Genomic DNA, 82,852 nt, shown 5'->3' on the forward strand with positions numbered 1-82,852 from the left:
CACCCACCAATCCGACATCGCACCGGGCGGCCGCACCTGCGATGGCGCGGAAACGCCGCGCTAGTTGCACTGTCACGGCAAGGTCGGCGCATCGGGAACGGTGGGCAGTGGACGTCGCGCAATCCGCTCGGCCTCTACACGTGTGAGACCGAACGCCTGCAACACAATGGCGGCGGTTCGCTGGGCAAACTTCTCCTCCTTCGAGCGAAGCACCTTTCGCGCACGAACGGTCCGCTTCGATGAGATGGCCAGTTGCAGTTCGGCGGCAATTCCCGCGAGCACCGTGCCAATCACGGTGATAACGGACATGAACCGGTCCGCGATCACAAAGCGCCTTTCTGAAATGCCCTTCTCGCTATCGCGCAGCAGGCGCAGGCCGAGACCCCTGCTGAGCAGGCGCGGCGACAAACCTTCGCGAATGAGAAGTTGCCCCCAAACTGGCTCGCGGTAGGCCCGCAGGAGCGTGTGACGGACTGAGACGGCGATCACTTCCGCTGGATCGGACAACCCCGCGGCGAGGCGATCGAGCGTATCCGCAAATTCCTCGAACAGCCATTCGATGAGCGCCGTGAAGATGCCTTCCTTGGATTCGAAGTGGTTATAGAAGGAGCCGAACCCGACGTCGGCTGCCTCGGTGATTTCGTTAATCGTGACGGAGCTCAAACCCTTGGCCGCCACCAGTTTCAGCGCAGCGTCGAGCAGGCGCGCGCGCGTCTCGCGTTTGCGACGGGCACCGCGCGGATAGCTTCGATTGATCGCGTCGCGGGACGCACTTGGCGCCTTGAGAGAGCGTCCGCGGCTCGCGCGCGGATTGGGGGCTTGTGGCATGTCGGCTCCGTAGTCGTGGTTATTCGATGTCTGGATTCTAGATTTTTATGTCATAGTTGACAATATGCTCAGTATTGGGTCTAATCTCATCCGAGCCGCCGACAACCGGACGTACGAAGGACCCAACGATGCCGACGGAGCGAAAAAATTCCGTTAGCGGTCGATCTCAAGTCCTCGGCCGGAACTGACAGACCCGCAGATCACCGGGCGGTAGGCATGAACGGGCGCTGCCCCACGTACTGGTTGCGTGGAGGCACATCGAGATGGCAAGTGCCGACATGCACGTCGATAAGTAGGACTAACGTATCAACGAAGCTTGTTTTATGCGTCCGCGCTGATAGCGAACCGTGCTTGCTGGCACTCGGGTTTGCACGGCATCGGGAAACTTTCTTACCAGGGTTATCACCCGTCTTGTGAACATCGTGAAACATTCCGGCCCTATCGCGCAGGCGCCTGCGCGTCGCTTCTTACCTTCCCTCGTCCAATCTCCGCAGTGCGCACGCATGGTGCTTGCGGCTTGCTGCGCGGTCATGCTCGCGGCATGCCACCAGCGCGAAGCCGCCGCTCCAGAGCCGAAGCCCGTGGTCGCCCTGGCCGTCCACGCTGACGGGCGCACGGCAAGTGCGTCGCTGCCGGCTCAGGTGCAGGCGCGCTACTCCACGGCGCTTTCGTTCAGAGTGGGCGGCAAGATCATCGAACGGCGCGCTCGCCTCGGCGACGCCGTCAAGGCGGGACAGGTTGTTGCGCTGCTCGACCCGACCGATCTGCGCAGTAACCTGGCCAACGCGCGAGCGCAGCTCGATGCCGCCGAACACCGGTTCGTCTACGCGAAGCAGCAGCTCGATCGCGATCAGGCGCAGGCGCAGGCAAACCTGATTGCACCGGCGCAGCTCGAACAGACGCAGGACGCATACGCATCCGCTGTTGCGCAGCGCGACTCGGCACGCGCCCAGATGGCGCTCGCCTCGGACAATCTGCGCTATGCGACGCTGACAGCGGACCACGACGGCGTGATTACCTCGGAGGACGCCGACACGGGCCAGAACGTTCAGGCAACCCAATCCATCTATCACCTCGACTGGACGGGCGACGTAGACATCGTCTGCGACGCGCCCGAGCGCACGCTGAGCTCGCTGACAGTCGGCAGCATGGCGCGCGTAACGCTGCCGGCGCTACCCGGCAAGACCTTCGAGGCCCGCGTGCGCGAGGTGTCGCCTAGCGCTGATCCGCAAAGCCGCACCTGGCGCGTCAAGCTCACCCTGAACGCGCCCAGCCCTGCAGTGCGCCTCGGCATGACGGCCACCGTTGCGTTCGATGCCGTCGGTGACGCGTCGGGCGCACAGCCGTTCACTGTGCCGGTGACGGCGCTCTTTCATCAGGGCGAGAACCCTGCTGTCTGGGTGGTGCGTACCGGCACCGACACACTCGAGCTGCGTCCTGTGACGGTGCAGCGATACGACGAGCGCACGGTCTCCATCGCATCGGGCCTCCGCGACGGCGACCGCGTCGTGGTGCAGGGCGTACACGCCGTTAGCACGGGCCAGCACGTGCAGGTGGTGGCGCCCCTGCATCGGGAGGATTTCCCGTCATGAACTCCCGTGACCAAGAACCCGTGCGCGAGAGCGCGCCTGTCCCGTCTTCCGGGGCAGACAAATCTGGCGAAGGCGGCTTCAATCTTTCCTCCTGGGCGCTGCGTCATCAGCAGCTCGTGATCTTTCTGATCGGGCTCGTCACGCTTTTCGGCGTGATCGGTTATACGAAACTCGCTCAGTCGGAGGACCCGCCGTTCACCTTCCGCACGATGGTGATCAAGACCTATTGGCCCGGTGCGAGTGCGCGCGAGGTGCAGGAACAGATCACGGACCGGATCGGCCGCCAGCTACAGGCCGCGCCGAACATCGACAACATCAAGAGCTACTCGCGGCCTGGCGAGTCGATGATCTTCTTCGCCATGAAGGACTCCGCGCCCGTCAAGGAAGTGCCGGAAACCTGGTATCAGGTGCGCAAGAAGGTCGGCGACATTGCCGCGACGCTGCCGAAGGGAACCGTCGGTCCGTTTTTCAACGACGAATTCGGTGACGTCTACACCAACATCTATGCGCTTGAAGGCGACGGCTTTTCGCCGGCGCAACTGCACGACTACGCTGACAAGCTGCGCACAGTCCTGCTGCGCATACCCGGTGTGGCGAAGGTCGACTATTTTGGCGACCCCGATCAGCACATCTTCGTCGAGATATCGAATGCGCAGCTCACGCGGCTTTCGATCACGCCGCAACAGCTCGCGCAGGCGATCGACGCACAGAATGCCGTGGCGCCCGTCGGCACCATCACGACCGCGGACGACCGCGTGTTCGTGCGGCCGAGCGGCGCGCTCAAGGATGTGCAGGCGCTCTCCGACATGCTGATCACCATCAACAAGCGCACGTTCCGGCTGGGCGACATCGCGAAGGTCACGCGCGGTTATGACGACCCGCCGGCGACCCAGATGCGCGTCGGCGGCCAGGCGGTGCTCGGCATCGGCGTGACGATGCAAAAGGGCGGCGACGTGATCGACCTCGGCAAGGCGCTCGACGCAAAAGCCGCCGAACTGCAGGCCACGCTGCCGGCGGGTCTGAAACTCGCGGCGGTTTCGAGCATGCCGCACGCGGTCAAGCACTCGGTGGACGAGTTCGTGAAATCGGTGGGCGAAGCGGTGGCGATCGTGCTGGTCGTGAGCCTCGTCTCGCTCGGCCTGCGCACGGGAATGGTCGTAGTGATCACGATTCCGATCGTGCTGGCGGTGACGGCGCTTTGCATGCACATGTTCAATATCGGGTTGGACAAGGTTTCGCTCGGTACGCTCGTGCTCGCGCTAGGCCTGCTCGTCGACGACGCGATCATCGCCGTCGAAATGATGGCGGTGAAGCTGGAACAGGGCTGGAGCCGGGCGCGCTCGGCAGCGTTCGCGTATACCAGCACGGCATTTCCGATGCTCACAGGCACGCTCGTCACCGTATGCGGCTTCCTGCCGATTGCGCTCGCCAAATCGAGCACGGGCGAATACACGCGTTCGATCTTCGAAGTGTCGGCCATCGCGCTGATCGTTTCGTGGTTCGCGGCAGTCGTGCTGGTGCCGTTGCTGGGTTATCACCTGCTGCCGGAACGCAAACCTCAACCCGGCGGTGCACACCATGATCCGCATGAAATCGGCAACACCGGCTTCTACCGGCACCTGTCGGGATGGGTTGGGTGGTGCGTCGAGCGTCGATGGGTCGTGCTCGGCGTCACCGTCGTGCTTTTCGCGATTTCCATGCTGGCCTTCACGCGCGTGCCGCAGCAGTTCTTCCCGAACTCGGAACGGCCGGAACTGCTGGTCGATCTGCGATTGCCGGAAGGCGCCTCGTTCGAAGCGACGCTGCGTGAAGCGAAGCGCCTGGAAAAGGTGCTCGACGGCAAAGCCGAGATCGACCACTTCGTCGACTTCGTCGGCACCGGCGCGCCGCGTTTTTACCTGACGCTCGACCAGCAGCTTCAACAGCCGAATTTCGCGCAGTTCGTGATTACCGCAAAAAGCGTGGAAAACCGCGAGGAACTGATGCGTTGGCTCGACGGCAAACTCGAGAAGGATTTCTCCGGCGTGCGAGCGCGCGTCTCCCGGCTCGAGAATGGTCCGCCGGTCGGCTTCCCGATCAAATTCCGCGTGAGCGGCGACGATATCGCGACCGTCCGATCGATTGCGCAGACGGTATCGGACAAGGTCCGCGCCGATCCCCGCACGCGCAACGTCCAGTTCGACTGGGACGAGCCGGCGGAGCGCTCGATCTCGTTCGAGATCGATCAGAACCGCGCGCGCCAGCTTGGCGTCACGTCGGAAGACGTGTCGAACTTCCTCGCGATGACGCTATCGGGCTACACGGTGACGCAGTACCGCGAGCGCGACAAGCTGATCAACGTCGATCTGCGTGCGCCCAAGAGCGAACGTGTCAATCCGGCGCAGCTGACCAGTCTCGCGATTCCGACGCCCCACGGCCCGGTGCCGCTCGGTTCGCTCGGACACGTGCGCAATACGCTCGAGTACGGCGTCATCTGGCAACGCGACCGTCAGCCGACCATCACGGTGCAGGCGGACGTGCGCGGCGACGCGCAGGGCATCGACGTGACCCACGACATCGAACGTGCGCTCGCGGCGGAAACCGCCAGGCTGCCGGTCGGCTATCGCATTCAGGTGGGCGGCGCGGTCGAAGAAAGCGTGAAGGGCCAGACGTCGATCAATGCCGAAATGCCGTTGATGATCATCGCCGTGCTGCTGTTGCTGATGATCCAGCTCAAGAACTTCGCGCGGACCTTCATCGTCGTGCTGACGGCGCCGCTCGGTCTGATTGGCGTCGTGGCCGCGCTGCTGCTGTTCGGCAAGCCCTTCGGCTTCGTCGCGCTGCTGGGCGTGATTGCCATGTTCGGCATCATCATGCGCAACTCCGTGATTCTGGTCGACCAGATCGATCAGGATATCGCGGCAGGGCAGCCGCGCTTCGACGCGATTATCGGCGCAACGATAAGGCGTTTCAGGCCGATCATGCTGACTGCCGCCGCCGCCGTCCTCGCGCTGATTCCGCTGCTGCGCTCGGGCTTCTTCGGTCCGATGGCGACCGCACTGATGGGCGGTATCACGATTGCGACGGTACTGACCGTGTTCTTCCTGCCCGCGCTGTACGCGGCGTGCTTCAGGGTCCGGCACGACGAGCGCGGAACGCAACCGGTCGTCGCCGAGCAGATGGAGGTTTGATGATGAGCTTCGCCTACAAGACATCCGTGATGGCCGTGGCTGTGGCCATCGCACTGACGGCCTGCACGTTCGGCCCGAACGGCGCACCCCCGGCGATGCCTTCGCCTGCGCACTACGGTGCCGAGGCACAGCCGGCGAAGACCGTCGCAGCGGGCGGCGTGGCGCAGCAGTTCGATATCGGCGCAGTGGGCGTTCCGCAATGGTGGCAGCTTTACCGGTCGGACGCGCTGAGTGCACTGGTCGAGGAAGGCTTGCGCAACAGCCCCACGCTCGGGGCTGCGCAGCGGACGCTCGCAGCCGCGCAGCATGAGTTGCGCGCCCAGGTCGGCGCATCGACGCTGCCTTCAATCGATGGTGCCGCACAAGTCGATCGCGGGCGTTCACCGCTTGTGCCCGGCATTGGTCCCAGCGAGGTGCGATATAACTTTTTTGCCGGACAGGTTCTCGCGTCCTACACCTTTGACCTGTTCGGTGCGACGCGTTCGGCGAATGCGGCCAGCGCCGCTCGCGTAGACGTGCAGGCGTATCAACTGGAGGCGGCGCGGCGCGCGCTGGCGGCAAACATCGTCGGTACGACGATCAGCGTGGCGGCACTCGATCGCCAGATCGCGCTCACCGAACGGCTCGTTGCCGTGGCCAGGACGGCCGCGGACGAGGACCAGCACCGCTACGCGCTCGGCTCGGTCTCGCGTGCGCAGGCGCTTGCGTCGACGCAGGATGCGGCTTCGGCTGCGGCGAGTCTTCCTGCGTTACGCCAGCAGCGCGCCACAGCCATCCATGCGCTCGCGGTGCTGATGGGGCGCACGCCGGACAACGCCCCGGCCGTTCCCGATCTCGACAGCCTGACGTTGCCCGAACACGTGCCCGTCGTGGTGCCGTCGGACCTGCTGCGTTCGCGTCCCGACGTACAGGCAGCCGACGCCGCCGTGAAGGCCGCTGCCGCCGATGTCGGCGCTGCGACCGCGCAGCTCTTTCCGAGCCTGTCGCTGACGGCCTCGATGGGCCGCGGCGGCTTTAGCTGGCCCGCGGTGCTCTCGGGAGCGGGCGGACTCTGGGCCATTGGTGCGAGCCTGTCGCAACCGATCTTCCATGGCGGCGCGCTGTTCGCGCACCGCAAGGCGTCGATCGATGCTTACGATGCGGCGGTGCTGAACTACAAGTCCACCGTTCTGTCGGCGTTCCAGAATGTCGCGGATTCGCTTGCCGCGCTGGATAACGACGCACAGACACTCGCGTCGACTGAAGCAGCGGCACAGGCAGCGCAGGCGGGATTCGACGATACCGCGTCGCGCCGCCGCATGGGTTCGCTGCCGTCAACGGCACAGTATGCCAGCGAGCAGCGCTTTCTCAACGCACAGATCGGCGCCGTGCGCGCGGCAAGCCAGCGCATGAACGATACCGTCGCACTGTTCCAGGCGATGGGCGAACTGCCGCCGGGCCAGCCGCAAACAGCGTCGTCGCAATGATCGCGTGTCGATGAAGACGGGAAGAGCGACCTGCCGATCAGGCCGCTCTTCCCCGACTGTACCGGCGGGTATCGGAGCAGTCGTTTCCTATCCGAAATAAGAATGCGCCCACGCACGGGAAGGTCAAGCCGGACTTCACGTGCATCGAACGCGCCAGAACTTCAGGTTGTCCAGTTCCCTGTATGGAATATAAGAAACTGATCGCCTGTCATGAGTGCGATCTGCTGTTTCGCAAGCCGCTGCTGCGGGGCGGGCAGACTGCGAGCTGCTCGCGCTGCCGTGCGGGCCTGGAAGGAACGCAGGGAGCGGGCGTGCCGCTCGACCGGATTGGTGCGCTCACCGTTGCAGCTTTGATCACATTCTGTATTGCGCAGGCTTTCCCGGTTATACAACTGCAGACCAACGGTATGACGTCGGAGGCGACGCTATTCGGCGCGGTGCGCTCGTTGTGGACGGGCCACATGCGCATCGTCGCAACGATGGTCTTCTGCTCGGCGATCCTGTTTCCGCTGATCGAACTCCTCGCCCTTCTCTATGTCCTCGTTCCGCTGCGCCTTGGCAAGGTAGTACGTCATTTCAATCGAATGCTTCGCGTCGTGCAACTCATCCGTCCATGGGGCATGATCGAAGTGTTCATGCTCGGCGTGGTCATCACGATCGTGAAAATGGTCAGCATGGCGCAGGTGATCCCTGGGCCAGGACTGTTTGCATTCGGTGCACTCACGTTGATGTTGGCGTTTCTCGCCACTTTCGATCCGCGCGTGCTCTGGTCGACGCGGGACGAAATAAAGTTTCGACAACCCGCTGAGATCCGCTGGACCAGAGTGAAGCGCAGGTGCGCCCCGCGTGCCGCGACGTTCTTCGGCCTGAAGCCCGCGCCGGCGGCGCATATGACGGCGCGCAGCGCCGGGCTCATAGCCTGTCATACCTGTGGACTGGTGCAGAAGCACATCGCGGCGTCGTCAGAGCAGCGCTGCTCGCGGTGCGAATCGGTGCTGCACACGCGCCATCCCGATAGCGTGACGCGCACGTCGAGTCTGGTTCTTGCCGCCGCGCTCGCCTACATACCCGCGAATCTGTTGCCGATCATGCACGCGTCATCCCTCGGGCACTCGGAGGACGACACGATCCTCGGCGGCGTGGCGTACTTCTGGACTTCAGGCGACTGGCCACTCGCCGTCGTCGTGTTCGTAGCCAGCGTCGTGGTGCCGATGCTCAAACTCGCCATTCTCACGCTGCAGATCGTAGCGGCCCGTCGCAGTCCGGACTGGCAGCCGCTCGAACGCGCGAGGCTGCATCGGCTCGTCGAGTGCGTGGGCCGGTGGTCGATGCTCGATATCTTCGTTGTCGCCCTGACGGTCGCGCTGGTGCATTTCGGTTCGTTTGCGGTTGTCACTGCCGGTCCGGGCGCGCTGGCTTTCGGCGCGGTGGTGATTCTCACCATGCTCGCGTCGCATCAATTCGATCCGCGGCTGATCTGGGACGACGTCCGCTGCGGGCCAGCGCGTGGTTCACGGCGATGAACGAATACCGTTCTAGCGGCGTCCGCACTCCTAAATAACCTCATATTTGCGTACTACTCTCCGAGCGATGCATCTTCCCACGCCACCCAGACCTGACATCAAGCCGCGAAAACGCTGGATTCCCTCCCTCATCTGGTTAGTGCCGCTCATCTGTGCGCTGATCGGTGTGGCGCTGGTAGTCAAATCCGTCACCGACAAGGGACCGACAGTGACGGTCACGTTCAGCAACGCTGAGGGCATGGAGGCGGGCAAAACGAAGGTCAAATACAAGGACGTGGAGATCGGTTCGGTACAGGCGGTCGCGCTGTCAAAGGACCTGCAGCACGTCATCGTCACGATCGAGCTGACCAAACAGGCAGAAAAATTCGCAAGCCGCGGCACGCGCTTCTGGGTGGTTCGCCCGCGCGTGGGCGCTAACGGCATCTCGGGCCTCGGTACGCTGCTCTCCGGCGCGTATATCGGTGTCGACGTCGGGCAGTCTTCGGAAAGGCAAACCGCATTTGTCGGCCTCGAAAGTCCGCCGATCGTCACGTCCGGGCAGCCGGGACATCAATACACGCTAAGAGGCGACTCATTGGGGTCCGTCGATATCGGCGCGCCGATCTTCTACCATCGCGTCCGGGTAGGCCAGGTGGTCGGCTTCTCGCTGGATCCGAATGGCACCGGCGTCATCGTCAATGTTTTCGTCAATGCGCCGTTTGACCAGTATGTCGGCACCAATACACGGTGGTGGCACGCAAGCGGTGTCGACCTCCGTCTGGATTCGAACGGATTGAAGCTCAATACACAATCTCTGGCCACGGTGGTCGTCGGAGGCCTCGCGTTCCAGTCGCCGCCGGGTCAGGACGCCGGACAACCGGCCGCTGAGAAGGCCGTGTTCCGACTCGCATCGGACGAGTCGGACGCGATGCGCGAGCCCGATGGCGCGCCGCTCAATGTCGTGATGCGGTTCAACCAGTCGCTGCGCGGCCTGTCTGTCGGCGCTCCCGTCGACCTTCGAGGCATCGCGCTGGGGCAGGTGACGGACATCGGTATCGAATATAACGAAAAGGAGAAGAGTTTCAGCATGAAGGTATCGATGGCGCTGTATCCCGACCGGCTCAGCCGGCGCTCCAACGAAGCGCTACCGGCTCCGAACTCGCAGGGTGGTCATGAGTTGCTGGAAAACCTCGTCATGGAGGGAATGCGCGGTCAGTTGCGAACCGGCAACCTGCTGACAGGCCAGCTATTCGTGGCGCTCGACATGTTTCCGAAAGCGCCTCGGGCGAGCGTCGATGTTCATCGCAATCCTATTGAACTGCCGACTGTGCCTAACACCCTTGACGAACTTCAGGTGCAGATTGCCGATATTGCGAGGAAGCTGAATCAGGTGCCGTTCGACAAGATCGGAGCCAATCTTAACGGCGCACTTGAAAACGCCAACAAGCTGTTCGGGCACATGGACACAGAGGTCGTTCCGCAAGCCCGCGACACGCTGGCGGCCGCGCAGAAAACCTTCAGTACCGCCGAAACGACGCTCCGGCAGACCGCGCCCCTGCAGTCGGACATCCAGGATGCGATGCAGGAAATGACACGCACCCTGCAATCCCTCAATGCGCTCGCCGATTATCTGGAACGTCATCCCCAGGCGCTCCTGTTCGGCAAGAAAGGAGACCAACGGTGAAACTGATCCAATCCCGCGCGCGGCGCGCGATCGCCCGTATTGCGACCGTCATGGGTCTGGCCGCGCTGAGCGCCTGTGCTTCCCCGCCGGCCCGCTTCTACACACTCGGCACTGACAGCGAACCGACGCGTGCAAACGTTACGGTCAGTCCGGCCTTCCGGATCGACATGCGCACAGTGAAGGTGCCGGTTTCAGTCGCAAGGAGCCAGCTCGTCGTACAGGTCGATGCGGCGCGCGTCAGGATTCTGGAAAACGAGCGCTGGGCATCGCCGCTTGCAGACGAGATCCGCAATGCGCTGCTCGCGGCCGCGACTCGACAGGCGGGCGGCCCCGACACGTACCAGCCTGGTCACGCCGAGGACGCTCGCACGTATCAGGTCTCCGTCGACGTGCAGCGTTTTGAATCGTGGCCGGGCTCACACGCGCTGCTTGACGTCACCTGGAGTGTACGCAAGTCGAACGACTCACGAACATTGACCTGCCGCAGCATAGTCAGCCAGCCCGTATCGGCCGGCTACGATGCACTCGTCAACGGCCATCGAGTCGCAGTGAGAAGGATAGGCACTCAAATTGGCGAAGTCGTCCGGGAATTTTCGGCGGCGCCGTTCGTGTCCGCCGTTGCACCGGCGCGCATGCCTGCGAGTACGAGAAGTTCGGCGTTGTCATGCCCGACTCTAGCAGGCTGAACCGATACAGGAATTGGTGCGTCACGCCGACAAGGAGCGCGAGCTGATTGCTAGCGTCGAGGCTTTAGCAGGTGATTGAGTTTAATCGCTAGCGGCCCGACCGGGCTTCTCCGCCGGGCCGCACCCGGCTGACTTCAGGCCGATCAGACCGATGGCGCCGGACCTCTTGATTCAATTGGCGTCGACAGTCTCCTCCACGACCGGCAGCGGACGCGCTGCAATCTTCTCCGCCTCCGCGCGCTTGAGTCCGAGTGTCTGCAGCAGCATTGCTGCAGTACGCTCAGGGAAGTGCTCCCCGCTAAAGCCAAGCTCCTTGAGTACGCTTGCCGCGGGCGCGCCCGGTGCGACGAAGTTCAGCTCGGCGGCGATTGCACAGAGGACCGTACCGGCTACCGCAAGAAATCCGATGAACGGGTCGGCGACCACAAAGCGCTTCGCGGCAATGCCATTCACAATGTCGCGAAGCAGCCGCTGGCCCAGTCCGCGGCTCATCGCATGCGTCGGAATAAACCCTTCACGTACCAGGAAACGTCCCCACACGGGGTCTTGCTGCGCACGCAGGACCGTATGACGCACGGCGACAGCGATCACCTCGGCCGGGTCGGAAAGGCCAGCGGCGAGGCGATCCATCATGTTAGCGAAATCCTCGAACACCTCGTCGACAAGCGTCGCGTAAATCGCCTCCTTCGATTCAAAGTGGTTGTAGAACGAGCCAAAGCCGACATCAGCGGCTTCGGTGATTTCATTGATCGCTACGCCCTCCATGCCTTTTTCGGCCATCAGCCTGAGGGCGGCGTCGAGCAGACGGGCACGCGTCTCGCGCTTGCGACGCGCACCGCGCGGCTCGCGTTGTTCGGGAACGGCAACCGGGGCGACTGGCGCCGCGCGGGTAGGACGCTTTGTAGTGTTCGGCATGATGGATCCAAGCTTGGTTATGCCTAAGTATAGATCGTAATGTCTAGGTTGACAAAACGCTCAGGAATGACTTTAATGTCATTAAAGGCGACCCGAAGGCCGGCCTTACATACAAGTACAACAGACAACATCTGGAGTGACTGTGGAGACAGCAGCAAAGGACGGCGCCGCGCCGTGGAGCCGGAATGAACAGGTTCGTCCGCCGATTGGCGCATTACCGTCGGTGGTTGACGTCTTACTGGTGGGTTGCGGACCTGTCAGTGCAACGATTGCCAATCTACTGGCGCGCTACGGCGTGCATGTATTGATTGTCGACAAGTCAACCGAGGTTTCCATCGCGCGCCAGGCAATCGAGCTGGATAACGACGCGCTGCGCATCCTTCAGCTTGCGGGCATTGGGGAGCACGATTTCGAGACCAGCACCATTCCATATGTGCGGATGAGAACGCCCATGCTGGGGCAGGTCGGCCAAATCAGTTCGGCGAGCCGCCTGGCTGGCTATCCGAAGCCCGTCACGTTGTACCAGCACGAACTCGAGCGGTGCCTGCGGGCCCGGCTCGAGAAATACGACTGTGTGCATATCGCGCCAGGTGTCGAACTGGGCAGCTTCACGGAAGAAGGCGACCATGTGCTCGCGTCGCTGGAGCTTGATCACGGCCGCCCTCACATCGTCCGGGCGCGCTACGTGGTCGGTGCAGACGGGGCGTATTCACTGGTTCGGCAGACTATCGGGCCGCACTTCTGGGGTAAGACATTTGCCGAGAAATGGCTCGTTGCCGCTGCGCGGCATCTTTCGCGCCCAGCCGATGATATCGAGTTCATCTCCGATCACCGTCGGCCAAACCGGTGCATGGTCGGGCTCAGCGGGCGCGAGCGCTGGAAGTTCATGCTGCGGCCGGACGAGCGCCACGAGAACATGAAAGCCGAGGTCCGCATACGCGAGACGGTCGCTCCATCGGGCAACCCGAACGACACGATGATCGAGCGCAAGGCGGTGTATCGCTGCCGAACGCGAACCCTTAGTGCATTCAGCCGGGGGCGTGTCTTCTTCGCGGGCGACGCCGCGCACATTAGGCCTCCATCCGTCGGCCGAGGGTTGGCCGCGGGACTGCGAGATGCCGCCAACCTGTGCTGGAAGCTTGCATGGGTGGTGCAGGGGCGAGCGGATTCACGCATTCTCGACACTTACGACGAGGAGAGGCGGCCCCACGAGAAGGCGATAACAAAGCTCGCAAGGTTCATGAGAAAGCTCGTCACGCCGCGCAATGGCGGCATTGCCTTGTGGCCTCATGGGCTAATGCAATTCTCGCCGCCGGTGCTCCCGCTGCGTGCGCAGCCCGAGGAATCGCAGATCCAGCCGAAAAAAACAACTAGAAGAGGTGTGTTTGTCAAAGGCCGCTCGCCGACGAAGCTTGTGCGCGGCGCAGTCATTGGGCAGGGGCGGGTACGTGGTTCGGATGGCAAGGCGCGTCCGAGCGACGAGGTGTTCGGGCAGGGCCTGGTGCTGATTGGATTTGGCACAGATGCCCGAGCCTCGCTTGATTCTTCTGAGGCAGCAGCCTTCGCGCGTGCCGGCGGAAGCACTGTGCAGATCGCACACCGTGGAGAGCGGCCGCATCTCGCCCGGCATGACAGCTGGGAGGACCTCGACGGTGTGTTCCTTCCGCGTCTCGTACCGGTTGGTTGGGCCGCCGTGGTGCGGCCCGACAAGACCGTCGTTCACGATGGCCCGGCGACCGATGCGTCGCGGCTCGTGCGCGAGAGTCTTTCCTTGCTAGGTCAGCACTGCTGGGTCATGCAGTGATCGCGAAGCCGCATGCCGTCTCGAAACCCCATTCACACCGTGTGATCTCTTATCGCCATGAACCTGACCACTGTACAACCAGCCCGTCACCCCGATCCTACGACGAAAGCGTCGGCATTGGCCTATCTGATATTCGACCGGCCAGATCTCGAGAAAGCCGAGCAATTTCTCAGTGACTTCGGGCTCCGAACGGTATCGCGCGATGAATCGCTCCTGCTGCTGCGGGGAACGGGTGCTTCACACTTCTGCTATGTCGTCCGGAAGGCCTCGAAATCCCGGTTCGTTGGTTTTGGGCTACAGGTCGACAACAGGGCCGAGCTTGATGCACTTGCAAAACTGCCGGGCGCCTCGGACGTCGAACGCTCGCCCCTGCCCGGCGGCGGCTATACGGTACGGCTGACCGATCCTTCAGGCTTTCGCGTCGACGCGATATGGGGCCAGCAGCCAGCTTCGACGTTGTTTCATCGGCCACCCTTGCCGTTCAACTCCGTGGATGCGACGGTCCGGATCAACGGCACGCAGCGACCGCCCGAAGGCGCACCGGAAATTATCCGGCTCGGACACGTCGTGCTCGAACTCGTTGACTATCAGGAAACCTGCGCGTGGTATACGCGGCATTTCGGCTTCATCCCCAGCGATGTGCAGGTGCTTCCCGATGGTTCGCCCGCCGTCGCGTTCATGCGGCTCGATCTCGGCGACAAGCCAGCCGATCACCATACGCTCGCGCTTGCACAAGGCTTCGTGCCCACCTACAGCCATAGCGCGTACGAAGTCGTTGACGCCGACGCGATTGGCATGGGCCAACGCATTCTGCGCGACGAAGGTTGGACGCACGCGTGGGGGATCGGTCGGCATAAGCTGGGCAGCCAGATCTTCGATTACTGGCAAGACCCATGGGGCGACAAGCACGAGCACTATTGCGACGGCGACCTCTTTACGGCGGACGCGCCGACGGGTGTCCATGCGGTGAGCCGCGAGGCGATGGCCCAATGGGGACCGACGATGCCACGCAGCTTCACGAAGCCCAGGTTCACACCCGCGAGCGTCGTGGGACTTTTCAGAAACCTGCGCCGCAGCCCCGACCTGACGTTGAGCAAGCTGCGCACGTTGGCGAAGCTTTTCGCCTGAACCACCCCACTTTCATAGAATCCGGAGATCGATAAATGGCACTTCACGTTCTGCATTACCTTCATGATGGCCGCGCCCAGTGGGGCGTAGTCGCTAATGGCGCCATCACGCCGATTCATGGCGAATTCAAGTCGACCGCCGAGTTTATCGAAGCCAACCCCGTCGAACGGCTGGCGGTACTGGACGGTTCTCCGATTCCCGAATCGGATGTGCAATGGCTGTCGCCCGTGACGGCCAACCAGCAGTTCATCTGCCAGGGCGCGAATTATCGCCAGCATATGATCGACTCGGGCGTGGACCCGGACGTGAAGAAATTCAACATGATCTTCACGAAGGCGACGAGCTGCATCGTTCCTGCCGACTCGCCCCTCGTGAAGCCCAGGGAGGTGCAGTTCCTCGACTACGAGATCGAACTCGGTCTTGTGCTCAAACGCGACGTCACCTCCCGCGAAACGGTCACCGACGAGAACCTGCATGACTACATTGCTGGTGCCGTGATCGTCAACGACTACTCCGCGCGCGATATCCAGATTCCGCAGATGCAGTTCTACAAGGGCAAGAGCTACCGCACGTTTGGCCCTGTCGGCCCTTACCTTTGCCTCCTTGAGAAACATGATATTCCGAAGTTGAAGGAGCTCGTGCTGACACTGACGGTCAATGGAACCGTCCGCCAGAATGACACGACTGCGGGTCTCGTCCATGGACCGGCAGAGACCTTGACGGAGCTTTCCGGCGTGCATGATCTGCGCATCGGTGACCTGCTCGCGACGGGCACGCCATCTGGCTGTGCGCTGAGCATTCCATCGCCCGAAAAGCAACGCGCCGCGGCGCAGCTGCCTGAAGCGGAAAAATGGCGTCTTTTCCTGAAGATGCAGGCGGACAGGCCGCAGTACCTGAAGGTGGGGGACGTCGTGGAGGCGCATATCGTCAGCCACGATCGCTCGATCGATCTGGGCGTGCAGCATAACGTCGTTGTGGAAGAGGCAGCATGAACGGCATCGCAAACGTAGACGAAGTCCTTGCCATCGAAACGCAAGGGCTGCCGGCGGATCTCCCGTCGAGCACCTACGAGATGATCTGCCGGGGCGCGGCGATTAATCCATCGGCACCGGCACTTTCGTTCTTTGCAACGGCCGACGACTATCGGAACGCCGAGTGCTGGACGTATAGCGAACTCGTCCGAGATATCACGCGCACCGCGAACATGTTTTCGCGCCTCGGAGTACAACGCGACTCAGTCGTCGCATATGTTCTGCCCAACCTCCCTGAAACGCACTTCGTGATCTGGGGTGGGGAGGCCGCCGGAATTGTCTGCGCGATCAATCCATTGCTCGAGCAGGAAGCCATCGGCCAACTCCTCAACGCTGCAGGCGCCAGCGTGCTGGTAACGCTGGCGCCGTTTCCCGGAACTGATCTTTGGCAAAAGGTACAAGCGGTGCTGCACAAGGTTTCTTCGCTGAAGAATCTGGTGCTCGTGAATCTGGCCGAACGTGTGACGGGTTCAAAACAGTCCGCGACGCGGATGCTGCAGCGTAACGAGTGTTCAAGGCTGCACGGCGAGGGCGGCGTGCGGGGCGCGGTTCCTGCGCATATCGAGATCCACGACTTCGGCGTTGCCATCGCGCAGGAGTCGGGAACGATACTTCAAGGCGCGCGGCACTTTGGCGCCGACGACGTGTCGTCGTACTTCTGTACGGGCGGGACGACCGGCCTGCCGAAAATTGCGATGCGCCGCCACGGCAATGAGGTGGCTAATGCCTGGAGCACGGGTCAATTCTTCGGCGACAGCGTCGGGCCAGGCAAGACGCTTTTCTGCGGACTGCCGCTCTTCCACGTGAATGCGGTCATGGCAACGGGTCTCCTGCCTTTTTCCAAAGGCGCCCAGGTCGTGCTCGGCACGCCACAAGGCTATCGCGGAGATGGCGTTGTCAAACGTTTCTGGGAAATCGTCGAGCATCACCGCATCAATTTCTTCAGCGGTGTCCCGACGCTTTATGCGGCGTTACTCGATATTCCTGTCGGCGAGTACGATGTGAGTTCGCTGGAGTACGGACTGTGCGGTGCGGCTCCCATGCCGGTCGAAGTTCTCCGGACCTTTCAGGAAAGGACGCGCATCCGGATTCTCGAGGGCTATGGCCTGACCGAGGGGACCTGCGTGAGCAGCGCCAACCCGCCGCTGGGGGAGCGCAGGCTGGGCTCAATCGGGCTCCGCATTCCGGGCCAGGCGATGAAAGCCGTCATCGTCGACGCTGACGGGCGATATGTACGGGACTGCGAGATCGATGAGGTCGGCCTGCTGACTATTTCCGGCCCGAACATTTTCCTCGGGTATATCGTGCCCGAGCAGAACAAGGGGCTCTGGCTGGACCTCGGCGATGGCAGGTGCTGGCTCAATACCGGCGACCTCGGTCGATGCGATGTCGATGGTTATTTCTGGCTTACTGGTCGCAAAAAGGAAGTGATCATTCGTGGCGGTCACAACATCGATCCGGCAGCGATCGAGGAACCGCTCTATCGCCATCCCGCCGTCAACATCGCGGCGGCGGTCGGTCGTCCCGATGCACACGCCGGGGAGTTGCCGATTGCCTATGTCCAGCTCAAACCGGGTGCAACCGCGACTGAGGACGAACTCGCCGAGTTCGTGCGACTCGAGATAGGCGAGCGCGCGGCACTGCCTAAACGGATCAGAATCCTGGATGCGATGCCGTTGACAGGCGTGGGCAAGATTTTCAAGCCGGCGCTGAAACAGCGCGAAACGGTAGACGCGTTACAGTCGGCACTCGTGGAGGCTGGCGTCGAGGGAGCAACCGTTAGGATCATTGAAGATACCTCGCGCGGGCTTTCGCTTCACGTCGAACTTCCCGACCCCGCGCTCGAAGAATTGGCGACTTCCGCGCTCGGGCGCTTTCCGTTCGCATTTTCGCTTTCGGTTGCCGCGAGGCCATCACGGAAAGAGCAATGTTGATGTACCAGCGGTGATAGAGACGCACAGCAGGCCAAGGTGATAGGAGCCTGACATCAGCGGGGGCGTTCAGTCACGCGCACGCGGCTCGATGCGGCGTTTCAAACGCCAGTGTCATGAGTTAAACGCTCGCGTCGGTTTAGAGGAAAGAGGATGAATACTGCTTCAGAAAGTTCCTTGCGTTCGCTTGTTGAAAAATGGCTCGGGCCAATATCGGCGAGTGCGGTTCGGATTACCCGGTTGGATTATTTTTCTACCGGCACCGCGACGGTGCGTGGTGCGTATTCCCGCCCGAGACTGAACGTTTGGCGATGCGCGCTTACTAGCGTGCAGGGCGATGGAGGCATGCTGTATCAGCAATTATTCCAAAGGCAGAGAACGAATAATTGGACGGATTAAATTATCGACACCAGGAGGTACGAAGAATAGAAAGGATGGTAAGGATTACGCGAAAGCGTATTTCCACATAACGTGTACGAGGCAGTAGCGGTGTTCTAAACACTCGTGCCTGTTTCATGTCATTTAGTCAAACTACCTAATCAGACATAACCGGCGGACCTGATAAGCGGTCGAAGCCTATGAGGAACGACGCAACGACCCCAGACGGAGCGCCGCATCGGTTCCACAGGAAGCACCACGGGTTCACAAAAATGCCCGGGCAACGAGACAGGAGAAGACACGTGAGGAATTACCGACGAATGATCAGCTCTGCCGGTATGGCGGCTTGCCTTTGCTCGGCTGCGCTTACCGACAATGCAAACGCCCAGTCGGCGGGAAGCATTACGCTGTCCACAGGATGGCTTCACATCGCGCCACAGGGCGACGCAACGCCACTCACCGTGGAGAGTATTGGCGGCGAAACGGTGAATCGCCAGCTAGCCGGTAGCGGGGCGCATGCGACGTCAACGGATACGGTGGGAATTACCACCGAGTACTACGTCACGGACAACATTGGCGTCGCTATGCTTCTGGGACTGCCATTGACAGTAAATCTGATTGGCGATGGGACGCTGGAGAAGTATGGCAACCTCGGCTCGACGAGGCCTATGCCGCCCGCCATCGAACTTCGATACCACCTGTTTTCAGCCGGCTCGAAATTGCGTCCATTCATCGGTTTGGGTGTGAACTATACGTGGTTCACCCAGGTTCGGACAACCAATAGCCAGTTTGTCACTGATAGCGTTGGTCCAGGCGGTTCGGCACACGCAACACTCAGTTCATCGTGGAATCCGGTATTCGAGATCGGGGCAAGTTACGCCATTACAAAACACTGGTCTGTCGGAACCTCTGTGAACTATATGCCGGTGAAGACCAACCTTACGTTAGACGGACACACCGCGACCGGAACTCAGATCGTTTCCAAATCGACGCTCCGGCTCGATCCCCTGAGCGTCTTCCTGAACGTCGCCTACACGTTCTAGCGCGTACCACTCGTTAATGCACCGATCGAGAGATTTGAATGCCCATCGAAGACATCGACTACGTTATTTTTCGCGCCCCGGGCCTGGCTGCGGTCCGCGACGTCATGCCACCGCTAGCGCACCCCGCTTCCCTTTGGATCGAATAATGAAACGACAGGTCCTCAAGACTATTCTTTTTGCTTTGCCCAAGGTTCTTGACCTGACGGCACGCCGCTTTCCCGCTTATCGTGATCGCCTGAAGGAGCGCGATCTCGTCGCCTGGATCGGACTTGCGGATCAAAGCATCGGTCGCGTCATCAGGTTAAAGAACGGACGTGTTCGGTCCAGCGCCGGCAGGCAACCGCGGCCCGACGTGAGCATGGTCTTCAAGGATGTCGCCACCGCCCTGAAGTTCTTTTCTCCCAATCCGGACCAAGGCGAAATCATCCACGCTGCCAAGAACTTCAAGGTGGTCACCGAGGGCGAGGACGAACTGTTGGTTTGGCTAATGCAGACCCTGAGCATGATGCGGACCGTCGGCCTGCCGATGGGCACGCCTTTGCGCGACGGCACCCGCCGCTACACCACCTGCACCAACGGCGGGCCTCTGTTCGTCTACGTCAAGGATGGCCGCGTCGTTCGGGTGACGCCCATCGAGCTGGACAGCACGGATGCGCCAAGTTATGTGATCGAGGCGCGCGGCCGCCGTTTCAGCCCGCCACGGCGTGGCCTGGTCGCGCCCCACGCGTTGACGCTCAAGTCGCTGGTCTATTCCGACAAACGCATCCTTCACCCGATGAAGCGGGTCGACTTCGACCCTGACGGCGAACGCAATCCCCAGAACCGGGGCAAATCCGCCTATGTGCGTATCAGTTGGGACGAGGCCCTGGACATTGTCGCCAGGGAAATCAACCGGCAGAAGCGCGTTCACGGTCCCGGTTCCATCACCTTCCCGATGTCGTCCCATCACCAGTGGGGCAACGTGGGTTACTACCTCAGCGCGCTGACGCGCTTTGCCAACCTGATCGGCTTTACCCGGGTCGCGGCCAATCCGGATAGCTGGGAAGGCTGGTACTGGGGTGCCATGCATCATTTCGGCAACTCGATGCGCGTCGGCGTGCCATCCGGCTATGGTGGCGTCGAGGATTGCCTGAAGGAAGCCGACATGATCGTGTTCTGGTCCTGCGACCCCGAAAGTACCAACGGGGCCTATGCGGGATTCGAGGGGACTCCGCGGCGCCTGTGGGCCAAGGAACTCGGCATTGAGTTCGTTCATATCGACCCACACTGCAACCCCACCGCGCAGTTGCTGGGCGGGCGCTGGATTCCGGTCCGACCGCAAACCGATGCTGCTCTCGCCACCGCCATCATGTACGTATGGGCCATGGAGGGCTTATACGACGAGGATTACATCGCCACCCGCACGACCGGTTTCGACGAGTGGAGGGCCTATCTTCTGGGCGAATCCGACGGCGTTCCCAAGACGCCCGAGTGGCAGGAGGGCGAAACCGGCGTGCCCGCGAAGGATGTCCGTGCGCTTGCGCGCCGATGGGGGAACAGGAAGGTCCATCTCGCGGTCGGGATGACCGGCGCGGGATTCGGCGGCGCGGGCCGCGGTGCGACCGGAGCGCAATGGGCGCGCTGCATGATCATGATGATGGCGATGCAGGGCTGGGGTAAGCCGGGGGTCAATTTCGGCTGCCTTGAGGCCGGCGTGCCCCACGACCTCCATTTCTATTTCCCCGGCTACGCCGACGGCGGCATATCCGGCGACCTGGCGTGGACCGCCAATGCGGTGAACAATTACCAGCGCATGCCGCACATTCTGTCCATGAATCCGGTCAAGCAAATGGTCCCGCGGCAGCAATTGCCCGACGCCATCATCAACGGCCATGCGACGGGCTACCTCTGGGACGGCATGTCCCAGGAAGCCCAGTTCGCGCCGTTCAGCTATCCCATGCCCGGATATTCGCCGATCCACATGATCTACCGCTACGGCGGGTCCGCCTTCAGCACGGTGACGAATTCCGGACGCTGGGCTGAAGCCTACCGGCACCCGAGCATCGAGTTCGTGGTCAACCAGTCGATCTGGATGGAGGGCGAGGCCCAGTTCGCCGACATCATCCTGCCTGCGTGCACCGCGCTGGAGCGCTGGGACATCGGCGAATGGGCGAATTCAGGCGGCTACGCCCACCATGGGTTTAGCACGGTCAATCATCGCGTGATGACGCTGCAGCACAAGTGCATCGAGCCTTTGGGCGAGTCCCGTTCCGACTACGACATCTTCACTGCCATCCTGACCCGGCTGGGCCTTGGCGGGGTGTTCACCGAGGGATGCAGCGAACTGGACTGGGTCAGGCGGGTCTTCGACTCGTCGGATCTGCCCGATCGCATTTCGTGGCGCGAGTTCTGCCGCAAGGGCTATTTCGTCGTGCCGCCCGAGAAGCCCGAATTGCGCCATCCGGTGGACATGCGCTGGTTCGCGGAGGGACGGCGCAAGGACCTGCAGGAACCCCATCCGCTGCCGTCGCAGTTCGCCGAAAAATTCGGCATGGGCCTGCAGACGCCGAGCGGCAAGCTGGAGTTCGTGCCCGAGTTGCTGAAGCGGCACACTGCGGACAATCCCGAGCGACCACCGCTCAACCGATACATCCCGTCCTGGGAGGGGCTGCGCTCGGACCTGGCTCAGCGTTATCCGCTGCAGTTGATCGCCACTCACAGCCGTTACAGCTTCCATACCCATTGTGATGGCAAGAACTCCTCGGTCAACAGCATCGATGACCATCGCGCGCTGATTGGTGGCCATCGCTTCTGGCTGCTGAGGCTAGGTCCGGCCGACGCGGCCATTCGAGGCATTGCCCATCGCGACCTCGTCAAGGTGTACAACGACCGCGGCGCAGTGATTTGCGCAGCCGACGTCTCGCCGCTGGTTAGCGCGGGAGTGGTCAAGTCGTATGAGGCGAGCGCCGAATTTCAGCTGGTCGAAATAGACGGCGAGTGCGTCGAGATTGGCGGTTGCATGAACATGCTCACCCCTGACCGGCCTCAAACCGCCGGCACGAGCAGCATGAGCCCAAATTCCTGCCTGGTGCAGGTCGAGAAGTGGCTAGGCACCGAAGCATTCATGCTCGGTCGCGCCGCGTGAGGAATTTCGAATGAGCAAGTGGAACCTGATTATCAAAGTGGGGCGTTGCGAGAACTGCCAGAACTGCGTGATCGCCGCGCGGGACGAGCACGTCGGCAATGACTTCCCCGGTTATGCCGCGCCCGCCGCCGCCAACGCCGACAGCCCCATCCGGATCCTGCGCCGCGTCCAGGGCGACTCGCATATGGTCGAGACCACGTATCTGCCGGTCTTGTGCAACCACTGCGACGAAGCGCCTTGCATGCGGGTGGGCGGCGACGCCATTCGCAAGCGCGCCGACGGCGTCGTCATCATCGATCCGGACAAGGCTCGGGGCCGGAAGGACATCGTGAAGTCCTGCCCGTACAAGGCGATCGTCTGGAACGATGAGCTGCAACTGCCGCAGACCTGGATTTTCGATGCCCATCTACTCGACCAGGGCTGGCCGCAGCCGCGTTGCCAGCAGTCGTGCCCCACCGACGTCTTCGAGACGGTCAAGCTCGATGACGCGGCGATGGCCGAGAAGGCCCAGCGCGAGGGGCTCAAGGTCTTGCGGCCTAACCTGGGCACGAAACCGCGCGTGTGGTACAGCGACCTCGAGCGCTGGGAAACCTGCTTCATCGGCGGAAGCGTCAGCGCGCGGATGGGAGATGTCGTCGAGTGCGTCACGGATGCGGTCGTAGCCCTTTACCTCGGCAATCAGAAGGTGGCGGAGACTGTCTCTGACGGCTTCGGCGATTTCCGCTTCGGTGGTCTCACCAAGGGAAGCGGTCTTTACAGGGTCGAAATACGTCATGCCCTCGGCAGCGCCTGGCGCAAATGCGAATTGGGCGAAAGCGTTTACCTTGGGGAGCTCAGCCTCGCACAGTCGACAAACGGTATGGAAGTCGCGTGATCATGGGCACCGCAACGAAGCTGCTTGGCATGAGACGGGCGGACCGCTCACGCTTCAGGATGGGCGACGTATGCAGTCGCCGGCCGACTCAAGGCCGCACGCTATCGCCCGAAGATCTTCCAACCGGACGAAGGAAGCTCACGACGTCCTCGCGAAGCGCGCCTCTGCGCTTTTCCGAAGGGCGTCTGGATGCCTTGGTCCGGAATACCAGTGCGCGGTATGACGGTTCCGATTTCCTCTCACGTGTGCCAGATTTCGTTGACTTTATTGACAACAAAATCAGATATGAGTCTAATGTCACTTAAACAACGAGGCGGCCTGATCGGGCGTCGACGGATCATTGCGAAACCCGTCATCTGACAGGCATGCCGATCTGGCGGCACCGCAGATGTCGGCCTGACCGGTACTTTATGCCATGAAGCGGGAACGCCTGACACGGGCACAGCGCAGAGAGCAGACGCGCGAATGCCTGCTTGAGGCTGCGCGGAAGATGTTCGTTAAAAAGGGATTCGCCGCGACAAGCGTGGAGGACATCGCTGAGGCGGCTGGCTATACGCGCGGCGCGTTCTACTCAAACTTCGGCGGCAAGCCGGATCTGCTGATCAGCTTGTTGCGCCGCGACGACGATAGGGCGCGGACGAATCTCCTGGCGATGATGGAGAAGGGCGGCACGCCCGATGAAATGAAGGACCGCGCCATCGCGTACTACAGCCAATCTTTTGTTGAACACGATTGCTTTCCACTTTGGGTCGAGGCCCAGTTGCTCGCGTGCCGGGACACCCCGTTTCGGGAGCGCATTAACGCCTTCCGGCAGGAGAAGCTGGAACAGATCAGCGCGCACATCTTCATGCTTTCGGAGCGCAACGGCAGGCCGTTGCCCCTGCAGGCCGAGGCTCTCGCGGTTGGCCTGGTGAGCCTGTGCGAGGGCGTGCAGTTCTTCAGGATGTGCAGTCCGCAAACGGTGAGCGACAAGGTGCTTCAGACAGTGCTTGCCGGATTTTTTTCGTGCGTGTTGTCGCGACAGCCGGAAGAAACAGTCTACGACAATCATCGCCCGGACGTACCCATGGGCGCACCATAGCGACTCATATGACTGAATGGACTGGCACAGCCCAATTCCCGCGGCAGCCCCTTCCGAGTGAACGCGGCATGGCGGCGCGGAGCTGTCGCCAAGGCGACGCAACCGCTCGATAAGTTACCGCGGGCATCAGTCGGAGGCATCGACAGGTGCCACTCCACCCCCGCTCGCCACAACAGCACATTGGCCGCACCCCAAGCGCCTTCGGCTGTTGATCGAGACGACCCGAAAGGCACGGCGTCAAGCCTTGCTGTAGCCGGCTAGACGTACCGCTACCTCCATTTTCAGGCAGCGCGCAGCATTTCAATTCCCGACGTGCAAGAAAGAACCAGATGAGTTCGGGGCCAACCCGCCGTTCGCGCTTTTTGCATCTGTCACCCATATCTGACATGCAAACCATTTCTGATTATATTGTCAGTAGTGACGAGAAGGCGTACAATTCACGCGTCGATGAAACGTGCGATCGGAAAGTCGTTATGACCGACGGCGCGCGGGCCGTCAACGCTACTCGTGATGGGCGCGGAGGTCTCGATACGTGGGGGAATCAGTGAAGGATATAGTCTCCGGACAGGCGCTCGGGTTGCGCCAGATGTTCGCCAAAAGTGCTGCGCGTGTAGTCGCTGTCACAGGCGGCTCGAAAGGAGTCGGCCGTACGGCTGCCGTTGTCAACCTCGCGATGGCGCTGACCAGACAGGGTATGGACGTGCTGGTGGTGGACGAATGTCCTGGCGCGCGGTCGGCGAGCACAATGCTTCAAGACATTCACGCCGCAGGCGTGTTCGCTCCCGCGATACATCGCAACTTGCCGCGCGTGCTGGCCGTTGACCGTGGTCGACGTCAGTTCCACTCGACTGGCACCGGCCATACGGATCACGAAAACTTCGCTGGCCTGCAGTACGACGCGGTGCTCACGAGCCCGCCGAACATCGTGCTGATCGATGCCGAGCTTGCCGGCAACGGCGCGTTTTCACCACTTGCGTTGCAAGCCCACCACGTCATCGTCGTCATGCACCTGTCGGCCGCTGCAGTAGCAGACACTTACGTTTGCATGAAGCGCCTGCGTCTCGCACAGGGCATCGAGGAATTCCGCATCATTGTGAATCTGTTCGAGGGTGAAGCGGACACTCACGCGCTGCTGGAAAGTCTCGGAGCCATCGCCCGCGATTATCTGGCTGTCTCGGTTCTCAAGGCAGGCTGCATCTCAATCGATCCGTGTATCGCGCAAGCGGCAGAGCTTTCGCGCTGTGTCGTCGATGCATTTCCTGGGTCCCCGGCGGCGAGCGATTTTGCACGCGTTGCTGCCGATATGCAGTCCTGGTCGAGGCGGCCCGCAGCGTCCTGGCTGCCACCTGCGACAACGCACATGGCGGCACGGGGGCAGCGCACGCATAGGACTTTGGGCCCGGCAGCAGCATACCGGTAAAGCCTCGAAGAACGATCTCCCCGACCCAGGGGACTTGCCGGGGCCACGGTGTTTTTCGGGTAGGCGCCGTTCATGAAAGCGTGACTATGTTCGCAGGGGCAAAGACATCAAAAAGGTCTTTGCCGACGCAATCGGACCGGTAATTATCGACGGAAGGGAGCAGCTATGGTGGGCAGCGCTCACGCGAAGCGCAAGCGTTCGAGCTTGCACGGAGGGAGCCGGGTTATGAATCGCGCTGTTGATCCGTGGAGTATGACCGTCACAAGGCTTGGCGATTGGAGACTTAACGAACGAGCCACTGCGCACGGATCTGCCTTGAACGGTTCCTCGGTTCGACAGTCGATCGCTTCGACCGGTAAGCCAATCATACGGGTACTCGACCAACCGACCGCGCAAACACTGATCGTTTCATGGTGCGATGCGCGCTCCGGGCACTATGGATACCAGACATGGTGCGAAGTCGTCGCGCGGGTGCCAGGCATCTGTGCGCTGACCGGTCGGCTAATCGAAGTCGGAGATGCCATCTACAGGCCGCGCCTCACTGGGCCCACACCGGCTAATGCTCACGCAATGATCTGTGCGAGAAGCGTTAGCCTGATAGAACAGCCGATCTGATGTGATTCGGTTCTCTGGTGTCTCTACGGCAGAATGCTCAGCGCTTTCACGTGCGGCGGTGAACCAGGCGCATCCACGCGCGCGAGGCGTGACCGGACAGTACCCCTGGTCGCGGTTGCACGGCATTGGACTATGTTCCACAGCGTGCGGCGCGGTACAGGTCCACGAACAGGACTGATATCCAAAGGATATCTACACAAGTCGTCAGATAGCAGATGGGACGTGAACCATGGAATACATTGAAAGCTTGCGCCTGTTCCGGACTATCGTCGAAGTCAAACACTTCAGACGTGCCGGGGAAATGATGGATCTCTCGCCATCGGTCGTTTCGCGGGCGATCGCATCGCTGGAAGAGCGCCTGGGCGCGCGACTTTTCCATCGCTCGACCCGACAGTTTTCGCTGACGGAAGCCGCGGAGCGCTTTTACGATGGATGTTGTCGCATCCTGGATGACCTCGATTGCCTGGAAGCCAGTGCGGCGGGCCACGGTCGACTGCCGGCGGGCATGCTGCGACTGGTCGCACATACGACCACCGCATTGACGTGGCTCGCACCGCTGATTGCGTCCTTTAAACGCAAGCATCCGAACGTCACCCTGGATATCACATTGACCGAGCGGCCCGTGGACCTGACGGCCGACGGTTACGATCTGGGTATCGTCCTGCCTTTCATGCTGGCGACGGATCTGGCTGTGACGCGGCTGCTCCAGCGGTTGCCGCTGGTGATTGTCACAACGGAAGCTTATCTGGGCAGGCGTCCTCGGCCCCGGCATCCGGCTGACCTGGCCGACCATGTGTTCGTCACGGTCCCTCCTTCGATGCACAAACCATGCGTCACCTTTCGAATGGATCAGGAAAACATCGCGGTCCCGATCAGCTACGAAATTGCGTCGAACAATCCCATATTCAATCGCGACATCGTACTCGAAGGATCCGGTATTGGTCTGCTTCCAATCGCCCTTGTTGAGCAGGACATAAAGGCCGGACGGCTCGTTCGTCTGCTGGAAGACTTCGAGATCGCCGATACGTTGGCCGAGGTCCGCCTGGCATACATCGGACGCGCACTGTTGCCCGCGAAAGTCAGGGCGTTTATCGACCATACCGCGGAGTTCTTCGAACGGGGCATGGGACCTTCCACTGCTGGTTAGGTGGCGCCGCATTGCTGCCGCATGTGGTCGAAGCATGAAAGAACGCCTGCGTGCGACGTGTGCTGCGATAGGGGGCGTTTGACGAAAGGGGCGACAAAGTACGTTAAGGCAGTTATGCCAGGTTAAGTTGCTTCGCTTAAGGAGATTCATGAGATGGACCAGGTTTCACAGCTGACACGCAATCACGAGATCGCATTGAAAATCCTGCGCCTGTTGCACAATCGCCTGGAAGAGGCCCGGCAACGGTTCGGGCAGAGGACGAGCGACGCAATCAAGGGGGGCGACGGCACGTCCGCGCTCACCATTCCCAACCTGGCGCAGTTCACACCATGGGGTGCCTGGCACTATACGGCCGATTTCGCGCAGCGCTCCGTCCTGTTCTGGGACGCCTTGCGTCAACGCGGCAACGAGTTCATCGAGCGCAACAAGGCCGGGATCAAGCCGGCGTTGCATTTCGACTATGACACAGTGCTCGACGCGAGGCACTTTGAGCGGCCCGTCAACTACGCCCTGCTGTCGATACGGCCGCCGGAGGGTGTCGTGGTCGACGTGAAGAAGCGCCCGTATCTGATCATCGATCCGCGCGCCGGGCACGGTCCCGGCATCGGGGGCTTCAAGGACGATTCGCAGGTCGGCGTTGCCCTGCGCGCCGGTCATCCCGTCTATTTCGTCGTGTTCTTCCAGGAGCCAGAGCCCGGCCAGACCCTGCTCGACGTGTGCGCGGCCGAGCAGCAGTTCGTACGGAAGGTGCGCGAACTGCATTCAGACAGCCCAAAGCCCGCGATCGTCGGAAATTGCCAGGGCGGCTGGGCCGCGATGATGCTTGCCAGTTCGTCGCCGGAAGACACCGGTCCCATCCTGGTCAACGGCGCGCCCATGTCTTACTGGAGCGGGGCGTGGAGCGAGAGCGAGGCGCCCAATCCAATGCGTTATGCCGGAGGCATTCTGGGCGGCACGTGGCTCTCGTCCCTGGCGGCCGATCTTGGCAACGGCAAGTTCGACGGCGCACATCTCGTGAACAACTTCGAGTATTTGAACCCCGCCAACACGTTCTGGGACAAGTACTACAACGTGTTCGCCAACATCGATACGGAACCGGCGCGCTTTATCGAGTTCGAGCGGTGGTGGGGCAGCTACTACCTGATGAACCGGGAAGAGATCGAGTGGATCACCCGTAACCTCTTCATCGGCAACAAGCTGTGGTCCGGCGAAGTGTCCGGCCCGTCGGGCAAATCCTTCGATCTGCGTGCCATCCGCTCGCCCATCATCCTTTTCGCATCGATGGGCGACAACATCACGCCGCCGCAACAGGCGTTCAACTGGGTCGCTGACATATACAGCAGCACCGAGGAGATCAAGGCGCGCGGCCAGGTCATCGTCGCCCTGATGCACGAGGACGTCGGCCATCTCGGCATCTTTGTTTCCGGCAAGGTGGCGAAGAAGGAATACACGCAAATCTTCAACGTGCTGGAGACAATCGAGACGCTCGCGCCGGGCCTCTATGGCATGTCGATCAAGGAGGGAAAGGGCGCAGACGGCAAAACGGAATACGAGGTCTCGCTCACCGAACACCGGCTGGAAGAAGCCGTCGAGCATTTCAACGAGTTGCGGCGCGAGGACGAAAAGCCGTTCAAGGCCGTGGCGGTGGTGTCGGAGTTCAACCAGCGAGCCTACGAGCTGTTCGTTCAACCCTTTGTGCAGCATGCGTCGAACGAGATGACCGCGCGGTTGCTGCGCGATTTTCATCCGTTGCGTCTCCAGCGCTGGGCATTCTCGGACCTGAATCCGTGGGTGGCCGCGCTGCGTCCGATGGCCGATGCTGTCAGAGCCAGCCGGCAGCCCTCGAGCGACCTCGAACCGTGGCGCAAGGTGGAGCAGCGCGGCTCTGAATTGATCAGCGCCTCGCTCGATCAGTTCCGGGCGGTAAGAGACGCCAGCATCGAAGCACTGTTCTTCTCCATCTACGCGAATCTTTTCGCAATGTACGACCCGGACCGCCTCGCCGAGCATGGGGCCGGCACCTCCGCCACCGCCGATCCTCGCAGCCTGCCGTTCGTCCAGGCGGCGCTCGCCTCGCTGAGGCAGGGCGGCTACAACGAGGCGGTCGCGCGCACCGCGTTCCTGCTCGCGCCAAAGGGCGAGCCGCTGCCGCTATCGCGCATCGAGACAGTCAAGCAACTGGTCGATGAATATGCCGACGACCTGCCGCATTTGCCTCCTGCCGACTGGCGGCGCATTCGCGGGGAGCAGGAACTCATCGCGACTTTTGAGCCGCAACAGGCTATCCAGACGTTGCCCGATCTGCTCGCCAGCCCGGAAGACCGAAACCGGCTCCTGACCTTGCTCGACAAGCTGCTGGCTGACCGGCGGGTGCTGCGCATCCCGCCGACGCCCGCGCAGGAAGAGGCGCTGCGCGCCATCCGGTCAGTGCTCGGCGCGACAACCTCGCTCGAGTCGCAGCCCCAAAAGGCCCACGCACCGCGCGTTCGGGCCACGGCATCGTGAGTGCCGCCAACCCGTCAGTGAGGGAACCCGCCATGGAATCCGGACACGTCAAGTACCACGAGGCAGATCCCTTTCGCGTTCAGGCAGCGCCGGCCCAAAGCTACTATCGCGAGTTTCCGAAAACCGTCATTCCCGTCACGACAGCGGACGCGCCGGGCGGCCCGGCGAGGGCAACCTCGATGTCGAGTCGAAGTCAGCATGCAAGTGCCTTCACAACCTCGAACAACTGACCGCGGCCGCCTTGCTTCGTCAGTCGCAGCGGCCGATTGGACTGGCGTCAATCAGAAGGCCTTGGTCGAAAATCGTGGACCTCGATCGCGACGAGAGTCGGAGTTGGCAATGGAGCATTGCCAACCGGCAGCGGCTTCACCGTCCTGCGAGTCGGTACCAGGAATCCATCGAATTCGCGAAAGTCCTCGCAGATGTGAGCTGCCCGCGCCCAGCGTCCGATAACCATGGCGGTGTAATCGATCCTGCAAAGGCGATGTTGTCTATCGAAATAGAAATCCTGGACCCGGCTGTGCGTTGGAATGTCGCTGGGAAAGGTCGCCCGGATTCTTGGCCATATCCCGGCCGAAGTCGCCAGTGGCGGAAGTTCTTGGAACGTAAAGCCGCCGCGCAAGAATAAGAAAGGTGCTGTCAGATAGTTCCAGAACGCGTAGGCGCCGAAATAGACAAAGTCGAGGTCGTCCCAGTAGATTTGCCGTCGCCAGCCACGAAATGCTGTTCGCGGTCCGTCGCGGCGAGCCAGGATAGCCCCGTCTCGCCCGACGACGCGAACAAGTTCTTCTCCTTGAAGTTCACTCGTTTCGCCAACATGCGGAAAATCGTTGAAAGCGAAACGAGGCTCGTGTGTCGACGCGCGAACCTGCACTTGTCGCAGTATTGGCCGTCGCTTTGCGGTGAACAGAAGGCCGCAGGCGGAAACCGTCGCCTCGATCTCCGCCAGTTCGGCCCATCGCGCTGCACCGCCGTGCGCCTCAATCGCTGCTCGGATCGAATCCGGCAATGCGTTGCTCTGGTCCATGTCGATGCTCCTCCATTACCGCGTCGCCTGCGCGCCTACCCGTGAGTCCAGGAAACAATGGTTTGATAGATGCCAATTAGTTGGGAGCCCGATATCGCGGGAAGCCTTGTAAAAAGCATCCAAGATCGGCTTCCGTCTTTCAACGTCCCACTATGCCGAACGTTTCTCGCCCAAACTGGATAGCGCACGCCGATGCTCAAGCGGCCGCCATCGCAAATCAGCGGGCCAAGCGCTGGCCGTGCATCCACCGTTCATATTTGCCGTATCGATCATATATGATATTATAATCATGTATGATTCATTAAGCTTGCTCTCCTACCGCAGTGCGGCTCCCTCATTTCACGCCCGGCCGCGACCGAATGCAACACCGCTTACCTAGGTATCGCGTGCATGAGCCAGATCTCTCAAATGCATACTCTTCGCCGCGCTTGCGCCGCGCGACAAATAGTTTCAGTCATTTTTCACCTTATCGCGCTGACGATGTTCGGCCTGATTCCGGTTGCCTCCAACGCAGCGACGCTGCCACCCCTTAGCATAGATGCTCCTGCTGATTCTTCGCCATCCATGGGCGCGGGCTCCGAGGCATTACAAAGGCTCGGTGCGCTTCAGGAAAAACAGGACCAGATCCGGCAGCGTGCTTCGACGGCAACAAGCGACGCGCAGCTGTCCGGGCTGGACGCATTGAGCCGCCGCGTCGCCGAAGACGTCGACAGGCTGATAACCACGTCGCTGGAGCCCAATCGCGCGAAAACGCATGCCCAGCTCGACGTACTCGGCACAGCACCCGCTTCCGAATCCGCCGCGGAAACTCCCGCGGTCGCCCAACAGCGCGGCGTTCTCGCTGCTCAGCAATTGCAGCTCGATGCCGAACTCAAGCAGGCGGCAACGATCAAGGAGAACCTTGCCAACCTGAGCGCCCAGATCACGCGACTGCTGCAAAACCATCTGAAAGATCAACTGGCTCTTCGTTCCGACAGCGTAGTCAGCGCCGCGTTCTGGGCGTCGGCGCTCCACCCGGACACGGCTGACTATCAACGTCTGCGAGACTTCAATGCGCAGATCGACAGGCAGATTCAAACGACATGGCAAACGGGGCAGCGGGTTGCAACGTCCCTGCTTGTGCTGCTCGCCCTGGCCGTTGCAACGATCGGAACACGGCTTCTTGACAGAGCATCAGAACGTTTCTGCCTACGCCGCCTTCCAGAAGGCCGGATACGGCGCAGCGCGATGGCGATCTCGACTGTCGTCGCGTCTTTGGTGACCACCATATGTGCCATTGATCTGCTCTACTTCGCGTTGACCCGTCAGCAGGCGCTGCCTCCTGCGCTGCAAAGCTTCGCCAGCGAAATCATCAAACATGTTGTGACCTGCGCGCTGGTCGCCGCTCTCGGCCGGGCATTGCTTTGCACACGACATCCGTCATGGCGGTTGCCGGCCATCGCGGATCCCGTCGCTCGCGCGCTACGCCCTTTCCCACGGACACTGGCCGCACTGCTGCTGTTTTCAGGAGCCATCGAGCAGATCAACCGGGCCGTCGATACCAGCGTGCAACTTACGCTCTTTACTCGCGGCGTGGTGGCGTTGGTGGTCGCTCTGACCATCGGGATGTCGCTTTTACGCGCAAACCGGGTACTCACTGCGCTCGCCGCCGCCGGAGAATCGCCTGAGGCGCGTTCTACCCTCGCTGGCATTATTCATGCCGCCGTCAGCCTTGCCGTCGGAGCTTCTCTGATTGCATTGCTCTGTGGTTATGTTTCGTTCGCGCGGTTCCTGACTTACGAACTGGTCTGGTTCGATCTCGTACTGAGCAGCGTTTATCTGCTGACGAAGCTCGCTCATGATGTTTGCGAAACCGTATTTTCGCCATGCCACGCCAGCGGCAAAACAATCAGGCATCTATTCGGGCTGCAAGATGTTCATCTCGAACAGGTGGCAACGGTACTCTCTGCGATCCTTCGCAGCGCATTGATGCTCGCCGCAGTCATCGCACTGCTTACGGGCGGCCTCGGGACAACGCCGCGAGATCTGGTCGATAGCATTCTCGACGTACTCGGTGGCGAGCGATTACATGCGCTCAATATCGTTCCCGCCCATATCTTCAGCGCTATCTTTACCTGTGCAGTGTGCCTGTATCTGGTTGGGCTCATGCGCAAATGGCTGGACGCCGAGTTTCTGCCCAAGACGCAAATGAGTTCGGGTATGCGCGCGTCGCTGGTAACGGTCTTCGCCAACGTCTGCTATGTCCTCGTCGCGCTGCAAACCTTGTCCGTACTCGGCGTGAAATGGCATAACCTGGCGTGGATCGTCAGCGCATTGTCGGTGGGCATCGGCTTTGGTCTGCAGGAAATCGTTAAAAACTTCATTTCCGGGCTGATATTGCTTGCTGAACGGCCGGTCAAAGTAGGCGACATGATCAGTATCACCGGCATTGAAGGCGATATCCGGCGCATCAGTGTACGTGCGACCGAAATACAGCTCGCAGATAGATCAACGGTGATCGTTCCGAATTCGCACCTGATTTCTCAGAATGTGCGCAACGTGACAATGGGAAACAAAACGCAGGGAGTTGTCACACTGGCCCTTACTTTTGCGCTGGACGTCGATCCGGAGCAGGTGCGCGATGTTCTTCTGCAAGCTTACCTGGATCACCCATCGGTTCTCGATCGTCCCGCGCCATCGGTGATCTTTAGCCAGTTGACGCCTGACGGTATGACATTGACTGTTACCGGCTATGTCGGTAGCCCGAGAATCGCCGGGGATACCAGAAGCGATCTGCTATTTGCAATCCTGAAGCGACTACGTACTGCAGAAATACCGCTGTCGATCTCTCGAACCGTCGTAGTCCGCAGTACGAGCGATATCATCTCGAACCAGGAACCCACCGATCGCAATTCCGGTCCGGTAGAACTCCGTGTCCTGTCCGCAATCAGCGAGAATAGATAGTCGTCGACGTGATTTCTCGCGGTCATGGGACTGGCAAAAGCCGTTATCGGTGGCTTGCTGGCCCTCCTTACACCGGTGATCGCAGCTCTACGCTATCGCCCACGCGGAACCGCTTTCCGCCGGGCGAATCCAGCGAAACGCGTTCCTTGGTGTAGGTTCCGTTCGCTTGCAGGCATTCCGAGTAACTGATAACTGTCATCCAGTCATAGACTTTTCCGTCCTGGATCACTGCAGCGATGCGCTCTGCCATGCCACGCGGCGCACGCGCAGTCTGCTGCAATACACCGTAGTAACGGCACTTGCTGTCCGCTGACCGTAGCACTACGAGTCCGCCGAGTTGATTCATACCTGCGACGCTTTCAACCGTTGCGCTCATCGACGAATCGCCGGCTGCATGCGAACTCGCTGCGAATAGAATCAGCAGCGCGGCAAACCACTTTTTCATTGAAGACTCCTATGGGTTAAAGGAAGGGTAGCGTCTGCTTTTGCGCCGACGGCATCGGTGGCGCGACCGGGAGCGTGAATGTCAATTGCTGCCGGACCTATACCAATCAGTGCATCAGGAGGCTTGTATTTGCGACCAGGCGCTCGACTTCGAGCAGCGCGTCGCCGAGCACATCTATACCCCGCTTGCAGTGGATGCCGTAGCTGCGCTGCGCAACGCGTGCTGCACGATCTCGTGAATGACTTCAGTGTCCGATTGTCTGCGCCTGGACGTGAATCGTTGTGCTGGCTAATCCTTTGTAAATAGCGGAGCCGGTATCCACCGCAAAACTGAGCACATGCTGTGTCAGATGTGGGTTGCAGTATATCGACAGCGCGTCGTTATTCGACGCGCGCAATTGTGAGTTGCCATTTCATGAACATGGAGGTTGGGTGGCTCGCGAATCGTTGACCGGACAAGGTAGACCCCGAGTTATCCAAACGTATCGGTTCTTGACGCGCCCTATACATTCGCCGTCCGCTCGCAAATTACGTCGGTTGGGCGGCCTTCATCAAATGCAGGTCGCAGCACGAGGGCTCCGCGCCCCGAGATCGCCGTTCGGTCCGGCGCCCTGTCGTTTCGCGACCGCTGCGCGCGGATAGATGCCTCTCGACGTTGCAAGCTCGGAAACAATGTATTGAAGAGAACTATTTGTAATCAAACGATAAGAAGATGACGGACCTCAACGGAACGGGCACACGGACTTCAAGACCTTGCCTGGTCGTTGTTTCGCTAACCCGGCGTCTGTTGTTCCCGGCGCTCGAGACTGGAAGCTTCATCATGGCTAAAGCGTTCATGCCCGTTCTCACTGTCGTGTCAGTCATCGCTCTCCCCACGGCCACCTCTGCTCAGGGCAATGGTCCTCTGACGCGAGAGCTAGTGCACGAAGAAGTCATCCGACTTCAGCTAGCGGGCTCTGACCACCCCAACGGTGACGCACACTATCCGGCGAACATCCACGCGGCCCTGGCGAGCGTGGCGGCTCAACAGCAGGCGTTCAGTGAGCACGGTGGCGTGAAACTGGGCTCCGCAGTTTCGGGGGTACCGGCAATGGCTCAGTTGGCCTCGTATCGTTCTATCTACAACGAATGTTGATTGGACATCACGGCGGTGCAAGCCTCAGCCTTGTCTGGCTTTCCATAGCGACGTCGGCGTACCCCTCCGGACGCGAGGTTCAGCGGAAGGCGTAGATGTCGGGAATCTGCATTCGGGGTCGGCCGGCCCCGGAATCACCAGGTTCGGCCACGCGGGATTCACTTCAACCAGCACCAACGAGATCCCCTTTTTTGTCGCGCAGCGGAATTCGCCAGGTTGAACCCGTTCGGTTTTTTGCGCCATGGCCTTACCGTTTTGTGCCGGATCGCGGCAGGCCCGCTTCATCGAATAGGAGAAAGTTTGTGAGATCCAGAATAGTTTTGCTTGCGCTGACCGCGACTACGGCCGTATGCCTGAATAGCACCGCGCAAGCGCATGTGAGCGTCGGTGTCCTTGTGGGTATCCCGCCCCCCATGATGATGGTGGCCCCCGCCGTCGTCTACGCTGCGCCCGCCCCACTCGTCGTCCAGTCGGTCCAGCCAACCCCGAGCACCGTCTACGTCGAAAAAACGCAGACGAGTCCGCCGTCGGGTACCTGGTGGTATTGCCCGGTGACAAAAAAATATTACCCATACGTGAAGGGGTGTTCGAGCGGCTGGGTGGAAGTGCCGGTGAGGCCAACCGGGCCGAAATGACATGAGCAAAATGAATTCCCTCTCTCTGGCAATGCGCACGAAACGGGGCGTATCCGCGCTAGTCACCGCCGCGGTCAGTCTGAGCTGCATCATCGCGCTCGACGGCTGTGCGGGCATGCCGATGGGTCCCACAGTGATGGCCCTGCCCGGCACCGGCAAGTCCTTCGATCAATTCCGCGCCGACGACGCGACATGCCAGCAATTTGCTTCTCAGAAGACCGGCGGCATCAGCAATCAACAGGCCACAGCGACGGGCGCCCTGGGCGGTATGGCCGTCGGTACCGCGCTCGGGGCGGCGGCCGGTGCGGCGTTCAACGGGCGCCGTGGCGCAGCGGTCGGCGCAGGCACAGGTCTGCTCGGCGGCAGCATGATCGGCGCCGGCATGGCACAGAGCTCGGCCGCCAGCCTTCAACACCGCTACGACCAGGCGTACGTTCAGTGCATGTACGCAAATGGCGAGCGTGTGCCGGTCCCGCGCAGCGCCGCCAATGTGTACCGGACGCACGACGAAGCGACGCCTCCGCCGCCGGCCTACGATACGGCGCCTCCGCCAGGTTACTGAACCAGGCACGCCGACGTTTCGTGGCACGTCAGGCTGGCTTGGCAAGACCTGTCAATCGAAGATCTCCGCGGATATCTGCACCGCGAACTTTCGAGCAAGAGGCGCCGACCATCGAATTCGCCAATCGTCGCGCTGCGCGCGATGCTGCGGTTTCTCACCGTGATGGGTCTTGTGCCGTCCGGTCTCGAGGAAGCACTACCTCGAATCCGAAGATGGCGTCACGCGACGCTTCCAGCCAGCCTGACGAACGATGATGTGGAACGGCTCATCAAGTGCGGGTCGACGCTGCTACGTTTCAGCCGCTGCGGAACACAGCAATCATATTGTTGCTCGCCAGGACCGGGATGCGGGCTGCTGAAGTCATGCACCTCGGTCTGGATGCGTAAAACGAAGCGGACGAAAACGCGTCAGTGGGCGGAAGTGATTCCCGCGCTCACGAACATGTTGGCCGCAGCGAAGACGCTGCGCAGCCGGCTTCAGTAAAGAGGCGAGCGAGCCGTTGCGTTCTTCGCGTCGGCTCGTATCTGCATGGCCGCTCTGGCGCCGAGCTTTGAGCAGGGCACTACATGCCTTCCCGTCAGACGGATTCCGCGGTCGTCCCCGATTGCGGTTCCCGATGCGCGGCCGTCACTTGCCGCGCCTCCACCGCCCACGCAATGACAGTTCAATCGCGCCAATACCGACGCCAACCGTATTGGACGTTCAACGCGATTGATACACTTTGAAAATTCCTCCACCGGGCTGCTCGCATCGCCAGCGGAAGCGTCATAGCCAGGCGCTTGCATGCCCCCGCCGCAACGCTCTGGCGCGGGCAGGACCGGGAACGCTGGTTGCGGGTTGATCACGATGGCCGCGGTTAGCCACGGTCACCCGCAATCTCACGTAGGAGAGCGTCATGACTTCGGACAAGAATTCGAATCGTCAGCCGTCGAATCCGGCGCAGCCCGGCCGCGACAGCGGACAGCAGCAACAGAACCAGACTCCTCCGACGCATCAGGGCGGCCAGCGGCAGCCCTGAGCGCGATGAGTGACGGCGTGTCCAGGCGTCGTCGCTCGAAAAAACCGGAACCCCGACGTAATAGCGCCGCTAACGGCGGATCGTCACTACGAAGGCGAAGTGGAAAAACTACACATCTATCTGTTCGGCGCGCACGATGCAGTTCGGCACGAGCAGGCGCTGATCCGGCTCGACAAGGCCGGCTACATGGTCACGCTCGCGCGGGTCGTGGTCGAAGATCTGCCGACCTATGCACAGGCGCGCGACCGCCCCGAGCTGCAGAGTCTGATCCGACGAATCGCGCCGCGCGACACGCTCGTCGTGCTCGAGCTGGCCGCGCTCGGCTGCAACGCGCGCGACATCCTCGCCACCGTGATGCAGTGCCGGAAGGCCGGCGTGGCGCTGCGTTGCGTCGAAGTCGGCCATACCGATCTGGCCGGGCGCCCCGAGCCCTCGGCGGTGAAGGCATTGCGCGCGCTGGTGCGGCTCGACGCCGCGTGCCGCAGCCTGCGCAGCCGCGACAGTCTCGCGGCCGTTCGCGCGAGCGGCAAGCACACGGGCAGGCCGCCGTCGCTTTCCGAGCAGCAGCGTCAACGCGTGCTGCAATCGCTCGGCAGAGGACAGTCGGTCAGCGAGGTCGCGCGGCGCTTCGGCACGTCGCGTCAGACCGTGATGCGCATTCGCGCGGACACGCCAGCCGTGTAGAAATTGCGTGCCGGCGCCCGGGATCACTGCGAGTCGTCGAGGTCTGGAAAAGCCTGATCGAACATCGTGCGCAAGTGTGCGGCTGGTCCGCCCACGTGAACAACGCGGGCGGACGCGAATCGCTGAGCGTCGATCTGGTCGATTGCCCTGCGGATCGCCTCGCGATTATCTCGGCCGCGTTGAGCTCGGGACCGATGACCGTGCTGGCGACCGACACTGAATGCGTGCGCGGAAATAACACGCGGTGCGCGGCAGCCCTTCGTCAAGCGACGTGCCCGGCTGCCAGCCGAGCAGTTTTGTCGCCAACGAGATGTCCGGCTGTCGATGCCACGGATCGTCGGCCGGCGGCGGCCGTGTTTCGAGCGGCGACGCGGAGCCGGTCACCGAGACGATGCGCTGCGCGATCTCGCGCATCGACACTTCGTGCGGATTGCCCAGGTTGACCGGGCCGCCTGGATCGTCGGCGCTGTTCATCAGCAGGATGAAGGCGTCGATCATGTCGTCGACATAGCAGAACGAACGCGTCTGCGAGCCGTCGCCATAGACGGTCAGCGGCTCGCCGCGCAGCGCCTGCATCATGAAGTTCGACACCACCCGGCCGTCGGCCGGATGCATGCGCGGGCCGTAGGTGTTGAAGATGCGCGCGATGCGGATCGACAGACCATGCTGACGGCGATAGTCCATGAACAGCGTTTCCGCGCAGCGCTTGCCTTCGTCGTAGCACGAGCGCGGACCGATGGGATTCACGTGGCCCCAGTAGTCTTCTTTCTGCGGATGGACGAGCGCGTCGCCATACACCTCGCTCGTCGACGCCTGGAAAATCCGCGCTTTCACGCGTTTGGCGAGCCCGAGCATATTGATCGCGCCGTGCACGCTGGTCTTCGTAGTCTGCACCGGATCGTGCTGGTAGTGGATCGGTGACGCGGGGCACGCGAGGTTATAAATTTCATCGACTTCCACATACAACGGGAACGTCACGTCGTGACGCATCAGTTCGAAGTTCGCGCAGTCCAGCAGATGCGCGATGTTGTCCTTCGTACCGGTATAGAAGTTGTCGACGCATAGCACGTCGTGTCCCTGCGCGACGAGCCGTTCGCACAGGTGCGAGCCGAGAAAGCCGGCGCCGCCGGTGACCAGAATGCGCTTGCGGGTAAGTTCTTTCATGGTGCGTGATCCTGTGGTTGGACCGCATGAACGTTGAAAATCAGCGTGGCATCACGCCGTGACGTGCAGCAGCGCGTCGTGCCAGTCCTGCGCGAAACGGTCGATATGAAAGCGTTCGAGCGCCGTGCGCCGCGCGCCTTCGCCGAGCCGCCGCGCTTCGCCGGGATCGCGCAGCAGCCCGAGCATGGCGTCGACGAGCGCGTCGAGGTCGGTATGCACGAAGCCGTTTTCGCCGTTGCGGATCACGGTGGCGAGTTCGGCCGTCGCGAGACCGACGATCGGCATGCCGATCGTCATCGCCTCGACGATCGCGAGGCCGAGGCTGGTCCAGCGGATCGGATTGAAAAAGAAGCGGTAGCGCGCGCTGAACGCGGCCAGATCGAGGTTGCCGATTTCACCGATGCCGTCTAGCCGCTGTGCGTCCATCCCGACGAGATCGAGCGGCACGCGCGTGCGCGTTTCGCTGAAGACATCCGCGCCGAGCCGCCGGCCGCGCTGCGCGAGATGATTGACGACCACGACGCCGCGCTGCAGTTCGCCGCTGTAGCGCACGCCGTCGGGCACCACGACGCCATGTTCGATCACGCGCGTCGGCGTGACGCCGCTGTCCCACATCAGCCGGTTGAAGTGCGTGACGTGGACCAGCAGCGTGCCGGGATCGTCGACCCAATGCCATTGCTCGAACGGGTTTTCCTGCGGCGGGTCATGCTCGACATAGACGCGTGGCAGACGTTTCTGCGCGGCGCTCAGCACGTGCTCGCGGTCGTGGTCCCAGTGGGTGCGATGCTGGAACAGCACTACGTCGAACTCGTGGTTGGCCACGTCGTCGATTGCGATCTCGTGCACGTTGTCGCCCCACGGCAATACGCCGACCTTGCCGGCATAGCCGGGCGGATGACCGGGTTTCGTGACCAGATAGAAATCGTGCGGCGTCTGGCTCAGGTAATACATGTAGTTGCCGTGCACGTGCCAGGTCAGCACGCGCAGCCGGCGGCAATTACGCAACATGGTGCAGATCCTCGAAAGACCGCGAAACGGTTCCCTCATGCAGACTGCCGGGCGCGCCTGGTCGCGCGCCGGGCGCGCGCGCAAGCTGCTCGCGGGCGGTCTCGACCACCTGTTCGACCTGCACGTTCAGCGCGCACGGATGACCATACGGGCAGTCGCGGAACATGCACGGCCGGCACGCCGGATAGTCGGCCAGCACGCGATGCCGCGCATGATCGAGCGGCGCCCAGCGCCGCGTGTCGCTGCCGCATGCGATCACGACCGACGCGCTCGCCATCGCCGCGGCGATGTGCGAGATGCCGGTGTCGTTGCAGACCACGAGCCGCGCATGCGCGACCAGCGCGGCGAGTCCGCCGAGCGACGTCGCACCCGCCAGATGCAGCGCGGGCGCGCTCATCGCGCCGAGCACCGCGCAGGTCAGCGGCGCTTCGGCGGCCGTGCCGGTGATCGCGATCTGCCAGCCGTCGGCGGCGAGGTGGTCGGCGACGGCCGCGAAGCGCTCGGCGGGCCAGCGGCGCGACGGCAATTGCGAACCGGGGTGAACCAGCACGAGCCGCTCGTCTTCGATGCCGTGATACGTGCGCAGCGCGGTGTACTCGTCGAAGTCGAGCTCGGTGAGCGGGAACGTCAGACGCCGGTCGTGCGCCGGCGCGCCGAGTGCGCTCATCAGCGCGAGATAGCGCTCGGGCTCCGGCAATCCGTCGGGCCAATCGATGAAGCAACCCTCGCGCGGTACCTCGTCGGGCTGCACGAAGCCGGCGTCGGCACATGCGCCGAGTTGATGCAGCAGATCGTTGGCGATGCCGCCGCTGCCGTGCAGCTGGATCGCCAGATCGAAACGCCGCTCGCGCATCGGCGCGAAGAACGCGGGCAAGCCATCGTTCGATTCGGGCTGCTCGGGAAAACCGACCGCGCCCGGAAACACGATCAGCTCGTCGACGAGCGCCGCATAGCGCTCGACGAACGCGCGTGCCCACGGCAGTCCGATCAGCGCGATATGCGCATCCGGCGCGGCCGCGCGCAGTGCGCGCAAGGCGGGCACCGCGCACAGCATGTCGCCGAGCTGCAGCGCGCGAAATACGGCGATACGGCGCGGCGCGAGCGCCGCCAGCAGCGAGGGTGGGGTCATGGAAAGAACACCTTGAAACGGATGGCGCCATAGAGCCGCCAGTAGATCGATAGAAACGGAATGGGGATCGACGTCCAGAGCATTTCGGCGACGTGGCGCCAGCCGTGATTGCGCCCGCGCAGCCGCCGCGCGCAGAAATAGCCGGTCAACCCGCACCACGCGATCAAACCCGCGCCCGCGAGTATCGGCTGATCCGCGAACGAACCGCCGATCGCCAGCAACGCGGCGCAGAGAATCGCGTAGTACAGCAGCGGCGGCCGCGAGCGGATGCGCGTTCGAAACAGTTCGGGATGCTTGCGATAAAGCAGCGCATCGAACTGGCTCTTTTTCTGCTGTGCGATGCTGACGCCCCAGCGCGCGGGCCGCACCGGATGCACGACCACCGCGTCGCGGGCGCGCACGATCTGGCCGCCCGCGGTAAGCAGCGTGAACTGCAGGTCCGAATCCTCGCGCCACGCCGACGTGAACCGTTCGTCGAAGCCGCCGGTCGCGACGAGCGCCGCACGCGTGACGAACGCGTTCGCGGTCGCGAATTCGGCGCGCGCGAGGCCGCTCGCGTCGGCTTCGTAATCGGTCGGCAGATCGGGCGGCGAGGGCAGCGGCACGACGATCGTGCCGGCGGCCGCCGTCGCGCCTTGCGCGAGCGCCGCGACGCCAGCCGTCAGCCAGTGCGGATCGGGCAGCGTGTCGTCGTCGGTGAAGGCGATCAGCGAAGCGCGCGCATACTGCCAGCCCGCGTTGCGCGCGCCGGCCGGCCCCTGGGTGCGCGTGACCGGCAGGTAGTGCACTTCCAGCCCGCGCGGCGCCATCTCGCGCGCGAATCGTTCGACGCAGGCGCGCGTGGCGTCGTCGGGACCGTCGTCGCAGACCACGATCTCGTAGCGGTGCGGCGCGAACTGCTGCGCGCATAGCGCGGCAAGGCAGTTCGCGAGCATCGCGGGACGGCGGTAGGTGGGCACCACCACCGACACGTCGGGCCACGACTGCGTGCGCAACGTGCGGCCGGTTTCGTCGGCATCTTCGCTGCTGTAGCGCGCGGCCACGCCGCCATGCAGGGGCGACGGACACATGACCGAGGCGTTCATGCGCGGCCCCCCGCCTTGTCGACGAGGAACGGGCCGATCACGAGCGCGTCGAGCGGCGAGGTCCAGAACGACTCGACCGCGTCGCGCGGCGAATTCACCATCGGCTCGCCGCGCGTGTTGAACGACGTATTGACGAGAATCGGCACGCCCGTGCGCTGCTTGAACGCCGCCAGCAAGTCGTAGTACAGCGGGTGCTGCGCGCGGTTGATGGTCTGCACGCGCGCGGTGCCGTCCACGTGCCGCACGGCCGGAATACGCGCGGCCTTGTCGGCGCGCACGTCGAACACGAACAGCATGAACGGCGCGGTTTGGCCGTTCACGAACCATTCGTTGGCTTCCTCTTCCATCACGACCGGCGCGACCGGGCGAAAGTCCTCGCGATCCTTGATCTCGTTGAGCTTCGCCTGCATCCGCGGATCGACCGGCGACGCGAGGATCGAGCGCGCGCCGAGCGCGCGCGGCCCGAATTCGGTGCGCCCCTGATACCAGCCGATCACCTTGCCTTGCGCGAGCAGATGGGCGGTCTCGCCGGCGATATCGGCGAGTCGCCGGTACGGTACTTTCGACCAGCGCAGGAACTGCTCGATTTCCGCTTCGCTGTATTCGGGCCCGAGGTACGCGTGATCCATTCTCCAGTGACGTTCGCGGTCGCCGCGCGCGGCACGCTCGCGATAATCGGTCCACAGTGCCGCTCCGAGCGCGGTGCCAGCGTCGCCGGCCGCCGGTTGCACCCACACTTCGCTGAACGGCCCCGCGTCGCGCACCTTCGAGTTCATCACGCAGTTCAGCGCGACGCCGCCCGCCATGCAGAGCCGGCTCAAGCCGGTCTGCCGATGCAGCCAGTGCGCGAGTTCCAGCACGGTCTCCTCGAGTACGCGCTGCAACGAATTGGCGATATCGAAGTGGCGTTGTTCGAGCGGCCCGCCGCGTTCGCGCGCGGGACCGAAGCGTTCTGTCAGCCGCGGAGCGTCGACGGTATAGCTGCCGTCCTGCCGATAGCGGACGATCTCGCGGAACACCTCGATATAAGCCGGCTTGCCGTACGACGCGAGCGCCATCACCTTGTACTCGTCCGACGAGTGCAGGAAGCCGAGCCAGTCGGTGACCGCTTCGTAGAGCAGCCCGAGCGAGTGCGGCAGCTCGACCTGTTTCAGACGCTTGTACTCGCCGCCGACGAATTGCCCCATGCTGGTCGTCACGCCCTCGCCGCGGCCGTCCATCGTCAGCACGGCGGTGTCGTCGAACGGCGCGGCGAGAAACGCGCTCGCCTCGTGCGCGAGATGGTGCTCGACGAAGTGCCATGCGAAGCCGTGCTCGCGATCCACGCCCTGGAAGCGCTTGCGCAGATGATGCGGCGCGCCGTCGAGCAACTGGCCCTTCGCGTTGGCGATATAGCTGAGGAACAGCGGGTCCCACGCCGACGCGGACGGGTTGTCCGGGCGCGTGCCGGCCGGATCGAACGGCAGCTCGATCGTCGCGCCCGGCCTCTTCGGCATGCCGCCGAAGAGCGTGGGGTCGTACGAGTAAGCGACGTGAGCGATCGCGGCGAGCGTAATGCCGGCGGCCTTCAGGCAGTAGTCGATCGCATCGAACGGGAGCTGCCAGGTCGAGAACGGCACCGGACGTTTCGCGTGCTTGACGTGCGTGAAGCGTTCGTCTTCGGCGGCGGCGAGCACCACGCCGTCGCACAGCAGCGCGGCGGCGCTGTCGTGATAGACCGCATTGATTCCGAGTGTGTACATGGCATTGGCAGTGGAAGTGGGTTCAGGGGACGGTTGGCTGATCGATCAGCGACGGCGTGCTCGTGTCATCGGCGCGACCGGCGCGCTCCGATACACCACGACGCGGCGCATGCGCATGCGCTTGCCGCAATTCGAGTGCCGCGTGCACGACCTCGTCGGTCGGAACGCCGAGCAGGCAGGCGTGATGCCCGTGCGGACACACGCTGCGATAGCACCAGCGGCATTCGACGTCGCGATACAGCACGCGTTGCGGTGTTTGCCACGGCGTGTGCTGCGGGTTGGTCAGCGCGTAAAGATCGACGACCGGCGTGCCGAGCGCGGACCCGACATGCACGGGGCCGCTGTTGTTGGACACGAGCACGCTCGCGCGTTCGAGCAGCGCGGCGAGTTCGGCGAGCGTCAGCGCACCGCTCAGGTCGTATAGCTGCGCGCGCGCGCCGGGCGCGGCCGTGCGCATCACGGTCTCGACGAGCACTCGCTCGCTCGCGCCGCCGGTCACGAGCACCGAGGCGCCGGTCTCGCGCGCGAGCTGCGAGGCGACCTTGCCGAAGCGCTCGGGCGGATAGCGGCGCGACGCAGCGGTCGCACCTGGATGCAACACGATGCACTCGGTGTGGCGGCAGATGCCGAGCGTCCTCAGTTTCGCGTCGAGCGACTGGCGCGCGGCCGGCGGCACGTGAAAGCGCATGCCGGTGTCGCCCGTCTGCGCGCCGACGTGATGCACCAGATCGAGCTGGCGTTGCACCTCGTGCCGTGTGCGCTGCTGCGGCTCCGGCTCGCGCAGCCAGTCGGTCAACAGCGCGTACGGGTTTTCACGGCAATGCGCGAGGCGGCGCGGAATCCCCGCGAGATAGCACAGCATCGCGGCCGGCAACGGGCTCTGGCTATAGACGGTGAAAATCACCGCCGCGTCGAAGCCGCCGCGCCGCAGCCGCTGCTGCATGCGGTGATCGTCGAGCAGATCGCGCGTCACGGTCGATGCGGGCGCGACCCACGGCGCGTCGTATTCGATCACATCGTCGACGTCGTCGAGAAACGGCGCGAGCGCGACGCCGCTGCGCGACGCCAGCAGCGTGATATGGCGGTCTTCGGCGGACTCGCGCAGCGCGTGCAGCGCGGGCGTGGTCATCAGCACGTCGCCGAGATTGTCGAGGCGCACGCACAGAATCCGTTTGACCTCGCCGCCCCAGCACACCGGCTGCGACGTATCGGGCGCGCGCGCGTGAGCCAGCTTGGGCGGCGCAAGTGGCAGAGGTGCGTTCACCGCGGCGCCTCCTTGCGGCGCGCCGCGGTGCCCGGCGGCAGGCCGTGCAATACGACGCGTCGCGCGGCCTCGTGCAGACCGGCGGCGCGCGCGCCCGGCGTGCGCTGCGGGCCGGTTCGCCATTCGGTCTCGTGGCCGTTGTCGAGCAGGATCGTGCGGCAGCCGGCGCGATTGCCCGCTTCGACGTCGTCGAGAATGTCGCCGATGAACCAGCTGTTGGCGAGATCGAGCTCATGCTCTTCGGCCGCGCGCAGCAGCATGCCGGGCGCGGGCTTGCGGCAGTCGCAGACGATCGCGTAACGCGCGACGCCGCCCTCGGGATGATGTGGACACCAGTACGCGCCGGCGAGCGTGGCGCCGCACTCGGCGAACATCTGCCGCAGCCGGCGTTCGACGTCGAACAGCGCTCTGTCTTCGAACTTGCCGAGCGCGACGCCGGACTGATTGCTGATCACGAACAGCGCGTACGGGTACGCGGCGAGCAGCGCGAGCGCTTCGCGCGCGCCCGGCCCGAAACGCATCAGCGCGGGATCGGCGTTGTAGGGCACGTCTTCGAGCAGCGTGCCGTCCTTGTCGATGAACACGGCGGGTAGCGTCATGATGGTTCGTGGTATGCGCGAGCTTCGGTCAAAAGTCGGAAAAAGGCGCGCCGCAGCCGCTGGACCGGCCGCGGCGTGTTCCAGATGCGCACACCGTGCGGGTTCGCGCGGCGTGCGCCGTCGTCAACGGGACGACGCTCCGGCTGCTGCTCGCAGCGGTAGCTGCGCCGGCTCGGACGCGGTGTCGAGCGATGTTTGGGTCGGTGCCAGCCTTGCCGCGCGTGCATAGATTTGCGCGAGCGCATCGCTGACACCGCGCCAGGTGAAGCCGGTCCGCGCCCGGTCGAGGCCCGCTTCGCCCATCCGGCGCGCGAGCGCCGGGTCGCGCCGTAAGCGCTCGAGACGCGCGGCGAGCGCGTGCGGATCGCGCGGCGGCACGAGAAAGCCGGTCACGCCATCGAGGACCGAATAGCGGATGCCGCCGACATCGGCGCCGATCACCGGCGTCGCGCAGGCCATCGCCTCGATCGGCGTGATGCCGAACGGCTCGTACCAGGGCGTCGTCACGAACACGTCGGCGGCGCTATAGAAGTAGCGCAGCCGCGTGCGACCACGCCGGCCGACGAAGCTCGTCTGCTCCGCGACGCCGCATTCGCGTGCGATCTCGCGCAGGCGCGCGATCTCCGGCGTCGCGATTTCGTTGGGCGCGTCCGAATTGCCGCCGACTATGTACAGCTGCGCCGCCGCGTTGAACGTGTGCTTCAGCACGCCGACGCCGCGCACCACGTTGTCGATGCCTTTGCGCGGCACGAGCCGGCCCAGTTGCAGCACGATGAAGTCGTGCTGGCGCCAGCCGAGCGCATCGCGAGCGGCTTCGCGCTCGACGGGCCGGAACTCCTCGGCATCGAAACCGCACGGCACGATCTGGATGCGCGCTGGATCGGCGCGATAGTGTTCGAGCAGATCAGCTTGGTCCTGCGGACATTCGGCGACGAGCACGTCCGAGCCTGCGACCAGTTCGTCTTCGATCGCGAAGCGCTCGTCGGGGAAGCCGTCATCCGTTCCCTGATGGATACGCCGCACGCGGCCGAGCGCGTGAAAGGTCGTGACCAGCGGCACGCCGAGCGCAGCCTTCACTTGCAGCGCGGCGAGGCCGGACATGAAGAAGTTCGCGTGCATCACGTCGTAGGACTGCGGTTCGCGGCGAAAGAACGCGCTCAGAAACGCGGCGAACTCGTCCATGAACGGCAGCAGTCGTTCCTTTGGCAATTGCCGCGGCGGTCCCGCGGGCACATGAATCACGCGCACGCCGTCCATGTCGACGCGCTCGGGCAGCAGTGCGCGATCGCGGCGCGTAAACACGTCGACCTGATGGCCCATTTCCACCAGTTGACGCGCGACGTTCGCGACGTAGATGTTCTGTCCGCCGCTGTCGACGCCACCGGCGACAGCAAGTGGCGACGCGTGTTCGCTGATCAGGGCGATCTTCATTGGCATTCCTTCCTGCGATGAGCGGCTATTGATGTTGACTTTCGTAAGCGGCGCACAGCATGTGGTGTGCCATTCGCATCCTGCGGTGCGGACAAACGACGCAAACGTCGCGCGGAACCGTACGAAGCGCTGTAGCGTGCCCTTTTTCGTGGGTAGAGAAGCGCTGCGGCGTCCCCTGTTTCTACATACGGTCATGTAACTTCGAACCGCTCGCGCCGCGCCGGTGCCAGGATGGGCGAAGGACCCCGCCCAATTGATAAGTAAGAAGTGCGCGGAAAAGGGCTGGAGCCAGCGCCTTTCTTGCTTGCGCCCGGGCGCGCCGCTTGCGCGACGCCACACTTGTGCGACGTTTCTTCCGGGTGCCCCCACCACGACCTCATGCCGAATTCCGCCCCGCCGCCTCGCTCCGAACTGACGCGCCGAATCGTCGGCGATCTCGCGCATGCGGTATGGCGTTATCGCTGGCAGACCAGCGGGGCGCTCGCGCTGATGATCGCCGCGCGGCTCGCGACCGTGCTGATGCCGCTCACGCTGAAGCACATCGTCGACGAACTGAGCCATCCGCTCGCGCAGGTGGCGTTTCCAGTGTTCCTCGTGCTCGCCTATGCGCTGCTACGATTTTTCGGCGACGCGCTGAACGAGGCGCGCGACGTCGTGTTCAGCATCGTCGTGCAACGCACGGTCGCGGCGCTGACCGAGCGGACCTTCGCGCATCTGCATCGGTTGAGCGCGCGCTTTCATGCGCGGCGCGAGACTGGCGCGATCGTGCGCGACGTGCAGAAAGGCGCCGACGGCATCGGCTTTCTGCTCGGCACCGCGCTGTTTACGATCGTGCCGACCTTCTTCGAGATCGCGGTGATCGTCGCGATCATGGTGCATAGCTACGCGCGCGAATTCATGCTCGTGATCGTCGTGACCTTCGTGCTGTATGCGGGCTATACGTTCGTGTTCACGCGGCGGCGCGTCGCATTCCAGCGCGCGGTCAATCTGCTCGAAGCGCAATCGGACGGGCGGCTCGTCGACAGTCTGCTGAACTACGACACGGTCAAATACTTCGCGACCGAAGAAAGCGAGACGCAACGGCTCGGCAACGTGCTGGAGAAGTGGGTGCACGCGCGCATCGCTAACCAGAACGCGTTGACCGCGTTGCACGTGGGACAGAGCGCGGTGATCGCGCTCGGGGTAGCGGCGGTCATGCTGCTCGCCGCGCAGCACGTGGTGGGCGGCAGCATGAGCGTCGGCGATCTGATTCTGGTGAACGCCTACCTGATCCAGATCTGCATGCCGCTGAACACGCTCGGCTTCGTGTTTCGCGAGACCAACGACGCGCTCGTCAACGTCGAGCGCATGTTCGTGATTCTGGCGGCGCGGGGCCGCGTCGGCGAGGATATCGATGCGCGCGACGCGCAGCCGCTGAAGGTCGGCGCGGGGCTGATCGAGTTCGAACATGTCGATTTCGGCTACGACACGGCGCGTCGGGTGCTGCGCGATGTCGACTTTCACGCGTATCCGGGCAAGACGCTCGCGGTGGTCGGCGGCAGCGGCTCGGGCAAATCGACGCTCGTGAAGCTGCTGTTTCGCCTCTATCGGCCCGAGCGCGGCATGATCCGCATCGACGGGCAGGACATCAGCATGGTCACGCTGCGCAGTCTGCGCGAGGCCATCGGCATCGTGCCGCAGGACACCGTGCTGTTCAATGAAACGATCGCCTACAACATTGCCTATGGGCGTCCATCGGCGACGCGCGCGGACGTCGTGCGGGCGGCGCGGGCCGCGCAGCTCGACGAGTTCATCGAGCGCTTGCCCGACCATTACGACACGCGCGTCGGCGAGCGGGGCGTGCGGCTATCGGGCGGCGAGCGGCAGCGCATCGCGATTGCGCGCGCGATTCTGAAGGACCCGCGCATCATCGTGTTCGACGAGGCGACCTCGGCGCTCGACACGCGCTCCGAGCGCGCGATCCAGACCGAGCTGACGCGCCTCGCGCAAGGCCGCACGTCGATCGTGATCGCGCATCGACTTTCTACCGTCGTCGACGCGGACTGGATTCTGGTGATGGAGCACGGCCAGGTGGTCGAGCAGGGCACGCATCGGGAACTGCTCGCGCGCGAGGGCGTGTACGCGAAGATGTGGTCGCTGCAATGGCAGCAGGGCGAACTCGAACACGCGCAGCGCCGGCTGACCGCGCGATCGGTCAGCGTCAGCGCATTGACGGCGGGTGTGATCGATGCATTGCACGACGAGATCGCCGAGCGGCGCGTCGTCGTCTACGCGGAGCCGTCCGACCACGAGCTGCGGTTGACCGGCGATCCGAGCGTGCTGCAACCGTTGATCGCCGAGTTGTGCCGCAATGAGATCGCGCAGGCGAGCCCGGGGCAGCGCATCGCGTTGCGCGCGCAGCGGCACGGCAATCATGTGTGGTTCAGCGTGCTCGGCATGGGCGACAAGCCGGCCGAGCTATCGCAGGCGGCGGCGCGGCAGATGGAAAGCGCGCTGGCGGCCGCGGGCGGCAGCTTCACGCTGACGCCGCTGAACGGGCGGCTCGCCTATGTGGCGATGCTGCCGCTGCGGCCGGTCGCGGATGCGCAACCGCCACTGGCGTCGGCGTCCACGGCGCCGGATTCGGCGGAGCCCGCTGCGCTCGATGGCCTCTTCGTGCTCGCGATCGACGACCAGGAAGAAGCGCGCGACGCGCTCGAAGCGGTGCTGAGCACGAGCGGCGCACGCGTACGGCTATTTGCAGCGGGCACCGAAGCGCTGGACTGGCTGCGCGCGACGGACCCGGTGCAATGGCCGCACGTGCTGCTCTGCGATCTGATGCTGGCCGGCGAAGACGGCTATGACGTGCTGAGCCGTTTGCGCGCACTGGAAGGCGGGCGGCCGTCGATACGCGGCGGGCCACTGCCCGCGATCGCGCTGACCGGCTACACGGACGCACTCGACGAACAGCGCGCGCGCACTGTGGGTTTCGACACGCACTTGCACAAGCCCGTGGCGCCCGCAGAACTGATCGCCGCGATCCGGCGGCTCGCGCAGGCGCCGTCGCGCACGGACACGGCGTTGCCGCGATCATGATGCGCGCGATTCAGGTCTGAGCGAGGTCTCAGATCGGCGCGTCGAACTTGCCACCAACAGTCGTCGTCGCGGACGCGTCGAGATTGCGCTCGGCCGCGCGCACGCGGTCGCGCATCGCGAGGATCGAACGGGGGACCACCCGGCGTTCTCGCACGGTCCACGCCAGCCCAGCCAGCAATCCGGTGCCGTCGCGCATCAGCGCGCCTTCCCGCGCGAATACGTCGAGGGCGCGCAGAGTCGCGCTCAACGCTTCGCCCAACGGCAGACGCAGCCATGCGACCCACGCGGCGTTGCGCGCGAGCATGCGACGGCGCAACGCGCTGTCGCGCACCGGCGACGGATGGTGATGGAGCGTCAACTGCTCGCAGTAGACGATCGCATGTCCCGACGCGAGCACGTCGAGCGAAACGAGTGTTTCCTCACCGCCGATGAAAAGACGCGGCTCATAGCCGCCGATCTCGCGATACAGCGCCGCGCGAAACACGCACGCGCCCGCCATCAAGCCGATCAAGGAGGGCCCCGGCAGACCGACACGGCCGAGCGGGCTTGCGCGCATCAACGCACAGGTCGGATCCGTCGTGTTGTCCGCGCCGACCGCGACGCGCGCATTCAGCACACCGACGCGCGGCCATGCATCGAGCAATTGCACCGCGCGTTCGAGCGAGCCCGGACCCCACCAGGTGTCGTCATCGCAGAACGCGACATAGTCGGTCTCGACGCACGCGACCGCGTGGTTGCGCCCTGCCGCGCCGAGATTGCCGTTGCATCCGACGACGCGAACGCTCGGATAGCGCGCTTCGACGAGTGCGACCGTGTTGTCGGTGGAACCGTTGTCGGCGACGATGATCGGCGGGTTTTCGGGTAACGCGAGCAGACGTTCCAGGGTGGTGAGCAATTCGCCCGCACGGTTATACGTGAGAACGACGACCGAAATACGCGGGTGGGGGGCTTTCGTTTGCATGCTGTGCAATCGCTTTCGACGGTTGGACTGCGGCGACGAAGCAAACCTCGTGCCGTGCGTCACGCGTTTTGCGTAGATCGACTCGATTCGTCGCGGCCGAGCGGCCAATAGCGTTCGGACGAAAAAAGGCTTGCCTGTCCTTCGGGACCGAATGCGCGCAATTGGCTGCGATAGGCGTCGAGTGCCGCGCGCTTCATGCGCTCGTGTTGCGTGGTGCCGGGCACGTTCAACGCATGCGGCGTGTTGGCGGCATAGCCGCGTTTCGCGAGGTCGGACAGGCGCGCTTGCACGACGCCGGACATGCGCCGGTAGGGCACATCTTCATAGGCGATGAACGGAGTGGCTGGCTGACGCTGCATCAGTGCGAGACAGGCATTGGACACGAGAACGTGATCCGAATGGAACAGGCCCAACGGCATGACGATCAGCGTGGGTTTTGTTTCGGAAACAGCGTGGTTCAACGCGGTGATCAGCCCGTCCGCATCAGGCGATGCGTGGTATTGCGCGTCGCGGAACAGCAGATGCACAGGAATCGCCGACAACAACCCCAGCGCCTCCCGGTCTTCCGCCTGACGTGCGCGCATCGCCTCGAACGCGTCGGCGAAACCGGCCGCGCGGTCCCAATCGGTCGTCATGTTCCCGGCGGGCGGCGCGCTGAAAACCGTGCAGACGACCGTGCCGGGATGCGCGGCGATCAGAAGTCCGCAGCTGAGGACCGCATCGTCGAGATGCGGTGAGATGACGAGCAAGCGCTGGTCCGATTCCATACCGGCGATTAGCAAGCTACATTCCGCCGGCGCGGTGCGCGGAGGGTCGGTGCGGGAATAGCACTTGCTCCCGCCGCGTTCAACTACCACCGCCGGCATGCGCCGGTCAGTGGCGTGATCTCGCGCGCGTACGCGGTGGACGGCAGCTACTATTCGACCGCCGATAGCGAAGGCGAAGACCCGAGCGGCCTCAACGATTCTCAGGGCTACATTACGGCGCTCGCGGCGCGCGCGGTGATCGTGATCGAGTGCGACGATCCGGCGGAGGGGCAGGTGGCGCGCGTGTTCGTTGGCATGGCGGACGTGTCGTCGTGCAGGATCGAGGCGCTGCCTGGTTGCGAGGGTCGCATCGCGCAACGCGTCGTCGTCGCAAAGCAACGGATAGACCCGTTGCGCCCCGTCAAGCCGCTAGTTCAGCCGCGCAGCCGCGCGAAAATACTCATCAGGTCTTCGAGAACCACCGGCTTTTTCAGGTGCGCGTCGAAGCCCGCGTCTTCGGCCGCGCTGACGTCCGCCTGCTGGCCGAAGCCGCTGACCGCGATACAGATCACGGACTTCATCGCCGGCATACCGCGCAGCTTGCCGATGAACTCCATACCGTCCATGCCCGGCATGCCGATGTCGGACAGGATGATATCGGGCGCGTTGCCGTTGATGATCGTCAACGCTTCCTCGCCGCTCGTCGCGGTCCGCACTTCGGCGCCCTCGCTTTCCAGCAGCAGCTTGAAGGTTTCGACGGTCGCGGCGTCGTCGTCGACCATCAGGATGCGTGTGCCTTTCAACGGCTCGGCGGTGACTTCGAGACCCGCGCTCGTGCGGGTAGCGAGCCGGTGGGTGGGCAGGGTCACCGTGAACGTTGCACCGCGGCCGACGCCGTCCGACTCCGCGCGCACCGCGCCGCCGTGCAGGTTGACCAGATCACGCACCAGCGCGAGGCCGATGCCGAGGCCCCCGCGGCGCGAGCCCGGATCGCGGCTCTGCTGGAACATCTCGAAGATATGCGGCAGCAGCGACGCCTCGATGCCGATGCCGGTATCGCTGACGCGCAGCACGGCCTCGGCGTGATCGTTGACCTGCAACGACACATGGATCGAACCGCGCTGCGTGAACTTCAGCGCATTGCTGATCAGATTCCACACGATCTGCTCGATCCGAGTGAGGTCGGCGTGAACGATCACGGGCGCATCGGTCATCTCGACGCTGAGCGTGATGCCGCGTTGCGCGGCATCGTCCTGCACCGCGCTGCACACGCGCTGCACGATCTCGCGCATGTCCACTACGGTGCGCACGACCGACAGCTTGCCCGTGCGCACGCGCGAAATGTCGAGCAGATCGTCGATGATTTGCGCCTGGCCCATCACGGTGCGGCGAATCGTATCGGTCGCGCGCGACACGTTCAGGTTCTGCCGCGCTTCCGGCGCGCGCGCGATCAGCTCGGCGCTGGCCGAAATCAGGTTCAGCGGATGCTTGAGCTCGTGCGACACGACCGCGAGAAATTCGTCGCGGCGCCGCTGCGCGTCGCGCTCGCTCGCCGCGCGCAGCGTTTCGACATGGGTGCCGCGTCCCGAGGTCGGTTCGTGCACATATTCGCCGAGATCGCGCGTGATCTTCGCAAAGCCGCTGATGCCCGGTTCGTCGAGACGGGACAGCACGCCGCTCGCGAAAAAGCGCGTGCCGTCCTTGCGCAGATGCCAGCACTCCTCTTCGGCGCGGCCGTTCAGACGCGCTTCGGCGAACTCGCGTTGCGCGACGTTGCCGGTGCGGTCCTCGTCGGTGTACAGGATGTCGGCGGACTGGCCGATCATTTCGGCTTCCGAATAGCCGAAAATCCGTTCCGCGCCCGCGTTCCAGCTAGTGATCACGCCGTTATCGTCGAACGTGATGATCGCGTAGTCTTTGGTGCCCTCCGCGACGATGCGCATGCGCCGCTCGCCTTCGCGCAGCCGGTCTTCCGCCTGACGGCGATCGGTGATGTCGATGAACGACAGCACCGCGCCGTCGATGCGGTCTTCCGTGGTGCGGTAGGGCACGAAGCGCGCAAGATACCAGCGCCCGTCGTTGCTCTTCAGCTCGCGTTCGATCAGGCGCAGCGAGTCGAACGCTTCGGCCGCGTCGTCGGCGAGCCTGTCGTATTCGAGCCGGTGCGTGATGTCGAGCAGCGACCGGCCGATGTCCGATGGAATGATGCTGAAGACGTCGGTTGCGCGCGGCGTATAGCGCTTGATGCAGAAGTTGCGGTCGACGAAGATCGTGCCGATGTCGTTCGCGGCGATCAGGTTGTGCAAGTCGTCGTTGATCTTGCCGGTTTCCTCGACCTTCGACTTCAGTTCCGCGTTGACCGTGGTCAGTTCCTCGTTGATCGATTGCAGCTCTTCCTTGCTGGTTTCGAGTTCCTCGGTCGCCGAGCGCAGTTCCTCGTTGATCGCCTGCAATTCCTCGTTCGACGCCTTCAGCTCCTCGGTCGAGGTTTCCGACTGCTCGATCGTGGACTGCAACTGTTCCTTCGTGCGTTGCAGCTCGCGTTCGAGCTGGCTGATGATCGGGTCTTTCTGCATGTCGGCCGAGGCCGTTTCCGCGTTGGCCATGCTGTCCTCGACCTCGTCGAACAGCACCAGCACGAAGTCCGCGTTCGCTTCCGGATCGTGCACCGGCCGCGCGGTCATGTTGACGAAGTACGAACGGCCATCGCGTTCGATGTGTACACGGCGCGCTTCGACACTGCGGTTCGTGTGCAAGGCCTGATAGATCGCGGTGCGCAGTTCGAGCCGCAGTTCCGGGCGCACGGCGGCCACGATGTTATGCGACGGCTCGCCGCCGGAATATTGCAGAAAACGCCCGGCGCGATCGGACAGATGAACGATTTCGGATTCGCGGCTCACCAGCACGCTGGGCGGCGCATATTGCTCGACGAGCCGCTGATGCAGATCGCCGAACGAGAAGCGCCGGCGCCCTGTCGGCTGCACCGTGGTCACCACGGGCCGCGATCTCATCGTGCCCGAAATCGCCATCGGCACCGGCGTGTCGCCGCGCACGGCCATGTTCGCGCGATAGATGCGGTTGCGCTTGTCGACCACGGTGAACATCGAGCTCACGCTGTCGGCCGATTCCGAGCTGCCGAGAAACAGCACGCCGCCGGGCCGCAGCGCGAAGTGGAACATCCGCAGAATTTCGATCTGCGCTTCGCGGTCGAGGTAGATCAGCAGGTTGCGGCAGCAGATCATGTCGAGCCGCGAGAACGGCGGATCGCTGAGCACGTTATGGTGCGCGAACAGCATGCGTTCGCGCAGTTCCTTCTTGATCCGGAAGTGCGCGGCGTCCTTCGTGAAGAACTGGCGGATGCGCGCCGGCGTCAGGTCGGCGAAGACCGAGTCCGGGTACAGACCGGTGCGTGCGAACGAAATGGCGCGCTCGTCGATGTCGGTCGCGAATACCTGAAACGACACGCCCTCGTGTGACTTTATCGAGCGCTCCTGCATCAGCATGGCCAGCGAATACGCTTCCTCGCCGGTCGCGCAGCCCACCGACCAAACGCGGATACGGCCCTGCTCGCCGCGCTGTTCGAACAGGGGCGGCAACACCTCCCGCTCGAGCACGTCGAACGCTTCCTTGTCACGGAAGAAATTGGTGACGCTGATCAGCATGTCCTGCAGCAGCGCCTGGGTTTCTTCGGGATGCAGATGCAAATAGTCGCGATACGCCTGCAGCTCGGTGATGCCGTTGACCTGCAGCCGGCGTTCGATGCGGCGCAGGACCGTAGCCCGCTTGTAATGGCGGAAGTCGTGCGCGGTGCGGGTGCGCAGGATCACCATGATCTCGCGCAACGCGCGTTCCGCCGACTCGTTGACCGTGTCTTCGTCGGGCTCTTCCGCCTGCGCGGCCGGCAAATGAATTTCCCGCGCGGTGGACCACAGATCCATCAGCCGTTGCGGCATCTCGGCCGCGGTCATCACGAAGTCGGCCATGCCGGTCGCGATCGCGCTGCGCGGCATGCTGTCGTATTCGGCCTCGGAAGGGTCCTGCACGAGCGTAATGCCGCCCATTTCCTTGATACGCGACAGGCCGACCGAGCCATCCGAGCCCGCGCCCGACATCACGATGCCGATCGCGCGTTCGCGGTGCGCCTCCGCGAGCGTGCGGAAGAACAGATCGATGCTCGCCCGGCGTCCTTCCTCGGACTGCTTCTGCGTGACGCGCAGGTAGCCGTCGACCATGATCATCTCGAACGAGGGCGCGACCAGATAAACGTGATCCGATTCGATTGGCGTGGGGCCCGTGACCTGTTGCACCGGCATGCTGGTGACTTTCTGCAGCAGCGAGGCCAGATTGCTTTCGTGATCCGGCGACAGGTGAACGACCACTACGAAGGCCATCGACGTGTGCGCAGGCAGCGCCTCGAAGAATTCCGTCAGCGCGTTGAGCCCCCCCGCCGATGCGCCGATACCGACGATCGGATAGTGTGCCTGGCTAGGCAGAGACTGCCCTCGCTTTTTTGACATGGCTGCGCGTCCCTTCTTGGAAAAGGATAGTCCAGCGGTGGATTTTTATAGGGCAACGAGCCCATTTCCTGCTGGGCCAGACACCCATTATCTCGCATTGGACTTATATTTCCAGCAGCATGGAATGCAGGAGTTCGGCCGCGTGGCCCGCGCGCCGCGCGTTGTCCTCCTCGCGCTGTTGCGCCGCGGTGTCTCCTGTCCTGGCGAAATTGGCCAAGCTCCATACTGAACATTTCGCGCTCGCGCAGCGCACGCAGCGCCTTGCGCAACGAGTCCCCGGCATCGACCTGGCGGCCGTCGTCGAGCGATGCGCCCGAGTGGGCATGACCGGTATGACATCGATAGCGCATGACGCGCGACCCGGTGACGCGCCACAGCGTGCCGTCGCATTCGGGGCAGGTGAATGCTGTGCAAGAGCCGCAACTGCCCATCGTCGACCACGAGGTGCCGATCGGGCGGCGCCACGTAGATTTTGCCGCGCAACCCGAACGGTGCCGGTAACCTTGCGTGACAAACGTTCAACCACTCGGGGCAGCGATTACACCGGCGCGGGCTGACTGCCCGTTGCTCGCGCGCGGCCGCTCGTGTCGTGCGCGAGCAGCGCGTCGTAGATCGTCAGATAGTCGTCGGTCATGCGCGCGGCCGTGAAGCGGCGCTCGAACGCGCGGCGGCACGCGCCGCGCTCGATGCTGTCGATGCGCGCAACCGCTTGCACGGCCTCGTCCACGTTATCGACGATCAGGCCGCTCACGCCGTCTTCGATCAATTCGGGCACCGCGCCGCGGCGAAACGCGATCGCCGGCGTGCCGCATGCCATCGCCTCGATCATCACCATGCCGAATGGCTCGTCCCATTCGATCGGCAGCAGCAACGCGCGCGCGTTCTCGATCAATTGCCGGCGCGCGCCGCCGCCGACTTCGCCAAGGTATTCGGTGAACGCGCCAGAGCGGCGCAAGAGCGGATCGATGCGTTCGCGGAAATAGTCGCGTTCGCCGGGATGAATCTTCGCGGCGATCTTCAATGGCAAGCCGCTGCGCCGGGCGATTTCGATCGCGAGATCGGGACGTTTCTCCGGCATCATGCGGCCGAGAAAAAGCAGGTAGGAACCGGCCATCGGTTGAAATTCGAACTGGTCGAGCGGCAGTCCGTGATGGACCGTGCCCTGCCAGTTCGCCCACGACACGGGCCAGCGCTGACTCGCGGAAATTGACACCACCGGCACGCGCGCGAATTCGCGAAACAGCGGGCCGTGATCGTTCAGCAGCAGACGGCCGTGCAGCGTCGTCAGCGTACGGCATGGCAGGCGCTCGGCCCACGCGAAATGCAGCGGCTCGCCGTGAAAATGAATGACGTCGAAGTTGTCCGCGTCGCGAATGACGCGCGCGAGCTGCCTGACGTGATGTGTTTGCGTGTCCCACACGTTCGCGTCGCGCCAAAGACCGCGCGGGCAGATCGGCACGAGCCGCGCGGCGCTCGTCGAATCGGCGCTCGCATAGAGCGTCACGTCGTGGCCGCGCGCGACCAGCTCTTCGGTCAGATACGACACGACGCGTTCGGTGGCGCCGTACGCGAACGGCGGCACGCTTTCGTAAAGCGGAGCGATCTGGGCGATTCTCATCAGTCGTTGAAAAGAGGAAGGAGAGGTTAGCGCGCAACATGCCGCGCCGGACCACCAGCAGCAAGTGACGTACCACCGCCGGACCGGGGGCGCGGTATGGCGTTTGCTCGATGCGGGCACTTGACCGATTGAAGGAGCCGCCATGAACCGCGCAACGCGATCCGCTACCGACGACACGCAGCCCACCGCCCGACGCGAAACCGCGAGCGCGCCCGATGCGCTCGCGCTGCTCGAGGCCGATCACCGCGCCGTGGAAAAACTGTTCGACGCCTTCGGCAAATCGCGCGGCGACGAGCGCGACACGCTCGAAGCCAAAGCCGCGCTGGCGCAGCGCGCGTGCGAAGAGCTGACGATGCATACGATCATCGAGGAAGAGCTGTTGTATCCGGCCGCGCAACAGGCGCTGCCCGACGACGACAAGCTCGATGTCGATGAAGCCTACGTCGAGCACTTTCTGGTGAAAACGCTGATCGCGAAGTTCGAGACGCTGAAGCCGGGCGACAAAGGCTTTGACGCGACGTTCAAGGTCATGTCCGAGCTCGTGCGGCATCACGTCGAGGAAGAGGAAGGCGAACTCTTTCCGGCCTTGCGGCGCACCGGCTGCGATCTCGCCGCGCTCGGTGAAAAGATCGTGGCGCGCAAGCAAACGCTGCAAGCCAGGCTGGATCAGGCGGGCAGTCGCGCGGTCGGCGACAAGACCTGATGGGAGCCTTGAATTTGCGCGCGGCCCTCGCACTGATTCGTTTAAAACGTCGCTGCGACAGTCTTGTCTATAAGTCGACACTTACGGACGTGCGCACCCTGTTACATGTCCATTAACATCGATTTCAGGAGGGTACAACAGGATCGCCTGATGCAGCAGGGGAGGGCCATGTCAAGGAGAAAGTTGAAACTGACGCAGTATCTGGCGGCAGGGGTCGCTTCAAGCGACGACTTTTCCATCTACGTCACCGCGCGCCGCAGCGCCGATGGGCGATTCTATGCCGATCTGCTGGTGAGCCGTAAAGTGGATGGCCGCCGTCTGTTTCCGTTCGATGGCGCGCCCGAAGTGGGTCCGTTCAACAGTATCGAGGAAGCGCGGCTCGCCGCCGAGGAGTACGGTGCGCGAATCGTCGCGGCCGACCTTGCCTGTCCCGAGGCGTGAGCGCGCGGCCCGCCGCGATATCGCCTGGCGACACCCTCCCCGTCAAACGCTTGCCCTGGTTCACGACCGGCACGCGGTGGATCTGTGCGCCCGCCGTTTTCGTTCTGACGTCGTCGACGTCACCTTCCTCGAGCACCAGTCCGGCGGCGCGCTGATTTGATTCGCACGTCGAACAGCGGGGTGCCATCGAACGAACGTGCGCCGCGCGGAACAACGCTTGCTAGCCTGTGGCTCGCCGTCATTCGGGCACGGTGCAGGTGGCGCCGTACCGCGGCATCGCTCACGTTCACGGAGAAGCACTTATGGACAAGGAACTCGAAGCCCGCATTCGCACGCGGGCGTACCAGATCTGGGAAAACGATCCGTCGCCGGAAGGGAGAGCCGACGACCATTGGGAAGAAGCGCGCCGGCAGATCGAGGCGGAAGGCGCGGCCGACGACGCTGCCGTGCCGCAGGAGCCGACCGATCAGTCCGCGGAGCGCGAGCGCGGCTCGCGCATCGCGCCCGAAGAGCAACTGCAGGAAATGTCGGACGATGATATGGAACCGCCGAAGCGCGCCACGCGGCCGCGCGCCGGATAAGCGAGCGCCGACCCTTTACACCGACGCCGGCGATGGCGTCGGTGCCACCGGCAATGCGCGTTGGTGGCGGGTCGCGCTCTCTCATCAGTGGTCCCGCTCGACGCGCGGGAGTTGATCGAAGTAATGCTCGACGCGCGACAGCGCATACAGCGCGGCGGCCGACCGCACGTCGTTGCGGTCGCCCGAAAAGCGCCGCGTCTCGGCGAAGGTGGTGAACTCATTGCCGCGCCGTCGGAACGACCACGCGAAGCATTGCGTGCCTGCTGGCGGATCGTCAGCGGAGCCGCCATGCGCGCCGCTATCGGCGAGCCCCGTGTTCGCTACCGCGATGTCCGCGCAGCAGCCTTCCTGGCGCAGCGCGCCCTCGGCCATTTCGCGCGCGACCGCTTCGCTGGTAAGCCCGTATTGCTTCATCGTGCTTTGCCGCACGCCGAGAAAGCCTGCTTTTCCCGATGGCGAGTAGCTGACGAAGCCGACATCGAGACACGCGCCGCTACCCGGCACGCTCGCCAGATACGACGCGATCTGACCGCCGGTGCAGGATTCGGCGGTCGCGAGCTTCAGACCTCGCGAGCTGAGGAAGGACACGACCTGCATGGGAATGTTCATGATTTTCGCTTTGGTTGTGCGACGGATTCGGACGGCATTTTGTTCGTGCAATCGCTCCCGAGAAGCGCGCAGCAAAGATCGGTCCGGGCGCGCGTCACGTTTCGCGCATCGCCACGAGCACCTGCCGGCGGTATGCTCATTGCTGAAGCGTGAAAGAGCAGCGGACTCCCGCGCGGCCCCGTCGCAATGCGTGGCGCGCGCAGCGCCGCGCATTCGCGAGGAGGCGGCGATGAGCGATTTCGACGAAGCGCGCGCATGGATGGTCGAACGGCAGATCGTGCAACGCGGCGTGCGCGACGACTACGTGATCGAGGCGATGCGGCGCGTGCCGCGCGAGGCATTCGTGCCATCCGATCTGCGCGAATTCGCGTATGACGATACGCCGCTGCCGATCGGCGGCGAGCAGTCGATCTCGCAGCCGTACATCGTCGCGAAGATGCTCGCGGCCGCCGAGTTGCAGCCCGGCGATCGCGTGCTCGACATTGGCACGGGCTCCGGCTATGCGGCCGCGATCGCCGCGGAGATCGCCGGCCGGGTGGATTCCATCGAACGCGACGCGAGCCTCGCCGAGGGCGCGCGCGAGCGCCTGCAGCGGCTCGGCTACGAGAACGTCGAAGTGCATGTCGGCGACGGCACCGCAGGTCTTGCCGCGCATGCGCCCTATAACGCGATCATCGCGGCGGCGGGCGGACCGCGTGTGCCGCGAGCGCTGCGCATGCAACTCGCCGTGGGCGGACGGCTCGTGATGCCGGTCGGCAGCAGTCAGAGCCGTCAGCGGCTCGTGAAGATCGTGCGGCGCGACGAACACGACTACGACGAAGATGCGTTCGGCGACGTGCGCTTCGTGCCGCTCGTCGGCGACGATGGCTGGCCGGAGCCAGGCGGCGCGCCGCGCGCGGATTTGCGGCCCGCATCGACGTCCACGCCCATCCCGCTCGCACCTACGCCGGCCGCACCTACGCCGGCCGCGCTCGAACTCGCGATTTGCGACGCGGCCGAACCGTTGCCCGACATCGATTCCGCGGAATTCGCGGCATTTTTCGACCGCTTCGCCGGGCATCGCGTCGTGCTGCTCGGCGAGGCCAGTCACGGCACGTCGGAGTTCTACCGCGCACGCGCGGCGATCACGCGGCGCCTCGTCGAGCAGCACGGCTTTTCGATGATCGCGGTCGAGGCCGACTGGCCCGACGCCGCGATCGTCGACCGGCATGTGCGCGATCGGCCGATGCCCGGCGGGCGGTCCCGACCGTTTCGCCGCTTTCCGACCTGGATGTGGCGCAACACCGACTTCATGGGCCTGGTCGCGTGGCTGCGCTCGCACAACGCCGCGCACCCCGAGCGCGAAACGCGCTTTTACGGGCTCGATATCTACAGCCTTTCCGAATCGATCGACGCGGTATTGCGCTATCTCGACAGCGTCGACCCTGCCGCGGCGCGCATCGCTCGCGAGCGTTATGGGTGCCTCAGTCCGTGGCAGAAAGATCCGGCCGTGTATGGACGCGCCGCGTTGAGCGGCGGCTACGCGCAGTGCGAAGAGCACGTGGTCGCGCAACTCGGCGATCTGCTGAAAAGCCGGCTCGACTATGCGCGCGAAGACGGCGAGCGCTTCCTCGACGCGGCGCAGAACGCGCGGCTCGTGGCGGTCGCCGAGCACTACTATCGCGCGATGTACTACGGCGGGCCGCAAAGCTGGAATCTGCGCGACACGCATATGTTCGACACGCTGCGTCATACGCTCGACAGCCGCGGGCCGCAGGCGCGTCTGGTCGTGTGGGCGCACAACTCGCATATCGGCGACGCGAGCGCCACGCAGATGGGCCGCATGCAGGACGAGATCAATCTCGGCCAGCTGTGCCGCGCGCAGTTCGGCGACGCGGCGGCGCTGATCGGGTTTGGCACGCACAGCGGCACGGTCGCCGCGGCGAGCGATTGGGGTGGACCGATGGAGGTCAAAACCGTGCAGCCATCGCTCGAGGGCAGCGTCGAATTCAGCATGCACGGCACGGGTCTCCCGCGCTTCCTGCTCGACCTGCGGCCCGGCATGCACGACACGCTGCGCGAACGGCTGCGCGCGCCGCTATTGGAGCGCTTCATCGGCGTTATCTACCGTCCCGCGACCGAGCGGTATAGCCATTACGCGGAAGCGTCGCTGGCCGAGCAGTTCGATGCGTTCGTGTGGTTCGATCGCACGAGCGCGGTGAGCGCGCTGCCCGTTTCCGCCGACGAAAAGAACCACGCGGCGGAGACTTTTCCATTCGGTGTGTGAGGGCGATCGGCACGCTCACGTCTCAGGCGAGGAACGCGGCTTGCAACGGAACGGACAGGGCATTCCAGCTGGTCCGAACCGAGGGGTCGCTCATGAACAAGGTTGTACAGCGCCTTGCCATCGCCGCGATGTCGGGTGTTGCCAGTGGCGTCGTCTGCGCGCAAGGCGCCTGGCAAGTTGAGCCGCGACCAGGCGAACCGTGAACACGCGGGGCGCGCGAACCAGGCCGCGGTTCAGCACGGACAGCGCCGCCAGCATGGCGCGAGCAGCGCGCGCGAGCGGCGACGCGGCCCCGCTGCCGCCACCGCCGCGCGGGCTCGCGATTCCGCCATGAAGGACGAACCGGTCTGGTTCCTGCTGATCGGCGCGCTGCTCACGTTCATGGCCGTCGCACGCGGGCCGATCCGCCGCTTGCCGCTGACCGGCGCGATGATCTATCTGCTGGTCGGCGTGGCGGTCGGGCCGGCCGTGTCCGGGCTCGTCGGGGTCGATCTGCTCCGCAATACCGCGTTGCTCGCGACGCTGGCTGAAGTCGGGCTCGTCGTGTCGTTGTTTTCGATCGGCATGCATCTGCGCGTGCGGCTGCGCAATCCGCTGTGGTTGTTGCCGCTGCGGCTCGGCGGCCCGGCGATGCTCTTCACCGTCGCCTTGATGTTCGGCTTCACCGCTTGGGTGACCGGACGCGCGGACGGCGCGGCGTTGTTCCTCGCGGCCGCGCTCGCGCCGACCGACCCCGTGCTCGCCAACGAGCTGCGCGTGACGCAAGCTGGCGACGACGAGCCCGTGCGGTTCGCGTTGTCGGGTGAAGGCGGCCTGAACGACGGTGCCGCCTATCCGTTCGCGGTGCTGGGACTGACGCTTGCCGGCGCGAGGCTGTTCGGCTCGGGCAGTGGCGTGCATTTCGTCGGCTCGGTGCTGTGGGGGATCGTCAGTGCGCTCGTGATCGGTTGCGTGTTTGCGATCGTGTTCGCGCGCGCGATCTTCTTTCTGCGCACCCGCTACGGCGAGGCGATCGGTCTCGACGGGTTTCTCGCGCTAGGCCTGATGTCGACGTCGTACGGCGCGGCGCTGCTGCTGCACGCGTATGCGTTCGTCGCGGTGTTCGTGGCGGGCGTCGCCGTCCGTCACGAGGAACTGCGCGCGACGGGCGACAAGAATCCCTCGGAAGTGCTCGACGAGGTGCAGCACGGCGAACAGGTCGATGTCGCGCGGGATCCAGAAATGGCGCATGCGGTCCTCGCCGAATCGATGATGGGCTTCATGCGCGAAATGGAGCGACTCGCGGAGTTGTCGCTGATGCTGATCATCGGCTGCGTCGTGTCCGCGCACTGGCGCGAGATGTTCGATCTGCGCGCCGTGTTGCCCGCGGTGTTTCTGTTTTTCGTCGCGCGGCCGCTGTCCGTCGTCGTCGCGATGATGGGTGCGCGCATCGACAACAGCCAGCGGCATCTGATGGCGTGGATGGGGATTCGCGGCGTCGGCGCGTTTTACTACCTGATGTTCGGCCTCGAATACGTGCGTGGCGCGATGACGCCGTTGCTGCCCGCCGTGCTCGATGCGATCGTGTTGTCGGTGCTGCTGCATGGCTCGACCGCGAACTATCTGTTGCGGCGGTATTTCGACCGGCGTCGCTGAATGAAGCGACGGGCGCGATGGCGCGCGTGAGTTGTCGCGCCGCGCTCCGCCTGGCTCCCGTTTGCCGCTCCTTGTATCGCAATGTATCCGCGCGGCCCGGGGATACGTGCGCTTACCAAACCCGCTGATCCAGACACATGCGAGATACGTCGGCGCGTTCAAATACGTGCACCGCAAGTTCGAGCCCGGATTTGCAGACCTGAATATCACTGGATCAACAGGAGTAAGCCACCATGACCCGCATCGAAGAAGTGCTGTACACCGGCAAAACCCATACGACCGGCGGCCGCGAAGGCGCCGCGCGCAGCTCGGACGGCCGTCTCGACATCAAGCTGTCGTCGCCCGGCACCTCGGGGGGTGGAACGAATCCGGAGCAGTTGCTCGGCGCGGGCTGGTCGGCGTGTTTCATCGGCGCACTCGGGCTGGCGGCGCGCGCGTTGCATCTGTCGTTGCCGGCCGGTACCAGCGTCGATGCGGAGATCGATCTCGGCACCGCCGATGGCGCTTACTTTCTTCAGGCGCGGTTGTTCGTCAGTCTTCCCGGTGTCGAGCGTGACGTGGCGCACGGGTTGATCGAGCGAGCGCATCTGACCTGCCCGTATTCGAAGGCGTTGCGCGGTAATGTGGATGTGCAGACTACGCTTGTTTGAGCGTCGCTGAGGGTGGTGACGGGGCCGCGCCGAAGCATCGCGCGGCCCCGCGTATCTGCTATGCCAGCAGCTTCGAAAGCTACGCGGTGTCGGGTTCGAGCGGCCCGCTACGCCGCAGGCGCAACCGACGCTCCCGCGATCTTGTGCCGCGCGAGCGATTGCGCCACCAAGCCCGAGGCCTTCATCTCTTCGACAAACGAACGCAGCGCGTGAGCCGCCGCTTCGCCGCGGCTCTTCGGCACACCCATCGCCTGCCGGATCACCATGAAGCGCTCGTCTAGCAACCGCAGACCGGGAGTTTGCTTCGCATCGGCTTCGAGTTGCTGCTTCACGCCTGCCGCCACTTCCAGATGCTGCTCGATAAACGTCGGCACGACGCTCGGCGAGCTCGGCGCGCGCACGATTTGCGCGGATTTCAGCTCGCGCGTCAGAAACAGATCGTATGCACTGCCTTTGCCGACGACGACCCGGTTGTGCGCGTGATCCACATCCTGATTCGAGCGTACCGGCGAGTCGTCGCGCACCAGGTAGAAGCCTTCGATCAACACATACGGCGCTGTGAACGCGATCGTCTCGCCGCGCAACGGATCGATCGCGAAGAAGCCGAAATCCGCGCGCTCCTCGCCGACCGCCTGCACCGATTTGCCGGCCGTATCGAAGACGACCAGCTCCAGTTCGACGCCCAGTTTCGCGGCGAACGCGCGCGCGAGATCGATCGATACGCCGAACGGCTCGCCGGAGCCGGCGTGACGATTGGCCAGGATTGGATTGCCGAGATTGATCGACGCGCGCAGCTTGCCCGTGGGCGTGAATGCGGCGACGACGGAGGGATCGATGGTCATAACGGCTCTCGTGGCGATGGCGTTGGGGCGAGCGAAGTCTCAGGGTTCAAGGATTTCGCTGATGCGGGATAGCGCGTTGAGAGTATGCAACAGATGCTCGCCCATTGCTTCTGACACTTCTTCGTTGCGCTCGCGCTCCAAAAGTTCGGCAGGAAGCATCGTTGCAAGGGCGGGGGATGCCCGTTATCCGTGCCACGTCCCCTCGCCCTTTCACCCGCCAGCGTTACTTCAATCCCGCAGCTTCACCGCCGTCATCCGCGGCATTAGCAGATGAATGATGCCCAACGCAACCAGATACGCCGACGCGCCGACCGTAAAGAGCGCCCAATACTGCCCGGTGCGCTGCAAGGTCTCGCCGATCACGCCGGAAAAGAAGAACGAACCGACCATCCCCGCCACGCCGCCAATACCGACCACCGTGCCGACCAGCCGCTTCGGAAACACGTCGCCGACGATGGTGACGAGGTTCGCCGACCAGCCCTGGTGCGCCGCTGCCGCGAGACCAACGGCGAAGACCGCCCACCACAGGCTCTGGAAATACGACAACGTTGCGATCGGCACCACGCACAATGCACAAATGAGCATCGTGAGCTTGCGCGCGAAATTCGGCCTGTTGGTGCGCGCCATCAAACGCGACGACAGCCAGCCACCCGCCACGCTGCCGACCGATGACATCGTATAGATAGCGATCAGCGGCAGGCCCATGTTGCCGATGTCGATATGGCGCGACTCATTGAGCCACTTGGGCAGCCAGAACAGATAGAACCACCACACCGGATCGGTCAGCAGCTTGCCGAAGACAAACGCCCACGTTTCGCGGTACTTGAGCACCGACAACCAGCCGACTTTCTGCTCGACGACTTCCTCGCGATCCGCATTGATGTAGTCGAGTTCTTCCTTCGACACCGACGGATGCTCCGAAGGCTGCCGATAAACCAGCATCCACACCGCCAGCCAGATGAAACCGGTCGCGCCGCCCGCGATGAACGTCGCGCGCCAGCCCCACGTCACGGCAGCGATAGGCACGAAGGCCGGCGCCACGATGCCGCCGATCGTCGCGCCCATGTTCCAGAAGCCCGTCGCTAGCGCGCGTTCCTTCTTCGGAAACCACGTGGCGGTAGTGCGGATCGCAACCGGAAAATTGGCCGCCTCGCTGAAGCCGAGCAGACCGCGCACGGCCGCGAAGCCCGGCACGGTCGATGCCACCGCGTGGAGCATCGCGGCGAGACTCCACAGCGCCATCGCGCTGCCGTAGACCTTCTTCGTGCTGACGCGATCCGCGATGCGGCCGAAGATCGCGAGACCCACCGCATAGGCGACCGTAAACACCATCACGGTCTGTGCATACTGCACCTGGCTCCAGCCGATATCCTTTTGCAGCAGCGGCGCGAGCAGCCCGAGCATTTGACGATCCATGTAGTTGATCGTCGTCGCGGCGAAGATCATCGCGCAGATGGTCCATCGGTATCGTCCGACGGCCGTGCGTGCGACGGCCGTCGTGGCTTCTATCGTTTTCATCGTGTCTCCTAAGGTTTCTGGAAATAGTGTCTATACGGTTGTTCGATGCAGTTAATGCGCGGAGGCGGGCATTCCTTCGCGCGGGCTCATGCGGGAGAAGAACACGACCCCGGCGGCCACCACCGACATCACCGCGAGTCCAGTGAGGCCGCCCTCGATCGAGCCGGACTTCTGTTCGAGGAAGCCGAAGGCCGCTGGCGCGACGAAGCCGCCGAGGTTGCCGATCGAGTTGATCAGCGCCAGCACCGCGGCGGAAATCCGCGCGTCGAGATAGCCCTGCGGGATCACCCAGAACAGCGACGAGGCGGCCTTGAAGCCGATCGCGGCAAAGCAGATCGCGACGAACGAAAACACCGGGCCGCCCTGGCCGGCCGCATACATGCCGAGCGCGGCGATCAGCAGCGCGCACGCGACCCACGCCTGCTGGAACTTGAAGCGCGCCGCGAGCATCGCGAACAGATACATCGCCGCGATCGAGATCAGCCACGGAATCGAGTTGTACAGGCCGACCTGGAAATCGTTGAAATGGCCCATCTTGCGGATGATGCTGGGCAGCCAGAAGGTCGCGCCGTAGATGGTCAGCGATACCGCGAAGTAGATCAGGCAAAAGATCAGGATTTGCGGATCGCGCAGCAGCGCGCCTATCGATGGCTTGACCGGGTGCGCGGCGGCGCGCTGGCGTTGCTCCTCGCCGACCGCATCGAGCAAGGCGTCCTGCTCGGCGCGGGTGAGCCAGGCGGCGTCGCGCGGCTTCGAGTCGAGCCACAGCAGGATGAAGCCCGCGAGCACGACCGAGAACATGCCTTCGATGATGAACATCCACTGCCAGCCGCGCAGCCCCGCGCCTTCGATCAGCATCAGCCCGCCGGAGATCGGCCCGGACAGCACCGACGCGAGCGCCGAGCCGCTCAGGAAGATCGCCATCGCCTTGCCGCGCTCGTTGCTCGGCAGCCATTGCGTGAAGTAGTAGATGACGCCGGGAAAGAAGCCCGCTTCGGCCGCGCCGAGCAGGAGCCGCATCGCGTAGAACGACGTCTCGCCGCGCACGAACGCCATGCCGGCCGCGGCCAGCCCCCACGTGAGCATGATGCGCGCGAGCCACAGCTTCGCGCCGTAGCGCTGCAGCAGGATGTTCGACGGCACTTCGAAGATCGCGTAGCTGATGAAGAAGAGCCCCGCGCCGAGCCCATAGGCCGCCGCCCCGATGCCCAGATCGGCGCTCAGATGCTGGCGCACGAAGCCGATGTTCACGCGGTCGATGTAGTTGACGATGAACATCACGACGAACAGCGGCAGCACGCGCCATTTGATCTTGCGCACCGCGCTCGCCAGCGCGCTGGCGCGCTCGGGCCGCGCGGTGTCGGCAATCGGGCTACTCATGCGGTTGTCTCCTTCGATGGCGACGCGCGTTGCGCGTCGCGGGCCTCGTAGGCGCGGATTGGAAGAGAGAATTAAAAGCGCGGATTCTTGCCGGTGAAGCCCGGCTCGTACTTGCGCATCTGCGAGAGGTCATCGCGATTGCGCACGCCGCACGACAGATACTGCGCATGCAGTTCGGCGAGCCGCTCGCGGTCGAGCTCGACGCCGAGGCCCGGCGTGGTGGGCACGCGCACCGAGCCGTTGTCGAACTCCACGCGGCCGCCCTTGATGACTTCTTCCTCCTGCCACGGATAATGCGTGTCGCACGCATAGGTCAGGTTGGGGATGCTTGCCGCGACGTGCGTCATCGCCATCAGGCTGATGCCGAGGTGCGAGTTCGAGTGCATCGACATGCCGAGATCCCACAGCTTGCACATGCGCGCGAGCGTCTGCGTCGCGCGCAGGCCGCCCCAGTAGTGGTGATCCGACAGCAGGACCTTGACCGAACCCATCTCGGCGCCGCGCCGGAAATCTTCCATCGTCGTGATGACCATGTTGGTCGCGAGCGGCAGGCGCGTGTGCTTCGCCAGTTCGGCCATCCCTTCGAGACCCGGGCACGGGTCTTCGTAGTACTCGAGCAGCTCGTCGAGTTCCGGTGCCGCCGCGATGCTCGTTTCGAGCGTCCAGTTGGCGTTCGGGTCGAGGCGCAGCGGCACGCCGGGGAACGCCTGATGCAGCGCGCGCATGCACGCGATTTCGTGTGCCGGTTCGAACACGCCGCCCTTCAGCTTGATGCTCTGGAAGCCATACAGCTCGATCATTCGACGCGCCTGCGCGACGATCTGCTCGGGGCTCAGGCCTTCGCCCCAGGCGTCGGGCGCATAGGGCTTGTCGACGTGCTCGGCGTATTTGAAGAACAGATAGGCGCTGTAGGGCACGGCGTCGCGCACCTTGCCGCCGAGCAGATCGACGATCGGCGCGCCGACGATCTGCCCTTGCAGATCGAGCATCGCGACTTCGAGCGTGCTGATGACTTTCGGCGCGTTCTTCGCCGAGTGCGAGCCGGGCGCGAGTTCGAATTCGACCGCGCCCGGGCTCGCCTTGATCGACGCTCGCACGCGCTCTTCCATCCGATTGAGGTCGAATGGCGACAGGCCGGTCACCAGCGACTTCGCCTGTTCGAGCACGCGTAGCATCGGTTCGTCGCCATAGGTCTCGGAGATGCCGACGCGGCCGTCGCTCGTCTCCAGCTCGACGATGGCGCGCAGCGCCCAAGGTTCGTGGATTCCGGCGGCGTTGAGCAGCGGGCCGTCGCGGAAGGCGATCGGGGTGATGCGCACCTGCGTGATGGTGATGTCGCGAGTCATGATGGCATTCGGCATAAGAAGAGTTTGATGGGACGGATGGTAAAGCACTAATGTATTAGTGCGTTACTGGGGTAAGTACCCATGTGCACTGTTCGCGAAATTCCGCTCGCAAGCCCGCTGGAAGGGGCGGGCGTCGGCTATAGTACTAGTGCCTCAGCGGACCGCCATGCCGAGTCACGCCTGCTTCCATGCTTCAGTTTCTGCCATGAAAAACCACGCTCATTCGTCGACGGTAACCCGGCTCGACCGCTCCCGCCACGCCGCGCCGCAAGTATTCGAACGACTGCGCGAAATGATCCTTTCCCTCGAACTCACGCCGGGTACGGTGCTGTCGCGCACCGAGCTGGCGAACCGCTACGGGCTCAGCCAGACGCCGGTGCGCGACGCGCTGATGAAGCTCGGCGAGGAAGGTCTCGTCGACATCTACCCGCAGCACGCGACGGTCGTCAGTCAGATCAACGTGACGTCCGCGCTGCAGGCGCATTTCCTGCGCCGCTCGATTGAACTCGAAGTGGTGCGCACGCTCGCGGAGCAGCGCGACGCCACGCTGATCGCTGAACTGCGCCTGACGATCGCGCGGCAAACGGAAGTGCTCGACCTGAAGAACTACGAGCAGTTCTCGCTGCTCGATCAGGCGTTTCATCGGCAGATGTACGAGGCGGCCGGCGTGCCGCAGCTATGGGATCTGGTGCGTAGGTTGAGCGGCCATATCGACCGGCTGCGGCGCCTGAATCTGCCGGTGGAGGGCAAGACGATAGCGGTCGTGCGCGATCACACCGAGATCGTCGATGCGATCGACAAAGGCGATGTCGAGGCGGCGCAGGCAGCGCTACGCAAGCATCTGTCGGGGACGCTGAGTCAGATCGATCAGATCCGCACAAGTCATCCAAATTTTTTGGCGGACGAGTGAGCGTTCGCTGAATCGCTGGCTACGGCTGGTTCACGGTCATTCTGAATGGACCGCCGTTCGCGGCCGCGTGGGATACCGCTTCGTTGAGCGGATCGCAACATCCTCGTTTTCATGTTCATCGAACCGGAAGCACGGCGGCTGTTCGGACCCGCCTGGGAAAACGAAGCGCGCCGCATGTGGATCGCGCACGATGCGAAGGCCCTAAGACCTTGGTCCGATTGACGCGACAGCCACGCGTGGCACCCTTGTACAAAGTCGGCACACTCGGGTTCAATCTGTCAGGGAGGTCACCATGTTTTCATTGAGCCGGGAGTTCGCGGTCGCGGTCACGGCTGTGTCCGTGATGGCTTGCGCGGGAAGCTCCTGGGCAACCGAACAGGCTCAGCAGCGTCGCGCCGGACGTGACGTTCGCCAGGAGACACGCCAGGGTTCCCGCCACACGAAGCAGGAGTGCCGGGCCACGGACCAGAAGAGCAATTCGCAATGCCGGCAGGACAAGCGGCAAACCAAGCAGAACGGCCGTCAGGCGGCCAGGAATATCAAGTATTGAGCGTTTGCGTTCGCGTGCGCCAGCTGGGCACTGAACCAGCGACAGCAGGGGATGGCAGACACCACGTCCACCAGATCAAGCGGGGAAGCTGATGCGAGCCTGCCGATATGTAGCGCTTTGCACCTTGCCGTTCATGATCGCCGGCTGTAACACGCCTCCGATCGCACCGGGCAAGCCGGTCGATATCCCGACTGCCCTCGAGCAGGTTCTCCAGGGCCTGTGCAATTTCCGCAAAGATCAGGCCGGCCGGAAGCAGGATCTGGGCGCTGCAATCGACTCTATCACCGTGGAACTCGACCTGACCGTCGACGGAGCGAGAAATCCCCCGGTGGCGGTTGCGCCGGATATCCAGTTCATTCCCACGGTTAGCTATGGTCAGATCATGACGGCAAACAGGGGTAGCAGACTCGTGCTTACGCTGAAAAACACTGGCAGCGGTGCCCACGGCGGCGACTGCGATGTCACCGCGCCGGCCAGGTAGGGACCACTTTCGCTTGCCATAGTCTATGGCTTTGCGAAAGCGGCCTTTGCGACCGGAGGCATCGCGAATCAGATGACTGGGCACTTGCCGCGCGTCGAACAGCGCGGATCGCGCCAACGTTGCACGTCAACCTTGGGCGATGCTCTCCCACGCGCCCGATTGAGCCGAGCGGAACACGGCATCGATCACCCGCATATTCGCGCGCGCATCTTCTAGCGGAATAGCCTGCGGGCCTCCACTCAGGATCGCCTCCGCGAACGTGGCGGCGGCTACGCCATATTGATCGCACACCGCAAGCTCCAGCCAGCGATCAGTCGCGACACCGTCGCTATTGTGCTCACTGATTAGCAGCCGCGTCGGTCGATCGTTTGGTGCATTGAATGGAATTTCGACTTCGATTCGCCCCTTGGTACCGTGAAATTGCATCCGCTGGTACGGATAGGTCTGAGTCGAGTAAAAGAAACTCGCCTGCACGCCATCGAAGTCCATCAGCACGGAGCCGAGCCGGTCCACTTTGAAGGTCGGATCCTGCTCCAGCAGCGCAACTACGCGCCGTGGCTCATGCCCGATAGTGAAGCGCGACGTCGTGATCGGATAACAACCAATATCGAGCAGACCACCGCCACCTAGCTCGCTCTTGTTGCGGATATTGTGTTCGTTCGTGTTGTGATAGGTGAAACCGCCGGTCACTGCCCGCAATTCGCCGATCGCGCCTTCGTCGATCAAGGTCCGCACCTTCAACCATTGCGGATGCGTGCGAACCATGAAGGCTTCCTGGATGTATCGGCCGTTCTTGTCGCGCGCGGCGATCAGCCGTTCAACCTGTTGAGCGTCCAGGCTGATCGGCTTCTCACACAGGACGTGCTTGCCCGCCTCGACCGATTTGATCGTCCATTCCACGTGGAGATGATTGGGTAATGGAATATAGACCGCGTCGATTTCCGGGTCCGCGAGGAGCGCCTCGTAACTATCGTACGCGACAGCCAGACCATACCTGGCCGCGGCTTCCCGCGCCTTCTCCGGAGAGCGCGACGCGATGCCTTTCACCCGACACTTCGGCGCGTTGTGCATGGGCACGACCACCTTGTCGTTGATCTTTGCGGCGCCCAAAATTCCCCAGACTATTTCATCCTTTGCCATGACATCCCTTTATTCGATTGCGTATCCGATGAGTCGAGCAGGCTGAACATTCGCGTGAGTCGACAAGTCGCGTGAGTCCGCGAACGACCAGAAGCACGCGATCGTATCAGTTTAACCGTGTCGACCCGCGATACCCGATACCCGGTCCGACCGAAGGCACGACCGCGACTCGTCAGCTAGACCTCGGTCCGCCTGAGCAGATAGCCGAGGCCGCCCACCCGATACCATCGGTAGCCGAACGGCTCGAGCACCACCGCGTGGCGGCCGCCATCGTCGGACTCGCTGTGGTCGTCGGACAGAAGATTGATCAGCGACTGTCTACCCGGTTCGTCGGAGCTTAGGCGGAATTCGACGGTACACGCTTCGGCGCGGAAATTATGCAGAAACAGCACGGAGTTGTTACGCCACTGATAACTGAGCGCGAGCACATTGATTCGCGAGGTAGGCAGCACTTCGAAGTCCCCCCAGCTGATTTCCGGCACTTCCTTGCGCATGCGAATCATCCGCTCCGTCCAGTTGAGAAACGAATCGGGATCGCGTCGCTGCTTCGCCACGTTGACCCGCTCGAAGCCATAAGCCCCGCCGCAGATCGTCGGGACGGGCGGGTTTGCATGACTGGTGAAGCCGCCTTGCGGCTCGCCCGACCATTGCATCGGCGTGCGCGCACATTGGCGCTCGGGCCGGCGCAGGTCGTCGCCCATGCCGATTTCATCGCCGTACCGGAACACGGGCGTGCCGGGCAAACTCAACATCAGGCTGTAGGCAAGTTCAAGGCGACGTCTGTCGCCCGACAGCATTGGCGCAAGTCTGCGGCGGATGCCGCGCCCATACAGCTGCATGTCGGGGTCCGGAGCGAACGCGGCGAACACTGCCGCGCGCTGAGCGGGCGTCAGCCGGCCCAGATCGAGTTCGTCGTGATTGCGCAGAAACACCCCCCATTGCGCGCTCGGCGGCCGTGGCTTCGTCGCAAGGAGCGCGTCCTTCAACGGCTTCGTGTTGCCCGTCGCGAGCGTGTAGAACGTGTTTTGATTGACCCGGAAGTTGAACATCATCGGCAGGCGCTCGCCCTCGTCGCCGAAGTACTGGAGGTCGGTTTTGGGCGGCACGTTGGCTTCGGCCAGAATGATCGCGTCACCCTCGCGCCACTGCAGAAACTCGCGAAACGTTCGCAACATGTCATATTGCTCGACGGGGCGGCGCACCTTCGGGCCCTTCGTCGCGATGACGAAGGGCACCGCGTCCATGCGGAATCCGGAAACCCCCAGCTGGATCCAGAAGCCCATGATCTTCAGCAATTCCGCCTGCACATGCGGATTCGATGTATTCAGGTCCGGTTGAAAATCATAGAAACGATGGAAGTACCAGCGTCTCGCCCGCTTGTCGAAACTCCAGGTCGACTTCTGCACGCCCGGAAACGCGACGCCACGTTGCGCATCGGGCGGTTTGTCGTCCGACCAGACATACCAGTCGCGATACTTCGAAGCGGGATCGCTGCGTGCTTCCAGGAACCACGGATGCTGATCGGACGTGTGATTGACCACCAGATCGATGATGACGCGCAAGCCCCGCTCGGCGCACGCATGCGTAAACTCGGCGAAATCGCCGAGCGTGCCGTACTTCGGGTCGACGTTGTAATAGTCGCAAATGTCGTAACCGTTATCGCGTCCGGGCGAGGGGTGGAAGGGCATCAGCCAGATCGTCGTCATGCCAAGCCCTTGCAGGTAATCGAGCCTGCGCATCAGGCCCTGGAAGTCGCCGACGCCGTCGCCATTCGCATCCATGAAGGTGCCTACCGAGAGGCAATAAATGATCGCGTTCTTGTACCAGAGGTCATTGAGCATAGGTTCCGCGCGTAGCGCCAAAACGATCGATCGCCAAGAGGAATTGCAATGTCGGAGCTTGCGTGGTGGCAACGCGGCGTGATCTATCAGATCTATCCGCGCTCGTTTCAGGACAGTAACGGCGATGGCATCGGCGATCTACCCGGCATGAGCGCGCGGCTTGAATATGTCGCGGCGCTAGGCGTCGATGCGGTGTGGATCTCCCCCATCTACCCGTCGCCCATGGCCGACTTTGGCTATGACGTCGCGGACTACTGCAACATCGATCCGATATTCGGCACTCTGGACGGGTTCCAGCAATTGATGGGCCACGCACATCGGCTTGGGCTCAAGGTGCTGCTCGATTTCGTGCCGAACCATTCGTCGAGCCGGCATCCGTGGTTCGAGGAAAGCCGCTCGTCACGGGACGATCCGAAACGGGACTGGTATCTGTGGCGCGATCCCGCGCCTGATGGCGGCCCGCCGAACAACTGGTTGAGCCGCATGGGAGGCTCGGCGTGGGAGTGGGACAAGGTGACGGGACAGTACTACTATCACGCGTTTCTGCGGGAGCAGCCTGATCTGAACTGGAGAAACCCGCAGGTACGCCGCGCGATGGATCAGGTGCTGCGATTCTGGCTGGATCGCGGCGTGGATGGCTTTCGCGTGGACGTGCTGTGGCTGTTGATCAAGGACGCGCAGTTTCGCGACAATCCGCCCAATCCCGGCTATCGGCCGGGCGAGCCGGAACATCATCGGCTCTTGCAAAGTTACACGGAGGATCAGCCGGAAGTGCATGAAATCGTCCGCTCGATGCGAGCCACCCTGGACGGGTACGGCGAGCGCGTGCTGATCGGCGAAATCTACCTGACTGTCCCGCAACTGGTGAAGTATTACGGCGTGAACGGCGAAGGTGTGCACATGCCGTTCAATTTCCAGCTGCTCAACGCGAGATGGGACGCGCAGAACATCGCCCGCATGATCCGGGATTACGACATCGCGTTGCCCGAATACGGATGGCCGAACTGGGTGCTGGGAAACCACGACAATCCGCGCGTTGCATCGCGCGTCGGCGCGGCGCAGGCGCGGGTGGCCGCTGTGCTGCTGTTGACGCTCCGAGGGACGCCGACGCTCTACTACGGCGATGAGATCGGCATGACGGATGGCTATATCGCGTCAGATGAGATCCAGGACCCGGCGGAACGCCGGCAACCGGGCATTTGCCAGGGGCGCGATCCCGAGCGCACGCCTATGCAATGGGATGGCTCGCTGGCGAATGCGGGCTTTACGGACGGCAAACCGTGGTTGCCGATTGCGACGGCGACGAGCGTGCGCGAACAGGACGGCGACATGTCGAGCATGTTGTCGCTCTATCGGCGCCTGCTGAGCCTGCGCCGCGGCAACGCCGCGCTCGTGCGGGGCACGATAGAGAATGTCGTTGCTGACGGCGACGTGCTGACCTATGAGCGGCGATATGGCAATCAACGCCTTTTCATCGCGCTGAACATGGGCGTCGAAGATGCCACCGTGCAGTCGCGCCCGGGCATGGTGTTGCTATCGACGGTGAGTACGCGCATCGGCGAAACCTTCGTGGAGGGCGCCAACTTGCTTGCCGCCAGCGAGGCGGTCATCGTGATTCTGACGCGAAGCTTGTCCGATGCCGTGCGGCCAATTAACGGGCCGAACGATGCAGTTCGGTAGTCGTTCCCCAAGGTGCTTCAACCTCATTGGTTTCCACGAGCAATTGCGGAGTCGCCCGACTGCGATCCGGCGGCCGCGCTCGCGCTCGAGCGTCAAAGCCGATCACGCAGCGGTCAAAGGCGCGGCGCTGGCACTCTCATCCATCGACGAAACGGTACTGCGGATGCGCGCCGCGATTCGCGCGTCGAGCGGCGTGTACACGAGCATGCTCAGATCTGGCCGACCATCGACGGCGAACAGCGAATACTCCATTTCGATGGTCCCGAACGCAGGATGCAGCAGGCGCTTAACGTGCTGTCCTTCGCTGTGGCCGAATACCTGGTTTTCGCGCCACATGCGTTCGAAGTCCGGGCTCGCGCGACACAGATCGTCGACCAGATCGCCCACCTCGGAAGCGAGCCCCGCGCGAGCAACGTCCGCTCGGAACGTTCCCACGACGAAGCGCGCGACACTCTCCCAGTCGTGCTGTTTTGCCCGGACGGCCGGATCGCCGAACAGGAAGCGCAGGATGTTGCGCTGGCCCGGCGGCAGCGCGCTGTAGTCGGTCAGCACGACGGCTGCGGCGCGATTCCACGCGACGACGTCCCACGTCGCGGTCTTGATGATCGACGGGCTGGCATCGAGTGAATCGAGCACGCGCTGCAAGCGCGGGTCCACTGCGTCGGTGGACCGGTAGCGCACTTCCGGGAGGCGTCCGAGGCCCAGCATGAAAAGATGTTCGCGCTCGGTATTCGTCAGCATCAGCGCCGCGCAGATGCGCTCAAGCACCGCGGCGGACGGCGCGCCGCCGCGGCCCTGCTCGAGCCACGTGTACCAGGTCGAGCTGATATTCGCGCGCTGCGCCACTTCTTCCCGGCGCAATCCGGGCGTTCGCCTGCGGCCCGAGAAGCCGAAGCTGGCCGGATCGAGCCGCGTGCGGCGACTACGCAGAAAGTCCCCGAGGGTTTGGGCGGTGTTCACTGGGATGATTAACCTGTTAGTCGCTTTACCGGGATAAGCTCACTACTTCAATAGCATAGTGAATGATCGCATAGTGCGTCGGTGGCTATTCTGGAGACTTGACCATGCGAATCTTTCTGACGGGCGCAACCGGGTTTATCGGCTCGGCTTTGGTGCCCGAACTTATCCAAGCCGGGCATCAGGTTGTCGGCATGACCCGGTCCGACCAGGGCGCGCAGGCTCTCGGCGCAGCCGGTGCGGAGGTCCATCGCGGCACGCTCGAAGACACCGACAGCCTGCGCAGCGGCGCCGCGAAGGCGGACGCCGTCGTTCACCTTGCTTTCGACCACGATTTCTCCCACTTCGTGGAGAACTGCGAGAAGGACAAGCGTGCTATCGCTGCACTGGGCTCGGCGCTGGCCGGCTCGGATCGGCCGCTTCTGATCACGTCGGGCACGGGCGTCGGCAGCCGCGATAACGGGCAGCCGGCCACCGAAGACGTGTTCAACACCAGTCACCCGAACCCACGCATCGGCTCGGAGCTGGCCGGCAACGTGCAGCTGGAGGCGGGCGTCAACGTGTCGGTGATGCGCTTGCCGCAAGTGCATAACCCATACCGGCAAGGCCTCATCACGCCGCTCATCCAGATCGCGCGGGACAAAGGCGTGTGCGCATATGTGGAGGAGGGACGCAACCGCTGGCCGGCGGGGCATCTGTCGGATGTCGTGCGGCTGTACCGGCTCGCGATCGAGAAGGGCGAACGCGGTGCGCGCTATCACGCGGTCGGCGAAGAAGGCGTTAGCGCCCGCGAGATCGCCGAGGCGCTCGGACACGGCCTGAAGTTGCCGGTCGTCTCGATCGCGCGCGGCGAGGCGCAGGCGTACTTCGGATGGATGGCGATGTTCGCCGCGCTCGATATGCCGGCATCGAGCGCGCAGACGCAGGCGCGTTTGGGCTGGCGACCGACAGGTCCGACGCTTCTCGCGGATCTGAACGAAGCGCGTTACGTTCAGGTGTCCGCGTAGCTTTCGCTGTCGCTGTCAGCCGCCGTCGCACGAGAACAAACCTGGAGCAACCATCGCCGCCATCATAGGTGTTTCATTACGCCACTCGCCAGCTTGCGCAGTTCGTCGAACTGCGTGACGAGCTGGAGGCACAGAATAAAGGCCAGCGTCGCTGCGGGCGCCGGGTGGCGTTCGGTCCATCGCAGCACCGGCGTCGCGTAGCGTACGCGGATCGCATCCCGCGTCATGATCAAGGTGATCGCGATCCCGACCGCGGCGCCCACCAGCAAATCGGTCGGATAGTGAAAGCCGAGATAGGCGCGCGGAAGGCAAATGAACAGCGCAGTATAGAGAAGCGCCAGCACGCCGACGCGCCGCGACATCAGGAAGATGCCGGTGGCGACCGCCATCCATAGCATCGCGTGATCGCTCGGGAAGGAACTCCAGTTGGTCAGCACTGCGTCCTTGATTTCGCCGCTGGCAAAGCGCAGATGCAGTTCGGTGTCGTAGACGGGGCGCACCCTGAATGGCAACCAGTGAGTCAGCAGTCTTCCGACTAAGAGCGCCACGATGCCGCTGACAAGCGTCGCGAGAACCATTTCTCGCCGCCATTCGTGGCACTCGTCTTGCTGAAACCACATCCACCACAGCACGGGAATGAGTACGAGGCCTTTGAAGGTGTACAGGTTGTCGATGGCCTGGATGGATAGAGTCGCGAAATGGCCGAAGTGTATGTTGGACAGATATGTTTCGATGGACAAATCGAAGCTATTCATTGTTTTCTAAAGAAATTGAGCCGGTCGCGGATGAGGGTCAGCATAATTCATCGCATGCACGGCATTTTTTGGCGCTTACTTTCACTGACAATTTTTACCGCGCAATTTCATCGCTAACTTTCAGTGACCCTGTGGACGCTCATAACAAGGGGAGGCGTGTGATTGAAATGCGCTCGTCCTGTCCAGCGCTGGGTCACCGCGCAGGATGCGGCGATACACTGTAGCCGGATCTTTCAAGGAGGCCGTCATGAAACTGGTCGACTGGAACATTCAGTGGGGATGCGGCGTCGACGGCCGCGTCGACCTCGGACGGGTCGTGCGGGAAGCGCGCGCGTTGTGCGACTTCGACGTCCTGTGTCTGCAGGAAGTCACGCGCGGCTTCAACGAAGAACCGGCGGCCGGCGGACTGAAAGGCGCGCCATCGTCCGATCAGTTCGCCGAACTTGCCGCTCTGCTGCCGGAGATGACCGTGCTCGATGCGATCGGCTCCGATCTGCCCTCGTTGGGCGCGAGCCGTCATCGGCGGCAGTTCGGCAATGCCATCGTGACCCGTTTGCCGGTTCGTCAGGTGCTGCGCCATTCTCTGCCGTGGCCCGCGGACCCCGCCAAGCCGTCGATGCTGCGCGTCGCGCTCGAAGCGGTGCTCGAAGCCGACGTCGGTCCGCTTCGTGTCATCACCACGCACCTCGAGTTCTATTCGGAGAAGCAGCGGCTCGCACAAGTGGCGAGACTACGCGAGTTGCATCAGGAGGCGTGCGCTCACGCGCGCGCTCCCGCGCGTGGCGAGAAGCCGGACAGTCCGTTTGCCGATACGGCGCGCCCGGTCAGCGCGATTTTGTGCGGAGACTTCAACAGCGCATTCGAAGACACCGCCTTTCGCCGGATGCTCGAACCGATCACCGACGCTCCGGCGTTCGTCGATGCGTGGGCCCGCGCGCACCCAGGCGAGCCGCGTGCCGCGACGGTCGGCCTATACGATCACGAGCAATGGCCCGACGGAGCATTCGCGTGCGATTTCGTTTTCGTCACGGAAGACCTGAGCGCACGCATTGCATCGTGCGATGTCGATCAGCACAGCCGCTCGTCCGATCATCAGCCGATGTGGCTGGAACTGCGTTGAAGGGACTCGGCGTTACCGCCCCGTTATTGGCGCAGGAAAATCCGACCGCGTGATTCGCCGGGATGCTTAAGGTGCTGTTAAGGGTTGCTCTGCGATGGTTGAGCCTATGTTCAAGCCATGAGAATAGTGAGCACGTCACATGAATAGCAACCCGTCGCAAACTCGCGCGCATGCAGTCAGTAAAGTCCCGCAGATCACGCTGGGCTTCTGGATCATCAAGATCGCCGCCACGACGCTTGGCGAAACGGGCGGCGATTGGGTGACCATGTCGCTCAAATTGGGTTATCTGATCGGCACCGCGATTTTTGCGGTTATTTTTATTGGGCTGGTCGCAGGGCAGATCAGGGCGGAGCGGTTCAATGCCTCGCTCTATTGGGCGACCATCGTTGCAACGACCACGCTCGGTACCACGCTGGCCGACTTCGTCGATCGTTCGGTGGGAGTCGGCTATCCGGGCGGTGTAGTCATCGTCTTCGCGCTTCTGCTTGCGAGCCTGGGCGTCTGGTACAAATCGGAAGGTACGGTGGCGGTGCAGAACGTGACCACGCCCAAAGCCGAGTGGTTCTATTGGGTGACGATCCTCTTTTCGCAGACACTGGGTACGGCCCTGGGCGATTGGGTGGCGGGATCGGACGAAGGCGGTCTGGGGCTTGGCTATGAGTACGGCGCTTTGATCTTCGGTGGGGGTCTGATGATCGTCGGTGCGCTTTATTACTGGTCGCGGCTGTCACGGACCGCTATATTCTGGGCGGCGTTCATCCTGACGCGTCCGCTCGGCGCGACCTTGGGGGACCTGCTCGACAAACCCATTTCTCAAGGTGGGCTCGAGATCAGCCGACTCTATGCGTCGGTGATTCTGGTTTCGTTCATGGCGCTCTGCGTGATTTTCTTACCGCAACGTCCTGCTGGGCGAGCGATGCGGTAGATGGCGCGAAGAGGCTACGAATATTCGGGAATAGCCATTGCGTGCCCGCTTCTCGGGTGGCGCGGCGTTATTTGCCGTGTCTACTCCTTCGATTACGGCAGCGACGAGTTTGACGCAACGCATTGGCACAGTGCCAGTTCATCCTCGCGAAGCTCGGCCTCGGGGATTTCGCTGCGCCCTCAAACTGGATGCGGTCCTGTCAACCCGGCCAAAACAGAAAAGAGAAGGAGCGCGATAGTCGCGCTCCGTTCATTCATGGGTTACAGCAGGCAGGCTTACTTGATCGCAGTCAGGTAAGAGCCGGACAGGAAGCGTTGCGAACGCGGAATGGTCGCCGTGTAGGCCTGAATCGCGGCTGCCAGCTGCGGACGAATCAGGTTACGGTTGTAGTCGTAGATCGAATAGCCGTCGCCTTCGCCATTGCTCGGATCGCCATTACGCACGACATACCAGAACGCCTTTGCCACTGAACCGTTGTTCATCAGAACCTTCAACTGGTTGAATGCGGCCGTTTGTCCGGCGTCCGTACCGTTGGTGCCATTGTTGGTCTCGGTCAGCCAGATCGGCTTCGCGCCACTGCTGACGAGGTTCGACACGGTGGTCATGAATGCCTGCACCAGCATGTTGTATTCGGCGCTGCCGAAGTAGGGGTGAACGTCGACGACATCGATCGTGGTGTTCAACGGGCTGGAAGCACTCTTCGTGTTGTTACCCATTGCCTTGATGTAGTCGGTCGCCTGGATCAGCTCGCTGCCCGCGGGCGGTTGCCAGCCGTTATTCGGGTACGCCGAGTTGTAGAAGTAC

63 protein-coding genes and 1 pseudogene are annotated in these 82,852 nt (G+C 63.3%); 38 read left to right on the forward strand and 26 right to left on the reverse strand.

Annotated features, from left to right (window positions below; genetic code table 11):
* Nucleotides 1–72: 72 nt before the first annotated feature.
* A complete protein-coding gene (locus F6X39_RS24745) occupies nucleotides 73–828 on the reverse strand; it encodes a TetR/AcrR family transcriptional regulator (protein WP_187618505.1) in 756 nt (251 codons plus the stop codon).
* 503 nt (nucleotides 829–1,331) lie between these two features.
* Here F6X39_RS24745 and F6X39_RS24750 point away from each other — a divergent pair.
* From F6X39_RS24750 to F6X39_RS24775, 6 genes are all read left to right on the forward strand, one after another.
* Nucleotides 1,332–2,420 (forward strand): efflux RND transporter periplasmic adaptor subunit, encoded by a 1,089-nt coding sequence (locus tag F6X39_RS24750; protein WP_187618555.1) that lies wholly within the window; start codon nucleotides 1,332–1,334, stop codon nucleotides 2,418–2,420.
* Nucleotides 2,417–5,590, forward strand: a complete 3,174-nt coding sequence (locus F6X39_RS24755) for an efflux RND transporter permease subunit (RefSeq protein WP_187618506.1) — start codon at nucleotides 2,417–2,419, stop codon at nucleotides 5,588–5,590. Before F6X39_RS24750 ends, F6X39_RS24755 begins: the two co-directional genes overlap by 4 nt.
* Before the next feature lie 2 nt (nucleotides 5,591–5,592).
* A complete protein-coding gene (locus F6X39_RS24760; RefSeq protein ID WP_187618556.1) occupies nucleotides 5,593–7,056 on the forward strand; it encodes an efflux transporter outer membrane subunit in 1,464 nt (487 codons plus the stop codon).
* Between the two features lie 182 nt (nucleotides 7,057–7,238).
* Nucleotides 7,239–8,579 (forward strand): paraquat-inducible protein A, encoded by a 1,341-nt coding sequence (locus F6X39_RS24765; RefSeq protein ID WP_187618507.1) that lies wholly within the window; start codon nucleotides 7,239–7,241, stop codon nucleotides 8,577–8,579.
* Between the two features lie 67 nt (nucleotides 8,580–8,646).
* On the forward strand, nucleotides 8,647–10,242 hold the full coding sequence (locus F6X39_RS24770; RefSeq protein WP_187618508.1) for an intermembrane transport protein PqiB: 1,596 nt from the start codon (nucleotides 8,647–8,649) through the stop codon (nucleotides 10,240–10,242).
* Between the two features lie 50 nt (nucleotides 10,243–10,292).
* The gene (locus F6X39_RS24775) at nucleotides 10,293–10,928 is read left to right on the forward strand and encodes a membrane integrity-associated transporter subunit PqiC (protein ID WP_222945303.1); all 636 of its coding nucleotides are present in this window, start codon (nucleotides 10,293–10,295) and stop codon (nucleotides 10,926–10,928) included.
* Nucleotides 10,929–11,099: 171 nt separating this feature from the next.
* On the opposite strand, the gene F6X39_RS37660 is transcribed toward F6X39_RS24775, so the two are convergent.
* Nucleotides 11,100–11,843, reverse strand: coding sequence for a TetR/AcrR family transcriptional regulator (locus F6X39_RS37660; protein ID WP_187618510.1), 744 nt, complete (start codon nucleotides 11,841–11,843; stop codon nucleotides 11,100–11,102).
* A gap of 142 nt (nucleotides 11,844–11,985) precedes the next feature.
* On the opposite strand from F6X39_RS37660, the gene F6X39_RS24785 reads away from it, so the two are divergent.
* The 12 genes from F6X39_RS24785 to F6X39_RS24840 all read left to right on the forward strand — a co-directional run bounded on the left by F6X39_RS24785 (nucleotide 11,986) and on the right by F6X39_RS24840 (nucleotide 29,924).
* Nucleotides 11,986–13,647, forward strand: coding sequence for an FAD-dependent monooxygenase (locus F6X39_RS24785; RefSeq protein WP_316251720.1), 1,662 nt, complete (start codon nucleotides 11,986–11,988; stop codon nucleotides 13,645–13,647).
* Between the two features lie 57 nt (nucleotides 13,648–13,704).
* The gene (locus F6X39_RS24790) at nucleotides 13,705–14,775 is read left to right on the forward strand and encodes a VOC family protein (protein ID WP_187618511.1); all 1,071 of its coding nucleotides are present in this window, start codon (nucleotides 13,705–13,707) and stop codon (nucleotides 14,773–14,775) included.
* A 35-nt stretch (nucleotides 14,776–14,810) separates the two neighbouring features.
* A complete protein-coding gene (locus tag F6X39_RS24795; RefSeq protein WP_187618512.1) occupies nucleotides 14,811–15,767 on the forward strand; it encodes a fumarylacetoacetate hydrolase family protein in 957 nt (318 codons plus the stop codon).
* Nucleotides 15,764–17,740 (forward strand): acyl-CoA synthetase, encoded by a 1,977-nt coding sequence (locus tag F6X39_RS24800; protein ID WP_187618513.1) that lies wholly within the window; start codon nucleotides 15,764–15,766, stop codon nucleotides 17,738–17,740. The genes F6X39_RS24795 and F6X39_RS24800 overlap by 4 nt, the downstream gene beginning before the upstream one ends.
* A 695-nt stretch (nucleotides 17,741–18,435) precedes the next feature.
* Nucleotides 18,436–19,158 carry an OmpW/AlkL family protein gene (locus F6X39_RS24805; protein WP_187618514.1) on the forward strand — a complete coding sequence of 241 codons (723 nt, stop codon included), beginning with the start codon at nucleotides 18,436–18,438 and terminating at the stop codon, nucleotides 19,156–19,158.
* A gap of 145 nt (nucleotides 19,159–19,303) precedes the next feature.
* Complete coding sequence (locus tag F6X39_RS24810) at nucleotides 19,304–22,282, forward strand: molybdopterin-dependent oxidoreductase (protein ID WP_187618515.1); 2,979 nt, start codon at nucleotides 19,304–19,306, stop codon at nucleotides 22,280–22,282.
* Nucleotides 22,283–22,292: 10 nt separating this feature from the next.
* The gene (locus F6X39_RS24815) at nucleotides 22,293–23,156 is read left to right on the forward strand and encodes a 4Fe-4S dicluster domain-containing protein (protein WP_187618516.1); all 864 of its coding nucleotides are present in this window, start codon (nucleotides 22,293–22,295) and stop codon (nucleotides 23,154–23,156) included.
* Between the two features lie 415 nt (nucleotides 23,157–23,571).
* The gene (locus F6X39_RS24820; protein ID WP_187618517.1) at nucleotides 23,572–24,237 is read left to right on the forward strand and encodes a TetR/AcrR family transcriptional regulator; all 666 of its coding nucleotides are present in this window, start codon (nucleotides 23,572–23,574) and stop codon (nucleotides 24,235–24,237) included.
* Nucleotides 24,238–24,781: 544 nt separating this feature from the next.
* Entirely contained in the window at nucleotides 24,782–25,657 is an 876-nt protein-coding gene (locus F6X39_RS24825) for a MinD/ParA family protein (RefSeq protein ID WP_187618518.1), read from the forward strand.
* A gap of 252 nt (nucleotides 25,658–25,909) precedes the next feature.
* Nucleotides 25,910–26,272: a DUF3331 domain-containing protein gene (locus F6X39_RS24830; protein ID WP_262414804.1), complete on the forward strand. Its 363-nt coding sequence runs from the start codon at nucleotides 25,910–25,912 to the stop codon at nucleotides 26,270–26,272.
* A gap of 229 nt (nucleotides 26,273–26,501) precedes the next feature.
* Nucleotides 26,502–27,419, forward strand: coding sequence for a LysR family transcriptional regulator (locus F6X39_RS24835; RefSeq protein ID WP_187618520.1), 918 nt, complete (start codon nucleotides 26,502–26,504; stop codon nucleotides 27,417–27,419).
* 153 nt (nucleotides 27,420–27,572) lie between these two features.
* Complete coding sequence (locus F6X39_RS24840) at nucleotides 27,573–29,924, forward strand: DUF3141 domain-containing protein (protein ID WP_187618521.1); 2,352 nt, start codon at nucleotides 27,573–27,575, stop codon at nucleotides 29,922–29,924.
* A gap of 277 nt (nucleotides 29,925–30,201) precedes the next feature.
* Here F6X39_RS24840 and F6X39_RS24845 read toward each other — a convergent pair whose 3' ends face one another.
* The gene (locus tag F6X39_RS24845) at nucleotides 30,202–30,951 is read right to left on the reverse strand and encodes a hypothetical protein (RefSeq protein ID WP_187618522.1); all 750 of its coding nucleotides are present in this window, start codon (nucleotides 30,949–30,951) and stop codon (nucleotides 30,202–30,204) included.
* 390 nt (nucleotides 30,952–31,341) lie between these two features.
* On the opposite strand from F6X39_RS24845, the gene F6X39_RS24850 reads away from it, so the two are divergent.
* Nucleotides 31,342–33,894 carry a DUF3772 domain-containing protein gene (locus F6X39_RS24850; RefSeq protein ID WP_187618523.1) on the forward strand — a complete coding sequence of 851 codons (2,553 nt, stop codon included), beginning with the start codon at nucleotides 31,342–31,344 and terminating at the stop codon, nucleotides 33,892–33,894.
* Nucleotides 33,895–33,961: 67 nt separating this feature from the next.
* On the opposite strand, the gene F6X39_RS24855 is transcribed toward F6X39_RS24850, so the two are convergent.
* Nucleotides 33,962–34,339: a hypothetical protein gene (locus F6X39_RS24855; RefSeq protein WP_222945304.1), complete on the reverse strand. Its 378-nt coding sequence runs from the start codon at nucleotides 34,337–34,339 to the stop codon at nucleotides 33,962–33,964.
* A 711-nt stretch (nucleotides 34,340–35,050) separates the two neighbouring features.
* On the opposite strand from F6X39_RS24855, the gene F6X39_RS24860 reads away from it, so the two are divergent.
* The 4 genes from F6X39_RS24860 to F6X39_RS24870 all read left to right on the forward strand — a co-directional run bounded on the left by F6X39_RS24860 (nucleotide 35,051) and on the right by F6X39_RS24870 (nucleotide 38,372).
* The gene (locus tag F6X39_RS24860; protein ID WP_187618524.1) at nucleotides 35,051–35,473 is read left to right on the forward strand and encodes a DUF4148 domain-containing protein; all 423 of its coding nucleotides are present in this window, start codon (nucleotides 35,051–35,053) and stop codon (nucleotides 35,471–35,473) included.
* A 636-nt stretch (nucleotides 35,474–36,109) separates the two neighbouring features.
* Nucleotides 36,110–36,670, forward strand: coding sequence for a YMGG-like glycine zipper-containing protein (locus F6X39_RS24865; RefSeq protein WP_262414802.1), 561 nt, complete (start codon nucleotides 36,110–36,112; stop codon nucleotides 36,668–36,670).
* Between the two features lie 895 nt (nucleotides 36,671–37,565).
* Nucleotides 37,566–37,688, forward strand: a complete 123-nt coding sequence (locus tag F6X39_RS36985) for a hypothetical protein (protein WP_013094087.1) — start codon at nucleotides 37,566–37,568, stop codon at nucleotides 37,686–37,688.
* 99 nt (nucleotides 37,689–37,787) lie between these two features.
* Nucleotides 37,788–38,372: a recombinase family protein gene (locus F6X39_RS24870; RefSeq protein ID WP_176078918.1), complete on the forward strand. Its 585-nt coding sequence runs from the start codon at nucleotides 37,788–37,790 to the stop codon at nucleotides 38,370–38,372.
* A gap of 165 nt (nucleotides 38,373–38,537) precedes the next feature.
* On the opposite strand, the gene F6X39_RS24875 is transcribed toward F6X39_RS24870, so the two are convergent.
* The 8 genes from F6X39_RS24875 to F6X39_RS24910 form a co-directional block, all read right to left on the reverse strand.
* Nucleotides 38,538–39,536 carry a UDP-glucuronic acid decarboxylase family protein gene (locus F6X39_RS24875; protein WP_187618525.1) on the reverse strand — a complete coding sequence of 333 codons (999 nt, stop codon included), beginning with the start codon at nucleotides 39,534–39,536 and terminating at the stop codon, nucleotides 38,538–38,540.
* A 51-nt stretch (nucleotides 39,537–39,587) separates the two neighbouring features.
* Entirely contained in the window at nucleotides 39,588–40,544 is a 957-nt protein-coding gene (locus F6X39_RS24880; protein ID WP_187618526.1) for a glycosyltransferase family 4 protein, read from the reverse strand.
* The gene (locus tag F6X39_RS24885) at nucleotides 40,534–41,673 is read right to left on the reverse strand and encodes a glycosyltransferase family 9 protein (protein WP_187618527.1); all 1,140 of its coding nucleotides are present in this window, start codon (nucleotides 41,671–41,673) and stop codon (nucleotides 40,534–40,536) included. The genes F6X39_RS24880 and F6X39_RS24885 overlap by 11 nt, the downstream gene beginning before the upstream one ends.
* Nucleotides 41,670–42,758, reverse strand: a complete 1,089-nt coding sequence (locus tag F6X39_RS24890; RefSeq protein WP_187618528.1) for a glycosyltransferase — start codon at nucleotides 42,756–42,758, stop codon at nucleotides 41,670–41,672. Before F6X39_RS24890 ends, F6X39_RS24885 begins: the two co-directional genes overlap by 4 nt.
* The gene (locus F6X39_RS24895) at nucleotides 42,755–44,500 is read right to left on the reverse strand and encodes a carbamoyltransferase (RefSeq protein WP_187618529.1); all 1,746 of its coding nucleotides are present in this window, start codon (nucleotides 44,498–44,500) and stop codon (nucleotides 42,755–42,757) included. The genes F6X39_RS24890 and F6X39_RS24895 overlap by 4 nt, the downstream gene beginning before the upstream one ends.
* A 22-nt stretch (nucleotides 44,501–44,522) precedes the next feature.
* Nucleotides 44,523–45,764: a lipopolysaccharide heptosyltransferase II gene (gene waaF, locus F6X39_RS24900; protein ID WP_187618530.1), complete on the reverse strand. Its 1,242-nt coding sequence runs from the start codon at nucleotides 45,762–45,764 to the stop codon at nucleotides 44,523–44,525.
* Nucleotides 45,761–46,363, reverse strand: coding sequence for a D-glycero-alpha-D-manno-heptose-1,7-bisphosphate 7-phosphatase (locus tag F6X39_RS24905; RefSeq protein ID WP_187618531.1), 603 nt, complete (start codon nucleotides 46,361–46,363; stop codon nucleotides 45,761–45,763). The genes waaF and F6X39_RS24905 overlap by 4 nt, the downstream gene beginning before the upstream one ends.
* 123 nt (nucleotides 46,364–46,486) lie before the next feature.
* On the reverse strand, nucleotides 46,487–47,794 hold the full coding sequence (locus tag F6X39_RS24910) for a glycosyltransferase family 4 protein (RefSeq protein ID WP_187618532.1): 1,308 nt from the start codon (nucleotides 47,792–47,794) through the stop codon (nucleotides 46,487–46,489).
* Between the two features lie 378 nt (nucleotides 47,795–48,172).
* Here F6X39_RS24910 and F6X39_RS24915 point away from each other — a divergent pair, with 378 nt between their 5' ends.
* Nucleotides 48,173–50,869, forward strand: coding sequence for an ATP-binding cassette domain-containing protein (locus F6X39_RS24915; RefSeq protein WP_187618533.1), 2,697 nt, complete (start codon nucleotides 48,173–48,175; stop codon nucleotides 50,867–50,869).
* A 28-nt stretch (nucleotides 50,870–50,897) separates the two neighbouring features.
* On the opposite strand, the gene F6X39_RS24920 is transcribed toward F6X39_RS24915, so the two are convergent.
* Together F6X39_RS24920 and F6X39_RS24925 are read right to left on the reverse strand one after the other, a co-directional pair.
* Entirely contained in the window at nucleotides 50,898–51,830 is a 933-nt protein-coding gene (locus F6X39_RS24920; protein ID WP_187618534.1) for a glycosyltransferase family 2 protein, read from the reverse strand.
* A gap of 59 nt (nucleotides 51,831–51,889) precedes the next feature.
* A complete protein-coding gene (locus tag F6X39_RS24925; RefSeq protein ID WP_316251722.1) occupies nucleotides 51,890–52,696 on the reverse strand; it encodes a PIG-L family deacetylase in 807 nt (268 codons plus the stop codon).
* On the opposite strand from F6X39_RS24925, the pseudogene F6X39_RS24930 reads away from it, so the two are divergent.
* Nucleotides 52,670–52,933: pseudogene (locus F6X39_RS24930) on the forward strand (phosphatidylserine decarboxylase); the annotation flags it as partial. The gene F6X39_RS24925 and the pseudogene F6X39_RS24930 overlap by 27 nt on opposite strands.
* Nucleotides 52,934–53,010: 77 nt before the next feature.
* On the opposite strand, the gene F6X39_RS24935 reads toward F6X39_RS24930, so the two are convergent.
* Together F6X39_RS24935 and F6X39_RS24940 are read right to left on the reverse strand one after the other, a co-directional pair.
* Complete coding sequence (locus F6X39_RS24935) at nucleotides 53,011–57,093, reverse strand: CheR family methyltransferase (RefSeq protein WP_187618535.1); 4,083 nt, start codon at nucleotides 57,091–57,093, stop codon at nucleotides 53,011–53,013.
* Nucleotides 57,094–57,631: 538 nt separating this feature from the next.
* On the reverse strand, nucleotides 57,632–58,711 hold the full coding sequence (locus F6X39_RS24940; RefSeq protein WP_187618536.1) for a glycosyltransferase family 4 protein: 1,080 nt from the start codon (nucleotides 58,709–58,711) through the stop codon (nucleotides 57,632–57,634).
* Between the two features lie 142 nt (nucleotides 58,712–58,853).
* Here F6X39_RS24940 and F6X39_RS24945 point away from each other — a divergent pair, with 142 nt between their 5' ends.
* The 3 genes from F6X39_RS24945 to F6X39_RS24955 all read left to right on the forward strand — a co-directional run bounded on the left by F6X39_RS24945 (nucleotide 58,854) and on the right by F6X39_RS24955 (nucleotide 60,436).
* Nucleotides 58,854–59,414: a hemerythrin domain-containing protein gene (locus F6X39_RS24945; RefSeq protein WP_187618537.1), complete on the forward strand. Its 561-nt coding sequence runs from the start codon at nucleotides 58,854–58,856 to the stop codon at nucleotides 59,412–59,414.
* Between the two features lie 168 nt (nucleotides 59,415–59,582).
* On the forward strand, nucleotides 59,583–59,855 hold the full coding sequence (locus F6X39_RS24950) for a DUF6723 family protein (RefSeq protein WP_184024220.1): 273 nt from the start codon (nucleotides 59,583–59,585) through the stop codon (nucleotides 59,853–59,855).
* 302 nt (nucleotides 59,856–60,157) lie between these two features.
* On the forward strand, nucleotides 60,158–60,436 hold the full coding sequence (locus F6X39_RS24955; protein ID WP_187618538.1) for a DUF2934 domain-containing protein: 279 nt from the start codon (nucleotides 60,158–60,160) through the stop codon (nucleotides 60,434–60,436).
* Between the two features lie 84 nt (nucleotides 60,437–60,520).
* Here the strand turns inward: F6X39_RS24955 and F6X39_RS24960 are convergent, their stop codons facing one another.
* A complete protein-coding gene (locus tag F6X39_RS24960; protein WP_187618539.1) occupies nucleotides 60,521–61,045 on the reverse strand; it encodes a CinA family protein in 525 nt (174 codons plus the stop codon).
* A 229-nt stretch (nucleotides 61,046–61,274) separates the two neighbouring features.
* Here F6X39_RS24960 and F6X39_RS24965 point away from each other — a divergent pair, with 229 nt between their 5' ends.
* The 3 genes from F6X39_RS24965 to F6X39_RS24975 all read left to right on the forward strand — a co-directional run bounded on the left by F6X39_RS24965 (nucleotide 61,275) and on the right by F6X39_RS24975 (nucleotide 65,596).
* Entirely contained in the window at nucleotides 61,275–63,311 is a 2,037-nt protein-coding gene (locus tag F6X39_RS24965; protein ID WP_187618540.1) for a protein-L-isoaspartate(D-aspartate) O-methyltransferase, read from the forward strand.
* A 330-nt stretch (nucleotides 63,312–63,641) separates the two neighbouring features.
* A complete protein-coding gene (locus F6X39_RS24970; RefSeq protein WP_187618561.1) occupies nucleotides 63,642–64,946 on the forward strand; it encodes a cation:proton antiporter in 1,305 nt (434 codons plus the stop codon).
* Nucleotides 64,947–65,179: 233 nt separating this feature from the next.
* Nucleotides 65,180–65,596, forward strand: a complete 417-nt coding sequence (locus F6X39_RS24975; protein ID WP_187618541.1) for an organic hydroperoxide resistance protein — start codon at nucleotides 65,180–65,182, stop codon at nucleotides 65,594–65,596.
* A gap of 107 nt (nucleotides 65,597–65,703) precedes the next feature.
* Here the strand turns inward: F6X39_RS24975 and F6X39_RS24980 are convergent, their stop codons facing one another.
* The 4 genes from F6X39_RS24980 to F6X39_RS24995 form a co-directional block, all read right to left on the reverse strand.
* On the reverse strand, nucleotides 65,704–66,438 hold the full coding sequence (locus tag F6X39_RS24980; RefSeq protein WP_187618542.1) for an ABC transporter substrate-binding protein: 735 nt from the start codon (nucleotides 66,436–66,438) through the stop codon (nucleotides 65,704–65,706).
* A 228-nt stretch (nucleotides 66,439–66,666) separates the two neighbouring features.
* The gene (locus tag F6X39_RS24985) at nucleotides 66,667–67,956 is read right to left on the reverse strand and encodes an MFS transporter (protein WP_187618543.1); all 1,290 of its coding nucleotides are present in this window, start codon (nucleotides 67,954–67,956) and stop codon (nucleotides 66,667–66,669) included.
* Between the two features lie 51 nt (nucleotides 67,957–68,007).
* On the reverse strand, nucleotides 68,008–69,336 hold the full coding sequence (locus F6X39_RS24990; protein ID WP_187618544.1) for an MFS transporter: 1,329 nt from the start codon (nucleotides 69,334–69,336) through the stop codon (nucleotides 68,008–68,010).
* Between the two features lie 71 nt (nucleotides 69,337–69,407).
* Complete coding sequence (locus F6X39_RS24995; RefSeq protein WP_187618545.1) at nucleotides 69,408–70,682, reverse strand: glucarate dehydratase family protein; 1,275 nt, start codon at nucleotides 70,680–70,682, stop codon at nucleotides 69,408–69,410.
* A gap of 205 nt (nucleotides 70,683–70,887) precedes the next feature.
* On the opposite strand from F6X39_RS24995, the gene F6X39_RS25000 reads away from it, so the two are divergent.
* The 3 genes from F6X39_RS25000 (at nucleotide 70,888) to F6X39_RS25010 (ending at nucleotide 72,623) form a co-directional block, all read left to right on the forward strand.
* Complete coding sequence (locus tag F6X39_RS25000) at nucleotides 70,888–71,592, forward strand: GntR family transcriptional regulator (RefSeq protein WP_184059055.1); 705 nt, start codon at nucleotides 70,888–70,890, stop codon at nucleotides 71,590–71,592.
* 292 nt (nucleotides 71,593–71,884) lie between these two features.
* Nucleotides 71,885–72,142 (forward strand): hypothetical protein, encoded by a 258-nt coding sequence (locus F6X39_RS25005; protein ID WP_187618546.1) that lies wholly within the window; start codon nucleotides 71,885–71,887, stop codon nucleotides 72,140–72,142.
* 133 nt (nucleotides 72,143–72,275) lie between these two features.
* Entirely contained in the window at nucleotides 72,276–72,623 is a 348-nt protein-coding gene (locus F6X39_RS25010; protein ID WP_187618562.1) for a hypothetical protein, read from the forward strand.
* Between the two features lie 126 nt (nucleotides 72,624–72,749).
* Here F6X39_RS25010 and F6X39_RS25015 read toward each other — a convergent pair whose 3' ends face one another.
* Nucleotides 72,750–73,763: a Gfo/Idh/MocA family protein gene (locus F6X39_RS25015; protein ID WP_187618547.1), complete on the reverse strand. Its 1,014-nt coding sequence runs from the start codon at nucleotides 73,761–73,763 to the stop codon at nucleotides 72,750–72,752.
* A gap of 176 nt (nucleotides 73,764–73,939) precedes the next feature.
* On the reverse strand, nucleotides 73,940–75,604 hold the full coding sequence (locus F6X39_RS25020; RefSeq protein WP_187618548.1) for an alpha-amylase family protein: 1,665 nt from the start codon (nucleotides 75,602–75,604) through the stop codon (nucleotides 73,940–73,942).
* A gap of 48 nt (nucleotides 75,605–75,652) precedes the next feature.
* Here F6X39_RS25020 and F6X39_RS25025 point away from each other — a divergent pair, with 48 nt between their 5' ends.
* A complete protein-coding gene (locus tag F6X39_RS25025; RefSeq protein ID WP_187618549.1) occupies nucleotides 75,653–77,284 on the forward strand; it encodes an alpha-amylase family glycosyl hydrolase in 1,632 nt (543 codons plus the stop codon).
* A 102-nt stretch (nucleotides 77,285–77,386) separates the two neighbouring features.
* Here the strand turns inward: F6X39_RS25025 and F6X39_RS25030 are convergent, their stop codons facing one another.
* Complete coding sequence (locus F6X39_RS25030) at nucleotides 77,387–78,244, reverse strand: helix-turn-helix transcriptional regulator (RefSeq protein WP_187618550.1); 858 nt, start codon at nucleotides 78,242–78,244, stop codon at nucleotides 77,387–77,389.
* Between the two features lie 104 nt (nucleotides 78,245–78,348).
* On the opposite strand from F6X39_RS25030, the gene F6X39_RS25035 reads away from it, so the two are divergent.
* Nucleotides 78,349–79,248: an SDR family oxidoreductase gene (locus F6X39_RS25035; RefSeq protein WP_187618551.1), complete on the forward strand. Its 900-nt coding sequence runs from the start codon at nucleotides 78,349–78,351 to the stop codon at nucleotides 79,246–79,248.
* 62 nt (nucleotides 79,249–79,310) lie between these two features.
* Here F6X39_RS25035 and F6X39_RS25040 read toward each other — a convergent pair whose 3' ends face one another.
* Nucleotides 79,311–80,003, reverse strand: coding sequence for a phosphatase PAP2 family protein (locus F6X39_RS25040; RefSeq protein ID WP_187618552.1), 693 nt, complete (start codon nucleotides 80,001–80,003; stop codon nucleotides 79,311–79,313).
* Between the two features lie 247 nt (nucleotides 80,004–80,250).
* On the opposite strand from F6X39_RS25040, the gene F6X39_RS25045 reads away from it, so the two are divergent.
* Both F6X39_RS25045 and F6X39_RS25050 read left to right on the forward strand, forming a co-directional pair.
* Complete coding sequence (locus F6X39_RS25045; RefSeq protein ID WP_187618553.1) at nucleotides 80,251–81,123, forward strand: endonuclease/exonuclease/phosphatase family protein; 873 nt, start codon at nucleotides 80,251–80,253, stop codon at nucleotides 81,121–81,123.
* 139 nt (nucleotides 81,124–81,262) lie between these two features.
* Nucleotides 81,263–82,048: a hypothetical protein gene (locus tag F6X39_RS25050; protein ID WP_187618554.1), complete on the forward strand. Its 786-nt coding sequence runs from the start codon at nucleotides 81,263–81,265 to the stop codon at nucleotides 82,046–82,048.
* Nucleotides 82,049–82,323: 275 nt separating this feature from the next.
* Here the strand turns inward: F6X39_RS25050 and F6X39_RS25055 are convergent.
* Nucleotides 82,324–82,852, reverse strand: a 529-nt coding sequence (locus F6X39_RS25055) for a glycosyl hydrolase (RefSeq protein WP_222945305.1), incomplete at its 5' end; no start/stop codon positions are given.

The organism is Paraburkholderia sp. UCT2, assembly GCF_014397665.1.
Lineage (GTDB): Bacteria > Pseudomonadota > Gammaproteobacteria > Burkholderiales > Burkholderiaceae > Paraburkholderia > Paraburkholderia tuberum.

What these genes read in the sequence shown, in the direction of transcription:
- F6X39_RS24775 (WP_222945303.1), top strand. Translation starts at nt 10,293, where the DNA reads ATGGGTCTGGCCGCGCTGAGCGCCTGTGCTTCCCCGCCGGCCCGCTTC.
- F6X39_RS24940 (WP_187618536.1), bottom strand. Translation starts at nt 58,711, where the DNA reads ATGAGAATCGCCCAGATCGCTCCGCTTTACGAAAGCGTGCCGCCGTTC.
- F6X39_RS24865 (WP_262414802.1), top strand. Translation starts at nt 36,110, where the DNA reads ATGAGCAAAATGAATTCCCTCTCTCTGGCAATGCGCACGAAACGGGGC.
- F6X39_RS24765 (WP_187618507.1), top strand. Translation starts at nt 7,239, where the DNA reads ATGGAATATAAGAAACTGATCGCCTGTCATGAGTGCGATCTGCTGTTT.
- F6X39_RS24805 (WP_187618514.1), top strand. Translation starts at nt 18,436, where the DNA reads ATGATCAGCTCTGCCGGTATGGCGGCTTGCCTTTGCTCGGCTGCGCTT.
- F6X39_RS24855 (WP_222945304.1), bottom strand. Translation starts at nt 34,339, where the DNA reads ATGAAAAAGTGGTTTGCCGCGCTGCTGATTCTATTCGCAGCGAGTTCG.
- F6X39_RS24970 (WP_187618561.1), top strand. Translation starts at nt 63,642, where the DNA reads ATGAAGGACGAACCGGTCTGGTTCCTGCTGATCGGCGCGCTGCTCACG.
- F6X39_RS24745 (WP_187618505.1), bottom strand. Translation starts at nt 828, where the DNA reads ATGCCACAAGCCCCCAATCCGCGCGCGAGCCGCGGACGCTCTCTCAAG.
- F6X39_RS25010 (WP_187618562.1), top strand. Translation starts at nt 72,276, where the DNA reads ATGATCGCCGGCTGTAACACGCCTCCGATCGCACCGGGCAAGCCGGTC.
- F6X39_RS24810 (WP_187618515.1), top strand. Translation starts at nt 19,304, where the DNA reads ATGAAACGACAGGTCCTCAAGACTATTCTTTTTGCTTTGCCCAAGGTT.
- F6X39_RS25040 (WP_187618552.1), bottom strand. Translation starts at nt 80,003, where the DNA reads ATGAATAGCTTCGATTTGTCCATCGAAACATATCTGTCCAACATACAC.
- F6X39_RS36985 (WP_013094087.1), top strand. Translation starts at nt 37,566, where the DNA reads ATGACTTCGGACAAGAATTCGAATCGTCAGCCGTCGAATCCGGCGCAG.
- F6X39_RS24985 (WP_187618543.1), bottom strand. Translation starts at nt 67,956, where the DNA reads ATGAAAACGATAGAAGCCACGACGGCCGTCGCACGCACGGCCGTCGGA.
- F6X39_RS24850 (WP_187618523.1), top strand. Translation starts at nt 31,342, where the DNA reads ATGAGCCAGATCTCTCAAATGCATACTCTTCGCCGCGCTTGCGCCGCG.
- F6X39_RS24995 (WP_187618545.1), bottom strand. Translation starts at nt 70,682, where the DNA reads ATGACTCGCGACATCACCATCACGCAGGTGCGCATCACCCCGATCGCC.
- F6X39_RS24975 (WP_187618541.1), top strand. Translation starts at nt 65,180, where the DNA reads ATGACCCGCATCGAAGAAGTGCTGTACACCGGCAAAACCCATACGACC.
- F6X39_RS24835 (WP_187618520.1), top strand. Translation starts at nt 26,502, where the DNA reads ATGGAATACATTGAAAGCTTGCGCCTGTTCCGGACTATCGTCGAAGTC.
- F6X39_RS25015 (WP_187618547.1), bottom strand. Translation starts at nt 73,763, where the DNA reads ATGGCAAAGGATGAAATAGTCTGGGGAATTTTGGGCGCCGCAAAGATC.
- F6X39_RS24945 (WP_187618537.1), top strand. Translation starts at nt 58,854, where the DNA reads ATGAACCGCGCAACGCGATCCGCTACCGACGACACGCAGCCCACCGCC.
- F6X39_RS24795 (WP_187618512.1), top strand. Translation starts at nt 14,811, where the DNA reads ATGGCACTTCACGTTCTGCATTACCTTCATGATGGCCGCGCCCAGTGG.
- F6X39_RS25020 (WP_187618548.1), bottom strand. Translation starts at nt 75,604, where the DNA reads ATGCTCAATGACCTCTGGTACAAGAACGCGATCATTTATTGCCTCTCG.
- F6X39_RS24885 (WP_187618527.1), bottom strand. Translation starts at nt 41,673, where the DNA reads ATGACCCCACCCTCGCTGCTGGCGGCGCTCGCGCCGCGCCGTATCGCC.
- F6X39_RS24895 (WP_187618529.1), bottom strand. Translation starts at nt 44,500, where the DNA reads ATGTACACACTCGGAATCAATGCGGTCTATCACGACAGCGCCGCCGCG.
- F6X39_RS25035 (WP_187618551.1), top strand. Translation starts at nt 78,349, where the DNA reads ATGCGAATCTTTCTGACGGGCGCAACCGGGTTTATCGGCTCGGCTTTG.
- F6X39_RS24875 (WP_187618525.1), bottom strand. Translation starts at nt 39,536, where the DNA reads ATGAAAGAACTTACCCGCAAGCGCATTCTGGTCACCGGCGGCGCCGGC.
- F6X39_RS37660 (WP_187618510.1), bottom strand. Translation starts at nt 11,843, where the DNA reads ATGCCGAACACTACAAAGCGTCCTACCCGCGCGGCGCCAGTCGCCCCG.
- F6X39_RS24980 (WP_187618542.1), bottom strand. Translation starts at nt 66,438, where the DNA reads ATGACCATCGATCCCTCCGTCGTCGCCGCATTCACGCCCACGGGCAAG.
- F6X39_RS24965 (WP_187618540.1), top strand. Translation starts at nt 61,275, where the DNA reads ATGAGCGATTTCGACGAAGCGCGCGCATGGATGGTCGAACGGCAGATC.
- F6X39_RS24750 (WP_187618555.1), top strand. Translation starts at nt 1,332, where the DNA reads ATGGTGCTTGCGGCTTGCTGCGCGGTCATGCTCGCGGCATGCCACCAG.
- F6X39_RS24935 (WP_187618535.1), bottom strand. Translation starts at nt 57,093, where the DNA reads ATGTCAAAAAAGCGAGGGCAGTCTCTGCCTAGCCAGGCACACTATCCG.
- F6X39_RS24845 (WP_187618522.1), bottom strand. Translation starts at nt 30,951, where the DNA reads ATGGACCAGAGCAACGCATTGCCGGATTCGATCCGAGCAGCGATTGAG.
- F6X39_RS25025 (WP_187618549.1), top strand. Translation starts at nt 75,653, where the DNA reads ATGTCGGAGCTTGCGTGGTGGCAACGCGGCGTGATCTATCAGATCTAT.
- F6X39_RS24905 (WP_187618531.1), bottom strand. Translation starts at nt 46,363, where the DNA reads ATGACGCTACCCGCCGTGTTCATCGACAAGGACGGCACGCTGCTCGAA.
- F6X39_RS24990 (WP_187618544.1), bottom strand. Translation starts at nt 69,336, where the DNA reads ATGAGTAGCCCGATTGCCGACACCGCGCGGCCCGAGCGCGCCAGCGCG.
- F6X39_RS24925 (WP_316251722.1), bottom strand. Translation starts at nt 52,696, where the DNA reads ATGCCGGCGGTGGTAGTTGAACGCGGCGGGAGCAAGTGCTATTCCCGC.
- F6X39_RS24955 (WP_187618538.1), top strand. Translation starts at nt 60,158, where the DNA reads ATGGACAAGGAACTCGAAGCCCGCATTCGCACGCGGGCGTACCAGATC.
- F6X39_RS24770 (WP_187618508.1), top strand. Translation starts at nt 8,647, where the DNA reads ATGCATCTTCCCACGCCACCCAGACCTGACATCAAGCCGCGAAAACGC.
- F6X39_RS25000 (WP_184059055.1), top strand. Translation starts at nt 70,888, where the DNA reads ATGAAAAACCACGCTCATTCGTCGACGGTAACCCGGCTCGACCGCTCC.
- F6X39_RS24890 (WP_187618528.1), bottom strand. Translation starts at nt 42,758, where the DNA reads ATGAACGCCTCGGTCATGTGTCCGTCGCCCCTGCATGGCGGCGTGGCC.
- F6X39_RS24830 (WP_262414804.1), top strand. Translation starts at nt 25,910, where the DNA reads ATGACCGTCACAAGGCTTGGCGATTGGAGACTTAACGAACGAGCCACT.
- F6X39_RS24840 (WP_187618521.1), top strand. Translation starts at nt 27,573, where the DNA reads ATGGACCAGGTTTCACAGCTGACACGCAATCACGAGATCGCATTGAAA.
- F6X39_RS25050 (WP_187618554.1), top strand. Translation starts at nt 81,263, where the DNA reads ATGAATAGCAACCCGTCGCAAACTCGCGCGCATGCAGTCAGTAAAGTC.
- F6X39_RS24960 (WP_187618539.1), bottom strand. Translation starts at nt 61,045, where the DNA reads ATGAACATTCCCATGCAGGTCGTGTCCTTCCTCAGCTCGCGAGGTCTG.
- F6X39_RS25005 (WP_187618546.1), top strand. Translation starts at nt 71,885, where the DNA reads ATGTTTTCATTGAGCCGGGAGTTCGCGGTCGCGGTCACGGCTGTGTCC.
- F6X39_RS24915 (WP_187618533.1), top strand. Translation starts at nt 48,173, where the DNA reads ATGCCGAATTCCGCCCCGCCGCCTCGCTCCGAACTGACGCGCCGAATC.
- F6X39_RS24760 (WP_187618556.1), top strand. Translation starts at nt 5,593, where the DNA reads ATGAGCTTCGCCTACAAGACATCCGTGATGGCCGTGGCTGTGGCCATC.
- F6X39_RS24790 (WP_187618511.1), top strand. Translation starts at nt 13,705, where the DNA reads ATGAACCTGACCACTGTACAACCAGCCCGTCACCCCGATCCTACGACG.
- F6X39_RS25045 (WP_187618553.1), top strand. Translation starts at nt 80,251, where the DNA reads ATGAAACTGGTCGACTGGAACATTCAGTGGGGATGCGGCGTCGACGGC.
- F6X39_RS24755 (WP_187618506.1), top strand. Translation starts at nt 2,417, where the DNA reads ATGAACTCCCGTGACCAAGAACCCGTGCGCGAGAGCGCGCCTGTCCCG.
- F6X39_RS24910 (WP_187618532.1), bottom strand. Translation starts at nt 47,794, where the DNA reads ATGAAGATCGCCCTGATCAGCGAACACGCGTCGCCACTTGCTGTCGCC.
- F6X39_RS24950 (WP_184024220.1), top strand. Translation starts at nt 59,583, where the DNA reads ATGTCAAGGAGAAAGTTGAAACTGACGCAGTATCTGGCGGCAGGGGTC.
- F6X39_RS24800 (WP_187618513.1), top strand. Translation starts at nt 15,764, where the DNA reads ATGAACGGCATCGCAAACGTAGACGAAGTCCTTGCCATCGAAACGCAA.
- F6X39_RS24880 (WP_187618526.1), bottom strand. Translation starts at nt 40,544, where the DNA reads ATGTTGCGTAATTGCCGCCGGCTGCGCGTGCTGACCTGGCACGTGCAC.
- F6X39_RS24860 (WP_187618524.1), top strand. Translation starts at nt 35,051, where the DNA reads ATGACGGACCTCAACGGAACGGGCACACGGACTTCAAGACCTTGCCTG.
- F6X39_RS24820 (WP_187618517.1), top strand. Translation starts at nt 23,572, where the DNA reads ATGAAGCGGGAACGCCTGACACGGGCACAGCGCAGAGAGCAGACGCGC.
- F6X39_RS24815 (WP_187618516.1), top strand. Translation starts at nt 22,293, where the DNA reads ATGAGCAAGTGGAACCTGATTATCAAAGTGGGGCGTTGCGAGAACTGC.
- F6X39_RS24920 (WP_187618534.1), bottom strand. Translation starts at nt 51,830, where the DNA reads ATGCAAACGAAAGCCCCCCACCCGCGTATTTCGGTCGTCGTTCTCACG.